The sequence below is a fragment of the Candidatus Gracilibacteria bacterium genome, from assembly GCA_041658685.1.
Classification (GTDB): domain Bacteria; phylum Patescibacteriota; class Gracilibacteria; order UBA1369; family UBA12473; genus JBAZZS01.
The window spans coordinates 173,015-288,357 of sequence record JBAZZS010000001.1; the positions used below are offsets into that span (position 1 = coordinate 173,015).

Below are 115,343 nucleotides of genomic sequence, written 5' to 3' on the forward strand. Positions count from 1 at the left end.
TCGGGAAGAACCGGCGCTTTGCCCTGATACCCGCCTTTTTCTTTTTGGTTTTTCCACCCAAGCCCGCGTTTTTGAACTTCCTCTTCCGTGAGCGGGAGGTAATCGTGCGCAATGGTTTCGTTGTACGCGTAAGGCGAAAGCGTGCTTGGAAAAAATTCGCCCCATTCTTTGGTTTTTTCCATGTGCGCAATAATTCGCGGCAACAATCCTTCGTATTCGGCTTGCGTGTACTGTTTATTAAAAATGCAATATTCCGCATGCTTAAGGGAAATACAGCCAAAGCAATTTCTGGAAGCTGTCATCAAATCGCAATACAAAAGATCGCTGTTGTTTTCCCACGAATTCGTGCAAAACGAACACGAATGAATGTCTCCGGCGCAGCTCGACATTTCGTAACACATCTCGGCCCGGTCTCCGTAAAAATCCCAATCCATGCAATCTTTAGCATTGATCAGATGAGAAATGAATCGACAATCTTCGCAGTTTTTTACATCGTACGCATTGAAGCAGCGGCGTGAAAATTGAACGTGATCACCCACGACCTCTTCAGATCCCTTGATGTCCAGCGCTTTTCGAGGGTATTTGAGTGAAAATTGAATGAAATCTTGCTTGAGTTTTTGTGCCGCGCTATATGAATCAAAACGCAAGGCTTTGATTTTGGCGTCATAGGCCTCTTTAGTGAGTTGTTTATTGCAAAAATAGTAGGATTTATTTCGCAAATTCACGCATCCAAAACAATCGTGGCATCCGATGCAGTCCCGGCAAAAATAACAGTCGCTACAATGTTCGAGATTAAACCCGTAAAAACAGTGAAAACAGCGAGTGCAATCCGTGACTTCGTAACAGAGTTCGCAATTGAAAAGAAAGAGAAAATCCGCACAGTTTTTGTTGTCAAAAGAATACGCGCCAAAATAGCAGTCTTCATTGCGGTCTGCCGTGAAGGTAAGGTAGCAGTTACGGCTTTGGGCACAGTAACTCGTGTAGTCGCAATTCTCGTTGCTGATCCCATTGATGGCAAGGCGTGGTACGACTTTTTGCAGCTCCGCGAATTGTTCAAAAAACGGGCGGTTGAAATTAAAATCGCGACCATAGGTTTTGGCATCCCACTCATCGCTCCAATACAGTTCTTGGTTGTAAATCGTGAACGGACTGTCCGAATCGTAGAGCGAAATGAGAGGTTTTCCGGTTTTGTCGCACTTACGATGGTAGAGAAAATTGTGATTGCGGAAGCTCAGACGGCGGCGTTGGCGCTCCTCGGGGCAGAGGGTCGGATTTGGCATGCGAAGTTTTTGAAGCATGGCCTGATCTTCGTCCGTGAGAATGAACGGTTTTCCGGTGAGGCGACATTTGAGGGCGATGGGGGGCATAGGAAGAGGGATTAGGAGCTTGGAGTTAGGATTTAGGAGAGAGGGGTAGGTGTTCCCGGAAGTCGCATTTTTAAGGAAGAAATGCCAGCGACTCATGATCCGAGGCATTTCGCTCCCATGCGACGGAGGGAATGCCTGCCCCTCGATCCTAGTCGAGAGAAAAAGTCTGAGGGGATGGCATGATGACAAGGCTTAGTAAACTTGTTTCAAATAGCACTTTTCGCACACCACTTTCTCTGGCCGATCCGGCGCATAGCTCGTTTGGATCGTTTTTTTGCATTGACTGCACGTGCGAGGCCACAAGCGTCGCGGATTGCGCAGAGCCATACGGCGTTTATGCCGACAATCCGGACATTCAACAGGTAACGGTAATTTCATCATACGATAAAACGCCAATTCTTGCGCAATAAGTCGGTAGTTTTTCCCACATTCCGCGCACGTCAAAATTTGTTTGGTGATGTCATCCGAAATCGCCTCAATCGGACGATCCAAAGGGATGCGCGCGCCTTGATAACGATTGCTCACATTTTCGGATTTCCATGTCATCCCCAGTTTCGCGGCATCGGGTTTTGATAGAGGATAATATTCATTCGCAATCGTTTCATTGTAACCAAAAGGCGACAACGAAAACGGGAAAAATTCTCCGTATTCTCCCGTTGTTTTCATATATTCAAGAATGCGAGGAACGAGTTTTTCATACGCTTCTTTGGTGTATTGCTTATTGAGAATGCAGTATTTTTTTCGCTTCAACCCAAAGCACCCAAAACAATTCGAAGAATTCCAACAATATTGGCAATAAAAAAGGTGGTCGCTTTCATAACATTTGGAGCACACCAAGAGCTGGTATCCTAAATTGCAGGCATGCGTTTCATAATGAGATTCCCCTTTAAAAGGTTCAGTTACATCACGGGCCGTGGTCACCTCGCCGCAATCGTAAGCATAGGCGACATCTTGGCAAGCGAAGGTGTAGTAAGAATCAAAAACCGCTTTATTATTGAAAAGATGATCGCCGGTACATCCTTCGGCTTGTAGATTGGTGACGTCTCGATGAAGCGCATTTTTACGCACCTCGGTCCAAAAGCGTTCGGTGAAAGACAGCGTTTGTTGCGGGGTTTTCGGCGTAAATTCTTGGAGCTTTTTCTCGTACTCTTCTTTGGAATAAGGCTTATTTAAAAAGTGGTAATTCTTGTGTCGTAAATTCCAACACCCAAAACAATTTTCACAGCTTTGGCAGTCAAAGCAAAACGCGCATTCCGAGCACGTTGAGCATTCGAAAAGATACGAGGAAAAGGTGCAATTTTTCGCGTTGGTGCAAAAATAACAGCGTTCACAACGTTGGATGGCCAAGCAATCCGTGCAATTTTTGCTGTAAAGATTGTAATTGCTGCAATAAAAAAGGTCTTCGCAATACCCGGAATTGATGCACATGTAACAATTTTTATTGTACGCGGAGTGATTGGTAAAAAGGGAATTTTCACTGCTCATATTCACGATGCAGGGGCGTGGCGCCACAAGGCTGAGCGCTTGCATTTGTTCGAAAAAAGGACGATTGAAATCAAAGTCGCGGCCTGTGGCCAACTCGTCCCAGACATCGCTCCACCACACTTGCTGGTCATAGACGGTGCAGGGCTTTTCCGCAGAGTAAACAGAGATGATTTCTTTGCCGGTTTGATCGCATTTGCGATGGTATAATTTGCGCTCATTGCGGAAGGCGAGGCGGCGTTGTTGGCGACAATTCGGGCAAAGAGTGGGGGGCGGGAGGAGAATTTTTTTACCCTCAAAAGCAGGTGAGATTTTTTCTAAAACCACAAGATCTTCATCTGTGACAACAAAGGCGTTTTGGCAGAGGCGACATTTTTTTTGAAGGGGAGTCATAGGAAATTAGAAATTTTGAATTTTAGATTTGGGAGGGGGAAAAAATACGAAATGCGACACTCGCTTCGCTCGTGTCTGATTATCTCATATTGTAAGTCTTTGTAAACGAACGACATTAAAATTTAATGAATAAATGATGAAATTTTTATGAATTTAAGGTTGAAATACAAGGGAGGAATGGTGTATATTATCTGTAGAAACATTTTTACAACATCCTATGATTTATCCGGATTTTGATCGTTTGGGATTGAGCGAGAGCGAAGGGAAAGTCTATATGGCGCTCTTGGAATTGGGGGGTGGATACGTGAGTACGGTGGCGCGCCAATCTAAGCTTCCGCGGGTCAATTGTTATCACACGCTCGAGAATCTTTTCAAGAAAGGTTTGGTGAATTTTATGACCAAAAACAAGGTGCGTTTTTATTCGGCCGAGCCCCCGCAAAAAATGGTGAACATGCTCGAAGAAAAAACAACCTACGCCCGCAAGTTGTTGCCCGAGCTTTTATCGGTCACCAATGCCCTCGCGTTCAAACCTAAAATCAAATATTTCGAGGGAATGGACGGCGTCAAAACCATCCTCGAAGACACCCTCACGGCCAAGAGCGAAATGCTCGGTTATTCCAATTTGAAAGGCGCGGCGGAATTATTTGGCGATTACATCAAGATTTATGCTCAAAAAAAGATGAAAAAAAGATTAAAAACGCGACTCATTTGTCCGTCCAGTAAAGAAGCGTTTGAGTACACCAAGCGTTATTATCCCACGCAATTTCCAGAGGAACTTATCGAGATTTTATTCATCAACCCACGTGAATTTTGGTTTGAGCACGAGATCATGATTTACGACAATAAAGTAGCCGTGATTTCCCTAAATAAGGAAGAGCTGGTGGGTATGATTTTCGAAAGTCCGGTCTACGCGCGTTCGCAAACCGCTATTTTTAACCTGGCATGGCTCGGAGCCAGCGGGTTTATCGCATTGTAATCAGAGTCGCCACTTCTTGAATGGTTTGATCGAAGTGATGTTGGAGTTGATTTTCGGTAAGGGTTCCCATGTCGGATTTGGCATAAATGCAAAGCGGGAGGAGTAAATCTTTTCGAATATAAAAATAAAGGTACGCACGAAATCCGCCGGATTTACCTTTGTGCATGTCCTTACTTGGAATGCGGATTTTATAAATGGATCGGCCAATGGAAATTTCATTTTTAGGATTGAATCCTTCGATGATTTTTAAAAGATCTCGTTTGACTTGAGGATATTTTTTCTTCAAACGCTTGAGTTGTTTCTTGAAATGTTCGCTGAAAAAGAGGGGCATAAGGATTCCAATTATACGTCTTCAAGTTGTTTTTTGGCAGAGGGGAACCGACTGACATCCAAACGATCGAGAAGTGTATCCAAAACTTGGATGGATTGATCGAGGGAATTTTTTTTGGTGAGTAAATAATATTTAATCAAAAAAGTGATCGTGGAAGTGCGATTCCCAAGGCCTTCTTCTTCTTGAATAAAATCAAGTTCTTGAGGAATTTTTTCGCTGACCTTAAGAATAATGGATGGCATAAAAAGTTAAAATAAATAATATTAATTATATAACTATTATATAAAAAATAGTTATTAAAGTCAATTCAATCGAACAGGCCCTCAAAGATTATTTACAAAAAAATCCCGGCCGATATACTCGTCCCATGGCAACCACTCAATCAACCATAGACTATATTGTGGATCAACTGCAGGAGGCGGGAAATATTTCCGCTCGTAAAATGTTTGGTGAATTTGCGCTGTACTGCGAAGGCCGCGTGGTGGGACTCGTTTGCGACAACACTTTATTTATCAAAATCACGGAACCAGGCAAAATTTTTATTGGAAAAGGCTACAAAGAAGGGTATGCATACAAGGGCGCCAAAGTCTCCATGGTCATTGATGGAGATCAGATTGAAGATCGTGACTGGCTCTGCGAGCTCGTGCGTATCACGGCCGCAAATGTTCCCCTTTTCCAAAGAAAAAATCATGAAAATATCTAAAAACCTGAACCACGACCCTTGGTTTAAGTTGAAAATTTTAGGGGTCCTGATCGCTTTATTGTATTTATTCCTGAGTTGGTACCCGTATATAGGGCGATTCAGTGCCTCGCTCACAACCCCTCATGATTTAAAAACGGTTGTGGATGATTGGATCCCTCTGGTTCCTCAGATCATAAAGATTTATTTGGCGTTGATGTTTTTTCCCATTGCCGGTTTGATTTTTGCTTTTTATAAAAAACTCACCGCACTTGAAGTCGCTGCTTTGTACATCGCACACATCTTGTTGCTGTTTTCTTGTTATGCGATTTATTTAATTTTCCCAACTTCAGCGGAAAGCGTCATGGTTAAGATTAGCGAATGGGATGTGGCGAATAACCCGGCGCTGGAAGCCATTGATTGGCTTTATCGGAGCAGTGTGCCTTACAATTCCTTTCCAAGTTACCATGTGGCGCCGATGGTGTTTCTTTTGATCTTTTTATTTAAAAAATGGAGAACTCTGTTTTGGATAAGTTTGCCTTTGTGTGTCCTGATCTCTGCAGGTGCGGTCCTTACCAAGTTCCATTTTTTTGTGGATGTTCTCGGAGGGATCGCTATGGGAATTTTTGCGTATTATATTTTGTATGAAAAAATAGCGTTAAAATACTTGAATGATTTTGTTCGGGTTGAGAAGGAATGAAATTTTAATAAATCGAGGGTTGTACTGAAAAAGAGCTTGAGAACGCCAAAAAAGGCGGGGCAGGCCCCACAAAATGTTTAAGTGGTGCCGGGAGGCAGGATCGGACTGCCGACACCACGATTTTCAGTCGTGTGCTCTACCACTGAGCTACCCCGGCACAGGCGTTATTTTAGCGAAGGTTGGGGAACGGGGCAACAGGAATTAAAAAAACTGCTCAAAATACAGATGCGAAGGCTCGAATCCTTTTTGTAAAAAAATCGCACGCACATCATCGATCATGCCTTTGCCGCCACACATATAAACGTCCGTGGTTGCAGGATTGAAGGAGACTACAGACAAAAGTGCGGTCACGCGACCACTTGGACCTTTCCAATCCGATGACGGCTGCGACAACGTGAGCGTAAAGTGAAGATTCGGGTGTTGTTTTGCCAATTTTTCAAATTCGCGTTGGTAAAAAATATTTTCCTCGTGCCGTACCCCAAAATAAACGTGCATGGGTCTGGTATCGCCTTGGCTTAAACGATCTTGAATCATGGAGTGAAAGGGTGCAATTCCGGTGCCGGTGGCCACAAAAACAAGGTCGCGATCCGCAGGGGATTTGAGTAAAAAATGTCCAAAAGGTCCCTGGATTTGCAACTCATGCCCAATTTCCCAGGTGTCGAGAATCGGAGTTAAGGTCCCGGTTTTGATGATCGCAATCACAATGTGAAGTTCATGATTTTGTGAAGGCGCACTGGCAATCGAATAGGCCCGACTGATGCGCGCGCCGGTGGCAGGATTTGTCGCATAAATCAGCACAAATTGGCCGGCTTGAAAATCGAGGGTCGTAAGTTCGATGAGCTCAAAAACAAACTCGCGCACCTCGGGAGTGAGCGTGATTTTTTGCTTGAGCCGAGCTTGAAACATTGAGGGAAGTACCATGAGTAAATTTTACACGGAGCAGAGCAGCCCCGCAACGTCAGCCCGGGCACGCTCCGCATTGGTTGCATTTTTCAAGGCCTCCTTTAATATACCCGCATGAGCATCCTCAACGATTTGGTTTCACGCCTGGTTCTCTTTTTCTCCAATTTGGGAGAAACGTTTTGGAATCACCTCAGCCTGTCCCAATATTCTTTTTGGCAAACCGCCATTGATGTTTTTTTGGTGGCCATTATTTTTTATTGGCTCATCACCTTGCTCAAAGGCACCCGCGCGGTCCCGATTTTGACCGGACTTTTTGTGCTCGCGTTGCTGTACGCCATTAGCGACCGTCTTGATCTTCTCGCTGTGAATTGGATTTTAAGCCGCGCTTTTCCCGTGATGTTGCTGTCCATCCCGATTATTTTTCAACAAGAACTCCGTCGCGGCCTCGAGCGCCTCGGGAAAACGCATTTTTTTGAACTCGAAATCGAATCCACGGACCGCATGATCAGCGATTTGGTGGAAACCTGTCAGCTGTTGGCCAAAGAACGCCACGGTGCGCTCATTGTGCTCGAACGCGACACCAAACTTGAAGAATACATCGAAACAGGAAAATTATTGGATTCCATGATTTCCAAGGAATTATTGCTCAGCATTTTTAATCCGCGTTCCCCGCTTCACGACGGAGCCGTGATCATTCGCGAACGTCGAATTGTGGCTGCGGGCTGCGTTTTGCCACACACATTCAAACAATATGAGGGTCGGTTTGGCACGCGGCATAAAGCCGCGATCGGGTTGTCGGAAAATTCCGATGCGGAAATCATCATTGTTTCCGAAGAGCGAAAAACCATTTCATTTGCCAAAGACGGGCAGTTGGAGGAGGTCACGGCCGAGCAACTTCAATCGCATTTGGAAAAAATTTATAAAGCCAGACAACACTCCCCACGCACGAAGCAAAGCGAAGTGCGCTCCCCAGTTCCTTGCATCTCCAGCGGAGCGAAGGGAGCTTTCCCTCCCCCCGTATCCTCAAAAAAACCTAAAAATCGCCGTTCCGCCTAATGGATCATTTTTTATGAAAAATTTCCTACTCAAAAATTGGCACGTTAAAATTTTGTCGCTCATCGCAGCCTCGGTGTTTTGGTTTTTTGTATTGAGCAGTGTGAGTACGTTTTTTGTGTACCCAACGGCATTGCCCATTGAGACGTTCAATGTGCCGGAAAATCTGGCGGTGGTGAATGCGCTCGGCGATGCCACGTTCACCGTGCGGGCGGATCAGGAAATTTATAAAAATCTTACTTCCGATAATTTTACCGTGTATGTGGATTTGAAGGGATTGGTTGCCGGAGAGCAAACCGTAAATGTATCCGTGAATTCCAAGAAAACCGATGTGGGAGTCGTAGCCATTGATCCGATTCAAGTGGTCGTGGTGTTGGAAGAACTTCAAACCAAAGAAATTCCGATCGAGTTTGAATTGCAAGGAAAGCCTGATTCCAATTATACGGCCGAGTGGGCAATGTTGCCCGATTTGGAGATCGAAGTGAGTGGAGCGGAAAGTGTTGTGGAAGACGCGGAAAAAGCCGTGGCTATCTTGATATTGACCGGCACTGAAACCGAGGACGTGTCGCGCATGGTTGAAATCAAGGTGTACAACGCGAAAGGGCAAGAATTGGGTCAGGTCACAACCAACCCTAAAACAGTGGAGTTAGACGTTACGATTGAGCCCGCGGAAGCGGTAAAAACCGTGGGAATCAAAGTGAACACCGAAGGGGAAGTGGACGGCTATATCAGTCAGATTCAAACAATCCCCGATGTGGTGCAAATTCAAGGAGATGCGGATCTGTTGGAAGATATTGATTATCTTGAAACAGAACCGATTTTTATTGAGCCCGGGCAAACAAAAATCACCGCTCGGGCCGAGTTGATACTTCCCGATGGCGTGAGTTTGGGAGAAGGGGAGTCGTCATTTGTTGAAGTGGAAATCGAAGTCGCACTTATCCAGACGCCAACAAATCTTGAAAATAATGTACTGGAGATTTCTTTACCCAGTCACGGAGCGTTAGCGGAGTGAATTCCCCCCCCCCCCCCCCATAAATCCTAACTTCAAACCCCTAATTCCTGCATCATGCCCCTTCACTGCCTTCCCATCCATGCGCCAACCATGGCTTTGCTCGAGCAACGTTTACGGACCGAAGCCGACGATGCGGATGTGATTGAAATTCGACTCGATTGTATTCGCGATGTGCGTTTGGCTGAGATTTTTTTCGAAAAAGATCCCATAAAAAAACCGTTTTTGTTTGTGAATAAAGCACCGAGCGAAGGCGGATTGTTTTTGGGAAGTGAAGAAGAACGTGTGGAAATGTTGGAGGAAATGATCGAGCGGGGAGCGCAGTATGTAGACGTATCGATCATTACCGACTTGAAGCTCATCAAGCGCTTGGTGAAGCGGAAAGGCGCGAAAACGAAATTGATCCTTTCGTATCATAATTTTAAAGGGACACCGACTTTGACGACTTTAAAACGACTCGTTCGAAAAGCGAAAAAACAAGGCGCAGATTTGGTGAAAATTGCAACGTTTGTAAAAAACCCCAGAGAAAATGTGATTTTATTTGAGCTCACCGCGTGGGCCAAAGAGGAAAAAATCCAGATCATCACCCTGGGCATGGGAGAGGAAGGGCGCTTGAGTCGCATTGTGTGCCCGTTGCTCGGTTCAAAGATGTATTTTGCGCCGCTCAAAAAAGGCGACGAAACCGCCCCCGGCCAACTCACCAAAGAGGAATTGGAAACCGCTTGGAGCGCAATGGGGGTGTAGGGTATACTCCGCGCGCAAATCGTGAAAATCTTTTGCTTAAAAGGAGGATTTTTGCTATAATAATAAGAATATTTTAAAAATAATTTAATAAATATGGGAATAGGAGAGCCGGAGGGAAATTTAGGCGATGGAGAGAGTAAAGCTGACGTGGAGCAAGCGCCAGTTCCATTGAGCGCGCCGGACAGGAGTGAAACCTCCGAATCAACATTGCCCGCCGTCAGAAGTCGGAGGATAGGCAAGTTAAGTGCTAAAGGGGAACAAAGAATTCACTGCTGGCTTGATAAATTGGGACGAGCTCTGGAAAGGAAAAGAGGGGGGAAAAGATTTTCGGAGGTATTTTTAAAAGCGAGCGCCTCAGCATTATTATCTTATCTCAAGGGACATATGAGTGGGGAAGCGAAAGAAATTTTTGTTTTTGTCCCTATAAAAGGAAGCGTATTTTACTCAGAGTATGATTTAGATGCAGAATTTTATTTAGAAGAAAAGTGGGGGATGGAAGAAGAATTAAAAAGATTAGAAAAAATAATGCAAAAGGCGCCAACGGCCATCGAAAAATTTCCGGAAGAAAGGCGCGTGACATTTCAACGAAGAAAAGAGGCATGGGAACGATATAAGGGGTCAATTCCTCAATGCATTAAAAAATTAAGAGAAAAATTAGTAAAAATGGACGCAATTTTTGATATTGAAACAACGGTTTCTCCTAAAGCGACGGTCTGTGGAGACTTAAATAGCCCAGAAGAAAAAGAAGTAATGGAAATACAAATTGGAAAAATAATGCAACCGGCAATTGAAAAGGGACAATTGATTATTGTCGAAGTTAAGCCAGGCGAAAATCAAAAGACGGAAAATATTATTTTAATCGAAATATGGAAATTGAATTCTTCTTGGGTTGATAAAGCCTTATTCCCTCCAATAGAAAAAAAGCCCAAGGATCCTACTCGAGCCGTGAAGAGAACCAGAAGAAGATTGGCTAAAAATGCATCAATAAAAAATGGTTGAAAAGACTCCCCCTATTCCAGAGTAACCACTTTCCCCATTTTCCCGTTGAGTCTTTTGTGCAATGGACTTTTTTGCGTTGGCCCGCTATTTTAACGTCATGTCTCTTCAAATCGCCATTGTCGGCCTCCCCAATGTTGGAAAATCCACCCTCTTCAACGCGCTCACCAAATCGAGCGGCGCCATGGTGGGGAATTATCCGTTTTGCACCATTGACCCCAATGTGGGAGTGGTCGAGGTGCCGGACGAGCGCCTGCAAAAGCTCGCAACTCTCGTGACTCCGGAAAAAATTGTGCCCGCGATTGTGGAATTTGTGGATGTCGCAGGCTTGGTCAAAGGCGCGAGCGAGGGCGAAGGCTTGGGCAATAAATTCCTAGCCCACATTCGCGAGTGCAACGCCATTGCCGAGGTGGTGCGCGTGTTCAAGGACCCAAATGTGATCCATGTGAACGGAAGCGTGGAGCCCAAACGCGATCGTGAAATTCTCGAAGCTGAATTGATTTTGGCAGACCTTCAAACCCTCGATGGGCGCATGGGAAAACTTGAAAAAGAAGTTCGCGGAGGCGATAAAGACGCTAAAGTTTTACTGCCATTGGCTCAGCGGCTGAGAGATGAGCTGAATCAAGGAAAACTCGCCAACAACGTAGAAATGAACCCCGAAGAAAAAGCATTGGTAAAATCTCTTCAACTCATCACCAGCAAACCGGTTTTGTATGTCGTCAACCTTCACGAAGACGAAATCAAAACATTTGATGAAAAATCCGCGCGCGAACAACTCGGACTCCCTGCCACAGCCACGATCATCCCCATTTCTGCAAAAATCGAACAGGAATTGGGGCAATTGGCAGAAGCGGAATCTCAAGAATTTCTCAAGGAATTGGGGCTCACCCAGCCCGGATTACATACCTTAATTCGTGCCGCGTACGACACGCTCGGATTGCACCATTATTTCACCGCAGGCCCGATGGAGGTTCGTGCCTGGACCGTCCGAAAAGGCGCGTTGGCCCCCGAAGCCGCAGGCGTGATTCACACGGATTTTGAAAAAGGATTCATCCGCGCCGAAGTGATCTCTTACGACGATTACGTCCGCGATGGCAGCGAGCTCTCAGCCAAAGAAAAAGGCCACATGCGCCTCGAAGGCAAAGAATACGCGGTCAAAGATGGAGATGTGATGCATTTCAGACACGCAGCGTAGCGCACGCACGCAGCGAAGCGGAGTGCGCTTCCCGCATTTTATTTCTCTCCATCTCCCAATGTTAATTATTCCCTCCCTCTACATCGAAAAAGGCCGCACGGTCTCGCTTTACAAAGGCGAGGAGAATGAGCAAAAAACCGTGTACAACAAATCGCCGCTGAATGTGGCAAAAAGTTTTGAAAAACAAGGAGCATCCCTCATTCATATCATCGACATTGACGCCTCGCGCGGGCAGGGGAGCAACAACCTGGATTTGATTAAAAAAATCGTAAATGAATTGAAAATTCCCATCGAAATCGGAGGCGGAATTCGAACCCTCGCCAACATTGAAGCGTTATTTTCCGTGGGCGTGAAACGGGTGGTTTTGGGGGTTTCCGCGGAACCGATTTTGGAAGAGGCGCTCAAAAAATACGGGCCGGACCGCATTGTGTTGGGCATCAAGGCGCGGAAAAGTTTTGTGGAATCCGACAACCTTCCTCCGGATTCGGACGAGGTCCTTGAGGTTGCGGAAAAAGCGCTGGCCAAAGGGGTCCGTTACATGGTGTACAAAGACCTGGAACGGGAAGGCACTTTATTTCATCCCAATTATGACGAGATTGAACGCCTGTTGTTTTTTCTCGGAGGAAAAGCAAAGATTTTTTCATCCGGGGGAGTGACAACACTCGAGGATTTGTCTATTTTGCGCAACTTGGGCGCTACCGGCGTTTTGGTGAGCCGCGCTTTGCTCGAATACAAAATTGACCTCAAAGAAGCGATTCGTTACTGCGAAACCCCGGAGGATAAGCTGTTTGCGTTGGCGCTGGGCAATCCCTAAAAACCTCCAAAGAAAAAGGGGTGGTGTTTCCGAGGGCGCATTGCCAAGGCTATTTTTAGGCAAGCGGAAGGGGAAATTTTTGTGAACCAGACACGCAGCGAAGCGAAGTGTCGCATTTTGAATTTTTGAATTCGAATTCAATGGACCCTTCGTCCCTTCAGGACTGCGGGTCTGCGAAACATTTCGCTCCCATGTGAACGAAAATTCTTCCCGACCGCTTGCCAAGAAGATTCTCCTCCTGCGATCGAGGGAATACCCATCCCTTTTTCTCAATGCATCAGATAAAAATTATGAACATCCTCCATTGAGTGCAACGCATTAAAAACATTGCGCAATTGTTTCATTTCCAGCACCTCCACCACCATAACAATGCAGGTGGTTTTTTCCGTGGGATTATCCGTGACATTCACTTGGTGAATATTTACATTCAAATTTGCAAGAAAGATCCCGATATCACGCAACAGTCCAACCCGATCCTTCACTTTTAAAAATAATTTTACTCGATAATACGCCGTGGGCTTGGTGTTGGATAAAATCGTTAAATGCGGTTCTTTTTTGCGGTCTCCACTTTTGGCAAAAGAATAAGGATGCACCATGCGCGACGGTGAGCCCAAAATTTCTTCCTTGGTGTAAAGATTTTCAATGATTTTATCTTCCGGGATCGATCCGTTGCCCACCCTTTCCAAAAATTCATGCCAGTTTTTGGATTGGAAAAATTCAACCAGTTGTTTCTTTTTTTCTTCGGGTAAAGTTTCAATTTCATGCCTGCCATACAAATGCAATTCTTTTTTCATAAAACTCGCGCCGGCTCGATGACATTGTTCCGAACTTTGTTGTTTGAGCGATTCTTTGATGCGATGCCGCGCCAAGCTGGTTTTGATTTTATCGAGCCATTCGCGTTTGGGTAATTTTTGATTCGGAGACGTAAGCACCTCCACCACGTCGCCGGTTTTGAGCACCGTGGTCACACTGCATTCCTCTCCGTTAAGACGCAATCGCACCGCATGGTCGCCAAGATTGTTTTGGAGATGATACGCAAAATCGATGCCAATCGCGCCTTGAGGTAAATCCACAACGTCTCCATAAGGGGTAAACACAAAGATTCGATCCTGAAAAATATCCACTTTGAGGTTTTCCAAAAAGTCGAAATTGCTTTTGAGCTCGCGTTGAAGGTCCAGCACTTTTTTAACCCAAGTGGATCGTTTTTTGATTTCTTTTCGAAACGTGGATGGGGGCATGGAGGCCAGTTCTTTGTAGAAAAAGTGGGAGGCAATGCCGTATTCCGCTTCAAAATGCATTTCATGTGTGCGAATTTGAAACTCGGTGGGGGCCCCGTTGATCCCGAAAACCGTGGTGTGCAAACTTTGATACCCATTCGCTTTCGGCACTGCAATGTAGTCTTTGACCCGTCCGGATTTGGGGGGAAATAAGGAATGGATCACCCCCAGCACGCGATAACACGTTTCCCGATCTTTCACGACCACGCGTACCGCCAGTAAATCATTGATGTCTTGGAATCGTTGGCCTTTATCGATCATTTTCCTAAAAATGCTGTACAGACTTTTGGGACGAGCATGAACTTCGGCTTTGATGCCGTTTTTTTTGAGTCGCCACATCACTTTATGCGTGGTGTCTGCGAGTATTTTTTCTTGATGCGGTGTGTTTTGCTCCACCAAATAGGCGAGTTTTTTATATTCGTTGGGATGAATGTAGAAAAAACACAGATTTTCAAGGTCGGATTTGAGCTCCCAAACGCCGAGCAAGTTGGCGATCGGGACATAAATTTCCATGGTTTCTTTGGCGATGCGGAGTTGTTTTTCTTTTCGCACATGCGAAAGGGTTCGCATGTTGTGTAAACGGTCCGCAAGTTTGATCAAAATAATGCGAAGATCGCGCGCACTGTGCAGAAAAAATTTACGCAAAGAATCCACCTGGCGAGCCAGCATATCGTGGCGGTATTTCACTTTGGATAATTTAGTGACGCCTCTCACTAAAAACGCCACATTTTTTCCGAAACGTTCTTCCACATATTTTATGGTATAAGGCGTGTCTTCCACCACATCATGCAAAAAACAAGCGATCAGCGTGTCTTCGTCCACGCGGAGTTTTAATAGGATCAAGGCCACTTCGGTAGGGTGGGTGATGTAAGGCGTTCCATCCATTCGTTTTTGCCCTTCATGCGCACGCATGGCAAAATTATAAGCCGCCTTGAGTCGCTTTTCATTCAAATGCGGAAGATACTTTTTAGCCTGTTTGGTGATGGTGGCGATTGGCATAGAAAGGGAAAATCGCTACAATTACAATAATAAAGGATTATCTCATGAGATTTGGAAAGATGCAAATTTTGTTAAAATGTCCTGACACATATGTCCAAAATTAAGAGGAAGAAAATTGCGGTGCTTGTGTCAGGCGGCGTTGACAGTGCTGTAGCACTGGCTTTGTTGAAAAAAGAAGGGCATGACGTGACCGCGTTTTATCTTAAAATTTGGCTTGAGGATGAGCTTGCGCACTTGGGTTCGTGTCCGTGGGAGGAGGATTTGGCCATGGTCCATGCGGTGTGTGAAAAAGTCGGAGCCCCATTACAAATCGTTTCACTCCAGCAGGAGTATTGGGACGAAGTGGTGCGTTATACGGTGGAAGAAATTCGTCGCGGACACACTCCGAATCCGGACATGTTGTGTAATCAGCGTGTGAAATTCGGAAAATTTTACGACAAAATCGACTCAAGTTTTGAAAAAGTGGCGACCGGGCATTATGCCGGAGTGGAGGAAAAAGCGAATAAATTTTGGCTCAAACGATCACCGGATCCGATTAAGGATCAAACGTATTTTTTGTCTTACTTGAGCCAAAAACAATTGGGTCGGGCAGCGTTTCCTCTTTGCCCTTACACCAAAAAAGAGGTGCGTGAGTTGGCGCACGACATGGATTTACCAAATCAAGCGCGCAAAGACAGTCAGGGCATTTGTTTTTTGGGAAAAATTCCGTTCAGTGAATTCATCAAACACCATTTGGGCGAAAAAACCGGGGATTTGATTGAGATGGAGACCGGGAAAAAAATCGGGGAGCATCAAGGGTTTTGGTATTACACCATCGGACAGCGGCACGGCTTGGATTTGAGTGGCGGCCCGTGGTTTGTGGCACAAAAAGACATTGAGAAAAACATCGTTTATATTTCGAAAAACTATCATTCGGAAGATAAAAAACGCGATCATTGCGCGGTACGCGATTTCAATTGGATCGGGTATGAGCCGCAGCTCAACACGCCACTTTCCCTCAAAGCAAAAATGCGCCACGGCGAACGTTTTTACGACGCCACAGCCACCTTTTCGGATTTAAAAACCGGCACGATCAAACTCAACGCCTCGGACCAGGGCCTTGCCCCGGGCCAGTTTGCAGCGTTGTATGATGGGGAGTATTGCGTGGGGAGCGGGGTGCAGCACGAACGAAGTGTAGTGAAGTGCGGTTAAGAAATGGTTGAACATCAGCGAATTGATGAAAATTCATCATGCGACTGAAAATGATGCATTTTTCTCAAAGTTTCTTCGCTTGCGCTCCGGAACTGTGCGCGTGCAGGCTTTTGGATTTAATTTTAGACTAAACCGAGAAAGTAATCTTTTGGTACGGTTTCTTTGAGTACCAGCTTCGTTCTTCTTGTCAAGCCCTTCCACTCCGTAAATCCCCCAAAATCTGGTATAATAATCAGATAAAAATAAACAAAAAAATATGGGAAAGTCTTATTCGGATCAGGATAGCGCGCATGAATTACGTCTTCAAGAACTTGAAAAGATGGTCGCGCGTTTTATGCAAGAAGTTCAAGAATTGGAGTCTTACGTCCAAAATAAGGTTCAAAAGATCCGCCATGCCGAAATTGAAATTCAAAAAATCAAAGAAAGCCTCAAACAAGCTGCGGTAGAAGTGGACTCTTTGGTGGTGAACCCGCCCAGTGCCGCCACGTTGCGTTCCTGGAGAAAACAAGAAACATCCAGCCTGACCGAACGTTTGGCGGACAAGTTCGCAATTTTAAAAAAACCGGTTTCTTTTCCAAAAATTTCACTCCCAAAACTCCGCGCGCCGAAATTCCATCTCCCGCGATTGCATTTTCCTCAAGTCCGACTCCCGAAATTTCACGCACCAAAGATTCGCTTTCCGCAATTTCACCTCCCCAAATTGAGCCTCAAGCCCTTTTGGACCGGCTTGCGCCACCTCACACGCGCCGCAATATTCTCTTTCCTACTCTTCACGATCGGCTTTTTCATCATGAACGCCAATGCCTATTCTCAGATCACTATGGCGTGGTTGACCCAATTTTCGGGAGCATCCACGGAAAGCCCTCTCACCGATCTCGCCGCGCAACAAGCCGCGCCGATACAAGAGTTGTTTCCGGTTTCAAATAATAAAGAAGATCAAAAACTCCAAATCCCGGATCTTAACCTTGCCGTGACCCCTCCTGACAACCGTTTGATTATCCCAAAACTCAACAAAAATATTCCAATCCTCGACACCGACCTCGCCAAGCTGGCGAACGCGGATATCAGTGTCTTGGAGGACTCGTTTCAAGAGGATTTGAAAAACGGCGTGATCCATTTCCCGGGAACCGCCAATCCGGGAGAAATCGGAAATGTGTTTATTACCGGGCACAGCTCGTATTATTTATGGGATGAGGGCGATTATAAGGATGTTTTTGCGCGGTTGAACAAGCTCGTGGTCGGGGATGACATTGTGGTGTATTACAATCAACAAAAATACACGTATAAGGTTCGCGAAAAGAGAGAAGTGAAAAAAGACGATGTCAGCATTTTGGAGCAAGGCGATGAAAAAATCCTCACGCTCATGACCTGCACGCCGGTGGGGACGAATTTGAGACGGTTGGTGATTGTGGCGGAGCAGCAGATATGAGCGTAAGCGAATGTCTCTTTCCTGTTTTACATACAGGCTTGAATCAAGGCTCATTTTTTGTATTTCGCCTGGGATAAAAAAATGCGAGGGGAGGACACTTCGCTGGCGCTCCGTGCCTAAAAGGTGAATATATACTCACCCACTGATTTTGTCACGTCAAAATGATGGTTTTGATCTGGGGAAGTGATGATTTTTGTGGTAGATTTTGGCTGATAAAAAGCATCATTTAATCTTCTTTTTTATGACTCAATCCGTACTCCAAAAAAGTTTAGATTCCGCCACGTTCTCTCCGGACGATTCTCTCCATAAAAATTTCATCGATTACGGCCGCAACGCCAAAGAATGGCTTCGCAAATGCGCCCTGCTTCTCCCGGAAATTGATCGTCGACAAATCTGGAAGAAGAAAGGATTTTCGAGCATTTTTGAATATGCGGGGAAATTGGCAGGGATGAGTCGATCGAGTGTTGAGTTGGCATTACGCGTATTGGATCGAGTTGAAAAGATGCCCGCTCTTCGCAGGGTGATCGAGGAAAAAGGAATTCAAAGCGTGCGCCCAATTGCCGCCATTGCCACTCCCGAGACCGCTGGTTTTTGGGCGGAGAAAGCAAAAATCATGAGTAAACACACGCTTGAAACGTATGTGCGCGAGTACAAAAAACAATACATGGATGACGGGAAAAATAACAGATTGGGCAGCCGCCCCGGGGCGGAGATTGAACCTGAAAAACAAATCACCATGGATCTCGCGCCCGATGTTGCCGCGGACCTCGAAAAACTCAAAGGCAAAGGCGATTGGAACAGTCTCATGCGCGAACTTTTACAACTCCGAAAAGAAAAACTTGAGGCTGAAAAACCGAAACCCGTTGAAACTTCTTCGCGCCATATCCCAGCAAAAGTAAAACAATTTACGATTGAGAAAACAAGAGGGCAATGCGCCTATCCCGGCTGTACCAAACCTTATAAAATCCTCCATCACACTCAGCGATTTGCGCTCGACCCTGTGCATGACCCCGACCGACTCGTGCCATTGTGCGAGGCGCACGAACATCTCGCGCATCACGGCCTCATTGCCAACGAACATCTCGCGCCGGAGAAATGGGAAATTTTATTGGAACCGACTTGGTATGATTTTAAACAAATTATAGATAAAAGGGTAGTGGAATGCCGAAAAAATGCGACCCTCGCTATACTTGGGTCTGCCTGAGCAAAAGGCACAAATCGTTGGCGTTATACTTATGGCAGATTAAGCAGTGCACAGGTTTTTTACGCCGCAAGCTTATTCGTCGTAGCCGGTGTAGCCGGGCTATCAACGCTTTCCAACTGTTGCAAGAGCGCCTCTTCGTTGGCTTTTTCTTTGGCCTGTTCCTCACTTTCCGCTTGTTTGATTTGTTCACGTTTTTCACGTTGTTCTTTTTCTTTCCATTCGAGGACATGTTTGTCATTCAATTTGGCGAGCTCGGCTTCGTATTCCGTGTCGAGTTTGGCGAGTTGTTCTTTTTCGTGAATGAGAATGTTGCGCAACTTTTGGACCTGATCGTCGGTCATGATGGGCATGATCTGGAACCAATAATCGCGTTCCTCTTGAGTCATGGATTCGGTTCCTGCCATAAGCGTGGCAAGATCCGGATATTTTTTGCGAATTTCTTCCGGAATACGCTTTTCAATATCTGTAACGCTCATTTTGGCAGCAGCACCGGTGGTTGCAGCGGGATCTTGTTGGGTTGAGGCAGGAGGGTTCATGATGGATTAGGTTAGTTAGATTATTATAACAGAAATCTTAAGAATTGGCCAGAGTGAGTGAAGTTTAAGAGCCCGCGGTTTCCGTTCCTTCGTCATCGCCGGTTGCTGTTTGAACCAGTTCTGCGGGGAGAGAGGCGACCCAAGTTGTGAGCTTATCCTGCATAAAAGACATTACGGATTTTCCTTTTTTATCCGGGTCTTCGGCACAAGCTTTTCCTCCTTGATTTTCAAAGAGATCTTTGAGAAGTTTTTCAAATTCTTCTTTATGATCGGCCTGGAATGCTTTTAATTTATCAAAAGTGTCTTGCCCCATGCCTTCAGGTTTGACTTTGGGATCTTTATAAAAAGCGTAAAGGTCCCCCATCTTCAGGCTTCGGAATATATTCGTCATCTCCTCCGCCATTTCTTTCGGAAGAAGACGAGAAAGAAGTTCGGAAGGTTTTGAGATGCTCTCGGCCCCTCCCTCTTTATTTTTTAAGGCTCTTCCCATGGCTTCCCCAAATTCTAAAATATCGCCATTTTTCCCCAAAGCACTCATCAACAAGGCCAATGCTTGAAAGGCTACCATAACCATGGCCCCCATATCCGGTGGTTTTTTGGAATAAGCATCGAGTGCTGCGGCTTGAATATCAGTGATTGATTTTGCCATGGCAGCAATTTTTTCTTCTTTTTTTTCTTCCGGGGTTTGTGCGACCGGGGTGGTTGTTTCAGCCGGGGCTACGGGAGGTGTAATTGTGGCGGCTTTTCGTGCCGATTCGGTCTGAACCTCTGTGTAAGCTTGACCCAGTTTTTGTTGTAATTGAGGAACATTGGCACTTACAGCATCTCGTTCTTTTTGGATCGCGGTCGCGACACCTAAAAATTGGGGGTCAGGGGTAGCACCTAGCCCGGTGGTCATTTTTTCGGAAAAATCATTAAAAGCTTTGGGAACAGCATCAAGTTTAAGAGCGGCTGTACGGAAATCTTGAGTTTTGAGGGCGGTTTGGACCTCGGTCCATGATTGTCCAACCGCTGCTTGCAACTCCGTAAATCCTTGGAGAAGACCTTGCTTGACTGCTTTCTTTTGAGCGTGAGGGGAAGACATCCAAAACCAGTTGGTACCCACATCAAGTCCGTCGATCGCTTGTCGAATGGATGTCAAAGCCGTCGAAAAAGGATTTTGGGTCGGGAATTGAGCCATGATTTCTTGAGCTTTTTGAGGGAGGGCGGTTGGGGCCACGGAAACCGTGGCTGTGGTGCCTTCTTGGACAGTGGGAAGAGGCGCCGTAACAGTTGGAGCCACCGTCCCGGAAACCGTGACAGCGGGAGCCTCAGAAGGGGGTGTTATTTTCGCAACCGCAGGCGCTGTTCCTGCTACTTCAATCGCTTTAAGACTTGTTTCACGTTGATTGAAAGCCGTTTGGATGCCTGGCATAAGGCGTGAGGCCTCATCCGCCAGCGCAGTGTAGGCGACTTTGCTTTCTTGTGAAAGAGGACCAATTTCGGATTTTTTGGCAATAATCATATCCATTTTACCCATAATGGCTTTTTGAGCTGCAGCGAGCAATTGACGAGTTTTTCGAAAATCTCCGGCATCCCGAGCCTGAATGGCTTCTTTTAATGTTTTTCCAATAGACCCTTTGCCTCGTTCGGTTCCAACCAAAGCGGCTAATTCTTGGCGTGCTCTCTTGATTTCATTTTGAACCGTTCCCTTCACTAAGAAATTATTGGAATCAACGGTGGCTTCAAATGCATCCAATTTTGCCCCAAATGCAACGCGAGCTCCATCAAGGGCAGTCACAATAGCTTCCGCCGCTTGATTGTCCGCTTCAGTAGGGGATCCAGCGGCTCTTTCGGTTGCTCCTACTTCAGACTCTTTGCCCACTGTTTCACGCTTTTGAACGGCGAGTCTTTGTTCTTCAGCTTTCTTTCTGACCGTTTCTGCTGCTGCATCCGTCGTTTCCGGCGCAGCCAGTTGTGCCGGCACAGCCTCCACTCTTGTATCCGGCGCATTGCTTGGTGTATCTCCTGCCATGATTTTTGTTTTTAGATTTTTTTAGATAACATATACATCCCCCAATTCTCCTTCCACGCGCTCCTTGGTCATGCGGATGTGGTGGATTTCGTTTTTGAGCTGAAAGGTGGGGACGGGATTGGCCTTCCAGAGGTTATAAATGGTTCGAAGACTGGTGAGAATGATCAGCGCGTTTTGGTCGGCTTTGCCCTTTTTGGCGTCATCGAGTTTTTCGTACATTTCTTGTTTAAGCAGAGAATCCGGGGAAAGGAGTTTGATCATGCCTTGATCAATTTTAGCGAGCACGTCGTAGAGAAATTGTTCATCCGTGGGATCGAATCCCGCGGGATCGGCCAGAGGCGCATTGAGCCGAGACTGCACTTCAGCCGGAATCGGCATGTTATCTGTGGCCGGGTCGAAAAGCGGATTGTAGGTTTGAGAACTTTTGAACATGTTGGTTTACTTTCTCATGAATAAATCCTAATATTATAGCAGAAAATTTCTCCTTAAACAACCCCGAATTGATCACCGAAGCGCAAGCCAAAACTCGTATTGAAAAGTTGCGTGAAGAAATTCGTCAGCGCAATTACGAGTATTTTGTGTTGGATGAGTCGAAGGTGAGTGAAGCGGTTCGGGATGCGTTGAAGCGAGAATTGAAGACATTGGAAGAGCAATTTCCGCAACTGATCACTCCGGATTCACCCACGCAACGGGTGGGGAGTGTGCTGTCCGGCCGTTTTGAAAAAGTGCAGCACAAGACGCGAAAATGGAGTTTGCAGGACGTGTTTTCGTCCGAGGAAATTCGGGAGTGGGGCGAGCGATTGGAGCGGTTCCTCCCCGGGGAGACGTTTGAATTTGTGTGCGAACTCAAGATCGACGGTTTGAACGTGAGTTTGTGGTACGAAGAAGGCAAGTTGGTGAAGGCCTTGACCCGCGGAAACGGTGAGCAAGGCGAGGACATCACGCACACGGCGCGAACCATTGCCGGCGTGCCGCTGGTGTTGCAAGAACCCGTGACTTTGGAAGTGTCGGGCGAGGTGTTTATGCCCAAAAAAAGTTTTGAAAAACTGAAAGGCGAATTCGCGAATCCACGCAATGCCGCCGCCGGAACCGTGCGCCAATTGAACCCTCAAGTGGCCGCGGATCGAGATCTTGATTTTTTTGCGTATTCTTTGGGTAAAAATGATCTGAAAAAGGCTCCGAAAACGCAAGTTGAAATTTTGGAACAATTTCAGCATTTGGGCCTTCGCGTGAACAAAAAATTTGAACAAAAAAAGACGCTCGAGGACGTGATCCGATTTTGTGAGAAAACAAAACGAGACGATTTGCAATACGAAATCGATGGCATTGTGATCAAAGTGAATTCACTCGACCAGCAAGAACGCCTCGGCTACACCGGCAAGGCGCCGCGTCATTCCGTGGCGTATAAATTCGCAGCAGAGCAAACCACGAGTCGCGTGCTAAACATCATTATTCAGGTGGGCCGGACCGGAGCATTGACCCCGGTTGCGATCTTGGAGCCCACGTTGGTGGCCGGGAGTACGGTTTCTCGCGCCACGCTTCACAACGAAGGTGAGCTCACCCGAAAAGATGTGCGCATTGGCGACACCGTGATCCTGCAAAAAGCCGGGGACGTGATTCCGGAGGTGGTGGAAGTGCTGAAAAATTTACGCACCGGAAAGGAACAAGTGTTCGTTTTTCCGAAAAAATGCCCGATGTGTGGAGGAGAAGTGGAGCGACCCGAAGACGAGGCCGTGGCACGTTGCAAAAATAAGGAATGCTTTGCAGTCCAACGCGAAAATATCATTCATTTTGTGTCCCGCGGAGCGCTGAATATTGATGGCTTGGGGGAGAAAATTGTGGACCAATTATTGGAAGAAGGTTTGGTGGGAAATGTCGCGGATTTATTCACTCTCACACACGATGATTTTTTAACCTTGCCGTTCTTTAAAGATAAACGAGCCGGGAACCTTATAAAGTCACTTGAAAAAGCAAAAAAAACAGAGCTTGGACGGTTATTGTTTGGGCTTGGAATTCGATTTGTGGGAGAGCAGGCGAGCGACCTTGTTTCTGTCTTTATTGAACAAAAAAATAGTTCAGAAAAAGAGGGTGGAAATTTAACGCTAAAAAAAGTGGGAGAAATCGGAGAATCCATCCTTGCGGAAGAGTGGCAAGCCATCGAAGGAATCGGGGAGCGCATCGGAAATTCTCTTTTTGAATGGTTTCACGACGAGAAAAACCAGAAATTATTGCAAGAATTGGAAGAAAACGGCGTCACTCTTAAACGTGGCGACGCAGAAATCGTGAGTGATAAATGGAAAGGCAAAACCTTTGTGATCACCGGGACTTTGTCTCATCCGCGAGAGGAAATCAAAGCCTGGATCAAGGCGAATGGCGGGCATGTGAGCGATTCGGTGAGTGCGCAAACCGACTTTCTTGTGGCTGGAGAAAATCCGGGCTCCAAATACGAAAAAGCCAAGGCCTTGGGCGTGGTGATTTTAGGAGAAAAGGATTTTCAAGATATGCCGGAGTCGGAGCAGCCGAAAAAAGAGGAGAAAGAAGAAATTCAAATAAGCTTATTCTAAAACTCCTCCAGCAATTTAAACGACCCTGTGACCACGATCGGATTGCTCTTCCCCATTTTGAGGGCTTTTTGCCACGCGATGCGGATGTTGTTGGTGAGCGCGCAAATGCCTTGGTTTTGCGGGAAAACCGCACGAATTCGCTCTTCAGCCAAGCGCGCGGGCATGTGCCGCGGGTGGTCGACTTGCGTGATAATCACCGTGTCCCCGGGCCGAAGCAATATCCGCCCGAATCCTTCAATGTCTTTATCTTCTAAAAACGCCAAAAGAAAAGTCATCGAGCGATTAGGATAAAGTTGGTCCAAAGTTCGACGCAGGGCTCGCGCCGACTCGACCGTATGCGCGCCATCCAAAATCACATCGCGATTTTCGAGCCTTTTGAGTTCAAATCGTCCCGGAAGTCGTACGCGCTGCCACAAATCAAAGATCGGTTTTTCATCAAATTCCGGGAAAAGTTGCTCCAGCGCGGCCATGGCCGTGATGGCATTGTTCACCTGATGATCGCCCAACAATCCCACCGGAATTTTCGGGAACGTGCGTTTGGGGGTTTTGAGTCGGAACGTTGAGCCTTCAAGCGATCGAGAAAGAATCGCAGCCTCATAATTCCCGGTCACGGACAAAAACGGGGAATGCTTTTGCATGCACACCGACCGTGCGAATTCGAGAATAAAGTGATCCTGATGTGCTAAAACCACCGGCGTCTCTTCGCGTACAATACCCAGTTTTTCATACGCAATCGAGGTCAGGCTGTTGCCCAAAAGCTTGGAGTGCTCTTTCTCAATCGGGCAAATCACGGAGAGAATCGGACTTTCAATCACATTCGTGGCATCCAACCGCCCGCCCATCCCGGTTTCCACCACCGCAAAATCGACATCTTGTTCGTGAAAATATTGAAGCGCGATCACGGTCAGCATCTCGAACGACGTGATGAAATCGCGGGCTTCGCCTTTGGCCATGACGTCGAGGTTAGACTGAAGTAAGGTGGCAAAAGTCTCTTTTGAAATCGCTTCGCCATTCATAAAAATGGATTCCGTGGGCTCCTTAAGATAAGGAGAAATAAAAATACCGGTGCGCTTGCCCAGGGCCTGGAGCGCGGCGCCCAAGAGCACGGCCGTGGAGCCTTTGCCTTTGGACCCGGCGATGTGAATCACGGGAAGACCTTTTTCAGGATTCCCAACCCGATCGAGAAAACGTTGGAATCGCGCCAAATCAAAAAACGTATCGGCCCGAACATCAGCGACCGGCGTCCGATCCAGGGCTTTTAATTGGTGAAATTGTTGGAGTAAGGTTTCGTACATGGTTATTGAAGAATGGAAATGGAGAGGAGTGGGTGTTTCTGAGGTCGCATTTTTAAGGAAGAGGACACGAGGATCATGCATCCGAGTGGCCGACTCCTATGCGACCGAGGGAATACCCGCTCCTTTCCAGGATTGAAATGCGAGGGATGCGGGCACTTCGTTTCGCTTCGTGCGTGGTGCCTATTCAATGAGCTCTCCCCCAAAAACCTCCAACGTGGCGTCCACGAGTTTGGCGGTTTCCGAGAGGCGGAAATCCATTTTAATCTTGGATTTAAACACATGAGCGAACGCTTTTTCAATCTCGGATTTGGCAGGCGTGGTGTTGGCTTTTTCAAGATGGAATTTGGACTGAAATTCAAATAAAACCGTTTGTCCCTCTATGGAAGAAAACACGCCGGTTTTAAACGATTGTCGGATCGAAGGTGTGGCGATTTGTTCCAAAATGCGCGGGAAATATTGCTTGAGGATCTCGGCGGAAAGTTCAGGGGCAGGTCCGCTCGCGGTTTCTATTGGGGCCGGGGCTTCTTGAGGAATGGTTTTCAGCCCATCCTTCACAGGGAGTGCTTCTTTTTTCGCGACAACCGTTTCTTCTTTTTTAGCTTTTTCGGTCGGCTCTTTTTTCCCTCCCAAAATTCCTCCGAACCATCCTGTTTTTGCCTCTTCTTCCTCGGTCAAACAAGCCTTGATCACCGCCACTTCCAAGGGCAATTCCGGAATCATCGAATAGCGCAACTCTTTGCCCGCTTCTTGAAACAATCGAACCCAGCGCAAAATGCGCACCATAACCTCTTTTTTCCCGAGTGAATCCAAAAGATGGGTTCGCAATAAATTCAAAAATTCACGCGTGAATTGAGAAAGATCCGCGCCTTCTTTGTACACATTTTGAATCTCGGCGAGCGCGACTTTGGCATCCTTTTCCTGCAACGCTTCAAACAGCGGATGAATGGAATGATGCCCTGTGAGCCCGAGCACCTGCACCACCTGAGCTTGAAGGAGTTTTCCGTCGCTCACAATCTGTTCGAACAAGCTGATGGCATCGCGCATTCCGCCTTCCGCAGACCGGGCAATGATCTTGAGCGCTTCGTCCTCGGTCTCGATTTGTTCCTGTTTGGCAATGTGGCGGAGTCGTTCCACGATCACGTCCTCTTCAATGCGGTGAAAATCGAATCGTTGGCAGCGGGAAATAATGGTTTCCGGGATTTTGTGAATTTCAGTCGTGGCAAGGATAAAATAAGCGTGCGCCGGCGGTTCCTCGAGCGTTTTGAGGAGTGCGTTAAAGGCCGGAGGCGTGAGCATGTGCACCTCATCAATGATGTAAACCTTATGAGGCGCTTGATTGGGGGCGAATTTAATTTTTTCTCGAAGATCGCGAATTTCATCGATCCCGCGGTTGGAAGCCGCATCGATTTCAATGATATCCATGAGTCGGCCTTCGTTCATGAGCGTGCAATATTCGCACTTGTTGCAGGGTTCGCCCTCCGGAGTGGGGGAGATGCAGTTGATGGCTTTGGCCACCAAACGCGCGGTCGTGGTTTTTCCCGTGCCCCGCGGCCCGCAAAACAGATATCCGTGAGATAAATGCCCGGAACGCGTAGCATTGAGCAATGTGGTCCGAATCGCTTCCTGTCCCACAAGGTTGTCAAAACTCTGCGGTCGATATTTGCGATACAGGGCAAGGTCAGCCATAAAACAAACGAGTTAATAAAAGTTTTCTAAAGCGTTCGAATCATAGCAAAAGAATGCGGCAAAGCCAATTGTCTTATTTTGGCTGTTTATTGCGATTGCATCACCTTTCGAACACACTCTTTTATCCCATCCTCAAACAACGATCGTTGAAAGCGCTCGGCCTGGCGTCGGATGTGTTTGGAATCGTAGCGGGACTCGCTGGCCAAGAGTCGGGCCAAGGCGTCTTCCATGGAGTCGATGGTCGGTTCGTTGAAAAATTCCCCGGTAAGACCCGGCACCACACTCTCGGTCACGCCGCCTTTTCCATACGCCAAAACCGGTTTGCCCGCAGCCATGGCCTCCACCGGCGCAATGCCAAAATCCTCCTCCCCGGGAAAAATAAACGCGCGGCAATTTTGAATGTATTCGCGCACCACTTCATCGGGTTTGTATCCGAGAAAATCGATGTGCGGACCGGCAAAACGCTGGAGCCGTTCGCGATCACTGCCTTCGCCAATGATGACCAGGCGTTTGCGAATTTTGTTGAACAATTGAACCGCGAGTTCAACCCGTTTGTACGGCGTTAGGGTCGAGACGATGAGGAAAAAATTCTCATGCGATCCCGTGACCTTAAATCGGTCGACATCCACGGGCGGGTAAAGCACCTCGGACGGCTGATGATAATATTTTTGAATGCGTTGTTGCACATTTTTGGAATTCGCCAGATACGAATCGACACGATCCGACGAGTAATAATCCCACAATCGGACTTTTTTCATCAACGATCGAAGCATAAACGTCTTGAGCGCGCCAATGCGCTGTTCCTCAATGTACTCGTGCGTCCAATCCCACGCGTACCGCATAGGAGAATGGCAATAACAGAGGTGTTTAGTGCCGGTGTTGGTGAGAATTCCGTGCGCGTACGCCGAACTCGAGCTGATCACCAAATCGTACCCACTGAGGTTAAAGGATTCGATCATGCGCGGCATAAAAGGGAACAGATACCGACGGCGATTTTTGATAAAGTCGGGAAGATTTTGAAGGCCGGAAGGGCGAACCCGGTCTTTGGGAAAAACATGGCCCACACGAGATTCATCGTAAAGGAGCGTGTAAATCGGGGCGTGCGGATACAGATCTGCCAGAACCGCAAGAACGCGTTCACCGCCTCCAAGTTTGACGAGAAAATCATGGACCAGGGCAACTTTCATGAGGAAACTATAACCCATGATTTGTTAGGGAGAAAAGGAAGGCCTTGACTTATTATTATTATTATTATGGGACAATACAGATGTAAATTTTAAACAATAAATATTATGGCAGAAACAGCTAAAGAAGGTGTTCGACGAATACAAACAATAGAAGATGCTAAAGAACAGGTTGATCGTTGGATTGAAGCATGGACAAAAGTCACAGACCCTGATTCTGGAAACGAAATAGCTATAAGGCCAACATTGGACATGAAAGTGGTCCCAGACACGACGGACCCAAGGGTATCTACAGTTTTTTTTAGAATTATAGTGGGGAAGGAAGGAGGATATAAGGGGCAAATAGTGGTAGAAAGAATAAGTGGTTCCATGGGGATAGATGGGAATCCGAGAAGTGGTGGGAAAGTTGCAAGGGTTTTATATGATACAAAAGAAGACAGCGAAGACAGCGAAGACAGCGAAGACAGCCGAGAAGCCGCAGTTTTTGTTGAGGCAGTTCGACGCTTTGCTGATGAAATAGAAGGGGTGCAAGGAGCAACAGAAGGGGCAGCGAATTCAGACGAAAGTTTTCCAGGAGTTGATCATTTTAAAGATAAACTCGCCCACGTAATACCTGGCGATGACGATTCCAATGGCTAAGTTAAGGTCGTTGAGTAAATCATTTTTAGGATTTAACTCAGTACCTCCCACGTCTTCTCCGCCGCCTTTTTCCATGAATACGCCTTGAGGTCTTTTGGCGTGTGTGGGGGCGGGTGGTCCGCGAGTTCGCACAAACCTTTTTCAATGGATTTCACGTCCAGCGGATCCGAAAACGCATCAATCAAGTCGCTGAGCGGCAAAAACGCCGGGATTTCAGAGGCGAGAATCGGCGCTCCGTAGCCGGCAGCTTCGAGAATCGGGAATCCAAACCCCTCAGCCAACGATGGGAACGCAAAAATGTTGGCATGCGAAAAGAGTGCGAGTTTTTCTTCTTCATCCAAATACCCGGGCATGAGGATGCCATTGGAGTTGTTTTTTTGCGCGGTTTTTAAAATTTCGGAAAATCCGGCCCCGCGTCCTCCGCCCAAGATCAATCGCCATTCGGAATGTGTTTTTTTGAATCCGTAAAACGCCTCAATTAATCGAGCGAGATTTTTTTTCGTCTCTAGTCGGCCAATAAAGAAAATATACGAATCTGAACGCTTGAGTTGAAATCGTTTGAGAATCGCGGTGATTTTTTGAGGGGAAACTTTAAGGCGCGGTCGAGAATAGCCGTGCGGGATGATCGTGATTTTCTCGGGATCGCATTTGTAAAAACGGATCAAATCTTGGGCCGTGGCTTCACTCGGAACCAGCAACCGGGAGGCGCGCTTCACCGCAAATCGCGTGGTGAAGTGGAGATATAAGCGTTGAAATAGGGGATAGGCCTGCGGAAAAGTCCGGAACGCCACATCATGAATCATGATCACGGTTTTGGTTTTACTCGGAAACGGAAGCCGGAAGGGCAAAACATGCGACGGCACAAACAAAACATCGGGAGGATTTTTTTTAATTTCGCGGGCCAGGTGGAGATGCGTCCAAAATCGTTGTCCCGGAAGTAAGCATTGAATGGATTTGGGGAGATCCTCGATGGGTTGGGGGGTGTACAAAACGATCTGGGCAACGTCCGGTGAACTTGAGCGAGGAGATTGATCAGAAGATTTCTCATTTGAATTGGGAGACTTTTGTTCTGGAGATTTTTTTTGCTTGGCGCACAGCGAAATCAGTCCCCGAATGATTTCATGGGAATACACTTCCACTCCGGTGGGGGAAGTATGCGGATAGCGGGAGGCATCGATTCCGATGAGCATGGCCCTAGTATGGCATGAGGAGCGAATGGGATCAAATTTTATTGGTTGTGGTGAGCCTGCCGAACCCCACATATTTTACAGATAAGACTCCCGTACCGGTACGGCGCCTCAATCTGTAAATTCCGCCCCGGGGCGGAATAATGATCGGTTGAATATAATAACAGGTTAACCCGGCTTCCTAGGACGCCGCTCTAACCTGAAAATTCCTCCCTAGGGAGGACCTCAATAGGCTTGTCCTCGTCCCAGCACCACGCCCCAAATTTCTTTCACCCCTGCGGCTCGTAAAGGCGCAGCGCAAGCATTCAATGTCGCGCCGGTGGAACACACATCATCTATAAGAACAACTTTTTTGTTCAATAAGTTGGCTTTTTCTTTTAAAATAAACGCATTTTCGACATTTTTTAATCGATCTTTTCGCGATAATTCGGCTTGAGGGTGAGTGTTTCGAACGCGCTCCAATCCTTCCCAAATCGGACAATCCAGCGTCTTGGAAACCTCTTGCGCTAAAAAACGAGATTGATTGTACCCGCGCGTTTTTTCTCGAAGGCGATGCAAGGGGACCGGTACCACCAACGTCCAGGGCGCTTCTTCTTTGGAGACAGGATTTTTTGCACAAAAAACAGTAGCCATCCAATCGCCCATCAAGGTCGCGAGGGGGTAGGCATTGCGGTATTTCATGGTTTTGATCACGGTTTGCAAAAGGGACGATTGAACATAGGGTGACACCACAAAAAGCCGGTCGATTTCCCAAAAATCCGAGACTGCAGGAAATCGTCGGCAAAGATCGCAAAGGGTTCCGTGAGCATTTTCGCGTAGGCAATGAGGGCAATGTTGAACCGGATGAATGGGGAGAATTTTAAGGCAAGGCGGACATAAAAAAGAACCAAAATTTCCACAATTCAGGCATTTTTTGGGGAAAAAAAGATCGAAAAGAGCGAGGAAAAATCGCATGTCTGCATAATAAATGAAGCGGCATTACCAAAAGATTAAAAAAAGATGAAGAATTACTCTGAGATGGATGGCACGTACAAATCTGTTGTCTTAAAATAAGAAATGTGTACAATGCTAAAGCGATTGGAAGGGCGATTAGCTCAGTTGGCTAGAGCGCATCGTTGACGTCGATGAGGTCACTGGTTCGAATCCAGTATCGCCCACCAGAGAAAAAATGTTTCACATTTTTCCCTCTCCCCCTCTTCTTCCCCTGCATTTCAATCACAGTCCGCTAAACGCGGCGCAAAGGAAGTTGAGTAACGGTTGAAATTAAGCCAGTTGTTGAATTTCCATCATTCTCTCACCCCCTGTTTATGGCCGATCAAAATCCACCACCCCCACCGCCTCCAGCCGGAAATCAAAATCAAGGACAACAAGGAGGCGCAGGAATGAACCCGCCGCCACCCCCTCGTCCCCAAGGTCCGCAAGGGCAACAACCTTACGGTCAGCCCGGGATGCCGCCACAACCTTATGGCGCTTACCCGCAAGGAGCAGGAATGCCTCCTCAGTACGGCCCCCAGCCGATGGGACAACAAGGTCCGGGAATGCCACCGCCCGCCTACGGTCAACCCGGGATGCCTCAACAACCTTATGGCGCTTATCCGCAAGGTGCTTACCCTCAAGCAGGAATGCCCCCCGCGTACGGAGCCGCTCCTATGGGAATGGGCGCAGGAATGCCCGGTGCCGGGTACGGAGGTTATGCCCCACCGCCGCCCCCCCCGCCGCCGCCGAGTGATCCCAATTATAAATTTGGAGATCATCTCAAAAATTTTAAGACGAACATCAAAATCCCGAAACACGCGTTGAAATTCGACGAATTTTATTTCTTAAAATTACTCGCCGGATCCATTTCCTTGATGCGAGATGAAAAGAAAAAAATTGTTGAATCCATCCCCAAACTTCGCCAAGAGCAAATCGACGAACTTATCGACATTCTTGAAGAAGAAAAGGAGAAATTCATTGAACTTTCCCCCAAACATTCCGAACAACTCAAGAAATTGGAGCAAAAGCATACCGCGGAATGGAATGACCTTGAGAATCTTTATATTCAAGAAAATCAGAAGAAAGAAGACACGAGTAAAGCCGATGAAATTCGCAAGCAACTGGGTCTATAACAGACACGTAGCCACGCAAGAAGCGAAGTGTCCGCATTCCTATTTAAAATTTCCAATTCCCAATTTCTTTACCCCCTCCTTCATGAAAAATCTTTTAAGTCGTTTCGCATTTTTAGCCATTCTTATCGTTGGAACGTTTTTTTTAATCGGTTGTGAACAAGAAGCAGTCGATGTTACCTCGTCCACCGACGACACCGTAACCACGGGAAATACGGAAGAAAACGGCGGAGACGAGATGTCCATTGAAAGCGATATTGTTGAATTCGACACAGGAGACTTGGTCGAAGGAGTGGACTATGATCCTAAAGATGATCAGGCGATTTTCAATGCGGCCTTCGAGACTTTGGATGTTTCGAAATGTGACGCGATTCAAAATACAATTTCAAAAGAAAATTGTGTCACCACAATAGTTATGAAAGTCGCAAAAATATCGGAAGACCCGACCGTATGTGACCCACTTTTGGACGAAACATTAAAAACCAAATGTCTCAACGATTTGGGCAGTGAAATCCCGTCTCCCGCAGATTCGGCTGACGTAGAAGAATAAAAAGTTTACTCTGATAGAGCTGAGGGATTAAAGCAATAGGCATAGGCGGTTAAAATTCCGTCTTCGCCGGAACGATGGGATCTACAAGAAGAGGTCCCAACAGCTTCAGTCCCACGGAAATTATTTGTTGTACTGAATCCTCCACAAGCGATTCGTGTATATCCGGAAAGGCAATGAGCCGTAACCGTAGTGCCTGAGCCACTATTTTGAACGAACTGACCATCAAAATCACCGATTTGATGGGCCATAACGGTCCCATGTACTTCAAGAGAACTTTGTATGTTGGTGTCTCCATAAATATTAAGAGTGCCCCCATCTCCCGTAATGCTATTGGTGGTGATCCCACTCGTAACATAAAGACTTCCCACTTTTGCCGCACCGGAAGTGTAAACTCCGTAGAGACCTGTGCTGTCTCGATATCCCAACGATCCGGAAGCCGTGGTTGTCCCTGCAATGCCAGTTATTGAAACTCCTCCAAGAACACCGCTTTGTCCCGTGGAGACGTTATTATTTGATCCGAGAATACCACTGGATTGTGTGGTTGCATGCGCGACAAGACGCCCTGCATTCGTGGCATAAACATAGGCTCCTGTTGAGGGGATACTTGCGGCTCCCGTTGTTTTGGAAGCACTTCCCACCCAAATTCCACTCGAGGCATTGTAATCTACGGCTGTAGTATAGGTGCTCACGGCAATGGCTGAAAAATTGGGGATAACGGTTCCGCTCGGGGGAGTGGCGGTGGGGGCCGCAACGACAAAAGGCGTGCCCAAAACCAAAGCCATTCCAGCAATGAGAAAAAGAATGGAGCGAATCGAATCACTCAAGGATTTTGTAGAAAGAGAAGGATTGCGCATAGAAGAGAATTTAGGAAAAATAAAGAATAAATCTTATTATTATACAAGATTTTACATTAAAAAACAATGGTTCCTCTCCCTGTTTTTTTTCACAAGGCTCCTTGCATGGCCAACGCAATAATTTTAGACGCTTCGCCGCGAGTCATGTTCCAATCCGGTCGGAAAAATCCATCGGCCTGCCCATTCACCAATCCGTAAAAAAAGGCGGTGCCCACATAATTCGCGAACCATTGCGAAGTGGAAACATCCGGAAACGTTCCACTCACATAACTTTCAAGGTCCGCTCCAAAGGTTTCAATAATGATTTTGGTGGCTTCGGCGCGATTGATCGAATTATTGGGTTTAAATGTTCCATCTGCGTATCCCTCAACAAGTCCAAGATCTGACGCTTTTTCCACATACGAATAAAACCAATCCGTTTTTGCAATATCACTAAAATAAACCGTGTAAGACAGTCCGGAAGTCGAAATATCCGCCCCCTTCATCGCCATTTTTAGGAGTTCGGCGCGCGTCACGTATTGATCCGGAGCCAGATCGCCATTTTCATACCCGCGAATCACCCCATTGTCTTTTAAATAATCCATGTACTCGGACGCCCAATGTAAAGACACCGTGGAGGAGGACGTTGAAATTTGTCCTTCCGCATCTTTTACTTCCAATCGAACCGTGACATTGCCGGTTTGGTCAAAATAAACGGTTTGAGTTGAATCGTGAGACCATGACGTGGTGTAAATGATGTCATTTTCTCCGGTGTAATCCGTATCCCAACGGAAATAGAGATCCTCGGAATCGGTTTCTCCATCATAGGACCCGCTCCCGTCAAAATGAAACGCGGTTGAAAACGTCCCGTTCTGAACATCCACATTTAAAATTGCGTGTGGCGCGGTGCTGTCATACACCGTAATCGTGGCTTCCGCTTCATTGGTAAAGCTATCAGTATCCTTAACCTGCATAGTGACAATATATGTGCCGGGATCGTCATACTGGTGGCTCGTGGTTTTATCGGTGTCAAAAGAAGTGTCGTAATCGCCATCTCCGTCAAAATCCCAGCGCACTTGCAAATACGTGGTTTTATCTTGGCTGTCGCTCACATCCGAGGCGTCAAAATCAAACGTGGTCCCTGGCGTTCCACTCAAAGGGGAGACGGAAAATGTGGCCACCGGCGCATCATTGGAAACCACGGTCACGGTGCCTTCCGCCGTATCCGTTTCTCCAAAAGTGTCTCTCACTTCAACCCTCACGGTATAAGTCCCGGGGTCCGAATATTGATGTTGCGCGGTTTTGGTGGTGGAAAAACTGGTGTCATAGTCGCCGTCGCCTTCAAAATCCCAACGCACTTGGAGGTCGCTGGAGGGATCTTCTTCATCTTTACACCCGGCAGCATTGAAGGTGAACGTGGTCCCGGTAGTGCCCATGGTTTTATCCGTCAATCCGCTGTCGGAGGTGATGGAAAAATCCGCCTCCGGAGCAAGGTTGCTCCCGCTGATCGTGATCGTGGTCGAGACTTGATCCGTGTATCCATCGCTGTCGCGCACCTCAAGCGAGACGGTATAAGTACCTGCGATTGCGTATTTGTAAGTGGGGTTTGTTTCATCGCCCCATGCGATTTCAAATGTGCCATCGCCATCAAGGTCCCAGCGATATTCGATGTCAAAATGATCTTGATTGTCGAACGAATGGGAGCCGTCAAAATAAAACGTGGTGCTTGGTACGCCACTCGAAGGATAAACATCGATGGTGGCTTGAGGCTCGCCACTGGAGGTCACATAAACATAGGAAACATCATTGGGATCGTCATCGTCATAACCCGTCACGGTCAAGGTATCGCCGTCCGGACTCAAGACTTCCAAAATCGAATTGAAATAACCGGTTTCGGAATACGTGTGATACGCGGTAAACGAGGAAGAATAATCGGTATCAAACGTTCCATCCCCGTCAAAATCCCAACGCACTTGATATTCGCTTTGGGGGACTGAGGCTTTTGTGGAAATATCAGCTGAAAATTGAAATTCAGTGGACGTGTCTCCGGACGTGGGACTGACATCAAACCATCCGTCAAAAATGGCTTCTTCATAAACTGTTAAATAACCGTAGGTGCGATCCGTTCGACCGTCTTCATCGCGCACTTCGAGGGCCACGGTTTTGTCACCGGCCGCGGTGTATTGATGGGTCGCCATTTCATCATTGGACCATTCCCCGAATTCGCCGCCGGAATAATCAAAATTCCAACGGTATTCGAGGGTATTGGAAAATCCGCGCTGATCATAAGAATTCGAAGCGTCAAACGTAAACGTGGAACTGAGAGATCCACTGCTGGGAGAAAGATAAAAAGAAGCGGTGGGGTCGAGATCTGCGGCGTGAAGGAGGCCGATGGAGGTGCTCAATAAAAGAAGAGGGAGGAGAAAAATTAAACTTAATTTATAGGCGAGTGGGAAGGAAGTGTTTGAGGGCAATTCCGCAGCGCCAATCGGCTTGGTTTCGTCGGAACGAAGTGAAGACGAACGATTGGCGCGAGGCATAGCGGCCATTTTTCGCAGGAAAAAATGGACCGTGGTGCCCGAAAATACTTTCTTCACGCTCGCTCGTATGAATTTATTTTTACTTCCCATAAAACTCTTGAATTGAAGAAATAAGTTGATCCAACGGGACCACGCGATTTTCCTTAGACGAACGCTCTTTCCATTCCGCGCCACCTTGTTCCAAAGAGCGGGGACTGACCAAAACACGAATCGGAAGACCGATCAAATCCGCATCATTCAACTTTTCTCCGGTGCGAAGATCGCGGTCATCGTACAAAACCTCAATCCCGGCCTTGAGCAACGATTCATACAATTCATTGGTTTGTTGAATCACTTTTTCATCCAATCCCAAACTGAGCAAATGAACCTGGTATGGAGTCACGGATTTTGGCCAAAGGATGCCTTTTTCATCGTGATGGACCTCCACGATCGTGGCCAGGGTGCGGCCCACGCCAATGCCGTAACAGCCCATATAATAAGGTTTCACTTGCCCATCTTGATCCGTGAAAACGGCCCGTGCCATTTTGGTGGAATAATGCGTGCCAAGTTGAAAAATATTTCCCACTTCAATGCCGCGCCCTTCGAGCAAAGGTTCATCGCTTTCGGTCTTGGCCTCAGCCGGAGGCAAGGCAATGTCCGCCATCACATCCACTTCAAAATCGCGACCGTAATTCACATTGAGCGTGTCCATTTGAGGTTCGTCCGCGCCGGTGTAAAAATTGTGTACCGTCTTGAGTGAAAAATCGCCGACTTTTTTCAGCTTGAGTTTGAGAGGGGAGACAAACCCCACCACACTTCCGAGGGCTTTGATTTCTTCCGGGGTCGCGGAACGCAAATCATACGCATTCAATACTTTTTTTAATTTTGCTTCATTGACATCCAGATCTCCGCGCACAGAGACCAGAATGGTCTCTCCCCCATCTACTACAAATACAATCGTCTTTATTTGCCTCCACGCGGGTTCGCCGTAAAGCTTAACACCATCTTGAATGGTCGGGCCGCGAGGGGCTTTTTGAATTTTGAGCGGAAGCTTTTCTTCTTTGGGATTCATGATCTCGCGTTTGAAAAGCGCGACTTCCTCATGCGCCGCATACGAGCGATCTTTGGTCATGAGAAAGCGACTTTCTCCCACCGGGGATTCCACCACAAATTCATGACAATATTCACCGCCAATGTAGCCGTTGTCCGCCTCGATCGGAATCGCATTCAACCCCACGCGACTGAAAATCTTTTCATACGTGTGCCACATGGATTGATATTCTTTTTTAAAATCCTCGGCATCGCGATGAAACGAATACGCATCTTTCATCAAAAATTCTCGCACGCGGAGCAATCCGCCACGCGCCCGTTTTTCATCACGGAATTTTTGAGAAAATTGATAGATATTAAAAGGAAGGTCTTTGTAGCTCAAGTTGAATTTGCGAACCACGTCGACCATCATTTCTTCGGCCGTGCCACCCAACGCAAACTTGGCGCCGCGCTGATCCGCAATGGTCATGAGCTCAAACCCCACGCTGTTGGTGCGATTGGTTTCTTCCCACAATTCGAGGGGATGAAGCACCGGAGTGATCATTTTTTGAGCGCCGGCCCGATCCATTTCTTCTTCAATAATACTCACGATTTTGTCTTGGACGCGGATACCCAACGGCAAAAAATAATAGCGCCCTGCCGTGGATTCTCGAATAAATCCGCCTTGATAAAGGAGTTTGTGGCTCGCGAGTTTGATGTCTTGAGATGTTTCTTTAACCGTTTTTCCGAACATTTTTGAGAGACGCATAGAATGAAGAAAATTAGGAATTATCTATCTTGATTTCGATGTTTTCCAAAACCGAAGGAATGGTGGGCGCCCATAGAGGCCAGCACGAGATATCCACTTTATTGACTTCGGAAAGATTTTGGATGTAGTTCTCGGCTTCTTTGATGGGTTTCCCCGCGATGTGTTCTTTGATTTTTTTGACCAAAGCCGCCCCGGTTTCGGTCTCGGGGTCGAGGTTGTAAGCTTCAATGCCTTTCATGGTCGCTGTGAATCGAATCAATCCATTGGTTTGGTTTACTTCAAATACTTCATAAGTCACTGAATTTTCATCCAATTTGATGAGATTTTTATCCGGGCTCTTTTTTGCTTCCAACGCAGTTTTCATTTCAGTTAAAAATTCATCATAGGAGAAAGCATAGCCGGAAACCGTGATACTCCCCTTGACCTCAAATTGATCCTGAAGCGCATCCACAAGATTGGCCGGTACGGAAATTGATGGGTCGGAAAGCGTGAGTGCCCCGTAGCCTTTTAAGGAAGTCAGGTTGGTGGCATTGAGCGTGTTGCGTCGCGTGATTTCTTCATCCAGTTTGGCTTCGGCTGAATTTTCCAATTGAGCCGTGAGTAAAAGTTGCGCGGCATCGATATCCGCTTGACTCACTTTAAGTGTTACAAGCGAAGAACCTCCGGTCATGGGAGCGTTGCTTCGAGCGTAGAGCTGTTTTTGGCTTTCTTCACGAAGCCCGGGGAGAACAAAAGAACTCGCTTCAATATTTCCACGTTCGCCGATGACGCGATTGTATGCATCGGTTTCATCGGCCACAACTTGCACATCAACGGTCCCAAATCCGGCAGAGGTTGCCGCAGGCACGCGCACCGCGGATTGAGTGCGGAACACGAGTCCGTCTTCGGTTTGAAGACGAGTGAAGGCGACCAAATCCCACGGCGTTTCACGTTCATTGATGACCGTGACCGTGCCCGAGGCATTGGTGCCTTGAAACACCGTACCCGTGGCTGTGTAAGAAAGGGTTTGTTCAAACGTGATGGAAATCGGGTACGCCACAATCACATGCCCTTCGGCAATCGACGGGCTGGTGCCGTACACATTGGCATTGGCCAGAGTAATATTGACGCTTTGTTCGAGTACATTGGACTTGGGCGTGATCGTAACCGTAGCGCCCGGAAGCGCGATGTAGCTGATGACAAGCAAAATACACAAGCTGGCCGCCACCAAGGTGCCCAAGGTTTTTTTACTGGGCGCGCCGAGGATGAACGGCGAGGGCATATTGAGCGATTTATTTTCTTCCTTGCGTTCCAAAAAGCGCCGGACAAAAGTCAGAGGAGAGGAACTTTTGGCTTTATTCCCTTTGACCACTTCAAAAATGGACACTTTTTTTTGCGAAAGGCGGTGCGGTTGTTCGTCATGGACTTCATTCCCCATGGCTTTCATCGGTTCGCCGGGGATGGGGGATGTTCCTTCTTGAGATTTGGTCGGCGTTGATCCTTGAATTTGATCAAAAATCGGGATCCCGGCTTGATGCGCCAATTTGGCCCCCACTTTATCTTGAGTGATAAGGGAAAGCGATTTCCCAAGATCTTCCACTTTTTTTCTTAAAATTTGCAAATTCACAACACTCTGGAGCAACATCGCACGTTCCGGAACCACCAAATACACATCGCGATAAGGAAGATTCGCAATTTTCTCAAAAATCGATGTGATTTCCGCATCCAAATCAATATAGAGCACTTTTCGTTTGGAGATTTGCCGAACCTTATCCTCTGGCGGAGGATTTTGTTGAGGATCGGAAGATGGGGGGACATCGTTCATGTTGATATTTTCATTATATTACGCCTGAATCAAACGCACCACTTTTCGTAAAATTTTGGTGAGGATTTTTTCTTCATTCATAAGATCGATGCCGCGTTTCACCAACGCCATGGGGGTGATGTCTTGCGGATCGTGCAACAGGTTGGTTTGATCTTTGATGTTGGGGAGATCTTGCGGGTGAAGGAATCGAACCGAAGGCTTGTGACTGAACGGAAGATCTTTCCACCAATCGCCTTCGGTCAAAACCAGCTTGATCTCAGGGAGTAAGGATCCGCCTCCGGAAAGTAACAGCTTGGGAGGTAAGGTCTTGAGGGACGAAAATTCCTGCAAAGTCAGTCGAATGCCGGTGAGCCAAATTTCAGTGTCTCCTTTGAGCGCATTTTGAACGATTTTATGCGATTGTTTTTCCAGTCGATTGCCCGAGTACGCAAGTTTGATTTCTTCCGCTTCCGGAAAGGAAACATTAAGATTATTGGAAAGACGTTTAGTAAAGGTTCGTCCGCCGAGAGTAAACATTTTGGTTCCCACCAGCGATTGATCTTGAATCACGGCCATATCCGTTGTCCCGCCCCCCACATCTATAAAAATCGCATCTCGTTCAACAGTATTGGGGTCGCCTCCTTCCAAAGCGCGCGCCAACGCATACGGTTCGGACGTAATGGCCAGAAGAGGAACCCCTAATTCCGCGGCAATGGTTTGCAATACGCCGTAATGCGTGAGAGGGGAAAACGCATTGAACACGGTCATCACCACTTCTCTTCCTTGAAAACCGATGGGATTCGTCACTTTATAATCATCGATTTTAACATCCACAATCGCGGCATTCACCAATTTGATGTCGATTTCATTGTGTCCGGTCTCATACGCCAGTTCGCTTCGCATTTGTTCAAACGCTTTCCATTGAATTTTATGAACAATATTTTTTAATTCTTCATAGTGAATTTTCACTTCGGGGTCATGTCGACGATAACGAATGGTGCGTGTCGCACCCTTGACCAATTCACCGGCAATGCCAATAACGAGTTGATTGGGAGTTCGTCCGGCCATGCGTTCGGCATCGGCCATGGCTTCTTTGCAATGATCGATCACCGCGGCAATGTCCGTGACCGCTCCGCTTTGCATTTCTCCCATTTTTTGGCGCGTTTTACCCACGCCGATGATGAGAGGTGTTTTGTCTCCGGGCTCGGCAATAAGCGCTTTCACAAACTCGGTCCCGATATCGAGGATGAGCAATGTGGGGCGCGAAGAGGGAAGAGGAGAACGGAGAAATTTAAACATAGTAAAAACACTTTAGCTTAACCTCGAGGCGAGCGCAAAGAAAGTGGTGTTAAATTTGACTTAATATAAAAATTATTCTAAAATAATAGTGTTAGGCATTTTTTAACCAAAATAAAAATGAAAAAGCTACGTTTGTATTTTTCTAAACCCATGGGCCGCCTAGTTGCGCTGATGGTGATTTTAGGAATGTCGATATATGGTGTTCCGAAAATAGTTCACTTGACGACCAATATGCTCGCGTTTACATCGACATTGGGATCCTCGGATCAATTGACAGGGGAAGGAGATTCAACCGGCGAAGGGCAGGCCAGTACCTCGAATGCTGCATGGGAGGATTCAAGCGCAAATGGACAAGTCCAAGAAGAGGGGTTAGGAGAAGAGGATCAAGGCTTATTGGACGATCCCACTCAAGACGATGGAAATGGTTATGATTACGACCAAGACGATGACAGCTATGATTGGGTTGATGAAGGGCAAACCGACGGGGATGAAGCGTGTGCCGGTTGGAATGATGAATATGATAATTGTTACAACTATGGCGAATACATTGATATGGGCGATGGGACAAGATGCACCATGATGGGTTATAACGAACCTTTGGTTTGTGAAAATTCGAACAGTGATGACAGCTACGAATGGGTGGATGACACTCAAACAGAGGATTTAACTCTATGCACGGACGGTTGGTTTGCGGACGATGGTCGTTGTGAAGATTATGGCATGTGGAACTGGCTGGATGGCGAATGGTGTGTGATGTATGACAACGGCAGCTCGGAATGCAACAGTGATCAGCCCGAAGACGATGGGGATCAGTGGGTGGAAGATTCATGGGATACCACAGGAAATATGTGTGAAGGCCCGGATTGCACCTTTTTTTATCAAACTGAAGTTTGCGGCAACGATGGCATCACTTATGCCACGGAAGATGAAATGCCGGAAAATGTGAACACTCAATATTCCGGCCCATGTTCGACTCCCGATGCCCGCGAACTTAGCGACATGCAAAACAACTTAAAAGACGAGGATCAATTTGGTAATGTTTTGAAACGAGCAGAACACGCTCAACAATACCTCACAAAAGTGCAGGAACGTTTTGCGAAATATCTGGCAAAAGCCGACGAAAAAGGATTAAGCCAAGTGTTCTCCGATTTTGTTCAAGAAAAAGTAAATTTATTTGAAGGATATCAAGCTGAAATCGATGCTACTATTGCCGAAATTCAATCCTATCAAACGCTTTATGCCGATTTTATGGTCGAAGCCCAGAACCGTTACGATACCGTGGCCGCCGGAGGATACGGCAGTCAATATTTTTGGAATTATACGGGCAAAAAAGATTTCTTTCAGATTATTCGAGAAACGTTGGAAAATCGAGTCAGTGAATACGACAACACCGGAATGTATGATTTTTTAGGATTGGAACCCGTTAAAATCGCCTATGACGCTGAAAAACAAGGGGTACTCGATGTATTGGATTGGACGTCGGTAGACACTATGCAAGCCGAACTTCAAACCCTTCAAGATACATACTCCGCAATTGTGGATGAAATGAATGTTTTGAAAGAAGAAGCTGTGGTCGCGTTGTCAAACGACGTTTTTTCGCAAGACGAAATGAATGATTTAAGAACGAATTTATGGGATGAAATGGATTGGCTCCGTTGGGATATGGAGGATTATCGGGATCTTGAAAGTGAATTTTGGGACAGTGAGCCTTGGAGGAATTTTGATATCATGTGGCAATCCATCAATTGGGCGCGTGAATATAGTTTTGCACTCAAGGATTTTGAAAATATGCAAACCATGCTCAGTGAAGCTCAAAACGCTTTAACCGTGGCGGATGGGGTTTTTACGGAAGCTCAGGCTCAAACCGTCATTGATGATTTACTCTCCGCCATTGAAAATAAAGTTCTTTCCGCTGCGGACGAAGCTATGGCTAAGGCCGAAGAGACCAAGAATCCGGAAGCCTTGTGGTATTTCTTCGATAAAGTCATGCAGCCGTTTGGCAACTATGCAGATTCCCAATTGGGTTATCTTAAAGATTTATTTTACAGCAAATATCAAAATCAGGTGAGTGATGAAGATCGAGAATTATTGGTTTCTTTGTTTGAAAATGGAGGCCGGAACGATTCTCGCGACACGTTTGTTCAACAATTCAGCGGGGATGGAACGGATGAACAAGAAATCATCGATTACATCGTCGGGCAGATGGACGAGGGCATGGCCAATCAAATCATTGAAAAACTCATGGGTATGGTGAGTGAAGAAACCCTCCAAAATTTGGGAAGCTATGATCAACAAATGGGAATTGATTTGAATCAATTGCTCACCATGAGCACCTACGCGGACCCGACAAATTATCAAGCCATGTTAACCGACACGGAATCCATGGCTGCCACGATCGCGGATATGCAACAGCAAATTGAAGGATTGAGATCTCAGAATTCTCAATTGCAATCCCTACTCGACCAAATGGCGCAAGCCAATCTTTACGGGGATCAAGCCGAAGCCTTTCAGTCCACATTGAGTGGATTGGATTTAAATAATTTTTCCACAACGGAAGTGGCGCAATTGCAAATGCAATTTGAAGAAGTGAAAGCCGATTCGGAAACGCAAAAATTCTCAGACGGTCTTATCCCATTCAAAGACACCGCAGAAGGGGAATGGTATACGTATTATGCAGCGACATTGAAGGGGGAAGGGGTCGTCAGCGGGGGAAAGGATTTGAACGGACAACTTACGGGTGAATACAACCCCGAAGATTTAGTGACCAATGCCGAGTTTTTGAAAATGGCGTTGAATGCCACCGGAAATGGAGAAGCCGAAGGCACTCCATCGAACAGTGAGGCTGTGGGACATTGGGCTCAAGGATTTTATGTCCAAGCCGAAAAATTGGGGCTTGATCTCGCTTTAAGCAATCCCAATGATACGGCAAGTCGTGGAATGGTCGCCAGAACTTTAAATGAATTGATGGGCAATTCGACCCTGAGTTTGACATCCGGACAATTCAGCGATGTGACTCCGGGTGACGAATTCGCCAATGACGTAGCCACGATCTCTTCGGCAGGAGTCATGACAGGAAATCCGTTTCGCCCTTATGACAATTTGAATCGTGCGGAAGTTGCGGCCGTTATCACACGGGTGATGGAAGGGCAACAAGTCATGGAATTTGAAACGTTTGACACGAGTGATTTCTTGCAAGGATTGGATCAATTGGGCCCGATGACGTTAACACAGGAGGACATCGTCCAATCCATCGAGCCCGATGTCAGCCAAGATTCCAATGATATTGAGGATTTTTGGAAGCTAAACAATCTTTTGAATTTCCTCCAAGTCATGACCAATATATAAAAATCCGGATTCTCGCATCCGCGGGAATGACAAACTAAAGTCGTTTTATATTTACCAAAAAGTCTGCACGTGCGGACTTTTTGTTTTGTTTGATTTTTCTTGCCATTTTTACGAAAAATCGATATCCTTCATTCAATGAATATTTCAATATCCATGACCGCCCAACGCCGTAACCCGCTACTCTAGCGGAGGTTTTTGAAAACATTGAAGGGCAAAAAATAATACTCCGCTGAAAAAGCGGATTTTTTTATGAAATTTTACAAATCCACAACTCGTCGTACGCCCAAAGAACGTCGCCAGAAGTGCCGTAAAAACGCTTCGGCAAAACCGGAGCATTCTATTTTTTATCTCTAATCATTTTAAAATCATATCCTATGAATAAATCGTATCAAAAAGTCGCCAGTCATGAAGCTTCCAAAGAAGAAGCCAAACATGTTCTCCTTTTATACTCCGGAGGGCTGGACACCTCGGTCATGCTTAAATGGATTCAAGATGAATACCAAGCGGATATTACAACGCTTACGGTAGACATAGGCCAGCAAGCCGATTTTGAAGCCATCAAGCAAAAAGCCTTAAACCTGGGCGTCAAGGAAGCGGTGGTGATCGACGCCAAACAGGAGTTTGCGAATCATTTTGTTACAAAAGCCATCAAAGCCAATGCCTCATACCAAGGGGACTATCATCTTTTTTGTCCGCTCGGCAGGGCGATCATCAGCCAAATCGCGGTTCAAGTGGCAAAAGAAAAGAATATCCCGGTCATTGCTCACGGTTGCACCGGAAAGGGGAATGATCAAGTCCGATTTGAAGGGTACATCACCACGCTTGATTCTCACCTGAAAACCATTGCTCCGGTAAGGGAGTGGGCCATGGGAAGGGACGAAGAAATTGCATACGCGCTCAAACACAAGATTCCCATTCCTCAAACCAAAAGCAAACCATATTCTTATGATGACAATTTATGGGGATGTTCCGCCGAAGGAGGCGAAATAGAAGATTTTGACCAAACGCCACCCTTGGAAAACATCCTTAAAATTTGCAAACAACCCGAGGAGGCCCCGGATCGGGCCGTTTCTTTTAAAATTGGATTTCATCAAGGGATCCCGACGCAAATCAATGGAGAAAAAATGGCGTTGCATGAGTTGATCGCAGTTTTAAATCATTGGGGCGCCGAACATGGGATTGGCGTGGTTCATTTGATTGAAGATCGGCTCATTGGGCTGAAAGTGAGGGGTATTTATGAACAACCCGGTGCGGCAATTCTTATTGAAGCGCATAAAAATTTAGAGAAACTCGTCTCCACCCGAGATGAAAATGAGTTTAAGTACAAGCTGGATCAACAATGGGCTTATTTTTGTTACGGAGCCAAATGGCACGAACCTTTGATGGAGGCTTTCAACGCATTCATTGATAAAGTGAATGAAAAAGTCACAGGGGAGGTGTCTGTGAAATTATACAAAGGCACGGTCACGGTGACCGCAGTTTCCTCTCCTTACTCCCTCATCAATAAAAACTTCGCCACTTTTATGAAGGACAGCCTTTTCAATCAGAATGCATCGGCCGGTTTCATCGAGCTCTATACGCTCCCGCAAAGGATGGCAAAAAGAGTGGACGAGCAAGTAAAAGAAAAACGGGCGGGCCCGGATTTAAGATTTTAAATTTTTTATTTTTCGACTTGCTTTTTATCTGAAAATCCGTATCCTTTAACCGTTTTCTTCCCACTTGATTTAATTTTTTTCCAAATGAAACATCCAGTACCTAAGCGTAAACAGTCCAAATCCCGTTCCGCTCGACGTTACAAAACATTTGCCAATGGCGCACGCGTCAAGTTGGTGGAAAGCACGCCTGTGGTGACATGTTCCAACTGCGGAGCCAAGAAACGAAATCATCATGTGTGCACGGCTTGTGGCAATTACAACGCCAAAAAAGTGATCCCCATGGAAAAGAAAATGACCAAGAAAATCACTAAGGTAAAAGCTTAAGTTCAGTTCAAGACGGTTTTTCATTTGTTTTTTTACATTTCCAATGCCCAGTCATCGGCATCTCTCCAGAATCGCGGTGGTCCAGACCCTGTTCGCATGGGAATTTCGCGGGGGAGATCCGGAGGTGATTTTGCAGTATGTATTGACTCAATTTTATCCCGAACTCACGGAAGTGGAATTTGTAAAAGAAACCTTGAAAGGTGTGTTGGCACGACGTGAAGAAATCAAAACGCTGATCACGGAAACCGCTCCGGAGTGGAGTTTTGAGAAAATCGCACCTTTGGATCGCGTGATTTTGGAGATCGGGGTTTATGAACTCATTGCCGAAACCGATGTGCCTCCCATTGTGGCCATCAATGAAGCCATTGAAATGGCCAAACAATTCGGCAACACGAATGCGCCCAAGTTCATCAATGGCGTACTCAGCACCGTGATGAAAAAATGTCATAAAACACCAGAAAAAGATAAAAAAAAATCCGTTAACCCACCCTCGGATGGAAAATAAATTTAAATCTCTTGAAGAAAAAATCGGTATTAAATTTAAGGATCGCAAAACCCTTCAAACCGTTTTTATTCATAAATCTTACATGAATGAAACCAAGGAAGAAGGCGTTGAAAACAATGAACGCCTCGAGTTTTTGGGGGACGCGGTGTTGGAATTGGTGGTCACGGAATTTTTATACAAAACTTATCCCAATCCCGAGGGCGAGCTCACCAATTGGAGATCCGCATTGGTGAACGGAAGTCATCTCGCCACCATTGCCAAGAAATTGAATCTCGGCGAATATTTGACTCTGGGGCACGGAGAGGAACGGTCCGGCGGTCGCACGAAAAATTACATTCTCGCCAACACGTTTGAAGCGCTGGTCGGAGCCATTTATTTAGAGCATGGGTATGAGGTTTCACATGGATTCATCGACCGATTTGTAATCATTTATTTGGAGGAAATTTTGGAAAAAGGCATGCACATTGACCCCAAGTCTCAATTCCAGGAAATGGCACAGGAAAAATGGGGGATCACGCCGCATTATCAATTGATCGAGGATCATGGCCCGGATCATGCCAAGGAATTTGTGATGGCCCTGTATGTGGGGGATAAAAAAGTTGCGGAAGGCAAGGGATCCAGCAAACAGAATGCGGAAGAGGCTGCGGCAGTGGCGGCGCTCAACAGAAAAATTTAGGAACAAAATGGAGGCTGAATGCAATCAGGCAAACCAATCCTTGCCTTTTTAATGGAAAAATGTTAGAATAACAAGATTAACCATTTAAATCCCGGGAGAATTCATGGCTCAAAAAACAAAAACAGATCTTAAAACCCACTCGATTGATCTCAAGGGGAGAGCAGGCCCAAATAACCTGTTTTTTAATATTAATTGTTCTTTTTATTCAAAATAAAAAATTTTAACCCAAACAAACATGTATTCCAAATCTTTTACCTCTTTTGGCCGCCGAGCTGTCGCTTGGACGAGTCTCCTGGCCCTCGTTTTCAGTTTTGTGGGAACCAATTTATCGATCCCAAAAGCGGAGGCCGTCAGCAATGTCACTTTAGCGGACAATGACGCCAATGCGGGATTTACCGGTCAAGATTTTTCAAGCACTTGGGCCCTTCAAGATCCTTCCGTGGTAAACTTTATAAGTTATCAACTCTTTATTTTGCGAGCCTCGATGGGAGCCGTGGATGTGAACACCGTGTTGACAAACGCCTGTGGCGGAAGTGCCTGTATCGCCAGAGGAAATAGAAATAATATTGGGGATACTTCGTGGACAGGCCCCAGTCAGGTAACGATGGACAGTGCCAACCAACCCTTAGATGCGCAAAATCAATATAAAGTGTGTGTGCTTACGGTCACCACGGGCAATGCCGGGAATTCTTTCGCCTGTTCGGGAAATGTAACACTCACCGGAGAAGCGGTCCCGGAGAATCCGGATGTGAGCAATGTAACATTGCAAGATAACGATAATAATGTCGGAATTGATGGTCGCGATTCTTCGGTTACATGGACGCCACCCAATCCAATGCCCGCAGGATTTCAACAAAGTTTGATTTATATTTTTAGAGCAGATAAGGCGGGGCTTACTAAGGATAATGTGTCCGTCAATGCTTGTAATGGGAATCCCTGTACTCCCGCCGGGAATAGGACTCAGGCCGGAGACAATTCATTCACCGGGCCCAGTAATGTTACCAATGACAGCGATGGGCAAGCGCTTAATGCTCAAAATCAATACAAAGCCTGTGTCTTTGTTAAGACCGAGAACGGAGCCGGAAATTCATTCGCCTGTTCAGGAGCGGTGACCCTGACGGCAGAACAAGCGCCGGCGGGTTTAAGCAATGTCACTTTGGCGGATAATGACATCAATACGGGAATCGATGGGCGAGATTTTAGCGTGGGATGGACAAACCCCAATCCAATGACCAGTGGATATCAAAATTTTAAGGTTTATATTTTTCAATCTGCCATGGGAGGGCTTAGCAAAGATACGGTAGCCACGAATGCTTGCGGTGGAGCCCCTTGTACCGCCATTGCGACCCTCAACAATGCTGCGAACAATTCATTCACGGGACAAAATAATGTGACCAATGATAGTAATAATCAGGCGCTCAATGCCCAGAATCAATATAAAGCCTGCGTTCTCCTCACTGCCACCGGAGGGAATTCTTTCCTTTGTTCGGGAGGAGTGACCATCACTGCGGAGCAACAACAAGCGCCGGCATCCGGAGGAGTCACGGGACTCACTTTGGTGGACAGCGATACCACCGGGTTTGGTTTGGATGGACGTGATTTTCAAGTGTCATGGACTCCGTTACAAACGCAACCGCAAGGTTTTACGAGTTATCGAATTTATATTTTTCAAGCGGATTTTCCCGTGGATGGGACGACCGTGATGAGCAATGCTTGCGCCGGCCAATTGTGTAATCCGACCGGGATGTTGATGTTGTTCACGAATAATACTTATTTTTTACCTCAATATTTGACCGGAGACAGTGCGAATCAATTATGGAGCCCGGACAATCAATATAAAGCCTGTGTATTGAGTGACAATTCAAACTCAAGCAATCGTAAGTTTGATTGTTCCTCGAACGTATCAGTGACTTCCGACAATGTGTCCGACAACATGGCCCCAAGTGTGGAACATATGTCTCCCACAAAGGGGATCGCTGCGGCCAACAATTATTTTTACGCCAAAGTGTTTGATGAACAAACACAAGCGGGCGAGTTTGGGAATGCCGTGGACGGACAACCCGAATATATTAAATTATATTATGGGCAAGATCTTACCGTGGCACAGAGCGAAGTGATCGCCACCCCGGTGGAAGGAGATCTTTTCCAATTTGTGGTTCCCGGAGCGGCGGTCCCTGCCGCAGGGGGGAATTATAAGTATTATATTGAAGCAAAAGATCGTGCGGGGAATTCAAAATTCATTTGTGCCAATTCATTTGCCAATGATGCAACCTCCTGTAAAGCCAACCCTTTTGTTGTTATAACAGCGGCCGCCGGGCCGCGCAGTATTTCCGGAAGAACATTGATCGGCGTGGATCAAGGTTTGGCCGAAACGCGCGTTTTTATCACCTCATGGGCGATTCAATCCGTGACCAGCGATGGGTCCGGGAATTTTTCAATCACCAATTTACCCGGAGGCAATGGGTATGAATTGTCGGCTTATAAAGTCGGAAAATGCAGTATTGAAAGTTATGTTTTCGTAGACAATCAAAACAATGCCAGCAATGCAAATCTCACGTTGATGAGCGGATGCCAAAATGAAAATGGAGCCAGAACCAAAATCACCTATTCCATGCCTTCGAATGCGATGACAGGCGTGGATCCGAGTACCAATAAGATTGTTGCCATTGCAAGCAATCCTTTGGATCCCAGTAAGGTGAACAATGCGAATGCAGCCGCAGGGAGTCCTTTGATTTTTTTAACCACCGACGGAAATAATAAGATCGCAGGGTCTGTGGTGTATTGTCAAAGTTCTTCAACCCCGGGTTGCGAAACTTATATCGGAGCTGCGGATTTTAATGCCATTGTGTTTATCCCGAGTGCGTCTTTAACTCCGCAAACTTCTTACTCTTTGATTATAGGAGAAGGGGTCACGGATGCCATGGGCCAACCCATTGAAGGAAATCGTCTCCCCGCAGGGCATCAAATTAACTTTTTTGTCGGAGGAGCCATGATGAATCAAGAGACCATGCAGCAGAATTTTGGAAGTGGAGGAGCTTATATGCCTCCTTATGTGAGTTCAACCATGCCGCTTTCAGGAATGTCCATTTCTTCAAACGGGAAAGTAACGGTTGAATTCAATACCACCATGAACACCGGTACATTGACTTCATCGAATATTAAATTAAAGAATTCAAGTAACAATAATGTATCCATCACTGTGACTCCGGATTTGGTGGGACAAAAAATGGCCACCATTACTCCGGCCGCTCTTCCCGCCGGAGAATATCGATTGCAAGTCATGGCCGGGGTTAAAAATACATCCGGTGTTTGTATGATGTCGTCTTGTTCTTCGGACACCTCCGCTTTTGAAATGAGTTTCAATGTGAAGAGCACCAGTGATTCCACGGCTCCAACTCTCACTCCGATGCTTCAGGCCAATACATCCATCCCGGTGAATTTGGGCGCAGGCCCCTTGGAATTTGGTGCCAATGAAGCGTTGGATCCCGGTACGGTTTCGAGCACCACCATCACCATGAGCCGAGGAAGCTCGGACGTGCCCGTGAGTGTCCGTTATTTTCCGGATGATTTTTCAATTCAAGTTATGCCGATTCAAACGCTCATGCCCAACAGTCAATATTCCGTTAATTTTTCTTCGCAAATTAAGGATATGGCGGGGAATTCATTGAGTGACTTGAATGTGGTGTATCTCACCGGAGGCGCGGATAAAACAGCTCCGGGAATTAAGAGTGCCGAATGCGACGATTATCGTTGTGAGATTCAATTCATTGAACCCGTATCCAGTGATGCGGCGGGAGGATCACGTTCCGCAAATAGTGTTTTGAATCATAGCAATGTGACCCTAACCATGAACGGAGGCTCGGATCTCGTGGCGCCCAATGGACAAGGGGTTACGCCGATGATGTCTTATGAAGCCATGAACAATGCTTTAATCATCGAAGGCCTTGCCATGTCTGCGGGGGCTGCGTTTAGCGTCCAATTCAGCAATATTACGGATTTGGCGGGGAACATGATTTCGGCTCAAGGAAATAGTTCGGCGGGCGTCGTTCAAGACAGTAAAACCACTTTTGGGAATTTTGGAATGGGAGGAGATATGGGCGGGATGATGTACGCTCCGCCTACCATCGGAGAGGGTGGAATGATGGGGACCACACAGTCCCAAGGGTTTGGAGCCAGCGGTTTCACGGCCGAACAATTCGCTTTTGGAGGCGCGGATATGGCTTATCCGTTCAATGCCACCGCAGGAAAAGATTCCAATGTTTTCCAAGTGAGATTTACGCCCAATGTGGCGTTGCAAAACGGAGATATGATTCAAATCACTTTCCCCAGAGGAACGGATGTTTCGGGAGTACGCCCGGACACGTATTCTTCTTTTTATAGGGATATGAATGAATCGTTTGGAGCCGGAGTGGTCGGATTGGACTCCTCTTTTGACAGCGATGGAATATCTGTGGATGCTACGCTTCGAATTGTAACCTTAAAATTCTCAATCACGAATGGAACCCCGGGAGCTACAGACAGATATGTTATTGATTTGCGCGGGATCATCAATCCCATCCTCGCAAAAGGCCCCGACACCTCCGGATATACAGTGGGTATAAAGGGGAATCGAGGAGAGACTCAATTGTTCGATAAAACCAGTATGCCGTATTACATTCAAGAAGGAGGCCAAAACACGATCACCGTCAATATTTTTGCCGGAAGCCAGCAAAGCCCGGTGAACGGAGCAACCGGAGATATTTATTTTATGGCCGGAGGTCCGGCCGGTTCCATGGAGAAGAATGTAACATTAACGAATGGGATCATCACTCAAGTCGATGATGTAGCCGCAAGTAATGTTAATTTCACCGGCTTGGGGGACGGATGTTATTTTGTCGCCACCGACTCAATGGTGACCTTGGGCAGTGTGGATTATTACGGACAAGATCGTCCGGAATCCATTTGTGTGGACGCGAACAACCGCACCAAAACCAAAAACATTGTGCTTCGTTCTTCAGACGATGACGTAAATACCGTGCCACTGACCGTTAAAATCACGGGAATGGATTTCAATGGAAAAAGTGTGGAAATATTTGCCGGAGGACCGGGCATGTTTGTGAAAAAACAAATTGATGATTTGACCACGCCCGATGCCGACGGATACACCCTTCGTCTTAATTCCAACGGGCAATGGTTTGTTGGAATCCAACCCACGATGGCTAAAGGGAAAAACACGGGGATCCCGGATCAACTCCCGGGCGTTCCTCCTTCTCCCATGCAGCTCAATGTGAACGGGCTTGGAACCGGAACAACCACCATTTCAAGTGTCATGGGGATGAATCCTCCGGGCACCAGTTTTAATGCCACCACAAACACCGTAACCTTCACTTTTGCCACCGCGGATAAGGCCGTCACCGGACAAGTGACGGACGGAACCACTCCGCTTTCCAATGTGCAGGTGTTTATCCACAATCAAGGGTTTGGAATGCCCAGCTTCGGTCGTACGGACGGGACCGGAAATTTTTCCATCAATCTTACGGATTACGGTTCGTATGAAATCGGTGCATTTATGGATGGTCTTCCGCCCAGCAATTCCACGATTGAAGTACGCCCCGATGGTTCGGATCAAGGAAGCACGCCCGATATTTTCTATAAAGGGAAACAAATCACGAATCAAAATCCTTTGGTGATCAAACTCAATAAACCCAATTTCAGTATTTCCGGAAAAGTATTGGATGCCAATGGAAACGGGATCAGTTACGCTCCGGTTTCCGCCAAGGATGCCAATGGGACTTTTGTCTCGGGAGGAACGGATGCTAGCGGGAATTACACCCTGTTTGTTGCTGCCGGGACATGGAACATTCGCAGTGAACTTCCCCCGGATAAAACCGATGCGTGCGGAACCTTTACAAAAGAAGTAGTCATCAGTGATGCCAGCAAAACCAATCAAAATATTGAACCCACTGCCGGCACGTGTGTGACTTTAAGTGGAACCGTCACGGCGAGCGGAACGGCTTTAGCCAATGTTCCTCTCTCTGTGGAAGCATGGGATACTGTGAATAATCGTCCGGAGATGGGAGGAGGTTCTCGCTTTTCTTCAACGGACAGCAGTGGAAATTTTAATGTAAAAGTCGCGGCAAACACAACGTATCGCATTGGAACATGGAGTCCGAATTCCGGAGAAATCAGTGCCACGCAAGTGGTGGTAGAAAGCGATATTTCCAATATTGCAATCACCAACGGGACCACGGGGGAAATCACGTTCTCCTTCACCGGAGGGACTGCATCCATGGAAGCGTTTGTGGAGCTCAAAAAATCGAATGACGTGTTCACCCGTATGAGTAAAAATCAAAAAGGGTTGGAGTCTTCATTTTCCCTCACCATGAAAGAAGGTTCTTACAATTACTTTGTGAATGTGATCGGGGTTGGAGAATACAGCGGTCCCGTCTCCACCGGAGGTACGGTCACGATCGATCTTTCCGCCAAGCAACTCATGACTTTGAGTGGCAATGTGAAAGATACGGAAGAGAATATTCTTCCCGGTGTGTTGGTCTCATTAAAAGACTCCACCGGATTTATGCAAAACGCGGTGACCAATGCCAGCGGGAATTATTCCATCAATGTGAAAGCCGGGAACTATGCGGTTTCCGTTTCAATGGCGGGTTATGTGGCCGGTGAATCTCCAAAAACGGTGGCGTTGACTCAAAGCATCGTCAATTACGACTTTGGAGGAGCCAGCCCGGATCAAGCGGCCATGATAAAAGCCCTCTACACGATTGAAGGAACGATTTATCAATCCAATGGAAGCACCCCGGCAAATGGCGGGTTTGTTACCGCGGTTGAAACCACCACCGGACTCACGGTGACCGGACCTATTGACGCTCAAGACGGGGGATACTCACTCCCGGTGAACAATGGAACATGGACCTTAAAAGCCGTGGCTCCTCTCCATGCCAAAACCACGCTGGGAACCAATGTGGTGGTCAATGCAGGAAATCAAACCGGGAAAAACATCACCTTGACCGCAGATGCGACAAAAGAAAGCACTTCCACCAGTAAGAGTTTGGCGGCCAATACCGGAGGAAGTTTCAATGACACGGGAAATACGGACATGAAAGTGACGGTTGGAGCCGGAGTTCTTGAAACAGGATCCGGAAATGTCACGCTCAATATGGAAAAGAGTTTCACCGCTCCGGATACCGCGAGCTTTGAACCGTTGGCAGATGCGACCTTCACCATTGAAGCCACCGGATCTTCCGCCATTAAAACCTTGAACGGAAATGCCGAAATCACCATTGATTTCTCGGATTTGGTGGACAATCTTCCCGAGGGATACAATGAATCGGATCTTAAACTCGCGTATTTCTCCAATGAACGCAATGAATACATCCCGGTGGAAGGAGGGTACACCCTCGATCCAGTGAACAACACCATGACCGGGCTCACAAGCCATTTTACGGATTTTGCACTCGTGTTTCCCACGGAAAGTGCGCCTGCAATGCCTACGAATTTAGCCGCCACAGCCGCCAATTCCACACGAGTGGATTTGACTTGGACTGCCGTGGATGGAGCAACAGGTTATGATATCTATCGCGATACAGACCCGAGTGGAAATTTTGCCAGAGTGGGGACTGAACCCACAGTGGGAGCTGTGACCAGTTATTCCGATACCGGTTTGACGGCTTCAACGCTTTATTATTATAAGGTTTCCGCTCTCAATGAGATCGGAGAATCCGCGGCTTCATCCGCCGTGTCCGTGACCACGGAAGCAACGGCGCCCGATGAACCGGATGTCCCTGCAACCCCCACGGGTTTATCCGCGACCGCCGTAAGTTCCACGGGAATCAATTTAAGTTGGACCGCAGTGGCGGGAGTCACAGGATATGACATTTATCGTGCAACCGATCCGGCCGGCAGTTTCTCCAGAGTGGGGAGTAACCCAACCGTAGCCGCGGTGACAAGTTATTCCGATACCGGTTTGGCCCAAAACACCACGTATTATTACAAAGTGTCAGCCCTCAATGCGGATGGAGAATCCGCTGTTTCTTCCGCCGTGTCCTCTGCGACATGGAGTGAGAATACCGGCACTTCGGTGGGGACCGGAGGTTCCAATAGCAATACACCGTATACGGAAGAAGAAGTGACTTCTGATGAAGAAGACGCAGTCACAGGCGAAGAGGAAGTGCCCTCCGATGAAGAGGAAGTTTCCACAACTCTTCCCGGCGAAGAGGAAGTGATCTCCGAAGAAGAGGCAACAACCTCCGACTATGTTGATCACTGGGCGGTTTCTTACATTGAAATCGTCAAGGATCGCGGCATTGCCCAAGGGATTGATGCCCTGCATTTTGCTCCGAATCAAACCATCACCCGCGCCGAATTGGTGAAGATGGTGGTGAATGCGGCCGAGTACACGGTCGAACCCGTGACTGAGACTGAATTCTCGGATGTGGATCCCTCGGCTTGGTACGCGCCTTATGTGGTCATGGCTCAAGAAAAAGGCATGATTCAAGGGTATGAAGACAACACATTCAAACCGGAACAAGCGGTGACTCGCGCCGAAGCGCTCAAGATTTTATTCGAAGGAGTGATCAAGAAAAATATTTTGCTTGATCCCAGCCAAGGCATGCTCGCCAACTTCGGATTGAGTGCCAATCCATTCACTGACATTAAAGTCGACCAATGGTATTCCATGTATGTCTTTTATGCTTACATAAAAGGCATTGTGTCCGGTTATGCGGACGGGACTTTTGGCCCGGAAAATTCCATGACTCGCGCTGAATTCACCAAGGTATTGGTGCTTTCAATGGGTTGGTAAATCAATAGCCCATCGTAAATAAAACAAGTCCCTTGAAAAAGGGGCTTGTTTTAAATTCGCTCACCCCTTCTTGCCCTATGCACCTCCACGGTCAAATCGTACAAGTTGGTTAGCATTTTTGAAAATTCCACCCTGGAAATGGCCCGGTCTCCCAAGAATGTTCCGTCCCCATACCCGTGAATAATTCCTTTGCTGTAAGCGTACAAAGCATAGGGGGCATACCATTCGTTCAAAGACATGTCCAAGAATGGGTTTTCTTCAAGATTGAATTGAGATAACAAACCTTGAGAAGGGTCCAAGATAATTCGTGCTCCGGATGAAAGAAGTAACATTTTAAGCGCCTCGGCTCGCGTTGCCTCTTGTGTGGGTCGAAATGTTTGGTCCGGATACCCGGAAATTACGCCATGATTGAACCCAATCGTGAGATAAAAAGCATTATCTTGTGCATCCATTTCATCCAAAAACACCGAAATATCGGCCAGATTTAAAACTTGTGGGGCCTCTCCCAACAATGTGTCTTGCATAAAAGAAAGCATTGAAAGTTGCAAAATTTCCATACGGCTCAAATTCTCAAAAGGTTGGAAGAAGAAATTCGAGATTAAAAGTTGTAAGGGATCGGAAGAACGATAAATCGTTTGGACCAAATCCATCTCTCCGAAATTCATCAAGGCCTCTTCTCCCCATGTAAAATTCTCGGGAAGAAGGCTGTCTAAATTCTCCAAAATGTCGTCCAATGATTGGGTTGCAGGATTCCCATCGGAAATTTCAATATTGTCAGGGTTTTCAGCGGGCTCGGGAGTTTCGTCGGATTCAATTCCGGATTCGGGATCAATTCCAGACTCGGGATCTTCTTCCTCTTCTTCGGGAAAGGATATTCCATGACTTATTTCGCTCCCTCCTCCAACAACAGACGAAGATTCCTCTTCCTCCTCCTCTTCCTCTGAAGAACTCGCAATAAAAACGGGAGAAGAAGTCGTGCTTGTTTCATTCCCATAACTATCGATGGCCCAGATTGTGGCGTAATATGTTGTGTCTTCGCTCAATCCCGTGAGGGTGGTGGTGGTCGTGGTTGCCGTAGCTAGAGTCGCGTCATTGTCATCGTCCCACTCGAGCGCGGTGCCGCTTCGATTGCTCACATCGCTTTCCGTGGTCCCATACCAAATTTCATAATGATCAAAACGAGTATCCGTTGCAGCGGTCCATCCCCATGTGATCGTACTCGAGGTCGTGCTTGTGGCCGATAATCCGGCAAGTGCGGCGGGGCTCACATTATCAATCGTAAAATTCGAAGAACTCACACCGATACCGATTTCAGTCCCATCGTACGGGGTTATTTTTATTTGAGCCGTGCTTAAACTTGCGGTGGGTACATCCGTTCCGGATTCCCAAATCGCAGTGATCGTGTTCGCCCCGGAAGAGGAGGTGATGTAGCCTCCGATATTCCCGATTTGATAGGCATTGTCATTTTCTACATTCGGGGTGCCGTAAGTTGCAGTGAGGTCCGACAAAGTTTCGGAAAGGGTCGCTTTCACCCAGCCCGCCCCCACATTGTATTCAACCAGCGCTTGTAACGTATTGTCATCCGCGGAATCGTCCATAATGAAGGTAATCGTAACCTTTCCCGTGGAATCCGTCGCAGGCGTCCCGGAAACGGAAGCAACCGTAGGGGCGTCGTCATTGTCGGTTAGGGTAACGGTATGAATCGTGGTGGCTCCTTGGGTGGCATTGGTGGGGGAGCCCATATTGACGATGATGGTTTCAGCTTCATTGGCTTCATCCAAAGAATCTTCAACAACAGTGATCGTGGCACTGGCCGTAGTGGAGCCGGCCGTAATGGTGAGAGGACTCGCGGTGATTGAATAATCGGTCCCGGATCCGGTCGCCGTACTTGCCGCATCAATCGTAAAGGGGATGGTGACATCCGCGTCAAAGGGGGCGGAAAGCTGGGCGGTTATTGTAATGGAACCTGCCCCCTCATTAGTAGCCTGCCCGGCACCGGTCCACGCAACCGTGGGTAACGCCAAAGCGGACACTAAAACAGTGTCAAATTCATTTAAGGCCGTATACGAGCTCAGTCCGATTTTCCCCGAAGTAAAAGTCGAATCCGTGGTGGATATTTCCAAAACATCATCCAGATAAATCTTAAGAACCGGGCCCACCGCAGATACAACAACTTCATAAGTGATGTCCGGAGTAATCGTCGCGGCGTGACTGACTAACTCTGTCACCACGCCATTCACTCGTTTTCGTAAAGTGAGGGTGTCCGCAGCCGAATCCAAAACAACCGAATAATAGTTATCAACATCCGTATAACGGAAAATCAATCCCGCAAGATTTTGTCCCACGATCTCATCATTTCGCACCGTAATATCCGCTGAAAATTCATAGTTTTGCCAAGCCTCATTCCCGGCAATTGTTATTGCCTCAGCCGGTTTCACCACTTCGCTACCGGAAAAATTGATCTCCATTTCTCTTTCATGGGGCAATCCAAAACTGTAATCCGCAGCGGTATGAGTGGAGTCGGTCGAGCCTTCCCAAAATTGACCATCTTGAGTATAACTGTAAGAATCCGCCCGAATCATTTTGGAAACAATATGATCGCTGTAAATTTCCACATAACGATATTGATCATTACTATAAAAACTTGACGTGGTAATATAAGAGATTCCATTGAGCTGAACAAGGCTGTTGATATGGTCATGGCCTGTCATTTCCGCCACAACTTCCCCATGGCCTTCAAGAATGACTCTAACATCATCGGAATCATCTTGAGCCCAAAAAGCCTGAGCGTCTCCCGCATCGCGTGGTTCGGTAAGACTATAGTGACTGAAAAGAACCACTTTTTTGGTTGGATTGGAATCAAGAATATTTTGCAGCCAAGTCGTGTGGGCGGCACTGCCCAAGTCACTGCCATAGCCTCCATAAGGTGCTTCAACATCCATGGCTAAAAATAAAAAATCTCCCGCTGTCCAGCTGTAAGAAAATTTGTCAGCCCCAAAAGTGGTTTGCCAATTGGTCCCCATGGCAGCACCGATTTCGTTAGCCGTATCATGATTCCCGACAACCGGATAATAAGAAACGTCCAAATTGTCTAATGCCGTCTTTACGGTTGATAATTCGCCAAGGGTTCCATGATCTGTGATATCACCCGTAGCAACCACAAAATCCGGCGTTGGAAAATATTTTTGATTATTGATATCGGTAATAAAAGAATTCAATCGAATCAATTCTTCCGTTGCATTCGAACTGGTTGAGTCGTAATGGGTATCTGTAACCTGTACAAAAGAAAACAAGGGTGCTTCGCGCACTTCGAGCAAAGAATAAGAAATATTATCCCCCCGTTGGACCGTAATGGTATAAGTCCCGATTTCGGAAATATCGGCACCGGAAAAATCCGTGGGGAAAACCACTTGGCAATCAACTAAGTCATTACAAGCCGCGGGATTGGTTAAAGTCCACGGAGTTCCGCTCGGGTTGGTCACGGTGAAAGTTAAATCCCCGGTCGTATCTGTTGAATTCATAACAAGGTTGGAAGTGTTGTCTTCTCCGGCATACAAAAAGGACGGTTGTGCTTGAACCGCTACAATCGGATCCACCACCACATTATTAAACACGCCCTGTGCCCCCATAGCGCTCAAGCCAACGGTCCCGGCCGTATAAGTGGTTAAATGGTTATATTGGAAATTGGGGACTTGCGTACTCGCGGTACGATCATACCAAATTTTTAATGAGGGCCCTGCGATTTCAATGATCACGTCATGATAATCGGTATCCGGATCTGTATCTGTGGTAAAGGTTCCCAATAAAATCTGAGAAGCCCAGTTATCCACAACCTCATAAACATCGGCTGTGCCGTCTTGTCTCAGCAAGAGGGCGTAAGAATTATCGTTATTTCCACTTAAAGTGGTTCGAAAATTAATCATAGAATAATTGGTGGAAACCAGTGCGCCAAGATTTTTGACTTGAGCGGTGATACGATAATTTTTCCAAAGTAAAGAGGCGGAATCGGAGATAACAGCCAGAGGTTTTACGCCTTCACAACCGGTAGGGATTACGTAATACGCTCCGTCGTTTGCCCAAAAAACGCATCGTTTTTCTGTGAATTGGTACCCTGACGTCAAATTAGTAACACTGACATCATCAAAATAACTGACCCAACCTGTTGTGCCGATACCGATTGTACCGGCAGTATAATCGGTTAGTCCGCTAACGGAAAAATCAGGAGCATTGAGCGTTGGATAAGTGAGATCAGCCGGATCATAAATCCAAGCTTTAAAAGTTGAACCAACAATTTCTGCGGTTAACGTGTGCCAGTCATTGTCTGCGGCAACGGTAAAAGTCCCAAGCAAAGTAAATACCGTATCAGCTTTTTTATAAAAATTAGCCACACCGGTCTGCCTTATAGCTAGAACATAAGAATTATCGACGGTTCCAACCACGGTAGAACGAAAATAAAAAATAGAATATCCCGAAGCACCAATTCCACCAGCTCTTTGAAAATTGGCCGTAACACGATAATCAGTCCAACTGTTGTAAGCAGCATTTGTCGGAATACTCAGGGTGTACCCCCCACCGTTTGGAGCACGATAAGTATTACTGGAAATTGCGAAGCTACCCCTTTTTACGGTCCAATTGGCGGCCGCACCATCGGCTTGAGTAAAGGGTTCGGTAAAAGGAGTCGCCAAAGTTGCCGGCGCTTCATTGGCAAAATCATCACTAAAAACCGCTGTATCGGTTGCGGAAATATAATTGACGCCGGTTTCCTTTTGTTTATAAGTTTCATTTTCTAATGACCATGCACCGGAGACCGAAGTCCATTGAGAAGAATCCCCGGAAAAATCATCGGACAAAAGGTCCCCGCTCGCTTGGGCAAAATTATTAGGACCTAAAAGCAGACAATAGATAATAAAAAAACATAAAACAGCGCTGAGAAACGATTTTTTTGGCTTTATCATTTGGTTCATTGGCTATGCAATATAATATGTAATTATCATAATGTTTAAATCAAAGTTCATCAAGCGACTCATATAAAATTTGCCACAAAAAAGAACCGTGATTAAAGTGGAAGCATGATCACATCCATTTCTTGCGCCATTTGCCAACAATCGTTCCCGGTCCGTGAGGAAGATCGACTGTTTTATGAAAAAATTTCTCCGGAATTTGGCGGCAAAAAATTTCTCATTCCTCCGCCTCGTTTGTGTCCAATGCATCGAGAACAACGGCGTCTGACCTTTCGCAACGAGCGCAAACTTTATCGACGAAAAAGCACGCTGAGCCATCGTGAAATCATTTCGGTTTTTCACCCTGACGAATCCTTTCCCGTGTTCGCGCATGACGAGTGGTGGACACGCATGGAGCCACGCACCAGACACGAGTGTAACGAGTGTCCGACCCCAGCATTTCTCTCTCAGCATCAGCGGTGCGCGCTTTCCTTTAACCCGAACCAAACCTTTTTCGAGCAATTCAAGGCCCTGAGTCGCGTCGTACCACGCCCTCCGCTGATCAACAACAAGGCCGTCAATTCCGAATTTTGCAACTTTGCGGATGGGAATAAAAATTGTTATCTTCTCACCTCCGCTAATGGGAACGAAGATTGTTATTACGGCATGCTGCTGGTGAAAAACAAGAATGTCGTGGATGCATTGTGGTGCACAAATTCAGAGCTTTTGTACGAGGCCATCGATTGCCATGGATGTTACCATTTGCGTTACGCTCAAAACTGCGATCATTGTTCGGACAGCGCTTTTTTGTTGAATTGCAAGGGTGTTAAAAATTCATTGTTTTGCGTGAATCTCCGAAACCGCGACTATTATTTATGGAATCGCCCCAGCACCAAAGAAGAGATCGAGAAAATCAAAAAAGAAATGGCCGGCAGTTATGCCAAACATCAAGAAATGCTGGCGCGCTTTGAAGTTCTCAAAAAGACATTCCCCTTTCGAGAAGCGCACCATTGGGTTTCATGTGAAGACGTGTCCGGGGATTCTATTTTTAATTCCAAAAATATTCATCTCGGGTTTGACATCTACGATTCGCGCGATTTGGCGTATGTGCACGACGGTTTGACGGCTAAGGATTGCCAAGATGTTTGCTTTTTCGACAAAACGGAATTGTGTTACGAATCCACGAGTTTGATCGGTTATGGGTATCGTTTTACCAATTTTTGTCGGGATTCTTACAATCTTTTTTATTGCGACAACTGCCATTCGTGTAAAAATTGTTTCGGGTGCGTGGGCCTGCGCAATCGGGAATATTGTGTATTGAATGTGGAATTAGGCAAAGATGAGTATGAAAAAAAAGTGGCGGAAGTTATTGGTGCCATGGAAAAAACAGGGGAGTGGGGTGAATTTTTCCCCATGAGCCTTTCGCCGTTTGCGTACAATGAAACCCTGGCGCAGGATCATTTCCCCCTCACAAAAGAACAAGCCCTGGGTTTGGGGTTGAAATGGAGGGAAGACACTGAAACGCACAGCAAAACCGTGACCGTAATTCCGGATTCGATTCGAGATATTTCGGATGAAATTTTAACGCAAACCTTAACATGTGAAAAAACCGGGCGGCCTTATCGACTCACTCCGCAAGAATTGCGATTTTATCGACAAATGGATTTGCCACTCCCGCGCCTCGCCCCGGAAACGCGCCATGAACAACGCCAGTCTCAACGCAATCCCACGCACCACTCACGAAGCGATAGCGGAGTGAGCTCCCCCTCTCGTATTTCTCCAGCGCCAGCGGAGTGCGCTCTTCCGAATTTCTTCCGGTTATGGTCTCGCGCATGTGCAGTGTGTGGCAAAGCCTTGATCACCAGTTACGCCCCGGACCGTTGGGAAAAGGTATGCTGCGAGGAGTGTTACAAAAAAGAAGTTTATTAGCGAGAAGACTGATCGAGGGAATCATTCAACGTTTGGGCTCCGAGAAAGAGATCTTTTGCAATAGGGCCGCAATCCCCTTGGCATTAACTGCTATAGCAATGATCAATCCAATACCAATCATCCATCTTATTAATCGATCTTGATTCACAGGCAAAGAATCAGGAGCTTGTTTTTGAACTGGGGGTAAAGAAAGAGGCTGATAATGGTAATGTTTTTCATGATTTTTTTGGGGTGATCCCATGCTATTAGATTAAATAGTTTTTCTCTTTAAAGAGAAACATTAAAACCTTCAAATTATTACATCAATGGGGTCGCTTATTAAGGTCGGGTTTGAGGTTGAGTTTTGTCAAATCAAAATCCTTCTGAGCTGCGATGGGACCTGAACCAAAATTTCATACGGAACCGTGTTGCACATCTTTGCAATGTTCTCGATGGAATTGGGATCTTTTGAGTTCGCACTGCGAATAATAACTTTTTCTCCCACGTTAATATCCAGGAAAGCACTCACATCCACACTGGTGATGTTCATGCTCACACGCCCGATAATCGGACAAAATCGATCTCGGATTTTGACAAAACCTTGATTGGACAAGCGTCGGTCAATGCCTTCAAAAAATCCGGCCGGGATCGTGGCGATTCGCATGATTTTTTCAGCTCGAAACGTGCACCCGTAGCCCACGCAATCCCCGGGTTCGATCGTTTTCACTCCACTCACCACACTGTGTATTTCAAGCACTCCCGAAAATAGTCCGATGCCCACGCGCATCGTGTTTGCCGCAATCCGATCCGCAAATTTGGCCCCCGGAGTATTGGACAGATGCGTAAATTCAATCGTTGAAAAATGAGGTTTGAAAAGTTCTAAAGCTTTTTCCCACGCATGAATTTGTTTTTGCGTGAATTTTTCATCTTCGCCATCCGCATCGGCAAAATGAGAACACACGCCTTCAAGACGAATTTTTGGATTCGATTTAAGGATTTGAATCGCAGGCTCAATCTCTTGCAAGAGTAGGCCTTGGCGGTGCATGCCGGTGTCGATTTTAAGATGAAAAGAAGTCGGTTTTTTGAGGGCCAGGGTTTTAAGTTCTGCAAGGCTAATGATTGTGAACGCCACATGTTTGAGGCGGTTGGAAAGAATATTGGGAAGGGGAGTGTAGCCAATAACCACGATTTTAGCCCGAATGCCTTCGAGGCGAAGCTGTTGGGCCTCGTACAAAGAGTCCACAACAAAAAAAGAAGCTTTGCTTCTTTTTTTATCTTCGCAGATGAAAGGATCCAACGTTTGCGCCACAGGAATCAGTCCGTGTCCGTACGCATTGCTTTTTAACACCGGCGCCACATTCACTCCGGGCGCTTTTTTTTGATATTCCCTCAGGTTTTGGATCAATTTTGCGCGATCAATTCGTACCTCAATCAGGGGTTGATACGAGGAAAGGGATTTTTTGAAGGATTGAAGGGTGCGGAAAAGGGACATTTTATAAGAAATATTCTTTGTAGTCCCCGTATTTTAGATCTTTTAAAATTAAACTCAAATTTTTATCCAAAGCTTTTTTAAATTTCGGATTTTGGACCGTCATGTTGGAGCCGATTTGTTTGTCGTTTTTCATCCGAATCATCACCAAAACCGATTTTTGAATTCCGATTTGCAATAAAAAAATCACTCGCCCGGCCCCACCGGTGCTCGTTAAGTGTATTTTTTTTAAACACGTGGAAGGGATTTTAGATGAACTTTTTATATCGTTCCCCAGCCCTTGTAACGATTTTTTTGCCCCTGCTTTAATCACTTCCAAAGAGAAAGTCTTTTGTAAAACCTCAAATTCAATTCTTTGGATGGAATGAGTAATAATAAGATTCAACGAGAACTTTTTTTAGAAAGTAAGCGACCAATGGTGTCCATTTTTTTCTGAAGGGGGGAAGTGACAATAATTGTTTCGGGTTCGCCAATCATCACTTTGGGGGCAATGACGAAATTTTGTAAAGCGTTTTTGATGATTAACGTGAGGGGAATGCCCAGCTTTTCAGCCTGAGCAAAAGCTTTATTTTTCAAGCCTTCATCGATGCGAATGGTTAAGGTGGTCATGGTTTTGGGGGGAGTTAGTTTTTCTAATATTATTATAAAGCACTAACATTGTTAGTGCAATAGGATTTGGGCCCGAGAGAGAGGAATCGAACCTCTACCCTTCCGGTTAACCGCCGGTCGCTCATCCCAACGAGCTACTCTCGGAAAGCGAAAGGGGGCACCTAAGGTTCCCCCTTTCGGGAACCCCCTTCAAGCTGATGTTCGTGAATTTTTCTTTCGCTAAACTTCGTCATAAGCCGATTCAGGGCCCACGAGACCCGAATCGTTTATTCCTCCGTGCGCTCAAGAAAACCCCACTCACCTTTTTTGTTTTTTGGCTCCCGGAGCAGGATTCGAACCTGCGATATCCGCGTTAACAGCGCGGTGTTGTACCCCTCAACTATCCGGGAATAATTTTAAAGGGCGAGTGGCTATTGTATATTTTCCTGTTATTAAATCAATAACATTAGAAAATAAATTTTATAAAAATCACTTGATTTTAAGATAAAGATTTGAAATAATAAATATGTTGTCAATTTAATAACAACTTATGTTTATTCATTCCTTTTTATCCAAATTTGGACTCACGACCAATGAGTCGAAAATTTATCTTTTTTTACTCGAATATGGCGCTTCCATTGCGAGCTTGATCGGCAAGCGGCTCAATATCAAACGCGTCACCGTGTACCCGGCCCTGGAGGCCTTGCTCAAACAAGACCTGATTGCCACATTCCAAAAAGACAAAGTGACTTATTTTGAAGCGCTTCCGCCCGAGGAATTCGTTCAGCGATGCAAAGAAAAAATCGCGCGCGAGACAGAGTTAAAACAAGAAGCCGAGTCCGTGGTTCCGACTTTAAAGGCGTTGGCGAACAAACGACGCAAACCCATCTGGGAGGTGAAAGGAAAAATCAAATATTATCAAGGCCTCGACGCGGTCAAACAATTGATTTACGAAACGCTCGAAGAGGGGCCGAAAGAGCAATTGTGTTTTGGACTCAACGATTATCACACGCATCATTTATGGGATGAGTGGAAAGCGTATACCAAAAAGCGCGCCTCGGTGAGAATGTCGGTTCGCAGCCTTCAGCCCGACAGCACGGCGGCCAAGGCGTATAAAAATCGAGACAAAAATGAATTGCGTGAAACGCGGTTGGTTCCTCATCAAAAATTTCCGGCACGATGTGAGCTCAACATCATCGGCGATATGATCGCACTTTTCACCTCGCACGGGGAACAACCCACAGGCGCCAAAATTTACAACAAAGACATGGCTCAAGTTTTGCGCAGCCTTTTTGAACTCGCGTGGGAACGGGCCGGGGAGTATGAGAGGAAAAAATCATCTCAGTGTTAGCGTCTTTGTGATCCCCAGCTTTTGCACAAAGTGGACATCGTGAGAAATAACGCACATCGCGATTTCTTGTTCGAGCAAAAAGCGTTCAAGGTCTTCACGTAAGAAAAGGTCGAGGTGGTTGGTGGGCTCGTCGAGAAGAAGAAGATCCGGTTTATTGGTGAGCAAAATCGAAAATTCGAGACGACGTCGTTGGCCGTAGCTTAAGTTTTTGATAAGGCTGTCCATGAACTCGGCCGGGAAAAGATAGCCGGCAAGAACGCCTCGTCCCGCGGTGTATTCAATATCGGTATTGGCTCCAAATTCTTCGATCACGGTTTTGTCCGGATTGAGGCGTGAAAATTGGCCGAGATAGCCGATTTTAAGATTGGAACGGGGGGTAAGTTGTCCGACGAAATCCGTATCCACGCCGGCAAGAATATTGAGAAGCGTGCTTTTTCCCGAGCCATTGGGCCCTTCAATCAACACACGATCGCCTTGTTCAATTTTGAGTTGAATATTTTTTAAAATCACGCGATCCTCGTACGCTTTATGTTCAATGGAAAACCCGAGCACCGCACCTTTTTGTCCTTGGGCCAGAGGCTTCATTCTCACTCGCGGATCCGGCACCGGCGCAGGAGGCGCTTTTTTCTCCATGCGCTCGAGCGCTTTCTTTTTTTGCGCCACCGTAGCCGTGAATTTATATTTGGGATGATTGGCGTTTTCCGCGAGCCAGGCTTCAAGTTCATTCACTTCACGTTGGCTGAATTCATGCAGTTGAAGGCGTTTTTGATAACGCTCGTACCGTTCCACAAGAAAATCATCATAGCTGCAGCCATACGTTTCAATGTTGTGCTCCGCGGAAATTTCCCAAATTTGATTGGCCACGCTATTGATAAAACTGCGGTCATGCGAAACAAACGCCACCGTTCCGCGAAAATCACGCACAAACCCTTTGAGCCAATCGATGCTGGCAACGTCGAGATGGTTGGTGGGTTCATCGAGAAGCAAAATCGTCGGTTCAGCCAATAGCAATTCCGCCAACGCCACGCGTACCCGTTGCCCTCCACTGAGATTTTTGAGTGGCAATAAAAGGGTGTCTTGCGGAAGCCCCACTTCTTCCAACGCAATATCGATTTGATAGAGCATCCATTCTTCTTCCAATTTGCTTTCCAAATGCGTGCCCACCAGTTGTTCTTCATCCGGAAAAACGATGTCCTGGACAAGATAGCCGATGACTTCCTGAGAGCATTTTACGGATCCGCGACTGGGTTCGAGTTCTCCTTTGAGCAGTTTGAGAAGCGTGGATTTCCCGCATCCGTTGCGCCCCACAATGGCCACACGTTTTTTGCTGGCGCTATCGAGAGACACATCCACCCCTTCAAAAAGTTGGCCGGACGTGGTTTCAAAAGCGAGGTCTTTGGCGATGAGCATATTTTAGGTTAAAGTCCGCGACAATATAAAGTAAGATGAGGTTATGCTCAAGGTCTCAATCAGCCCATCGAGGTTGATTAGCTTCACGGTCACGGAATGGGGTGGGGCCGCACGATAGGAGGCAGCCCATCATTCATGGCTTTCAACAACCCGGTATCTGTAAGAAAATAGGTGCTAATTTGCTCCTCAAACAACAATGAAAAAGGTTGGACCGGACGAATCTTGGCCGCATCTTCCGGAAGGCCCATGGCACAGAGTGCACGTTGATGGCGCGCGGCGGAATCATCGAAAAGAAGATCCACTTCATAGATTTGAGCGATTTTAGTAAGAAAATGCTGAAGATCTTGACGTATTTCTTTCTCTTGAGGCGTATTGTTGGGTAAAGTCTGCCATCTTTTATCAACGAAAAAACTTACAATAGAAGTAGAAGGATGATGAGAAAGTTGAGTGATGTAATCAGCGCGATTTATGATTTCAACTCCGGTTGGGATTTGAAGCCCGGAGGAAGCAATTATCCCCTTAACAATCTCTGGATCTGGAATCCCGGTCCAAACCGAGAATTTCCCTGCATACAGATCTAAAAGATTAATGAGTTCCTGTGAAAGAGGGCGAGCAAGCCGTTCTGTCACGGAAGGGATATCTAGGCTTGAGGGGAAATTATTGTTGACCAAAACACCCTCAAGGTCGAGAGCGATGTGAAGTCGTCGCAAAGTAGTGGCTCGTGTTTCGATCAAAAATCTTAAAAGCCTAGAGGTACGAGTATGCATCTCCGTTTCATAATGGCGCTGTGCCTGTTCTCGGAATGGGGCAAGGTCGAGGGCCATACGTTTAAACATGGATAAGAGCTTATCTTAGCCAAAAAAGAGGGGAATGCAAGAGAGAAAATGCGGGATGCGGAAGGGGAAAAGAGAAAAAAATGCTTTGCATTTTTTTGTGGTGGGCCCGCCTGGACTTGAACCAGGGACCAAGCGGTTATGAGCCGCCTGCTCTAACCACTGAGCTACGGGCCCAAAGTGAGAAGTCAACTTTTCAACGTTCAAATTGTACTCGATCCGCCCTAAAAATAAAATTTAAAAAACAAAAAACCACCAAGCATCTCTCAGTGGTTTTAATTTCGACCTAAACACTTTAAATTACGTTGCCTTAGCTTCGGTTTCGACTTTCGCGGCCGGTTTTTTATTCGCACCCAACGCCGCCAATTTGGCTAAGCGAGATTTTTTGCGGGCCGCGGTGTTTTTGTGAAAAATGCGCTTTTTGGCCGCCATATCAATGATTTTGTACGCCTTTTGTAAGGCTTTGTTCGCTTCCTCAGGCGTCATTTTTTCAAGGGTTTCCAAAGAGTCTTTCATGGATTCTTTGACCGTGCGTCGAGTGTCAAAATTGCGGGCGCGGCGTACGATGTTTTGTTTGAGGGCTTTCTTTGCAGATTTGAGAATTGGCATAAAATAAAATTCGTCAAGAAATTTAGCCCCCAAATATTAGGGAAAGCTCTCCTGAAAGTCAAACGAAAATAAAAATACTCCTTATTTCTCGGAGCTGGTGTTATAATCGAGACGTCCTTATTTTTAATCCCTCCCTCCCATGTCCAGTAGCGGTAAAATTTCACTCCTTCTCGGAGTTGTCACCGGTGCAGTCACCGGTCTTTTGTTTGCTCCCACTCGCGGAAAAGCTCTTCGCGAACGCATCGCCAAGGAACGCGAAGAAGGCGGGCTCGGCCATAAAGCCATTGCCGAAGATTTGGCAAAAATGGCGGACGATGTGGCAAAAATTGCAAAACAAGCTTCTCAGAGTGAAGAAGCCAAACGCTTTTTCCAAAAAACAAACAAGGCCGTAGGCGAATGGACTCAAGGCGGCGTTGATTTGGAAGAATGGACCAAGACGGCTCATAAGAAAATCGATCTTTTAAAAGCCACGATTAATAAATACGCGGAAGCGAAAAAAGGATCTCTCGATACTGCAAAAGGGCACGCCAAAAAAGCCTTAACCGTGGCCAAAAAAGCGGTAAAAAAAGCAGGGAAAACCGCCCGAAAAGTAAAAACTCAAGTGAATAAGGCGGTGAAAAACCCCCGAAGAAAAATCGCTCAACAAAAATCGTCTAAAAAGAAATAGGCCATGATCATCGGCGTTCTCGGTGGAAATGGGAAAATGGGTCACGCATTCGCGGAATTTTTTCGTAAAAACGGAGAAACCGTTCTGATTGCGGATCGAGGAACAACCTTATCGAACCGCGAAGTGGCCAAGAAAGCGGATGTCGTTCTCGTCGCCGTCCCGATTGATCTTTCCGAGCGCATCATCTTGGACATCGCGCCGTTGGTTCGCAAAAATGCACTTTTTCTGGATGTGACGTCCATCAAAGAAAAACCCGTGACAGCGATGCTCAAATCTCATGCCTCAGTCATTGGCATGCACCCCATGTGCAACGAAACCACGTTCGGTCCCGGCCAAATTTTGATTTATTGCCCTGCGCGCCTCGGGAAGTGGATGCCTTGGTTTAAGCAGACCTTTGAGAAAAAAGGAGGATTTAAACTCGTGAAATTTACGCCTCAACATCACGACGAGCTCATGTCGTTTGCGCAGGCGCTCATCCACGGAACCGGTTTTGCGCTGGGGAAAACGTTGGCCCAACTCAAGCCCCATCGCGACGAAGTGGTCGGCTTGTCCGGCGCCGCATCTCGGATTTTATTGAAAATCGTGGCACGTCATTTTGCTCAAGACGCAAGCCTTTACGGCAATATTCAAATCCAAAATCCTCGCAACATCGCAGTGTTAAAAGCTTTGGAAAACTCAGTTCATGAATTGCGAACCGTTGTTGAAAAACGCGACCTCAAGGGATTTATGAATTATTTCAATGAAGGGAAAAATTATTTTGGAAATTTTGGTGATCTCGCGCTGGAGGAAACCGATGGCATGATTCAGCGCATGATGGAGGTGAGTTTGCCAAAAATCACTGACACACCACCCAAGAACGGGATCGGTTGTCTAGGCCCGGAGTTGACCTTCAGTTCACTCGCCGCAGATCAGTGGCGCGCGAAAAACTCGACCGCAAACGAGAAAAAAGCCAAGGATCGTCCACTCGTGTATTTCCGTACCATTCCCGAGGTGGTTCAGGCCGTGGCCCAAGGAAAAATCCAAGCCGGCGTGGTTCCGATTGAAAACCGTTTGCACGGCACCGTGCGCGAAACCATGGACGCCTTGTTTAAGGAAAACGTCACGATTGTCGATGAATTTAAGTGCCCGATTCACCAAACCTTTGCCACGCTCGCGAATGTGCCTTTTAAGTCCATTACCGGCGTGATGTCGCATCCGCAAGCCCTTCATCAATGCAGTGAGTATTTGAAGAAAAATTGCCCGAATGCCAAGTGGATCACCGCAGACAGCACGGCCGCGGCCTTTGATTATGTGAGAAAATATCGCACTCCAAAAATCGCAGTCATCGGCCCACTTCCTGCTGCCAAAGCGTATGGATTTAAGATTGTGGCAGAGTCGGTGGAAAATGACTCGAGCAATGAAACCCGTTTTGTGGTGATCACAAAAAATTCTCCTCGAAATCCACTCCTAAAAACCGTTAAAAACGCGAAAAAAGCCACCAAGACCTCGATTGTCTTTTACTTTTCCGAAAATAAACCCGGCAGTCTGTTCCGCGTCTTCGAAATTTTCGCCGAATTGGGAATCAACCTGAGTCGCATCGAGTCCCGCCCTGCGCCCAAAAAAGTAGGCGAGTACCTTCTCTATCTCGATTTCGACGAAAACGGCCATTCCCCCCGCGGCAAACAAGCCCTCACTCGCGTCAAAAAAGAGGTGAGTGGGATCAAGGTGCTGGGGGTGTATTAGCCATATTTTATTGACAGAATTATAAAATTAGTATAAATTACACCTCCTTGATAAAACAGGTTAATTTTAATGGTTGTATTTATGGGAAATCCAGACACGCACAATCCAGGATCCCAAGATAAAAGATGGGTCGGCCCCGTGGTCGGGTTAGCCGCGTTGGCATTGGCTGTCGGAGTGGTAGCGAAGAGTTGTGACTCCTCTGATTTCAGCGGGGCCGGGATTACGAGTGCAGAAGAAGGATTAAGCGAGCCTCAAGCAGAAACCCGCGCGCGTGCGCGAGGATTTTTTCGTCAACTTTTAGGCCCCGAAGAAGACACGGGGGCAGAAGAAGAACCTCCTACAGAAAATGCGGTACATCTTGTGGATGAAGAAGGGCATCCTAAAAATGTTCATATGGCATTGCAAGATTGTATCCAAAGAGAAGAAGATGTCGCTTTGGTTTATAATACGGATCCGAGGGGGGAAGAATTTTTTTCTTTAAGAAATAAAACTCCGTCAATTTTGATCACGCCTCCTAACTCAGTTAAAGCCTGGTGGATGCCTTTAGAGGAAGATGGAGATGACGTATGGACCGTTTCAATGGGAGACGACCTTACCATGGAATACGAAGTCCCTTCTTCATGGAAAATTGCCAACTATAAGTCCCTTGGCAAAACAGAAAGAGGGAATGCGGAGTCCGCTTTAAGTACGATATGCGAAGATGTAAGGAGCCTTTCTAACCACGAACCTCCACGGGAAGAATTATGTAAAAATAAAACAGATACAGAATGTACTGCCTATATCAACGCGCTTGAGCATAGAGGATCGATAGGGATTGCGATGCAAGAAGCCGCAATAAGTTTTCAGGAATCCTTAGATCAACAGGGGATTGAATCCGATTTTAAAAACCCTTTAACTTTAGTAGTTCCTATAGGGGGAAATTCAGATGTTGAAGTTCGTCCGATATGGGCTTTTTCCAGCTCATCTGATACCCCTTATTTAATAGAAGAGATGCACTTGGCGGGTTTTACTATAGACGGTAACAGTTCTCTGCGAGGGGACAATTTAGATGCAATCGCTATACGTTTAAAAAAAATAATAGCTGATAAGGAATAATTACCCTCTCAATTTTTTCATCCTCTCCACCCTCTTCGCAATCAACTCAGGAGTGCCGATGTCGGTGCGATGAAAGAGCGGCCCTTGGATTTGAGGAAGGGCTTTTTCAACGTGTTGTTCGGCCTCGGAGAGGGAGTCGCCGATTCCGGTGAGCGCGATCGCGCGCGAGCCGCCGAGATATAATCCATCCTCGCGTTGGTCCACAGACGCATAATGCAGATGCACGGTTTTTGGGATGTCGCCAATCGTGATTTTAACGCCTTTCACCGGTTTGTCCGGGTAGCCTTCGGGCACGAGATATTTGCACACCGACGCTTTTTTCTCGAATGAAAGGGACATGCCGCGCAATTCATTGCTCGCAATCGCCATCGAAATATCGAGAAAATTGGTTTGAAGTAAAGACAGAGCATTCATGGCTTCCGGATCCCCAAAACGCACATTGTACTCGATGAGCCCAACGCCTTTTTTGGTGGCAATAAATCCGCCATACAAAACGCCTTGGAATCGCGTGCCGGTTTCTGTCACCAATGCTTTGGCCACGGCCTCGGTGATCGCATGCGCCTCGTCGAGATCGCGTTGAGTGAGAAAGGGGAGCAGGTGATTGGAATCGCTGTACGAACCCATCCCGCCCGTGTTCGGGCCCGTGTCCCCGTTGTACGCACGCTTGTGATCTTGCACCGGAATCATGTCGAGCACGGTTTCTCCATCCGTAAAACTCATCAAACTGAATTCTTCTCCCACGAATTTTTCTTCCACCACCACGCGGCCATCCGCCTTGATACACGCCTCCGCGTACGCCACGCCTTCTCCTACGCTCATCAAATGTTCGCCCGAAACTTTCACGCCTTTTCCGCCTTGGAGCCCATCGGCTTTGACCACAAATTCGCCGGAAAGCATGTCTCCCAGGTAGGACGCAAGCCCATCCGGGGTGTGAAAAACTTTGAATTTAGGATTTCCGGGGATTTTATATTTTTGTAAAAGATCGCGCGCAAAGGCTTTTGAAGATTCGAGAAGCGCTACGTTTTGTTTGGGCCCGATGGTTGGAATCCCAACTTCAGCCAAGGCATCCGCCACTCCAACCGCCAACGGCGCTTCAGGCCCGGGGAAAACCGCATCTGGTCGTATTTTTTTTGCGAATTCAACCACAGAGGGAACATCTGTGACTTTCCCCAATTCATATTTGGAAGAGAGGGCCACGAGCCCCGGATTTTTCGCCCCTCCAAATGTAAAAATTTCCACGTTTTTATTACTCGTTCTTACCAACGTTTCCGCAATCACATGTTCCCGCGCACCATTGCCGAGGATGAGGATTTTTTTCATAGAGGATTAAAATAATATTTAAGAGAAGCGTGGGGAGGAGATTTTTTTGGCCAATTCCGCAGCGACAATCGGCTTGGCTTCCCGCAACGCGGGAACGATTGGCGCGAGGCATAGCGGACGGTCGCCGCAGGAGCGACCGGACCGCGGTGGCCAAGAAAATTTCTGACCCGCGCTTCGAAAAGATTTACAACAAATTCATCTGCTTCTCATTCACTTTATGCAATTCGCCTTCACTTCCCATGGGTTCGCACCCGCCTGAAATCTTTTCCGACGTTCGATCATCCGAAGCACGTTTGAGATCCGCAGGCGTGACATCTCCGGTTTTATAATTCCCATCAAAACACGCGGTGCAAAATTCCTTAAGATCATGATTCCCCTCAAGACAGGCTGATTCCATATCTTTGAAATCTTGGAAAATCAACTCATCCGCGCCAATGAATTGTTTCATTTCTTCAATGGAATTGGAGGAAGCGATCAATTCTTCTTTGGTGGGCGTATCAATGCCGTAAAGACACGGGTTTGTCACCGGCGGCGAATAGGAAACAAAATACACTTTTGTTGCACCGGCATCGCGAACCATTTGAACGATTTCGCGAGACGTGTTGCCGCGCACAATACTGTCGTCCACGAGCAACACTTTTTTGCCTTGGATCTCAAGTTTCATGGGATTCAATTTGTGTCGAATCGATTGTTTGCGCATGGCTTGCCCGGGCATGATAAACGTTCGTCCAATGTAGCGATTTTTCACCAAGCCTTCGCGGTATTTAATTCCCAATTCCGAGGCGAGCGCGAGGGCCGCGGTACGGGAAGAATCCGGCACCGGCATAACTACATCGATGTCCAAATTCGCTTTTTTAATCTTATTTGCCAAATTTTCTCCCATACGACGTCGGCTTTTATACACCGAAACCTTATCAATGACCGAGTCCGGACGGGCAAAATAAACGTATTCAAAAATGCAGGGGAAATGTTTTTTATGAGAAATTATCTTGGAATGAACGGTGCGGGTTTTTTCATCAATGAAAATCACTTCACCCGGGCCCACATCTCGCACCACTTCAAATCCGAGAATATCGAGGGCCACGGATTCGGAAGAGAAAATATAATCCACGGTTCGACCATTGTCTCGCTTTCCAAAAATCAGAGGGCGAATCCCATGCGGATCGCGGAAGGCCACCATGCCTTGGCGCGCGATGTACCCCACCGTGCTGTACGACCCTTTGGCACGTTCGGCTACACTTTGGGCCGCATTAAAAATATGCTCGGGTTTGATTTCATCCGGATCTTGGCGCGTGAGCGCTTTTGTGAATAAGTGAAGAATCACTTCGGCGTCGCAATTGGAGTTTACGAGGCGGTGATCTTTTTCAAAGAGTTCTTTTTTGAGTTCATGCGAATTAAAAATATTTCCATTGTGCCCCAAGGCCACTCCAAACGGCGCTTGTCCCAAAAACGGTTGAGCGTCTTCAACCACCCCGCCTCCGATGGTGGAATAACGGACGTGCGCAATTCCGGCATAACCCAAAAGATGTTTCATGTGTCGCGTATGGAAAATATCTTTGACCAATCCCAATTCTTTTCGCGTATGAAAATGTTCGCCATCGTAAATAATCATCCCTGCGGCGTCTTGTCCTCTGTGCTGCAACATCAATAAACCATCATAGAGTTCTTGAGTCACAAGGTCGTGAGCGTAGATGCCAAGGATTCCGCACATGGGAGTTGGGTTTAAAGAATAAAAAATGCTGACTAAAAATCGCGCATTGCTGCGTTAGCCAATAACTGAGGCCTGCAAGCGTCGGCACGCAATCAAAACATTATCAATCAAACACGCGATGGTCATGGGCCCGCACCCTCCCGGAACCGGAGTGATGAAGGACGCCTTTTTCGCCACCGCTTCAAAATCCACATCGCCAACGAGTTTTCCATTCACACGATTGATCCCCACATCCACCACCACCACGCCTTCTTTTACCATGTCTGCGGTGATGAGGCCGGCTTTTCCCACCGCCACCACCAGGATATCGGCGCGCCGCGTATGACTCGCAAGATCTTTTGTGAATTTATGACAGGTCGTGACCGTGGCATTTCGATTGAGAAGCATGAGTGAAACCGGTTTCCCCACAAGATTGCTGTGTCCCACCACCACCACTTCTTTTCCTTCCACCGAGATTTTGTAGTACTCGAGCATTTTGATCACACCTTTGGGCGTGGCAGGAACCAAGGATTCGAACGATGCGGAAAGCGCCAATTTGCCCATGTTGTAGGCATGAAACCCATCTACATCTTTTTTCGGTTGAATCGCGCGAATCACAAGCGGCGTCTCGACCGAAGCGGGGAGCGGCAGCTGCACCAAAATCCCGTGAATGTCTTCGCGAGTGTTCAATTCTTCAATGGTCTCGATGAGTTTTTCGGTCGTGACAGAAGTCGGGAAATTGAGTCGTTCAAAAAGAATCCCAACTTTTTTGCAATCCTTTTCTTTTTGCGTGACATACGTTAGGCTCGCGGGTTCTTCTCCCACTAAAAGAACCGCCAATTTGGGTTGGATTCCTTGATCATGCAGTTGTTGGACTTCTCCCTTGGCTTTTTCGAGCATCTCATTCGCGACTTTTCGACCGTCCAAGAGTTGCATAGAGAGAAGAGGGAAGTCAGGGATGAAAGAGACTGTATTGTAAGTTATTTTTTCTCTGACTGCAATTTTTTTTCAACGTAAGCCCAGATTCTTGCGAACGTGTCATCCGGATTGGGCTGAACCTCGACTTTTTGCCACCCGTAACGTTGAGCCAATTCGAGGTGGACCGTGCGGCAGCGGGCGATGAGTTCGTTATTGGTTTCGTGAAGGTGCCCTTTTTCCGTGGCTTCGGTGAATCGTTCGCCGTCGAGCAGGATCGCGAGGTCTTCTTTGAGTAAGCCTTCATTGAGAATTTCGAGTCTGGAAGTTTCAACGCCTTTGGTTGTACCCCACGCAATGCCGGTGCCGATATAATCTTCGGCTACGACGATTTTGCCTTGCTTGAGCCATTGTTCGATGGTGGGTTGAAATTGCCAGCGGTTCAACACAAACCAGAGTTGAAGTTCTTGCTCAGAAATCGTTTGCGGTTTGCCGGATCGGAGCGCTTGATTGAGAAAATCCCCGGACGGGGGCACGTCGTACACCGGATATTTCACGCGCACCACGTCAAATCCCTCCTGTTTTAGCTTTTCCACCAGTCGCAAGGTATGCGTGGTTTTGCCGATGTTGTTGATGCCGTAGAGGGTGAGGAGACACGGAGCGCAGCGGAGTGTCCGATTTTGAATTTTCTTGTATTTCATATTTTTTGAACAATGACGAATGAATAATGACCAATGATGCGTGTCACCCTGAGCTTGTCGAATGGGTGACTTAAGGGAAGAAATTCGGGGAAGTTCACTTCGCTCACGCATGGAGCGTAGCGGAATGCGCTTGAGAAGACGATTGAATGTCAGCGAATTATTGAAAATTCAACATGTGGCTGAAAATGAGGCATTTTCCTCAAGGACACTCACTTCGTTCGTGTCTGGTCCGTACTCCCAAACCCGCCCCGGCTTTCTTTTTTGATCTCCGTGACTTCTTCCCACTCGAATTTATCGATGCGCACAAAAACACCTTGCGCGATTTTTTCACCGCGCTCGACTGTGACCGCGTCCTGCGAAAAGTTGTAAACCTGAATTTTTACCTCATCTTTGGGCCCGCAATAATCGTGATCAATGATGCCGAACCCGTGCGGCTGCGTGAGGCCTTTTTTGCGCGGCGTGCTGCTGCGGGAAGCGACCGCCAACATGTATCCGCGCGGCACTTCCACAATCACATTCGAAGGAATGAGCGCAATGGTTTGAGGCGCGAGGGTCGTGGTTTCGCGCGCGATCAAATCAAACCCAACCGACCCGTCGGTTTCATACACGGGCAGGGGAAGGGCGGGATCGATGCGTTGGATGCGGACTTTAAGAGGAGTCATGGTTGAATTGTAATGGAGAGAAGAGGGGAAGACAAACCGTTAGGCATTAAAGAATCCTAGGTATATCAATTGTCTGACTATAAATTGATATGCTCTGTAAACGTTTTCCCAGTCAAGTATTGCCCAATCTTTAACTTTTAATTTTCCGCTTATAATATCATCAAAATTTGTTGTATAGGAGGATTGCCCTTTGTAATGATATTTATCAGTTTTTATCTCTTTTAATGTTTCTTGAAAAATATTCAATTGCTTTGAACGGTGTGTGTATTCTATCCGCGCTGTACTATTTAAAGTTTTATTAATTATCGTAATTAGATCTATGTCTTTTTGATTTGTTATCCCTTTTTCTCTCAATATTCGTTCTAAAAAAACTTCTCGTTTTTCTTTGTATTTATTTTGTTTGCACCAGTAGCATTTTTTACCTTTTGGTTGTCCAATTATTGTTTCAAATACAGTTTGTAGTTGTGCGATTTTTTGGAAAAAATTGGGATAAAGTGGATGATTACTTCCAATGGTATATAAAAATAGATCAATAATATCTTTGAATTTATCATTTTTTTTATATTGTTCATCGAATGTCTTTTGAAATTCATTGAAATTTATAGTGTTCCAAAGTTTGGTCTGCTCGAATTTTATTTCCCCAAAATCAATTGTAAAACAACCTTTATTTTCTCCATATTTTTCCTTAATTTTTGCTTCTACATCTTGGGTCTTATCACATTTAATCGTGAATGATTGTTGTTTTTGAAGCAATGATAAGTAGTATAAATTATAAATTCTGCAATCTAGGAATAAAAACTGATAAAAGAAAACGAAAAGGTAAATATCGTTTTGAATCTTTTCGAATTTTTTATCTGATAAAAATATTATTTTTTGATCGTCACCTTCTAGGAAATTACAATCTTTAGTCGCCCCCATAATCCAATTATCACCTAGCGGAAAAATATTTTTTGGTTGATATAGAATCCCCTTAAGTTCAAAACAGGTAATATCCATTATTGTTTTTTAGGTTAGGGTTTTCAACGAATTCCTACATCCCCCGCACCCCTTCTCCAGCTTCTCCACCGGCCACCTTTCCAGCAACCCTTCCAGCTCCTTTTTCACCTCCCCGCGAATCACCCGCCCGTGCCCGGGCACGATCACGTCCCCGGATTGAAAAACCACCTTCATGTTTTCAAAAAACGTTTTTTTATTCTCCGCCGAAAGCGGCGCCTCTTGCCGAATAAAATCCTCGCGCACCGCATCACCCGCCAGCACCCACGTTTCCCCGTCGCAACGATAAATCAAACTCATGTCCGACCCGGTGTGCCCCGGCGTTTTGAGAGTTTTGAGAAAAGAGGGGAGCAACCGCAGGTCCGGATTGGGATAAATATCGACCGATCCGTTGGGAAAAATCGTGGCATTGTAGGTGTGAATGAGCGCGGTTTTTGCAAAAAGATAATCATTGAAGCAGTGATCGAGGTGATAATGGCTGTTAAAAACGTGATGAATGTCTTTGGGGGCGAGTCCGCGTTTTTTCAACTCAGCCACCAGGAGGTCGGCGTATGCCATGGAACTAGTATCAAACAAAATATTGAGCCCGCCCTTCCGAATGAGCGTGACACTGCTCCGAAGCGGCTCGATGTGATAATGCCCGTCCGGGAAGAATTGATTCTCGTGCAGGCCTTCGAATAAGACGTCGATCATACCCTTACCATAGCAAAATCGGCGAAGGCTTCAAAATTAAAAAGTCTTACAGGCACACAACGCAGCGGGGGAGGGCACGGAGCAAAATGGCGGAGCGAGAGACACTCGACTTTCAGTCAACACGGCAGGCAGTATCGATGGCGGATTTCTTGAAAATAATGTTACCGCCCAGACTACCTTCGATGCCCCTCACGCCCACTCGCAAAATTGTGTATAAAAAATTTGTTCAAAGTGAGGGAAAATGAAGCAAAAATGGAAGGAAATTAGCGACGGAAAACCTGACGAAAGGTGAATATATACTCACCTGCCAGTTTTGTCACGTTAAAATGATAATTTTGATCTGGAATTCTAATATTTTAGTGGTAAATTTTAGATGCTAAAAAGCAACATTTAATCTTCCTTTTTATGACTTTATTGACCCCCAAAAAACATTCAGAAAAATTTAATCAGGCACGTAACGAAGCGAAGTATAATTTCCCGCATTTTTTGCCCCCCGCTCCTCTTTCTACAACCGCCCCAAAATCCTCTCCCTCCACGTCCTCTTCAGACGATTTCGTCCATCAAAATTTTGTCGATTACGGCCGCAACGCCAAAGAATGGCTTCGCAAATGTGCCCTTCTTCTCCCCGAAATAAATCGAAGACAGATTTGGAAAAAGAAAGGATTTTCGAATATTTTTGAGTATGCGGGAAAACTGGCCGGGATGAGCAAATCGTCGGTCAAAGATGCTCTTCGAATCATGAGAAAAGTCGAAGACAAACCCGCTCTCCGTAAAGTGATCGAAGAAAAGGGAATTCAGAGTGTGAAACCAGTGATCGCGATCGCGACGCCTGAAACCGCTGAATTTTGGGCAGAAAAGGCACGAATTATGAGCAAAAATACGCTCGAAACCTATGTTCACGAATACAGATTAGAGTGGCTTCCTAGGACGCCGGGCCAATCTGAAAAAGACATTAACTCTCAGGCCACCCATTCGGCCCAACCTATAGAAATGAAAATTATCTCTATGAGTCTTTCCCCCGACGTTGTCGCGGAGCTCGAAAAACTAAAGGGCAAAGGCGACTGGAATACCCTCATGCGTGAACTTTTACAGCTCCGAAAAGAAAAACTCGAATTCGAAAAACCGAAACCCGTCGAAACTCCCTCGCGTCACATTCCTGCAAAAGTAAAGAAATTTGCGATCGAGAAGACGCGTGGCCAGTGCGCTTATCCCGGCTGTACAAAACCTTATAAAATTCTCCACCACACCCAACGATTCGCGCTTGATCCTGTGCATGACCCTGATCATCTCATCCCGTTGTGTGAAGCGCATGAGCACCTTGCGCACCACGGGCTCATCGCCAATGAAGACCGCGCGCCGGATGAATGGGGGATTTTGCTGGAACCTAACTGGTATGACTTTAAACAAGTTATCGATAAAAAAGTGACTGAATACAGGAATGAAAATATGAAATGCGGGGGATAGGACACTTCGCTTCGTGCGTGGTGTCTGGTGGTGGATGAGAGGGCCATGGAACAGAATGTTCGGCTAAAGATTCCTTGTGCACGACTCAAAAAAAGCCCCGGATATAATCCGAGGCTTTTTATTGTATAAAAAATTTATTCAACGAAACGAAAAAGGGGGTGAAGAAACTCAATTAAAAATCCCCTTAATTGTTTTAAAGGGGATTTAAATTTACGCAGTAATTTACTCAACAATCGTGTCTGTTATTTAAAGTACGGCAAAATATCAAATCTGATCCCGGGCCCCATGGTGGTGGCCAAGGACGCGGTTTTGATAAAATTGCCTTTGGCTCCGGCAGGGCGGGCCGCCACAATCGCTTTCACGTACGTTTCAAGGTTTTCCTTGATTTGAGCCTCGGTGAACGACACTTTTCCAATCGCATTGTGCAAGTTGGCACCCTTATCATTACGGAATTCGACTTTTCCTTTTTTCACTTCCGCGATGGTCTTGGTAATGTCGGTGGTCACAGTGCCGGCCTTGGGATTCGGCATTAAACCTTTTTGTCCCAAAGTGCGGGCCACTTTTCCGAGTTTTTTCATCATTTCGGGTTGAGCAATGGCCACATCGAAATCGAGCCAACCTTTATTGATTTCCTCAATGAGGTCTTCGGATCCGGCCTTTAAAGCTCCGGCAGCCATGGCTTCTTTGACATGACTTTCATCCACAAAAGCGATCACGCGAGACTCTTTCCCTGTTCCATGGGGGAGTGACACGGTGCTTCGCAAAGTTTGATCCGCTTGGGCAGGATCGATGGTGAGATGCATGTGGACTTCCACGGTTGCATCAAATTTAGAAGGGGACGTTTGTTTGATCAACGTCGCGGCTTCTTCGAGGGTGTAAACCTTATTGGTTTTGATTTTTTCGAGCACAGCTCGATACTTTTTGCCGTGTGGCATAAAAATGGGGGTTAAGTGGTACAGGTGGCCATAACAGGAGCGAAGCGAGTGTTACCGAGAAGGGACCTCATTTTCAGTTATAGGATGAATTTTCATCCGTTGGCTGATATTCAGCGGTCTTCCCAGACTCACTTCGCTACGCTTCGTGAGTAGCCTCCCACAAAACAATAAAACGTTTTGATTATTTCAATTTCCTTGCCCATACAAAATGGGGCAACCAGATCAAGAATCCAAGAATCAACCCGGCCAATCCTTCCGCATAACTGCGCTTGGTTTGAGCTGAAAAATCCAGTTTGGCTTGATCTGCGGCTCGATCCAAACATTGCGCCAATTCTTCTTCCGAGAGAACCACGGTGGTGCTGGTTACGGGGTCCCATTTATTGTAGCATTCATAAGAATTCATATATTCATATTCCATCCCAAAAACTTGGGTTTGAAGCACGGTTCGAAGAAGAGTCACTCCATTGATCAAAAGCACCACAATTCCCACAAACGCCACCGCATACAGGTAGAACGCCTTGAGATTGGATGAAAAGTTTCGGAACAGACCGCCTGAAGAGAGAGGGTTCTTCATGAGATAAAGGATTAAAAGGATAAAAGCGATGACCAAACAAACAATAAGAAAAGGGAAGGCAAAAGACAGCAATCGTGGCCATAAAGAATCCGCATAATCGAAAGAAGAAATTGCATATCCTCCTTTGGAATCCATCATTTGAATGGGCATAAAAACAAGGTTAGCCTTCCACATTGACTCCCATACTGCGTGCGGTTCCCGCCAAAATTTTCACCGCGGCATCCATGTCATTCGCATTCAAGTCTTGCATCTTTTTCTCGGCAATTTCCTCGAGTTGAGCGCGAGTGATGGTGCCGACTTTATCCTTATTTGGGACACCGGATCCTTTGGGGATTCCGATGGCTTTGCGAATCAAAATCGCGGCAGGCGCCACCTTGGTGATAAAAGTGAAACTGCGGTCTTCGTACACGGTGACAATCACCGGGACGACCGTATCTCCCATTTCCTTGGTCAAAGCATTGAATTGAGTGCAGAATTCTTGAATTTGCACACCATGTTGTCCAAGGGCGGGACCGACCGGAGGTGCGGGGTTTGCTTTACCGGCTGCAATCTGAAGTTTAATCTGAACGAGAACTTTTTTTGCCATATAAAAATCGCTAAAAGATCAAAAATAAGGGAATAGAAGCGTGTGTAAATTACAGAAAAAGGCCCCGAGAGTCAAATGGAAATGATGAATGACAAAGATGGCTCTTTGAGGAGCATTTTAGGGAAATTTTTGAACGCGTAAGGTGTGAAAAAATTTCCCATGCGACGAAAAGAGTCGCTTTGGCATTTCTCTATAAGGCCATCAAGAGCGAAATCAGCTTTTTCATCTGGACATGGGCGCTCGGCGCGTATTCAAAGGCATAAACCGCATTCTGCGTGCGTACGGTCAAGAAAACCGTATTGGTTTTTACCATATGATTGAAATAAAACGAAGCCTCTCCATACGCATTATTTTCATTGATCGTGCCCGTTTCCGAGGTGTTCGCCAAGGTGCGGAGCGCTTCGTAAAGGGAAAAAAGATCCACTTCAGTCGCTCCCTGAATTTCATAAATGGATCCCAAAAAGGTCGTGCCATCGAATAATTTATGACGGAGAAGAGGAGCCCCATTCAACGAAGCGGAAAGATCCCAAAAACCAAAAATCAAACCCGTATACGATTCGGTTTCGAGAATAGACTCGGTGAGTCCCAAATCCGTCGTCAACGCTTGGGTCAACGTGGGCTTGAGGGCCGGTTCATCGGGTACCGTCGTTTCGATCTCATTCGGATTGGTTTCTTCATCTCCATAAAGTTCCGGATCCGTGACCGGTGTTTCATCCGTAATCGGTGTGGGGGTGGGGTCGGCCACAATTTCACCGGGGGGGATTTCATCCGGGATGGTTTCGTCCGGCACGGTTTGTTCCGTGATCGCATCCTGGCTCGCAAAATCTTTGCCCCAATAATCGTTGAGCACCAAATCCGCCACAATCAATACCACGCAAACAGAGAAAAGGAGAGTGAAAATCGTGAATTTATGCATCAGCTATTTTTTCTTGATTTGAGTGAAATCCAATTCCACAGGCGTTTCGCGACCGAAAATCGTGATGAGCACTTTCACTTTTCCTTTTTCATTGTCCACGGATTTGACCACGCCATCGTAGTTGGCAAACGGCCCATCCAAAACCATGACCGGATCATTGTCTTGAAGATCAATCTTGAATTTGGGATCCGATTCACCCATATGGCGACGAACAATGCCCCATTCTTCTTCGGAAACCGGAACCGGAATCGTGCCCGATCCCACAAACCCCGTCACATTGGGCGTGTTGCGCACCACATACCAAGAATCATCATCCACGGTCATGTCCACGAGCACATACCCGGGGAAAAGGCGTTTTTTCTCAGTCTTGGGTTGCCCTTTTTTCATCACAATTTGGGTCTCTTTCGGAACCACGACATCAAAGATTTTATCCTGCATGTTCATGGATTCGATGCGTTGAAGCAAGGCTTCTCGAACCGCATCTTCATAACCCGAATACGTGTGAATGACATACCAGTTTCGACCGGTATTTTTTGCCTGTTTAGCCATAGAAAAACAAGATTAAAAAAGAGAGATAAGACGAGTGAAAGCTTCCGTAAAACCAAGGTCGACCGCTCCGAGAAAAACCGCCACCAAAAGACTGAAAATCACCACAATGATGGTGAGGCGAGCGGTTTGTTCTTTGGTGGGCCATGTCACACGGCGCAATTCCTCAAAACTGGAAACAAAATAAGCGAGAACGGGATTGGATTTTTTCATAAATTTGAACTAAAAGTGAGAAAGTGGAGATAGCCCGAAAAGGCCTCGGCCACGAGTAATAATACGGGAGCTTGGAAAAATGTAAAGAAAAAATACAAGAAATGCGGGAGAGGGAGTTCGCTCCGCTATCGCTTCGTGAGTGGTTGGCTTTACTTCCGAGGTTGAATTTGGTAAAATATAAAGATAAATAAAAAACCATGGAACCCCATGAAAAACAAAAAAAGACTTTTATGGCTTAAACAAGGCCTCATCGCACTGTCGCTGATGGTCGGTGTCCTTGTGTTGAAGATGAATGGGGTTTTTGCCGCAGGTTTTCTCCCGATCCCGGATGCCGCCAGTTTTGGTGATGTCCCGGACCCGGAAGGTGTAGGCCTGCAAAAGGCCTACAACCTCGTTTTCAACCTCGCTCACAATTTTCGTTACATCATCGGAGGGGTGGCGATCCTCATGATGGTCGTTTCCGGAATCAGGCTTGTCCTTTCGGGAAACAACGAGGAAACCGCGAATAAACAAAAAACAAATCTTTTGTGGGGGGTGGTCGGGTTGGTGATGATCGCCATTGCCGGCCCCATTGCGGAAATTTTGGACATGCAAAACGGCGGATTTCTTTCCAGTGAACAGGAGATCGCCTATCGCGCTAGTTTGTTTGATCGACAAGCACTCATCGTCATTACGTTCATTAAGTACATCGTGGGAAGCGTGGCCGTGCTTTTCTTGATTCGTTCCGGCGCCAAATTGGTGCTTGCCGGTGATTCCGACGAAGTGTTAAACATGGAAAAAAAGAACATCATGAGCGGTATACTTGCGCTGTTTTTGATCATGTTGTCGGATGTCATTGTAAAACAAGTTTTATTTAAAGTGGACCCGGATCAAAGCTCCTATTCAGCTTCCGGACAACAAGCGGTTGTGACCTTTGACACCGGACGCGGAGTTCAAGAAATTGTGGGGATCACCAACTTCATCGTGACCTGGGCATCGCCGTTCGCCGTGCTTGCCTTGGTGGTCGGAGGCATTATGTATTTGACCGCTTTTGGAGACGACGATCAGATGGGAAAAGCCAAAAAAATCATATTCAACGCCACCATCGCTTTAATCATTATTTATGGTGCGTTCGCCTTGGTCTCCACCTTTATTAGCGGTGTTTTTTAACCTGATTTCGGATGAAATCTTTTCTTAAAATTTTGAAATTTTCAGCTCCGATCGGGGGCTTTGTTCTCGTGCTCGCAGGCCTTTTGTGGGCCAAAATTCCCCTCACTTTTGCCGTCACCGATTTTCGTGACATCTTGGAGTCCATCGGGAGCAAAACCGAACTTGAAAATTATCAAACCAATGTCCACGCCGACGCAGGAAGTGAATCCGGGCTTAAAAACATTATGAGTGCCATCTTTTTTGCCATCGATCTGTTGAAATACGTTTTGGGCTCCATTGCGGTGCTCATGATGATCATCAATGCATTGGGGATGATCACCGCAGGGAAAGAATCGGAAGATCAGCTCACAAAACAAAAAGCTTTTATTAAATACGCGTTGATGGGATTGGTCATGATTTTGATCGCCGAAGAAGCGATTCGATTGGGGTTTTACGGGACGGAAGGAGAATTTTTGCGAGATGAAGAAACTGCGGCCGAATTCGCTCAAGGCGGAGGTAAAGTTATTGAAGGACTTTACAACATTGTGGAGGTGTTTATGGGGTCGTTGGCTGTGCTTATGATCGTGTATTCCGGATTCCAAATTTTGGTGGCGGGCGCTTCGGATGAAGCGGTAACCTCGGCCAAAAAACATATTTATCTTTCCGGTTTTGGATTGGTGCTCATCGGAATTTCAGAATTGGTTATAAAAGATATCATCTTTAAAAATCAAGGCACCGAGATCGATGTGGCGCGAGGACGAGAATTGATTGTGGGCCTCACCAATTTCTTGGCATCCATGATTGGAACCATCGGAGTTTTGGCCTTTGTTTACGCCGGATTTTTATACATTGTCAATTTTGGAAACGACGAGCTTACCGGGAAAGCGAAAAAAATCATGTGGAGTGCGATTGCGGGCATCGGATTGGCCGCCGCTTCATTTGCCATTGTTTCAACGGTCATCCCGTTGGAAGGCGCCCAATAGGTTGTTTAAAGTTAGTTTTCATGCTATAATTTCTTAATTAAAATAAACAAAAAAACCATGAATCACTCTTTCTCAAAATGTTTAAAGAAAATCCTTAGCCTGACATTGAGTTCGCTCATGGTCGGGATTTTTATCGGGACTCTTCAACTCCCGCTCTTGGCTCAAGCGGAGGCCACATTCGAGGTCGATTTTGGGCTTGAAGAAGCCATTTGTGATGCTGTAGGAGAAGATGGAGTGGTTTCCTGTACCGATGAGGGGGCATCCACCAGTTTTTCCGATTTTAACGGAGAATATGTTCCGCCCAGTGAAGAAGGTTATGCCGAAGGCATCACCACCACGAGCTCGGCTCGAGAATTTGTCGTGAATGTTACGAATTTTATTTTATCGTTCTTGGGTTTGGCCGCCATTGTTGTGGTGATTTACGGAGGCGTGCTTTATGTCACAGCCGGCGGAGAATCCGAAAAAGCGGACAAAGGGAAAAAGAGCATCATGTACGCGATGATGGGGATTGTCATCGTGTTGATCTCGTATGCGTTGGTGAACACCCTTATTAAGGGCGCCACCGGAGGAGAAGACACCGGAGGAGGATTGTATTCCGCCAACGGAATCAGCGGTCAAAGTTTAAGCGAATTTCAATCCGCGGAAATGGCTCAAGATCTCAAAGATCTCACCCAACTTTATTTGGATCAATATTCCGCGTTTGTGAATACGGCCTCGATTTTGGATGCCATGGCGAAAGTGGGTTACTTCAACGACGAAGGGCTCAGAGATATGGAGGAAGGCTTGAATATGATATTGGATCAAGTGGATCCGTTCAGTGCTACCGCGGACGAAGTGAACAAAGGGCTCGATATTATTGAGCGCTATATAAGTATGAATGCCACAGAGTCTTTAAAAACATTGGTGTCTCAACATGAATGGATGGAGGCCAATGTACTGTTGGCGCAAAGTGTGGATGGGTACACGGAGGGAGAAACGGATGCGGCGGAAGAATTGAACGCTTGTTTAGTGGAATGTGGAGTGGATTTCGATTGTATCTCTGACTGTGCCGGAGAAGTGGCTGCTCTAGGCGTGGCTGACCCTTATGGAGTGGGAGTGGATTTTGTGGCTCAGATGAATGAGATTTCCGCAGAAGCTTTAAGAGATTTAAATAGCAATATGGAAGCGATTAAAGCTCGCTTGGAAATAATGCAAGAAAGTTTTACGGAATTAACAACTATCAATGGATTATTCGCGGAGGTTATAGATGATAATCATTTGGGTGGATATCTTTCCGGTGGAGGAAGTTATTCAACTCAAACGTATACATTCAATTATGTTAATGATGGACCTGCCGAGCTTTTACTTTACATCCTTCCTCCGGGTGGAAGCGCAAGAGTCGGCGACATCGTCAATGTTTTAAATCAACTTTATACGGATATCAAAGCCCTTCAATTCACCACGGCGGTGATCACGGCCAATACGGATGAAGGCAATGCTCCGCTCACCGTGACCTTGAACGGGTTGAAATCCTCGGATCCAAGCAATCTCACCATCCCGAATGCCAATTACGAATGGGATCTGGACGGAGATGGAACGTTTGGAAATGGAGGAGGAAGTATCATTGGCGGAGGCGGATTAAGCGGCCTATTCAGTCAAGGCTCTGAAACCGGTGCCACGACCACAAAAACCTACGACGAACCCGGGACTTATCGTGTCGGACTTCGCGTAACGAGTTCAACCCCGGAAACGATTGCTTCGGGAGTCAGTTATCTCAGTATTACGGTGAACCCGCCTTCTTCCCTCATTCGATTGGACGCCACAACCACAGCGGCGGATACCACCACGGCATCTGCAACCACCACTTTAAAAGATCCGGACACGGACACGGATGTGGCTCAATGGACCGTCACGCAAGAAACGGCCCAAGCCGGGATTACATTTGATGCCAGCGGAACCACGGATGGCAGTGGCAATTCCAATACGATTATCAGTTATGATTTTAATTTCGGAGACGGGGATTACCAAAACGGTGCAAATCCGGTCGCCACACATTCTTACACCCAAGAAGGAAATTATAGTTTTGTTCTTGAAGTGACGGATCAAAACGGAGTCAAAGACCGCAGTAGGGTTACCATTAAGGTGGCTTCGCCTGCAGCGAATCTGGATCTTTCGGATTTGATCGTAAATGTGGGGGACGAAGTGACGGCGGATGGCGGAGGCTCGTTGAGCGACAATGGAAACATCATTATGTATTCTTGGCTCGTCAATTCAAATGGCCAAACCGTTGCCGAAAATGAATCCGGGGAAGATGTCTGGAGTCAAACATTTTCGTCACCCGGCGTTTACCTGTGGCAGTTGACGGTTAAGGATGCTACCGGAGATACGGATACCGTTTCTCGAGAAATATTGGTTGAATCCACTCCGCCGGAAGCGGTGTTCAAGTGGGCTATCCCGGATTCGCAATTGCCCAATCGAGTGTATTTGGATGCCAGTTCAACAAAAGACCCCGATCCGGACGATACGGGAAATTTAACCTACGAATGGGTCATCAATGCCACCGAAGGAACCGACTATAGTTTTGTTGAAGGAACCACCGCGGCTTCAATCAACCCGGTTATTGATTTTTCCAAAACCGGTGATTTTAATGTAACGCTTACGGCGCGCGATCCTTACACCGGAGATATGCAAAAAAGCGATACCTATGAAAGTACGGTAAAAATCACGTCGCTTTTGGGGATTCAAGTGGAAACCGAAGGGAATGCGGTCACGATGTTGCAAAGAGAAACAACAGACAATGGGATCACATCGATTCCTACTTCCGCGGTGGTGAGCCTCAATTTGACCAGCAACTTGGGCGTTTCTTATGAAGTGGATTGGGCGGACGGAACCGGCCCGGAAGTGGTATCAGTCGCGGGAGAAACCACTCAAGTTTCCCACACTTATACCCAAGCCGGCACCTTTGGCGTGAACGTAAAAGTCTACGATGCAGCAGGGAAAAGCAACAGTGCCGAACACAATGTTTATATCGGGAACGGTGATGCTCCAATTGCCATCATTAAGGTATCGGCAGACAGTTATACCGGTGTTGGGGACAGTGAAATCACGGGCAATCGAACCACCAGTTTTACATTCGATTGTTCTAATTCGGTGGATAAAACCGGCATCTCTTTGAAAGCGGGGAGTACTTGCAATTGGAATTTTGGTGATAACACCACCTCGGGAGATAAAGAAACCACTCATACCTACAGTGAAATCGGGACGTATGAAGTCACGCTGACCGTAATTCCGGAAATGACAAATGATCACGCCACTGCAACCTTGTTGCTCACGATTGAAGGAGTATCTCCTGTGATTTACGGACTGACCGCAACTCCGGAAAATGACACGCTTGTCACCCCTCTCACCGTAAAAGTAACCGCCAATGCCGAGGATTTGGATACCCCGAATAAATCTCCCGCTCAATATAAATTTTGGTATTACGACATCAATAATTCGAGTGTGTTATTAGGAACGCAAATGTCGTCTTCGGATACCGCCTACCTCACCGTGAATACCAATGGGGAAACCGGAGAGAGCGTCATGTATGGATTTGGGGTGGAAGTCGCGGACAGTGAAAACAATAAAGTAACGTCCACAAACACCCTTCCCGGAACCCAAATTCCGACTTTGGAGGTTGAAAACGGCCCCAATAAAGCTCCCGCGGTTCAGGTCAATGCGGATCGCACCAATGTTTTATTGGGAGAAAGCGTGACCTTCAGCGCCTCAGCCACGGATGAAGATGGCGACATTGTTGAGTACATGTGGGATTTTGAAGGAGACGGATTTTATAACAATGAACCCGGTTCCGTGACCATGACCAAAGTGTTTGACACGTCCACCCCCGGTGGGCTTGAAGTGCGTGTAAAAGTCATGGACGATGGAGGCGCCACTGCCATTTCCGACCCGATCAAAGTGTATGTGGACACCTTAACTCAAGACCCAGAAGCCGCTTTTACTTACACGATTAAAAATTTCGAAGTCACGTTTGTGAACAATTCAACGGCCGACACGGAAGTCGGAGCCGAGTTGGTTTCGTATGTATGGGATTTTGACACACAAAAGGTCGACACCGACGGGAACGGGATCAAAGATGATGATGAGGATTCCACGGAGATGAGCCCGATTTATACCTACTCTGATTATGGAACGTATAAGGTGAAATTGAAGGTGACTGACAATGAAGGCAATACCGATGAGATTGCACAGGATGTTAAATTGATTGAAATGGACCCGCCCGAAGCCGCTTTTACGTATGAACTGAATGGTTTGGAGGTTGTTTTCACCAACAACTCAACCGTGGGTGCGGAGGGAGTGGAAATCGCGAGTTATGCATGGGATTTTGACACCTCGGTAAACAGCGACGGGAACAGCGGAACCTCCGCCAAATCCGATGATGTGGATTCCACGGAAGAATCTCCGACCTATACGTATTCGGACTATAAATCGTACAACATTAAACTCACAATCGTCGATTCTTTGGGCCGAACGAATGAGGTCACCCAACCCGTTAAATTGGAAAATCCGGTGGAAGAATTGGTCGCGTATTTAACCTCCAGTCCGGAGGCGAGCCAGACCGATAATAAAATTCATATCACCGGAACTTCCGGCAATGTGAAATTCACCTTCAGCGCTCAAGGGGGAGTGGGAGATTTGACCTATTGGATTGATAAAAATGTTTATTTTGACAGCGATGGTGACGGAAAAAAAGACAATGATCATAATTATGATGCAACCGCGGCCGGAAATTACACCACGGACTTTGATTCTTCATGGGGGCCGACCGTAGTTAAACTCACCATCGAAGATGAGCAGGGAAATACGGATACCGTCACGCGTGAAATTAAGTTTGACGCAGCGCAGACCGTAAGCACGACCACGGAAGGGCAAACCAGCGTTATTCCGGTCACCACTTCCGAGGCGCTTTACATCCTTCTCACGGCATTGGGCTTTACCTTATTGGGGGCAAAGCTTTATACTCAGACACGAACGAAGTGAGTGTCCGCATTTAGCCCCGCAGTGAAACGAAGGGGCTCCCCCTCTTTCCTCCCATCCCTTTACCTTCCCTTTATGCCCGATGCACCAATCCCAAATCAACAACCGGCAACACCTCAGCCAGCGCCACAGCCGGCTCAGCCCGTGCCCGTCGCACCCGCACCGGTAGCCGCAACGCCAGTAGCCACTCCGGCTCCGGCCCCTCAAAAAACACCCGAACAACTTAAAGAAGAAAAACGCGTATTGAAAGAAAAAAAGAAACGCAAAACCCTGCTCATTTTCTTGCTCACCGCTTTGGGATTTGTGTTTATCACCGTGTTTGTGGTGGCCTTCTTTATTTTAAGTCGATCCGGAGGCGCCAACCCGTTATTGCAATTGTTTGGAGTGAGTGAAGCCGAGCTTTATCCGTTTTTGATCAATCTCACGAGTTTGTTCTTTGGCTTTTTTGACTTTTTGGCTTTTGTGTTGGCCATCATTGGCGCGTTCATCATTGCCATGGCCAAAAAAGAGGACAAACCGCGAAAAAAGAAAGGCGCAGTTATGCTCATTCTCGGCGTGTTGTTTTTTATGTTGATTTCCATCATTTGGGCCGCTTCCTATTATTATCTTCAACAAAAGAAAGCCCAGTACATGACCGGAGAAGGAGCGCCCACTTATATTGTGACGGTTCCGGAAAGCACCAACGGGCTCACAGCTCCGGCTTTAGTCGAGTTCGATGCTTCCAATTTGCCGGTGGACACCAATAAATACACCATCATTTCTTATGCGTGGGATTTTGGAGATGGAGCCTCGGCCACAGGCCCCACGGTTTCTCATCGTTTCACAAGTAAAGGGGAAAATAACGGACGTTACACCGTGGTTTTGAGTGTGACGTACAGCGACAATAAGACGAGTGAAGAAAGCATTGAGCCGTTCACCGTGGACGTGGTTTTCACCAATGAAAAAGTGAACGCATTTTTTACCGCCACGCAGGAAGTGGGGGAAATCCCGCTCACCGTTCAATTCGATGCGTCGGAAAGCGTGGATCCGGATGGTGAAATCGTGGATTACGAATGGGATCTCGACGGAGACGGGAGTTATGACGATGGCAATGAGGTTACGGCTGAATACACCTACACTCAATATGGCACCTACACCGTGAAACTTCGTGTGACAGACAATAATGGAGAAACCAGTGTTGCGGAAAAGAACATCGAGGCCCGCGACGCCGCCACCCCAACGGGAACGATTGATGTCACGCTTGAAAAAGACGGGGTTCTTTATGTGGGAAAAGATTATCTTTTTGATGTCACCGATCCTTCAAGCCCCAATGGAGAAATCAAGAAATATGAATGGGATTTTGGAGATGGGACCAGCGTGACGAAAAATAAGACCGCCAAACACACGTTTGATGCGCCCGGAGTGTATGAAGTGATCCTTACATTGACGGATTCGGAAAAGGAAACCGGGACCGTTACCATGGAAGTGACGGTGGAAACTTCGGAAGAATCACCGATCGCGACTTTGACCACAGACCAGCCGTGGAGCGATGAAGATCAGACCACGATCAAAGGAGAAGTGCCGTTTAAGGTGGTTTTTTCCGCCAAAGAAAGCACGGATCCCAATGACGACATTGTGAATTATGAATGGGATTTGGATGGAGATGGCACGACGGATGAGGTTGGAGAATCCATTGAATATGTATACGAAGAAAAGGGAACTTTTCAGCCGGTTTTGTATGTTCAAGACTCGGAAGGGAATGAAACCACGACCACGATTGTGGTGGAAGTGGCGGCCCAGAGCATTTCCGCTTCCGTGACCGCTACGCCTGTCAGTGGCGAAATCCCGCTTGCCGTGACCTTTGACGCCTCGGGATCCAGCTACCCGGACGGCGATATCGTGAATTATTTATGGGATTTTGGGAATGGAATTACACGTTATGACAACGCGAAAATCAGTTACACTTTTTCCGAAGTCGGGACATTTACCGTGAATGTGACCGCCATCGCCTCGGACGGCAATCAAGATACGGTTTCCGTGCTTATCAATGCCCAGCCCGTGGCCCTTGGCGCCTGTTTTGAATCCAATGTGAATTCCGGAGTGGCACCCTTGGTCGCGACGTTCAATCCGAGCTGTTCCACCGGAACCGTGACCGATTATCGTTGGGATTTTGGCGACGGCGACATCAGCTATGCCCGAAAACCCACCCACACGTTTACCGTGGCGGGCACGTACACCGTGACCTTAACCGTGACGGATAATGAAGGCGTCTCCGACACCTACACGCAGACCTTGGCGGTGTATAGTGAATAGCTTAGCGAAAGTTAGGAGCGCATAAATTTTGTGAGGTTAAGAAAATCTGGTAATATCCATATATTATTTTAATAAACATAAATAAGTATGAAAAAATTTCTTCTTCTTTTTATTATCACATTTTCCTTTGCCGCCTGTTCGTCACAAAAAGAAAATATCGCAATAAATACCGATCTTACTGTTGAAACGGATAATGTCGCAGTCGAAACTCCAAAAACCATGAAAACATTCACATTTGGGAGTGTGAATTACGAATTAGATTATCCGTCATCTTGGATTTATGCCGAGAGAACGTATGATTCCGGAGGAGTGTATACACAATTTTTAAATGAAAGTCAGGAAAAAATGATGATGGTCGACTGCGACTGGCAAGGCGGCATGGAGTCTGAAATTCTAAAATCAGATACTCGAACTTTCGAGAAACAAGGCGAGTTAGTAGAAGTAAAGTATTCGATATTTGGCACCGCGGATAAAGTAGGAAATGGCAACATCAGTTTCGGCCTTGCTGAATGGTCAGAAGAAAAATCGAAAGATTATTACTGCCAAATATTCTTTCAGCCTTCAGTAGCAGAAGAGGGTACGGTTGAGGAAATTTTTTCATCCGTTCGTTAGAACCTCTAACCAACGCCTAACAGTGTATAACCGGCTCACTTCGTTTGCTCAAAGTTGTTAATTTCGGCCTATTTTGCCTAGATCATTTTTTCCGGATCCAAAATCCGATCCAATTCTTTCTTGGAAAGCAACTTTTTTGCCAACACCAATTCACGGATGGAGTGGCCGGTTTTGAGCGCTTCATTCACCAATAAAGCGACTTCATGGTAACCCAAATGGGGGGCGAGTGCCGTAGCCAAAACCGCACTGTTTTCGAAAAGTTCCTGAATTCGTTTTGGGTGGGCTTTGATCCCATCCACGCATTGCGTTCTAAACAGTCGTAATCCGCGCGTCATCAAATTGAACGAAGGGAGTAGGTTTGCCAAAATCAGCGGGGTGAACCAATTGAGCTCCAATTGCCCGCCTTGCGCACCGAGGCAAACGGCTTGGTCATTTGCAATGACCTGAAAACAAATCATGTTCGTGCATTCGGCAATCGAGGGGTTCACTTTTCCGGGCATAATGGACGAGCCCGGTTCTGCAGCGGGAAGCGAAATCTCCGCAAGTCCGGCCTGCGGCCCCATGGAAAGCAGGCGCAAGTCATTGGCCATTCGATTTACCTCCACAGCCAAGGCGCGGAGCGCGGATGAGGCCTTAAGAAATGCAGCCATACTGTGCGTGGTTTCCATCAAATTCGAAGCCGATTTTAACGAAAATCCGGTCAGCTTAGATAATGCATTCGTCATTTTTTGCGCAAATTGAGGGGGAGTGTTAAGCCCGGTTCCGACCGCAGTGCCTCCAATGCCAAGAACACAAAGCGTTTTTTCGGATTCCTGAAGCGTCTCAAGCGCGGTTCCAATCGCCGAAGCATACGCATCAAATTCCTGGCCCAGCGTGATCGGCACCGCATCGCTCAAGTGCGTACGCCCAACTTTAAAAATCGTTTTAAATTCGCGTCCTTTTTTCGACAATGATTTTTGCAAAAGAGCCATTTCAATTTTGAGAAGTTTCAGTTCCATCAACGCCGCCAATCGGGTGGCTGTGGGAATCACATCATTGGAGGATTGCGCTTTATTGACATGATTATTGGGATGCACATGCCGATAAGAGCCCTTTGACGCTTTGAGAATTTCATTCGCGCGGTTGGCAATGATTTCATTCGCGTTCATGTTGTAAGGAGTGCCGGCCCCGGCTTGATAGAGATCGAGTTTGAATTCGTCATTGAATTTTCCATCGATGAATTCTTGGGTGGCTTGGGCCATGGCTTTTGCTTTTTGAGGCAAAAGATTTTTCCCTGTTTCGTGCGTTCGACACGCCGCCAATTTAACAAATCCGAGCGCACGTCGAAACGAATCGGGTGCGGTTTGTCCGCTGATTTGAAAATGAGCCAAGGCGCGAGCCGTGAAAGATCCATAATAGGCTTCTTTGGGAACTTGGACCGAGCCTAAAGCATCGTGTTCGATTCGGAATGAAGAAGAAGGTGTGGATTTTTTCATGACAATCGTAAAAACTAAAAATAATAAAAACAACAAAAGCGCGCGGAGCGGGAAGAGTTCAAAGTATATCCATACGTTTTCCTTTTTTCAAATGAATATGTATGATTTTAATAAGACATCTTAATAAATAATTTTATGCAAAAAAAGTTTGGTTTCGTATTGTTCGTTTTAGCGAGTTTTTTGATCTCGGGTTGTGGCAATTCGACGGAAAACCCTCCTTCGTTGGAATATGGGCTTTTGTCGGAAACCGGAGAAACGTATTTAAAGATTTCCAATAAAGAATGGGCTATGGCTCTCGATTTAACGGGATATGAAGATTCGCAAGTAGGCCCTTCCAATTCGGAACAATTTTTCGTCCGGCAAAAAATATCCGAAGATCAAGCAACCTTCACTATGGTGACCCCTTCGGCTTACAGTGTTTCCGGGGTGAACAGCGCAGAAGCATGTCGCGAATTGGAAGTGCCATTGATTGAAGCTTTCATGACGGACCCAGATGTTTTAAGCAATGGTTTTGTGTTTGGGCCACTCAATAAAGACGAGTACAACGGACATTTGCTCTTGGTTTACAATGGCCTGGGAGAGGAAGGAGAGTTCATCAATACTGTTATTTACGCATTTGAATACTATGACGGCTATTGTTTTAATCTGCATCTCACTACAGGAATAGATGAGGCCAATATTACTCAAACTAGCGCCTTGATTGATTCCATGCACATCGTGAAATAGAGAAAAGATTATAGACTCATCTCCCACACCGCTTGAATTGAACCATGAAAAGACTCGTAGTTCGTGAGTTTTTTAAACCCTAAATTGGTATAAAAAACTTCCACGTCTTCCGAGGCCGTAAAACAAAAACGTTTTTTATTTAAACCGCGCGCATTTGTGAGCTGTTTTTCAATGAGTGCTTTGCCAAGGCCTTTGCGTTGATAATCGAGCATAATTCCCACACTTCTGAGATAATACGTGTCACCTTGCGGATTATGAAGTTGATTGTCCGGAGGCGTGAGCACTTCAAGGGAACGAAGATCGTCGGTTAAGAGTGCGGTGGAAAATCCAACGATTTTATCTCCACAAAGGATGACAAAAAAACCTTCGGGGAATAATTTCATTCGGTTTGCTAATGTTTCCGCACTGGCTTGTCGATGAGGAGGAAAAGCGCTTTTCTCAACAATACAAATAGCATCGATATCTTGAAGGGAAGCTTGTCTTATACGATAGTCAATCATGATCGGATTGATTTTATGTGGAAGAAAATTTTCAACGAAAATTCGTCCCAATAATATACGTCTCTCGGCTGCGATCGCGCGAGGCATCGGGTTTAAAACATTTCACCAACTTGAATAAATTTTTTGTTCGACGAATCACTTCGGCGAATTCTTCGCCCTGGAAAATCTTGGTGATCACATATCCGCCTTTTTTAAGATAAGCTTCACAAAAATCCAGGACCGCATGATTGAGCTCCGCCGAATGGTACGAGTCCGCATCATGAATGCCGGTGGTTTTGGGCGCCAGATCCGCCACCACGCCATCCAATGGTGGCATCCCCAACGCAGACAAGGCTTTGGCATCTGTGATATCGAGTTGGTGGATTTCCACCGTGGGCCCAAGGGGATCGATGGGTTGTAAATCAAACGCATAAACATGACCCTTGGGCCCAATCCATTGGACAAGCCGTTCGGACCAACTGCCGGGACACGCGCCCAAATCCGCCAAAATCTGTCCGGGCTTTACGAGGTGAAACCGTTGTTGAATCCCGTCCAATTTAAAAACGCTTCGCGCACGGAGGTTTTCTTGTTTTGCTTTTAAGAAATATTTGTCATGGACGGTAAAGGGTTTGGGCATAAGGGAAATTAAAATTGAATATCCTTTTTTCTTCCAGCCTTGATCATACCTCTGTGTTTTTTTGTCTCCAAGACTTTTTCTTGAGCGCGTTTTTTGCGGCGTTGTTTTTGTTTGCGCAGTTTAAAAAGCTTTTTCATGCGCTCGGATTTTTTCCCTTTCACCAGCGTTTCGATCTTATCAATGAGTTGTTGATACGCAATGCGACGATTGACGCTTTGCTCGCGGTATTGTTGCACTTTCACCTCCAATCCTGTGGGCTTATGTTTGAGCCAAACTGTGCTTGAGGTTTTGTTGATTTTTTGCCCGCCGTGGCCACTGCCTCGAATAAAAAGTTCTTCAATATCCGCAACATTAACCTTGAGTTCAATGGCTTTGAGTAGGGATTTGGGTGAAAGGGGAATGGGGAAGTCGTTCATAAAAATTTAATAAATTTGATTATGAGTTCCGAGACGCAGCAGTACGACAAAATCGGGAGTAATAAATCGATAAACAACACGAACATCGCCGGTGATGGAAAATGCACGACGTCCTTTTAGTAAACCGGTGAGTGCATGATCTCGAAGAATTGGATTTTTAGGGTTTTCTAAAAATAATTTTAGACGTTTTTTAAATTGAGGGCGAATGGATTGGGGGAGTCGTCGATAATCTTTTAAGAAATGTTTATGATAATCGGCTTTAAGCATTTAATTCTCGAATAAGAGTGGAGAAGGATTTGGGAGAAAGTTTCCCTTTTCGATGCGCTTTTTTGGTCTCCTCATCACGTTGTAGAATTTTTAATTCTTGATCAACCGTAAGCCCATTTTGGGTGTAAATTTGTTTTTTAGCCTCGCGCACAGTCTCTGTTAAGATAAGCTTCACAAAAGAAGTAACGGGGATCCCTTTATATTCGGCGATGTCATCAAGATCTTGCTTGAGGACAGGGTCGATTTTAACCTGGAGCAATTGAGTGGAAGCCATTGAAGGTATGTAAAAGTATTGATTTAACATATATTAGTATATCACAAGTAAAATAAAAAAACATTTCAATTTTAACAAATCAAAATGAACAATTTCTAAATAAAAAATGAACGAGAGCTCTTTATAGCCTCTGCCATAGCTGGTCAAAAATGACTCGATGCGCGCCCACAATGGCCGGACTGGTGATTTCCGTGCCATTGACTTGATTCTCTCCGTAAGAGATCAAGTAGAGCTTGAGAGGAGTGAGGAGAATGTCGGCATCAAAAACCGAACCTTGAGGCAATATTTTAATCTCATGATGAGCGGCGGAGAATTTTTTTTGATAGTCTCGGGCTTCCTCGGAATCGACGAGTATTTCTTTGGCATGGCCTTTGGCTTTTTTGATCAATTCGGCCAATTGATACACATATTCGGGCATGTATTTTTTAACCGGAACCGGAGAGAAAAATGCCCAAAATTCTTTGGCTTTTGCCACTTGTTCATAAAATTTCATGCACGCTTTTTTCCCATCATACGATTGAACCCGGGGGGTGATGCTGATGCGATTTTCAAGAGACTCAAGGTCCGGGAGAGAGGCGAGAAACATTTGACGCGTTTGTCCCAATTGGCGTTCTTGAGAGCGGATCAGCAACTCAATATCACGAACAGGGATGGTTTTGACATACTTCACGCCACGTTGCTCAAATTCTTCAATGAGCTGAAACGTCTTGAGTCGGCCCAAAACCACATACATGGAAGGGCGGGGGATTCCCACAGCCTTGGCCACGATGCTGATGGGCTGAGCCCCCAGCTCGAGGAGTTTTAAAAAAGTTTGGATTTCTTTATCGTTGAGACCGAGAGCCTTAAAAAGAGCGTACATAATATTATTGTTGATTGATGACAACTTAAAAATAACTCCTTGAGAGAAAGAAATCAATAGACACGCAAGGAGCCGCTAGGCCTTTTTAATACACCTCCTTCAAATAGCATTTTTCGCACACCACCTTTTCAGGGCGATCGGGAGAGTAACTCGTCGAAATTGTCTCGTTACATTGAACGCAGGTCCGTTGCCATATTTTTCGAGGATTACGTTGCTCCAAACGGAGGCGATTGCGTGTTTCAGGTGCATAATGGGGAATCGGGACTTCAAGTTTTTTATAAAGTCGGAGCTCTTGAGGGACAAGTCGATACGGTCGCCCGGTTTTTTCGCACACCAGCGTTTCTTTAAGGATGGAATCGTCAACATCATGAATCGAATCCGGAGGCACAAATCCGCTCCCGATTTTTTGCGTTTTTTCGTCGAGCCATTGCAGGCCTTGCGCCAACACTTGTTCTCGTGTGAGAGGGAACAAATCCATGGCCACGGTTTCGTTGTACGCAAACGGCGAGTTTTGAATGGGTAAAAATTCCCCCCATTCTTTGGTTTTTTGCATGTGCGCCACCAACCGCGCACGGAGGTCGAGATACTCTTCTTTTTTATACGGTTTATTAAAAATGCAATATTCTCGACGTTTGAGTTGAGAGCACCCGAAAAGATCATGACACCCGGACACCATGTCGCAATAAAAATTATTGTACCCATGCCATGTGAACATGGAAAATGCGCAATTTTGTCCGGAAATCGAGCCCAAACATTCATAAAAATAAGCGGCGTCATGCCCCACATGATCCGAGCTCAACACATCTTTGGCATTGATGAGACAGATCACATCCTTGCCGTCTTCCACCGGCCCGATCACGTCAAAACAATTGTCACAATTTTTGGCATTTAAAATATTTTCTCCAACGCAGTTTTCCGAGTTGACGAGATACGCGGCACGATGAGGAAATTGGAGTTTAAATTTTTGGAATTCTTTTTTCATCGCCTGCACTCCGCTCCACGTGTCTAACCGAAATGATTTAATTTTTTTCTCATACTCTTCCTTGGAATACGGTTTATTAAAAATGTAATATTCTTTGCCTCTCAACCCTACACATCCAAAACAGTGTGAAAGATTTCGACATTCAAACAAAAACGCACTGTCCCGACACCCGTTGCAATTGTGCGCGTATTTGAGATGGTAACATTTTTCGCAATTGATGCAGTCGTAGAGAAGTTCGCACGATTCGACCCAATACACATCCGACACATCGCGGGAGTGAAAGTTGAAAATCGAATACAAAGAATCCTCGTTGAAGTCTCCGCCAAACACCAAGTAGCAATTTTTGTTGTCTGTGGTGATGTTACAATAATCGCTGTTAAAAGCCTTTGTATTCATGAGAGCCAAGCGAGGAACGCGAGATTGCAGTTGATGAAATTGATCGAAGAAAGGCCGGGAGAAATCCACCTCTTGCGCAAAATCGGTCGGGTCCCATCCATCCCCCCACCAACAGTCTTGGCAATACACGGTGTGCGGTTTTTCGGGAGAATAAAGCGAAACAATCTCTTTTTTGCACAACGCGCACGTGCCTTTATAAATCGATCGTTCGTTGCGGTAAGCCAGTCGGCGTCGGTGCCGTTCGTCGAGGCAAAGGGTTGGCAAGGGGAGTCCCATTTTTTTGAGAAATTCCTGTTCCCAGTCATTGATGAGAAAAGGGGTTCCGGTCACGCGGCATGTTTGGGTGAGGGTGGACATGAGGGAATTGAGACAGAGAAAATTAATCTATCAAATCATAAACAAAATTTTCAAAAATCCAAAATTTTCTCAAAATCCACAATTAAAAATCTAAAAAATAAGATTCAACTATGCGTCTAAAATTTCTCATAAAAATGAGAAAACCTTATTTTTTTAAAAGCGCGACCCATTCATCACTCGTTGAGCTCACCGAGAATTTGAGCTCTCGGCCATCCGTAAGCCCGACAAGAATGACTTTTTTATTCAAGCCGAATGTTGATTTTTCTACCTTGATGATTTGAGTCAATTCCAGATCAAAAAGAACCTTTTGTTTGTTGAATAAGAGCCCGATCAATCCAAATGTGTTGATGGGGTTTTTGATGAAAATCAATCGTTGGTTTGTGAGGTAAATGTCTCCCATTTGAGCCATAATCCCTCTAAGATAGATTCCTTTTTCATTTTTTTTAAGCATTTCATTGGAACGAAGTTCGAGCAAAGATTTGGCCATGATTTTAAATTAAAAAATAACGATTGGATTATAGCTTAAGCGCTTCGCGAGGGGTAGCCACTCCTTTTTCCCACAGAGTTCGGAACAGGCATTCATGCAATTTAAAAATCGAGGGCTCGCGAATGAGAATGGCACGATTCCCGAATTCCGCATCTCTATGCCAAACAAGAGCCTCCTTATCGTGCAAATAAACCATGCTGTCATTGTAGGTGGAATCGAGGTGGAGTCGCGCGTTTCGTAAATCCCGTTCATTGTTGGGAAAAATTTCACGAGAATAATTTCCATATTCCGTCATGATTGCATTGCAAGGGACTCCTTTTTTTCGGCGGATTTGGACAAAAGCATGCTCTTCTTTATCTCCGAGAACATCAATGAGTCGTTCCGCGGATCCGTACGCCAAAAAATGATCCCATCGCGATAAAATCGCAAACGCTTGATTTGAAATATCGGCTTTTTCAGTGAAAATTTCCACCGGATTTTCAAGCGCAGAGTGCGAGGTCAGGTTCATAAGATTGCCAAGGCGCTTCAACTCAAGCTCCACTTTTCGCAAACGACGTTGTTCTCGCCCTAATCGATCCGCCAATCCATGAATGGAAACCGCGCGCACGGTTTGCCTCCACGATTGAGAGGAAGAGGAAACGAGACCCAGGGTTTTGAGGTGTTCAAACGCTCGATACGTGGACGCCAAAGAAAAGCCGGTTTTTTTTTGGAGCTCTTTGATTGAAAACCCGGGATTTTGATGAATCGTAAGATAAAAATGAGCCTCTCCCGAGGTGAGTCCGATGCGTTGGAGAAGGGAGAGAAGATGGTGTTTGAATTGCATAAGGGGTTTCTTTTAAACTTAATCCACGCAAATCATCCCTTCGTCCGCGCCGTGATAAATCTCATAAGAATCCATGAGCGTTACATCACCACTCGAAGTCACAAGGTATTTTTTGGCGGTGAGCAATGTAAGATAATGACAGCCGCACCCTTGATCGGAAAAGAGAAGCACTTCATATCCTTTGTCCGTTTCTTCGGCATAGGTTAATTGGAAATCGCTTGGATCGATCGAAAATTTTACATCCGAAGGAAGCGTAAAATCAAAAAGAGGATCATCTCCGGTCAATGCAATGGCAAAACCGATGGCTTCTTCCGGGGTTTCCACTGGCGCAAACAAGGTTTTAAAATCATTGGTGTTTTTAATGAAAGACAGATAACCGCCCAAAGAAATCGCGTATTGATAAAAAGGGTCGGAAGGACAAGCGCTCAACCGCACCGAATCATTTTCTTCCGATGAATAATCCCATCCCCAACATTCAATCATGGGATAAGCGGGATTGAGACCTCCGAGAGAAGAAGAAGGAATATGAAAATTACCACACCCCGAACTTGTTATGGCCGAAGGATTGGGGCAAATGATAGAGCCTCCGTTTTCAAGAGCACAACCGATGTCCATAAAAAGAGAGAGATCATTTTTGAAGTCGGGAAGGGGATTGGTTTCATGAAAAGTGGAAGACGCGGGCGCAACAACTCGATAGGTTCCATAAAGCCCTCCGAGAATGAGAACAAGGGCGGTCACGAGAAGAAAAATTTTTTTAAAAGAAAAAGTCATGATGAAGGTTTTAAGGGTTATTTTTTTATAAAGGGCGTTTTTTGGGGAGGCCATTTTTGCGCGGATACGCATCGGAAATAGCTTCGGTTTTGCGGAAAACCAAGAGCGAACGAGACCCTTGGCCTTCGGGCAATTCATAACAAATCGGGCCGTCAAACATCAAATGGAGCTCGGCTTGGGCTTTGAGTGAAGCTTTGAGTTCTTCTGCGAAATCACCGCTTTTATACGCCACAAACAAGCCGTGGATACACACAAATCCTGCCGCGTATTCCAGCAAGGTCGAGAGGGGAGCTACGGCGCGCGCCACCACCAATCCAAACGATTCACGCAGATCCAAGTCGTGAGCTAAGGTTTCAAATCGGCCACACAGGGTTTTGACATTCTTAAGCCCAATTTTTTTCACCATCGCTTGAATTGCATCGATTTTTTTTGCCGTGGCATCGACGAGCGTAAATTCGGCTTGGGGACACATGATGGCCAACGGAATCCCGGGAAACCCGCCGCCACATCCAATGTCCAGCACTTTTTGTTCTTCACCCAACTCAAAAACCTCAAGCAACGCCAACGAATCCTGGACATGTTTAATTTGGAGTTCTTCACGCGTTTTGTACGAGATTAAATTGAGTTTTTTATTCCATTTTTCCAACTCGTTTAAAAAGTCGGAAAACATTTGAGCTTGAGTCATGGCGTTACTATAAAGGAAAATCGGGCGGGTTCGCAAATGAAAGCCAAGCTTTTAGCTTTTGCCGTTGCGCTTAATTTTTTTGTCGTACTCCTCCGATTTTTCCCAAGCCAGATTGAATAGACTGCGAAGCGCTTGCGCCATGTCTTCATTGTGCATTTTCATGCCCATGGGTTCTTTCCCGTGAGTGGTGAACATGGCGATCATGTTGCCGATGATATTGATTTCACAATTGCCGGGGAAACGATCCTTTGGGACAAGATTTGTTTTCCGGAGTTCTTTCGTGTCGCGAGCTTTATATTCAATGGCGGCATTGGTACTGGGTTGAATGCTTTTAACATGCATCCCTTTCTTGACGCGTTTTTGCGTGTAATCCACCCAATCGTTCCCGCCGAGTTCCGTGTGATAAGTATTGAGTCCAAAACACAGTTGCTCTTTTCCTTTTTCGTTTAAAGTCTCCTCAATCAAATCCGTAACCGCATCCAATCCCTGAAAGTATTGGATCTTCCCGCGGATCTCCAATTTCGGCATTTTCCCTTTTTCGCGCAATTCGTGAAGTTCTTTTTGCAGTTCCGCCGCGCTTTTTTGCAGGCGCTCCATTTCTTTAACGCGTTGATTGCAGAGAGCGACGACTTCGTCCGGTTCCGTAGCGTCAAAATGAGTGACATTGTTTTTGCTGAAACTTGTGATCATTCCTTTTTTTTCAAGCACTTCCAAAATCGCATAGCAATTGGCGCGTTTAAGTTCCAGGCGCTTGGCTACGATGCTGGCAATGGATTCTCCGTGGGTGAGCAAATAAAGATAAACTTTCACTTCGCTCGAGTTGAGTCCCAAATTGTAAAGGAAGCGTTCAATCATCATGCGCGAATCATACTAAAAGCCGGGGTCGATTACAAATACCTTGCAAAGAACCTGTTATCAAAAAATTGACAACACCTTGTTGACGGAAAATCACTAACAGATAAAGCGTGACAAAATTTAATTTCGTGGTGAAATTGGGACTCATTTTTTAAATTATAATAATATGTCTGATGAAAATTTTGAGCCTGGGATGAATGCGCTGACAAGTACTGTTGTCTGCCTACCTGGAAAGGAGGGCGAACTATTAAAAGTAGCTGCTGATTTGGCGGAGGGAACAGGCGAATTGCCTGAAGCACATTGTGATGGTTTTAATGTATTATTAGATGCCGTTCTTGACCGTAATCTAGGAGGTGCAGCTCGAAGCAACAGAAGTGCTATGAGGGCTTTGCTGGACTTAAAAGGTCTAACAGGATTGGATGGAGTGAGCGGAAAACTTAAGGATTTGATGGGGGATGACTTGGATGCAGTTGTTGCCCGTTTGCGGGAGGCGTTGGCAGGTACTGGTATCCTCTCTGATGCCCTACGAGCATTAATGCGTAAAGAACTTATTAGGGGGCAACTTGCACCTTTTATGCTTACTCGTGCGGCGATACTGCATCGGCTTAAGAATGCCGTCCAGGCTCTCAAAGATCCATTAATGGAATTAACTCTTAATCCAAAAGCAGGAGCTGCACGAGAAGGAATGTCCTTACTTGCCTCTGCAAAAAACGGCCCTACAAGTGAACTCTATGATGCTTTGGTAAGAGAAGTCATCACAAATTCGATTGAACCGGTGGACATGGTCAAATTGGCAGAAACAGGTAAAAACATGGGGCTAGCATACAGGTGCATTAGCGAGGCTATTCATAGTCAACTCATTGCTAGACTTTTGGAAGAATTACACTCGGATGTTTCATTGGTGACTCCATCAGATAAATTGCATGGACACAATACTCACCCCCATGCGGATGATTGGCGTTCCCTGAGAGATCCGGACATGGGGAAATGGGAATTTTCTTTAGCACATAGAAATGATGAAGGGTTAAGACAAATAAAAGTTGAGGCTCGTTTGGTTCCTGTGGGAGAAATAAAGAACGCATATAAATGTTCAGGTTTGGGAGTTCCAGAAATCCATATGCCAGGGATAATTGAGAAGCTCAACACGCATTTAAAAAGAAATGGGATTCCTTACCAGATAGGAGAAGTGAATTGTAGCAAGGTGTCTCAACGAGGTCTTTTAAGTCAGTCAGTTCCCTTGGTGGATTCTTTCAACGCGAAGTTGATTTTTGAAGAAAAGAATTAGATAAAAAATCTTGTTCATCGCATTCAAAGCAAAATTTGGTCAGAGAGCTGGTTTGATCTCAGCAATAGAGCACGATTTCTTGATTCAGTTGCTTTCTTTAAATCTTAAAAAACTAAAAATATGTCTAATTTAGAAGAGGCAGAAGGTCTACATCCTGATGCTGTAGTCCATATGTGTAAGGAAGTATCGCGAGAAGCTCAAGCCCTCCTTGGCGTTTTGAGGAACCCCGCGAAAATTGATGAATTGAGAGACCACTATCAAAGTATCCTTAAGCTAAGGCCAGAAGCAGTGTCTAAGAATTTTGGTGTAGGCGAGACTAGAAATGTAACAGATTTAGAGGGCTTGCGTTTGGAAGCTGTGATGATTGTTATTGATTCTTTGAGAAAGTACATCATTGCAATGGGGAAGGCAGTACAACCAGAAAGTAATATAAAATATATAGAAGGGGCCTTAAACCAATTAAATGGTTTTTATATATACTCTTTTAATAACTCGGGTAAGTTTGACGATGGTTTAACGCGAACTCATACTACAATCCAGGTAGAGGTTATAAACGCTTTAACAGATATTTTTTTCGCTTTGGGAGGTCCAGCAGGAATGGCTGACTTGAAGGGAAAGGAAGATAGGGGTGTTAATGAATTCGTAATGGTAAGGTTTTTAATGGATTTTTTTTATAGAGTGAAATATGAGCAGGAGCATCCTTCGGACAATAGGCATGAGCGTAATGATTCTGTATTAAAAGCCATTAGAGAAGCTATTGATAGAATTGACCAAGAATTTTTCCCCATTGACCCGCTAGGTCCTGTCACAACTGAAAAAGTTGAAGGAACCGCTGAAGACCCCCGCCTTGCTCCTTTACGAGCAAAATATGAAGCACTTGATTCTGAAAACCGTAAGTACAAAGGAAAACTCATTTCTTGGGCGCAAATTTTTAACACTTTCCCAGACATAAGTCATATGTTAAAAGTTGGTCTTTTAGATAATGCAGTGCCGCTATATATAAGTGTTCGCTGGCGTTGTATTTGCCTCGTTTTTGCAGATAGGCCTATCCCCGAATCTGACGATGAATCCGGATCTGACGATGAATATATCCCTAGATTCACATTGGCGGATCCACATAGCGTCAATGCTGATCCGGAAGACAAGAGGTCCTACTTTTCCCGTATCTATCCGCAATTTACGGAGGATAGCATTAATTCTGCATTTTATCCTGGCGCCTGTCCTGCCTTCTTAAGGCGGCTTAGGCTGGCTGGTCGCGCCCGCCGATTAACATAAAAAGCACAGTGCGGTAAAAAGAGACTACAGAGAGCTGGTTTAATCTCAGCAATAGAGCACGATCCCTGCAATCACCGGCCCTGCGGTTTCGGTGCGCAAAATCCGCGGGCCAAGCCCGAACAAAGTGAATCCTCGTTCGCGCGCCAGTTCTACTTCTTGATCGGAAAAACCTCCTTCCGGCCCAATGATTAAGTTGATGGTTTTTGCTTTTTTAAGCGAGGGGAGAAGAGAGGAAATTAAAACCTCTTTTTCGCGGGCATAAGCCAAAAGTGTGACATCGGCCTGGAGCTCGGGCGGCAAGCCGTTTTTTAGAATTTCCGAAAAATTCGTTTCCGGCCCAAGAATCGGGATTTTCCCGCGTTCGCATTGTTCCGTTGCTTCCTTAAGAATGACGGCCATGCGTTCCCGTTTGCGAAGAAAAGGAACCTCGGTGTGTTCGGTAAGTAAAGGATAAAATTCCGTGATTCCAACTTCCGTGCCATGACGCAACACCTCTTCAAATTTGGCTGGATTTTTGGGAATGCCTTGCAAGAGTCGAATGCAAACCTCGGGTTCGCCTTTGCATTTTTGTTTGGTGCCATGCTGCAGCACGACTTGATGCGGGGCAATGGTGAGAATTTTCGCCTCATATTCCATCCCTGTATTATCGAGAAGAATCACCTTATCTCCTGCCTGTTGGCGAAGCACGCGAAACAATTGATGCACGGTTTCTTTTTCATTCAAAACAATCGGTTCTCCAACCAAAGCTTGAGGTTCCACAAAAAAGCGGTGCAACGTCTTGGTCATAACGTTTTATTGAATGGTCAAAAAGGGCATGGTGCCATCGGACAGCATGTAGGTGGGTAAAATCCCGTTCCATTTTTCAATGGCTTTGAGTTGAACATAGGATTCACCCCCGGCGCTTTGGATGGCTTGAGTCTGCGCTTTGATAGCCTCGGCCTCGGCTTGAGCAGTCACAATTTTTTGTTCCGCCTCATACTTGATTTGCTCGAGACGATTTTTGGACGCCAAAGCGTTTTGTTCAGCCACCACTTTATTTTCAATGGCTTCCGAGAACGATGCCGAGAATTGAAAATCCACAATGGAAACTCCGTCCACAATGATGCCGTACGGTTCGAGTCGGCTCTTGAGCTCCGTAGAAATCACTTCTTTGACTGAGGCGCGTTGGGTGATCAGTTGCTCGGCCGTGAATTGCGCAGTCCCGGCTTTCACCGATTCTTGGATGGAAGGTTCGATCAGAGACCAGCTTTCCGCTCCACGAAAGGTTTGATAAATCGTATTCACACGGGTCGGGTCGAGGTGATAGTTGAGGGTCATATCCGTGTATACCATCTGTAAATCTTGAGAAGCCGCATCGGATTGAGCATTGTACTTTTGCATAGTGATATCAATGGTTTTGATTTTTTGAACCATGGGAATCACAAAATGGATCCCTTCATCCAAAATTTCATCTTGGACAGCTCCGAGTTGAATCACAATGCCGCGTTCTCCGGGATTGATGATTTCAAAACAGCTGAAAAGCATCATCAGTGCAAGGAAAAGCACTAATCCAAGGGCAAGTTTCTTAACTTTTGACATAAAAAATGTTTAGAAAATAATACATCGCTAATATAGCGGTTTGAGGAGCGAAAGACAAGGCATCATCCCCGTGGGAACGGGGATCCAGCGAAAAAGAGACTCATGCGATTTTTAATTTCGGCTTGACGGGAAAATTTGCGGAAATTTTTGCTTATTATTTTGCGTGCCGTTTGTTTTTCGAGAATTCCGGAAAATCCAGCGGTTGGCTTGAAATTTTTCGTTGAAATAGCCTTTTTTGACGCATGAGATAGGCCCTCTAAAAGCAAAGGTTTCTTTTATTTATTTCTACCATAAAAAATGTGTTCTTTTGGCTTTTATAACCTAAAATTTGATTGTTTTCGAATGTGAATTTTATTATGATTTTTATACTAATAACTAACAAAAATTCCAATGAATATCCTCGATCCAAAAATCATTCATCAACAATTTATTTCTCTCGGCCGAGAGCGAAATAAAATCACTTACAAACTCCTCGTTCTTCTTCCGCAAATCTACGAACAAAAAATCTACAAAACGCATGGTTATGCCACCATCTACGAATATGCGGGAAAGCTGGCCGGACTTTCTCATTCCGTGGTTGAAAAAGCTCTAAAACTCGAGGAAAAACTCAAAAACAAACCCCATCTCCAAAAAGCCATCGAAACCCAAGGGATTCATAAAGTGGCGATCATCGCCAACATTGCCACTCCGGAAAACGAAAAGATGTTTGCGGATAAGGTTGAAAATATGAGTAAATCGGCCCTTCAGCAGTTCAGCAGAGAGCTTCGCGGAAAAATCCAAACCAATTGGAATATTGAAATGGATACGGAAATGATGACTGCGTTTTTAAAATTGAAAGAAAAAATCGGCAAAAAGCTGAGCAACAAGGAAGCGCTGAGGAGAATGTTGGAAATGCTTAGTGAGAGATCGGTAAAAAATGAAAAACCGCAGCCAAAAGCCCAAAATAGACAAGAAATCCCCGGGGAAAAAGAAGATGGGCGATACATTCCGATCGCTCAAAAAAGAGAAGTTCTCGCCAAAACCAACGGTATTTGCTCTCACGAAAATTGCTGCAACCCGGCCCAAATTTTTCATCACCAAATCCGATTTTCTCAAGCCAAAAATCATGTCTCTCTCATCCCCCTTTGCAAAATCCATCACGAATTCGCGCATAACGGCATTACGGAACCCCTAACACAAGCCGACGAGCTTTATCGAAAATACAGACAAGCGATGCTAATCTGATATTTTATTCAAACCAATTTTCATTGGATCAGGAAAAGAGACTGGATTCCCTCATGCGCGGGAATGACACCAAAAACTTTTTATTTTTTTCTAAAATACGCGAGCAATTTTTCTACCGGCAACGTATTGAGAATGTCTTTTTTCTCCAGCCAACCGCGTCGCGCCATGCCAACGCCAAATTGCATAAACTTGAGGCTGTCCGTGCGGTGAGAATCCGTGTTGATCACGAATTTCGCGCCTTCGGCATGAGTTAAACGGCAATTCCCTTCATTCAGATCGAGGCGAAAACTGGAGCTGATTTCCAAGGCCACGCGATATTTTTTCGCTGCACGAGCGATCTCGATCAAATCAATGGGGTACGGTTCGCGATCATTCACGATTCGGCCTGTTGGATGACATAAAACCGACACATACGGATTGGACATGGCCTTGAGAACGCGCGCGGTTTGTTGCTCGGACGGGAGGTTCATTTTTGTGTGCACCGAGATATTCACAAAATCGAGTTTTTTAAGAATTCCATTCGGATAATCGAGACTCCCATCTTCCAGAATATCCACCTCCGCGCTTTTTAAAATACGAAAATTCTTCAGTTTTTTATTGAGCGAATCAATGTGCCGCAAATGATCTATGAGCCGAGCTTCATCGAGCCCGGACGCCACGCGCAACGACGACGAATGCTCCGTGATCCCGATGTAGCGATACCCGAGTGCCTGGGCCGCAGCCACCATTTCTTCGAGCGTGTTGCCGCCATCGCTCTCGCGGGTGTGCATGTGAAGGTCGCCCTGAATGTCGCTCAACTCAATCGAATGGGGAAGTGTATTGTTGAGAGCCGCGTCAATTTCACCTTCATCGCGTCGCAATTCCGGAATGATGTAGGGGAGTCCGAGCGCTTTAAAAAGGCTTTCCTCGGTTTTTCCGGCCATCCTTTTTTCTCCTTTAAAAAGTCCGTATTCATTGAGCTTGAATCCTTTTGAAATCGCGAATTTTCGCATCGCAATATTGTGCGCCTTGGATCCGGTGAAGTAATGCAACGCTGCGCCAAAACTCGATTCATCCACCACGCGCAAATCCGACTGAATCGGGCCGTTCGCAGATTCCAAAATCACACTCGCCTTGGTCTCTCCGTGCGCCAAAATTTGCTGCACATCCGGCTGAGTCACAAAATGCGCCACAATTCGGCCATGATCTTTTTCGGTTTTCCCGGTCACGAGAATGTCGATGTCGCCCACGGTTTCCTGTTTGCGGCGGCAACTGCCCGCGTACTCGACCCGGTCCACCACCGGGCAGGTTTTGAGATAGACCACAAGGCGATTCGCCATCTCGGTCGCGGCATGCAGAATCAGGCGTTGAGAATGTTTTTCGTGATCTTTGATGGATTGAATCACGCTGGTTTGGCTTTTTTCTCCCATGCCCGGGAGCTTGGCCAACAATCCGGTTTCCGCCGCGTGTTTGAGTTTCGGTAACGAATCGATGCCGAGCTCGGTGTAAAACTTTTTCACTTTTTTGGGTCCCAACCCGCGGACCGTGAGAAGCTCCAAAAGCCCGGTTTTAAACCCGGCGAGCAGCATTTGATGTTCGCGACAATCGCCGGAATGCAGGATTTCAATAATTTTATCCGCGAGCCCTTGCCCCACGCCCGAGAGGTCTAGGAGTTTTTTGGGATTCTCATCCGCGATTTGCCTCATTTCCTGAGACGAATGTTCGATGGTTTGCGCGGCGCGTCGATACGCCAAATACCGAAAGCGATTTTCCCCCATGAGCTCGAGGATATCTGCCATTTCCCTGAAAATTTGCGCAATTTTAAGGTTTTCCATTATTTTTGTAAAAATTCCTTAAAATGAAAAGTGAGAAAAATATAACATAAGTTTTTGGAATTTGGTAGGATGATGAAGATGGTTTTTATTCCTAAATTTATTCTCATGAACTCAAAAATCAAGTTAGCCCTTCCCTTGGTTTTGCTCTCCTTAATGTCCCTCAGCGGTTGCGGAGCAGATGAAAATATCCCTAAGGAAGAATGTATCCCCAATCCCAATGCGTTGATTGACCCGTGTGCGGATTATTCGAATATTCTGGAATCTACCGGAAAACCGGTGATTTATTTGTATCCCGAACAAGAGACAAAAGTCAGCGTCCAAGTGGCGTATCAAGGCCTTCTCACCAGCACGTACCCGCAAGCCCAAAACGGCGCCTGGGAGGTGATTGCCTCACCGGACGGGACGTTGAGCGATGGAAACAGAACCTACGACTATCTTTTTTGGGAGGGGATTTCTCCGTTGACCGAAACGTTTCAATTCACGGACGGATTTGTGGTTCAACGCGAAGAAATCATTCCGTTTTTGGAGGAAAAGTTGACCGTGCTCGGATTGAACGATTCGGAGCAAGATGATTTCATCAGTTATTGGTTGCCGCAAATGAATGGAAAAGGGTGGGTGATGGTGCGCTTTTTAAAGGATGAATACGAGGCCATGGTCAAAACCACGATCGTGCCTCAACCCGACACCGTGATTCGCGTGTTTATGATTGTGAAAGAAATCGATTCGCCTGTGGATTTGCCAATGCAAGAGTTAACGCCTGCGCCGGAGCGATCCGGGTTTACGGTGGTGGAGTGGGGAGGGAGTGACTTGGGGGAGTAGGAACCGGCGCCAAAATTATCTATCTGTTTTGCCTTTTGTTAATTCAAGCGATTCCACCTCATCCAATGTGTCGATCGCCGTATCTGCATAACCGGCTTTTATAAATGCGGCGCGAAGTTCCTCTATTTTATCCGTTGGCATGGATTCGCATCCGGTCCGATTTTCTTTGAAAGGATGCAAACGCGGTCGCACTAAATGAGGAGGCAAAACATCAATAATCTCACGTGGGTCACAATCGCTATCCACGGTAAGTGTAAAAGTGAGGGTCGCTTTTCTAATCCCTTCATAAGCTTGTTGTATTCTTTCACAGACATCTTTTATGCCTTCCATGGGATACAAAGGCACTCGCCTTTTTTGTGGCTGTCTTTTTTCCTGTCGCCCCTGCTCGTTTGTAGAGGCCAGTGAAATTTGCCAACTCAATCCCGGCTCATAATCTTTCATAAAATCAAAAACTTCTTCCAGATTTCTTCTTACGATCGGGAGATCAGGCAAAACCGTGGAAATTTTAATTTTACGACGCAAGTGACGACTTACGGCCACCAAAATATCGCGACAATGCGGATTTAAAAGCAGTTCACCTCCATCAGTAAAATTTATTTTATAAGGATTTATTTGAAAATTTCTTTGCACCGCTTGTTCTTCCAAAATTTTTATTTGATCCACGACTTGTTCCGGAGTCAGACTCCTGTGAAGGGCATCTTTGTCAGGAGAATGAGAACAAAATTTGCAGCCCATCACACATCCCAACTGAGGTGAAATTTCAAAAACATGACCGCTGCCCCGTCTGTCTCTGGGGAGTACTCTGGCAACGATTGGTTTCGCTCTTTGATTGTCTGTAAATTCATGGGGGAGGACCGATATTCTTAAGGCGTGGTTTCCATTGGAATCATAGGGGCTGTCATCGGGTGATCCAAGGATTTGAAGAGAATAGTCAGGGGGTGTATCAATGGGGGTCATATAATGCTTGTTTTTAATAAAAATAAAAAAGCCGCTTCATGGGGCGAAGCGGCCGGGGAGATTCTTGGAATTCAAAAATCAGAGTCGCTTCATTCGAGAAACGCTCTTCTTATTGAGGAGATTATTGGCGAGGGTTGAAATTAGTTTTTGGGTTGGGTTCAATCGTGACATGGATAAATTTTTGAGAATAAAAAAATCGCTTCTCTGTGAGGAAGCGGTTTAAGGGGGCTAACAGGGGATGATTTTGCAAAACACACCGCTTCACTCAGAAAAGGTCTTCTTCTTGGCGCCGACGGTGTTGAGGCAAAGGGTCATCATGGGGATAGTATGGGGAGTTGGGGGAGGGAAGTCAAATGCGTAGATTCAAACGTTCAACTAAAAAGATCGCACTTTTATAAAAGCATTTCCCAAAGCCTCATCCTCAAATTCCCCCATGAGTTCTACTCCCACTAAATAGTCTATGGATAATCCCTCAGGGGGGACTGTGACCACACGCTCCTCCATGAAACTAACATAGGGATTTAACGCTAGAATTTGTGGGCCGAGCGCAAGCACAACCCCTTTTCGTGTTGCTGCAATTTCTTTACAAAATCGATCGAGGCCTTTAAGACTCCTTATATTCAAACATCTCATAATGGCTTGTCGAATTTCTTCTTTTTCTGGCGAAAGCCCTTCAAAATCAACTCCCATTTCAATTAAACCAAAATAGGGGCAAATCAAATGGGGCTCCAAATTAAAATCACGATTTATTAATTGTTCCCAAAGAGCGTATCGAAGCGCATTGATCTCCGCATATTCCGCCGCATCCTTAAGGGGAGTTTTATTATCACCCACCCTCGGGTAAAAGAAGAATTCACGGCCATGGTTGCCTGAGGGGGGCATTGTCCCATATTGTGCTAAATATCGAATCGCCTCCATAGAGGTCCCATGGAATCCCAAAAAATTAGGATTGTTTTGGTTCATTCGAACATTAGACAAGTCCTGAATACGAGAAAGATAGGGAAATTCTTGGTCTCTCAAA

General features: G+C 46.2%; 91 protein-coding genes and 5 tRNA genes (1 of these 96 cut by a window edge). 37 read left to right on the forward strand and 59 right to left on the reverse strand.

What is annotated here, in order from left to right; translation table 25 throughout:
- A protein-coding gene (locus tag WC882_00650) for a hypothetical protein (protein MFA5842177.1) crosses the window boundary here: on the reverse strand, nt 1-1,367 show its 5' portion. Its footprint begins 292 nt before the window's first position; the window shows 1,367 of its 1,659 coding nt (coding positions 1-1,367); it begins with the start codon at nt 1,365-1,367; its stop codon lies beyond the left edge, outside the window.
- A gap of 192 nt (nt 1,368-1,559) precedes the next feature.
- Nucleotides 1,560-3,242: a hypothetical protein gene (locus WC882_00655; protein MFA5842178.1), complete on the reverse strand. Its 1,683-nt coding sequence runs from the start codon at nt 3,240-3,242 to the stop codon at nt 1,560-1,562.
- 217 nt (nt 3,243-3,459) lie between these two features.
- Here WC882_00655 and WC882_00660 point away from each other — a divergent pair, with 217 nt between their 5' ends.
- On the forward strand, nt 3,460-4,218 hold the full coding sequence (locus WC882_00660; GenBank protein MFA5842179.1) for a helix-turn-helix domain-containing protein: 759 nt from the start codon (nt 3,460-3,462) through the stop codon (nt 4,216-4,218).
- Here the strand turns inward: WC882_00660 and WC882_00665 are convergent.
- Both WC882_00665 and WC882_00670 read right to left on the reverse strand, forming a co-directional pair.
- Nucleotides 4,205-4,549: a hypothetical protein gene (locus WC882_00665; protein ID MFA5842180.1), complete on the reverse strand. Its 345-nt coding sequence runs from the start codon at nt 4,547-4,549 to the stop codon at nt 4,205-4,207. The two genes, WC882_00660 and WC882_00665, sit on opposite strands and share 14 nt — an antisense overlap.
- An 11-nt stretch (nt 4,550-4,560) precedes the next feature.
- A complete protein-coding gene (locus WC882_00670; protein MFA5842181.1) occupies nt 4,561-4,791 on the reverse strand; it encodes a hypothetical protein in 231 nt (76 codons plus the stop codon).
- Between the two features lie 125 nt (nt 4,792-4,916).
- Between WC882_00670 and WC882_00675 the strand changes: the two genes are divergently transcribed.
- Nucleotides 4,917-5,252, forward strand: coding sequence for a TfoX/Sxy family protein (locus WC882_00675; protein MFA5842182.1), 336 nt, complete (start codon nt 4,917-4,919; stop codon nt 5,250-5,252).
- Complete coding sequence (locus tag WC882_00680) at nt 5,212-6,009, forward strand: phosphatase PAP2 family protein (protein MFA5842183.1); 798 nt, start codon at nt 5,212-5,214, stop codon at nt 6,007-6,009. Before WC882_00675 ends, WC882_00680 begins: the two co-directional genes overlap by 41 nt.
- 1 nt (nt 6,010) lies before the next feature.
- Here the strand turns inward: WC882_00680 and WC882_00685 are convergent.
- Both WC882_00685 and WC882_00690 read right to left on the reverse strand, forming a co-directional pair.
- Nucleotides 6,011-6,085 (reverse strand) — tRNA-Phe (locus tag WC882_00685).
- Between the two features lie 44 nt (nt 6,086-6,129).
- Entirely contained in the window at nt 6,130-6,849 is a 720-nt protein-coding gene (locus WC882_00690) for an FAD-binding oxidoreductase (protein MFA5842184.1), read from the reverse strand.
- Nucleotides 6,850-6,945: 96 nt separating this feature from the next.
- Here WC882_00690 and cdaA point away from each other — a divergent pair, with 96 nt between their 5' ends.
- From cdaA to WC882_00720, 6 genes are all read left to right on the forward strand, one after another.
- A complete protein-coding gene (cdaA, locus tag WC882_00695) occupies nt 6,946-7,887 on the forward strand; it encodes a diadenylate cyclase CdaA (GenBank protein MFA5842185.1) in 942 nt (313 codons plus the stop codon).
- 13 nt (nt 7,888-7,900) lie between these two features.
- Nucleotides 7,901-8,926 (forward strand): CdaR family protein, encoded by a 1,026-nt coding sequence (locus tag WC882_00700; GenBank protein MFA5842186.1) that lies wholly within the window; start codon nt 7,901-7,903, stop codon nt 8,924-8,926.
- Between the two features lie 24 nt (nt 8,927-8,950).
- Nucleotides 8,951-9,637 (forward strand): type I 3-dehydroquinate dehydratase, encoded by a 687-nt coding sequence (aroD, locus tag WC882_00705; protein ID MFA5842187.1) that lies wholly within the window; start codon nt 8,951-8,953, stop codon nt 9,635-9,637.
- Between the two features lie 93 nt (nt 9,638-9,730).
- Nucleotides 9,731-10,729 (forward strand): hypothetical protein, encoded by a 999-nt coding sequence (locus WC882_00710; GenBank protein MFA5842188.1) that lies wholly within the window; start codon nt 9,731-9,733, stop codon nt 10,727-10,729.
- A 4-nt stretch (nt 10,730-10,733) separates the two neighbouring features.
- The gene (gene ychF, locus WC882_00715) at nt 10,734-11,828 is read left to right on the forward strand and encodes a redox-regulated ATPase YchF (GenBank protein MFA5842189.1); all 1,095 of its coding nucleotides are present in this window, start codon (nt 10,734-10,736) and stop codon (nt 11,826-11,828) included.
- A 58-nt stretch (nt 11,829-11,886) separates the two neighbouring features.
- Nucleotides 11,887-12,642, forward strand: coding sequence for a 1-(5-phosphoribosyl)-5-[(5-phosphoribosylamino)methylideneamino] imidazole-4-carboxamide isomerase (locus tag WC882_00720; GenBank protein ID MFA5842190.1), 756 nt, complete (start codon nt 11,887-11,889; stop codon nt 12,640-12,642).
- On the opposite strand, the gene WC882_00725 is transcribed toward WC882_00720, so the two are convergent.
- Nucleotides 12,639-14,918 carry a RelA/SpoT family protein gene (locus tag WC882_00725; GenBank protein MFA5842191.1) on the reverse strand — a complete coding sequence of 760 codons (2,280 nt, stop codon included), beginning with the start codon at nt 14,916-14,918 and terminating at the stop codon, nt 12,639-12,641. The two genes, WC882_00720 and WC882_00725, sit on opposite strands and share 4 nt — an antisense overlap.
- Nucleotides 14,919-15,008: 90 nt before the next feature.
- Here WC882_00725 and mnmA point away from each other — a divergent pair, with 90 nt between their 5' ends.
- From mnmA to WC882_00745, 4 genes are all read left to right on the forward strand, one after another.
- The gene (gene mnmA / locus WC882_00730) at nt 15,009-16,109 is read left to right on the forward strand and encodes a tRNA 2-thiouridine(34) synthase MnmA (protein ID MFA5842192.1); all 1,101 of its coding nucleotides are present in this window, start codon (nt 15,009-15,011) and stop codon (nt 16,107-16,109) included.
- 256 nt (nt 16,110-16,365) lie between these two features.
- Nucleotides 16,366-17,544 carry a class D sortase gene (locus tag WC882_00735; GenBank protein ID MFA5842193.1) on the forward strand — a complete coding sequence of 393 codons (1,179 nt, stop codon included), beginning with the start codon at nt 16,366-16,368 and terminating at the stop codon, nt 17,542-17,544.
- Nucleotides 17,545-17,779: 235 nt separating this feature from the next.
- Nucleotides 17,780-19,108, forward strand: a complete 1,329-nt coding sequence (locus WC882_00740; protein MFA5842194.1) for a hypothetical protein — start codon at nt 17,780-17,782, stop codon at nt 19,106-19,108.
- Nucleotides 19,109-19,126: 18 nt separating this feature from the next.
- Nucleotides 19,127-19,288: a hypothetical protein gene (locus tag WC882_00745; GenBank protein MFA5842195.1), complete on the forward strand. Its 162-nt coding sequence runs from the start codon at nt 19,127-19,129 to the stop codon at nt 19,286-19,288.
- A 54-nt stretch (nt 19,289-19,342) separates the two neighbouring features.
- On the opposite strand, the gene WC882_00750 is transcribed toward WC882_00745, so the two are convergent.
- Both WC882_00750 and WC882_00755 read right to left on the reverse strand, forming a co-directional pair.
- Complete coding sequence (locus WC882_00750; GenBank protein MFA5842196.1) at nt 19,343-21,292, reverse strand: hypothetical protein; 1,950 nt, start codon at nt 21,290-21,292, stop codon at nt 19,343-19,345.
- 21 nt (nt 21,293-21,313) lie between these two features.
- On the reverse strand, nt 21,314-21,724 hold the full coding sequence (locus tag WC882_00755) for a hypothetical protein (protein MFA5842197.1): 411 nt from the start codon (nt 21,722-21,724) through the stop codon (nt 21,314-21,316).
- A gap of 68 nt (nt 21,725-21,792) precedes the next feature.
- Here WC882_00755 and ligA point away from each other — a divergent pair, with 68 nt between their 5' ends.
- The gene (ligA, locus tag WC882_00760; protein ID MFA5842198.1) at nt 21,793-23,856 is read left to right on the forward strand and encodes an NAD-dependent DNA ligase LigA; all 2,064 of its coding nucleotides are present in this window, start codon (nt 21,793-21,795) and stop codon (nt 23,854-23,856) included.
- On the opposite strand, the gene WC882_00765 is transcribed toward ligA, so the two are convergent.
- The 3 genes from WC882_00765 to WC882_00775 form a co-directional block, all read right to left on the reverse strand.
- Nucleotides 23,853-25,151: a Mur ligase family protein gene (locus WC882_00765; protein MFA5842199.1), complete on the reverse strand. Its 1,299-nt coding sequence runs from the start codon at nt 25,149-25,151 to the stop codon at nt 23,853-23,855. The genes ligA and WC882_00765 overlap by 4 nt on opposite strands.
- Nucleotides 25,152-25,331: 180 nt before the next feature.
- The gene (dnaX, locus tag WC882_00770) at nt 25,332-26,837 is read right to left on the reverse strand and encodes a DNA polymerase III subunit gamma/tau (protein MFA5842200.1); all 1,506 of its coding nucleotides are present in this window, start codon (nt 26,835-26,837) and stop codon (nt 25,332-25,334) included.
- An 86-nt stretch (nt 26,838-26,923) separates the two neighbouring features.
- A complete protein-coding gene (locus WC882_00775) occupies nt 26,924-28,024 on the reverse strand; it encodes a glycosyltransferase (GenBank protein ID MFA5842201.1) in 1,101 nt (366 codons plus the stop codon).
- Nucleotides 28,025-28,129: 105 nt separating this feature from the next.
- On the opposite strand from WC882_00775, the gene WC882_00780 reads away from it, so the two are divergent.
- Nucleotides 28,130-28,660: a hypothetical protein gene (locus tag WC882_00780; GenBank protein ID MFA5842202.1), complete on the forward strand. Its 531-nt coding sequence runs from the start codon at nt 28,130-28,132 to the stop codon at nt 28,658-28,660.
- Nucleotides 28,661-28,692: 32 nt separating this feature from the next.
- Here WC882_00780 and WC882_00785 read toward each other — a convergent pair whose 3' ends face one another.
- Nucleotides 28,693-29,850 (reverse strand): glycosyltransferase family 1 protein, encoded by a 1,158-nt coding sequence (locus WC882_00785; GenBank protein ID MFA5842203.1) that lies wholly within the window; start codon nt 29,848-29,850, stop codon nt 28,693-28,695.
- Between the two features lie 210 nt (nt 29,851-30,060).
- Nucleotides 30,061-30,801: a ComF family protein gene (locus WC882_00790; protein MFA5842204.1), complete on the reverse strand. Its 741-nt coding sequence runs from the start codon at nt 30,799-30,801 to the stop codon at nt 30,061-30,063.
- A 129-nt stretch (nt 30,802-30,930) separates the two neighbouring features.
- On the opposite strand from WC882_00790, the gene WC882_00795 reads away from it, so the two are divergent.
- The 3 genes from WC882_00795 (at nt 30,931) to WC882_00805 (ending at nt 32,502) form a co-directional block, all read left to right on the forward strand.
- A tRNA-Val gene (locus WC882_00795) sits at nt 30,931-31,007 on the forward strand.
- Between the two features lie 147 nt (nt 31,008-31,154).
- The gene (locus tag WC882_00800; protein ID MFA5842205.1) at nt 31,155-31,955 is read left to right on the forward strand and encodes a hypothetical protein; all 801 of its coding nucleotides are present in this window, start codon (nt 31,155-31,157) and stop codon (nt 31,953-31,955) included.
- Nucleotides 31,956-32,037: 82 nt separating this feature from the next.
- Nucleotides 32,038-32,502, forward strand: a complete 465-nt coding sequence (locus WC882_00805; protein ID MFA5842206.1) for a hypothetical protein — start codon at nt 32,038-32,040, stop codon at nt 32,500-32,502.
- A 5-nt stretch (nt 32,503-32,507) separates the two neighbouring features.
- Here the strand turns inward: WC882_00805 and WC882_00810 are convergent, their stop codons facing one another.
- From WC882_00810 to WC882_00830, 5 genes are read right to left on the reverse strand one after another with little or no spacing between them, the layout of a single operon-like run.
- Nucleotides 32,508-33,356, reverse strand: a complete 849-nt coding sequence (locus WC882_00810) for a hypothetical protein (protein ID MFA5842207.1) — start codon at nt 33,354-33,356, stop codon at nt 32,508-32,510.
- 56 nt (nt 33,357-33,412) lie between these two features.
- Nucleotides 33,413-35,965 (reverse strand): PKD domain-containing protein, encoded by a 2,553-nt coding sequence (locus tag WC882_00815; GenBank protein ID MFA5842208.1) that lies wholly within the window; start codon nt 35,963-35,965, stop codon nt 33,413-33,415.
- Complete coding sequence (locus WC882_00820; protein ID MFA5842209.1) at nt 35,955-37,652, reverse strand: proline--tRNA ligase; 1,698 nt, start codon at nt 37,650-37,652, stop codon at nt 35,955-35,957. The genes WC882_00815 and WC882_00820 overlap by 11 nt, the downstream gene beginning before the upstream one ends.
- 13 nt (nt 37,653-37,665) lie before the next feature.
- Nucleotides 37,666-39,456: a hypothetical protein gene (locus tag WC882_00825; protein ID MFA5842210.1), complete on the reverse strand. Its 1,791-nt coding sequence runs from the start codon at nt 39,454-39,456 to the stop codon at nt 37,666-37,668.
- Nucleotides 39,457-39,474: 18 nt separating this feature from the next.
- Entirely contained in the window at nt 39,475-40,734 is a 1,260-nt protein-coding gene (locus tag WC882_00830) for a cell division FtsA domain-containing protein (protein MFA5842211.1), read from the reverse strand.
- 117 nt (nt 40,735-40,851) lie between these two features.
- Here WC882_00830 and WC882_00835 point away from each other — a divergent pair, with 117 nt between their 5' ends.
- The 6 genes from WC882_00835 to WC882_00860 all read left to right on the forward strand — a co-directional run bounded on the left by WC882_00835 (nt 40,852) and on the right by WC882_00860 (nt 56,033).
- Nucleotides 40,852-44,079, forward strand: coding sequence for an S-layer homology domain-containing protein (locus WC882_00835; GenBank protein ID MFA5842212.1), 3,228 nt, complete (start codon nt 40,852-40,854; stop codon nt 44,077-44,079).
- Between the two features lie 374 nt (nt 44,080-44,453).
- The gene (locus tag WC882_00840) at nt 44,454-45,734 is read left to right on the forward strand and encodes an argininosuccinate synthase (protein ID MFA5842213.1); all 1,281 of its coding nucleotides are present in this window, start codon (nt 44,454-44,456) and stop codon (nt 45,732-45,734) included.
- 84 nt (nt 45,735-45,818) lie between these two features.
- Nucleotides 45,819-46,058, forward strand: coding sequence for a 50S ribosomal protein L32 (gene rpmF, locus WC882_00845; protein ID MFA5842214.1), 240 nt, complete (start codon nt 45,819-45,821; stop codon nt 46,056-46,058).
- A gap of 43 nt (nt 46,059-46,101) precedes the next feature.
- Nucleotides 46,102-46,563: a transcription antitermination factor NusB gene (nusB, locus tag WC882_00850; GenBank protein ID MFA5842215.1), complete on the forward strand. Its 462-nt coding sequence runs from the start codon at nt 46,102-46,104 to the stop codon at nt 46,561-46,563.
- On the forward strand, nt 46,553-47,239 hold the full coding sequence (gene rnc, locus WC882_00855) for a ribonuclease III (GenBank protein ID MFA5842216.1): 687 nt from the start codon (nt 46,553-46,555) through the stop codon (nt 47,237-47,239). The genes nusB and rnc overlap by 11 nt, the downstream gene beginning before the upstream one ends.
- A 235-nt stretch (nt 47,240-47,474) precedes the next feature.
- On the forward strand, nt 47,475-56,033 hold the full coding sequence (locus WC882_00860) for a carboxypeptidase regulatory-like domain-containing protein (protein MFA5842217.1): 8,559 nt from the start codon (nt 47,475-47,477) through the stop codon (nt 56,031-56,033).
- A gap of 50 nt (nt 56,034-56,083) precedes the next feature.
- Here WC882_00860 and WC882_00865 read toward each other — a convergent pair whose 3' ends face one another.
- The gene (locus tag WC882_00865; protein ID MFA5842218.1) at nt 56,084-60,997 is read right to left on the reverse strand and encodes an S-layer homology domain-containing protein; all 4,914 of its coding nucleotides are present in this window, start codon (nt 60,995-60,997) and stop codon (nt 56,084-56,086) included.
- Between the two features lie 105 nt (nt 60,998-61,102).
- Here WC882_00865 and WC882_00870 point away from each other — a divergent pair, with 105 nt between their 5' ends.
- Nucleotides 61,103-62,902, forward strand: a complete 1,800-nt coding sequence (locus WC882_00870; GenBank protein MFA5842219.1) for a hypothetical protein — start codon at nt 61,103-61,105, stop codon at nt 62,900-62,902.
- 280 nt (nt 62,903-63,182) lie between these two features.
- Here the strand turns inward: WC882_00870 and alr are convergent, their stop codons facing one another.
- The 8 genes from alr to rpsT all read right to left on the reverse strand — a co-directional run bounded on the left by alr (nt 63,183) and on the right by rpsT (nt 69,161).
- Entirely contained in the window at nt 63,183-64,373 is a 1,191-nt protein-coding gene (alr, locus tag WC882_00875; protein MFA5842220.1) for an alanine racemase, read from the reverse strand.
- A 1-nt stretch (nt 64,374) separates the two neighbouring features.
- Nucleotides 64,375-64,755 carry a hypothetical protein gene (locus WC882_00880; GenBank protein MFA5842221.1) on the reverse strand — a complete coding sequence of 127 codons (381 nt, stop codon included), beginning with the start codon at nt 64,753-64,755 and terminating at the stop codon, nt 64,375-64,377.
- Nucleotides 64,756-65,050: 295 nt separating this feature from the next.
- Nucleotides 65,051-65,123: transfer RNA gene (locus WC882_00885), tRNA-Asn, on the reverse strand.
- A 170-nt stretch (nt 65,124-65,293) separates the two neighbouring features.
- Nucleotides 65,294-65,368: transfer RNA gene (locus WC882_00890), tRNA-Asn, on the reverse strand.
- A gap of 608 nt (nt 65,369-65,976) precedes the next feature.
- A complete protein-coding gene (locus WC882_00895; protein ID MFA5842222.1) occupies nt 65,977-67,719 on the reverse strand; it encodes an ABC-F family ATP-binding cassette domain-containing protein in 1,743 nt (580 codons plus the stop codon).
- 77 nt (nt 67,720-67,796) lie between these two features.
- Nucleotides 67,797-68,543 (reverse strand): hypothetical protein, encoded by a 747-nt coding sequence (locus WC882_00900; protein MFA5842223.1) that lies wholly within the window; start codon nt 68,541-68,543, stop codon nt 67,797-67,799.
- A 110-nt stretch (nt 68,544-68,653) separates the two neighbouring features.
- Nucleotides 68,654-68,729, reverse strand: a tRNA-Ile gene (locus tag WC882_00905).
- 123 nt (nt 68,730-68,852) lie between these two features.
- On the reverse strand, nt 68,853-69,161 hold the full coding sequence (gene rpsT, locus WC882_00910) for a 30S ribosomal protein S20 (protein MFA5842224.1): 309 nt from the start codon (nt 69,159-69,161) through the stop codon (nt 68,853-68,855).
- A gap of 139 nt (nt 69,162-69,300) precedes the next feature.
- On the opposite strand from rpsT, the gene WC882_00915 reads away from it, so the two are divergent.
- The 3 genes from WC882_00915 (at nt 69,301) to WC882_00925 (ending at nt 72,645) form a co-directional block, all read left to right on the forward strand.
- The gene (locus tag WC882_00915; GenBank protein MFA5842225.1) at nt 69,301-69,828 is read left to right on the forward strand and encodes a YtxH domain-containing protein; all 528 of its coding nucleotides are present in this window, start codon (nt 69,301-69,303) and stop codon (nt 69,826-69,828) included.
- A 3-nt stretch (nt 69,829-69,831) separates the two neighbouring features.
- Entirely contained in the window at nt 69,832-71,550 is a 1,719-nt protein-coding gene (gene pheA / locus WC882_00920) for a prephenate dehydratase (protein MFA5842226.1), read from the forward strand.
- Between the two features lie 81 nt (nt 71,551-71,631).
- Nucleotides 71,632-72,645: a hypothetical protein gene (locus WC882_00925; GenBank protein MFA5842227.1), complete on the forward strand. Its 1,014-nt coding sequence runs from the start codon at nt 71,632-71,634 to the stop codon at nt 72,643-72,645.
- Here WC882_00925 and purD read toward each other — a convergent pair whose 3' ends face one another.
- The 7 genes from purD to WC882_00960 form a co-directional block, all read right to left on the reverse strand.
- Nucleotides 72,646-73,965, reverse strand: coding sequence for a phosphoribosylamine--glycine ligase (gene purD / locus WC882_00930; protein ID MFA5842228.1), 1,320 nt, complete (start codon nt 73,963-73,965; stop codon nt 72,646-72,648). It lies immediately after the preceding gene.
- Nucleotides 73,966-74,149: 184 nt separating this feature from the next.
- Entirely contained in the window at nt 74,150-75,676 is a 1,527-nt protein-coding gene (gene purF / locus WC882_00935; protein ID MFA5842229.1) for an amidophosphoribosyltransferase, read from the reverse strand.
- A gap of 54 nt (nt 75,677-75,730) precedes the next feature.
- Nucleotides 75,731-76,591 (reverse strand): bifunctional methylenetetrahydrofolate dehydrogenase/methenyltetrahydrofolate cyclohydrolase FolD, encoded by an 861-nt coding sequence (folD, locus tag WC882_00940; protein ID MFA5842230.1) that lies wholly within the window; start codon nt 76,589-76,591, stop codon nt 75,731-75,733.
- Between the two features lie 44 nt (nt 76,592-76,635).
- On the reverse strand, nt 76,636-77,166 hold the full coding sequence (locus WC882_00945; protein ID MFA5842231.1) for a hypothetical protein: 531 nt from the start codon (nt 77,164-77,166) through the stop codon (nt 76,636-76,638).
- Nucleotides 77,154-77,933: a dUTP diphosphatase gene (dut, locus tag WC882_00950; protein ID MFA5842232.1), complete on the reverse strand. Its 780-nt coding sequence runs from the start codon at nt 77,931-77,933 to the stop codon at nt 77,154-77,156. The genes WC882_00945 and dut overlap by 13 nt, the downstream gene beginning before the upstream one ends.
- Nucleotides 77,934-77,972: 39 nt before the next feature.
- The gene (locus tag WC882_00955) at nt 77,973-78,929 is read right to left on the reverse strand and encodes a hypothetical protein (GenBank protein MFA5842233.1); all 957 of its coding nucleotides are present in this window, start codon (nt 78,927-78,929) and stop codon (nt 77,973-77,975) included.
- Nucleotides 78,930-78,938: 9 nt separating this feature from the next.
- Entirely contained in the window at nt 78,939-79,619 is a 681-nt protein-coding gene (locus tag WC882_00960) for an MBL fold metallo-hydrolase (protein ID MFA5842234.1), read from the reverse strand.
- A gap of 405 nt (nt 79,620-80,024) precedes the next feature.
- On the opposite strand from WC882_00960, the gene WC882_00965 reads away from it, so the two are divergent.
- Nucleotides 80,025-81,083 carry an HNH endonuclease signature motif containing protein gene (locus WC882_00965; protein ID MFA5842235.1) on the forward strand — a complete coding sequence of 353 codons (1,059 nt, stop codon included), beginning with the start codon at nt 80,025-80,027 and terminating at the stop codon, nt 81,081-81,083.
- 242 nt (nt 81,084-81,325) lie between these two features.
- Here the strand turns inward: WC882_00965 and rplA are convergent, their stop codons facing one another.
- The 6 genes from rplA to secE all read right to left on the reverse strand — a co-directional run bounded on the left by rplA (nt 81,326) and on the right by secE (nt 84,853).
- On the reverse strand, nt 81,326-82,018 hold the full coding sequence (gene rplA, locus WC882_00970) for a 50S ribosomal protein L1 (GenBank protein ID MFA5842236.1): 693 nt from the start codon (nt 82,016-82,018) through the stop codon (nt 81,326-81,328).
- Nucleotides 82,019-82,199: 181 nt separating this feature from the next.
- Nucleotides 82,200-82,742, reverse strand: coding sequence for a hypothetical protein (locus WC882_00975; GenBank protein MFA5842237.1), 543 nt, complete (start codon nt 82,740-82,742; stop codon nt 82,200-82,202).
- Between the two features lie 10 nt (nt 82,743-82,752).
- Nucleotides 82,753-83,178, reverse strand: a complete 426-nt coding sequence (gene rplK, locus WC882_00980) for a 50S ribosomal protein L11 (protein MFA5842238.1) — start codon at nt 83,176-83,178, stop codon at nt 82,753-82,755.
- A 190-nt stretch (nt 83,179-83,368) separates the two neighbouring features.
- Nucleotides 83,369-84,094, reverse strand: coding sequence for a hypothetical protein (locus WC882_00985; protein MFA5842239.1), 726 nt, complete (start codon nt 84,092-84,094; stop codon nt 83,369-83,371).
- A gap of 3 nt (nt 84,095-84,097) precedes the next feature.
- Complete coding sequence (nusG, locus tag WC882_00990; protein MFA5842240.1) at nt 84,098-84,643, reverse strand: transcription termination/antitermination protein NusG; 546 nt, start codon at nt 84,641-84,643, stop codon at nt 84,098-84,100.
- Between the two features lie 12 nt (nt 84,644-84,655).
- Complete coding sequence (gene secE / locus WC882_00995) at nt 84,656-84,853, reverse strand: preprotein translocase subunit SecE (protein ID MFA5842241.1); 198 nt, start codon at nt 84,851-84,853, stop codon at nt 84,656-84,658.
- 207 nt (nt 84,854-85,060) lie between these two features.
- Between secE and WC882_01000 the strand changes: the two genes are divergently transcribed.
- The 4 genes from WC882_01000 to WC882_01015 all read left to right on the forward strand — a co-directional run bounded on the left by WC882_01000 (nt 85,061) and on the right by WC882_01015 (nt 94,881).
- Nucleotides 85,061-86,002, forward strand: coding sequence for a hypothetical protein (locus tag WC882_01000; protein ID MFA5842242.1), 942 nt, complete (start codon nt 85,061-85,063; stop codon nt 86,000-86,002).
- Between the two features lie 11 nt (nt 86,003-86,013).
- Nucleotides 86,014-86,964 (forward strand): hypothetical protein, encoded by a 951-nt coding sequence (locus WC882_01005; GenBank protein ID MFA5842243.1) that lies wholly within the window; start codon nt 86,014-86,016, stop codon nt 86,962-86,964.
- A gap of 57 nt (nt 86,965-87,021) precedes the next feature.
- Nucleotides 87,022-94,269 carry a PKD domain-containing protein gene (locus WC882_01010; protein ID MFA5842244.1) on the forward strand — a complete coding sequence of 2,416 codons (7,248 nt, stop codon included), beginning with the start codon at nt 87,022-87,024 and terminating at the stop codon, nt 94,267-94,269.
- Nucleotides 94,270-94,356: 87 nt separating this feature from the next.
- Nucleotides 94,357-94,881 (forward strand): hypothetical protein, encoded by a 525-nt coding sequence (locus tag WC882_01015; GenBank protein ID MFA5842245.1) that lies wholly within the window; start codon nt 94,357-94,359, stop codon nt 94,879-94,881.
- Nucleotides 94,882-94,958: 77 nt separating this feature from the next.
- On the opposite strand, the gene WC882_01020 is transcribed toward WC882_01015, so the two are convergent.
- Nucleotides 94,959-96,356 carry an aspartate ammonia-lyase gene (locus WC882_01020; protein MFA5842246.1) on the reverse strand — a complete coding sequence of 466 codons (1,398 nt, stop codon included), beginning with the start codon at nt 96,354-96,356 and terminating at the stop codon, nt 94,959-94,961.
- A 135-nt stretch (nt 96,357-96,491) separates the two neighbouring features.
- On the opposite strand from WC882_01020, the gene WC882_01025 reads away from it, so the two are divergent.
- Complete coding sequence (locus tag WC882_01025; protein MFA5842247.1) at nt 96,492-97,082, forward strand: hypothetical protein; 591 nt, start codon at nt 96,492-96,494, stop codon at nt 97,080-97,082.
- A gap of 8 nt (nt 97,083-97,090) precedes the next feature.
- On the opposite strand, the gene WC882_01030 is transcribed toward WC882_01025, so the two are convergent.
- The 12 genes from WC882_01030 to WC882_01085 all read right to left on the reverse strand — a co-directional run bounded on the left by WC882_01030 (nt 97,091) and on the right by WC882_01085 (nt 105,373).
- The gene (locus tag WC882_01030) at nt 97,091-97,582 is read right to left on the reverse strand and encodes a GNAT family N-acetyltransferase (GenBank protein ID MFA5842248.1); all 492 of its coding nucleotides are present in this window, start codon (nt 97,580-97,582) and stop codon (nt 97,091-97,093) included.
- A gap of 13 nt (nt 97,583-97,595) precedes the next feature.
- The gene (locus WC882_01035) at nt 97,596-98,198 is read right to left on the reverse strand and encodes an RlmE family RNA methyltransferase (protein ID MFA5842249.1); all 603 of its coding nucleotides are present in this window, start codon (nt 98,196-98,198) and stop codon (nt 97,596-97,598) included.
- 8 nt (nt 98,199-98,206) lie between these two features.
- Nucleotides 98,207-98,614, reverse strand: a complete 408-nt coding sequence (locus WC882_01040; GenBank protein MFA5842250.1) for a peptide chain release factor-like protein — start codon at nt 98,612-98,614, stop codon at nt 98,207-98,209.
- Nucleotides 98,615-98,620: 6 nt separating this feature from the next.
- Nucleotides 98,621-98,881 (reverse strand): type II toxin-antitoxin system mRNA interferase toxin, RelE/StbE family, encoded by a 261-nt coding sequence (locus WC882_01045; GenBank protein ID MFA5842251.1) that lies wholly within the window; start codon nt 98,879-98,881, stop codon nt 98,621-98,623.
- Complete coding sequence (locus WC882_01050; protein MFA5842252.1) at nt 98,874-99,155, reverse strand: hypothetical protein; 282 nt, start codon at nt 99,153-99,155, stop codon at nt 98,874-98,876. The genes WC882_01045 and WC882_01050 overlap by 8 nt, the downstream gene beginning before the upstream one ends.
- A gap of 121 nt (nt 99,156-99,276) precedes the next feature.
- Nucleotides 99,277-100,014 (reverse strand): helix-turn-helix domain-containing protein, encoded by a 738-nt coding sequence (locus tag WC882_01055; GenBank protein ID MFA5842253.1) that lies wholly within the window; start codon nt 100,012-100,014, stop codon nt 99,277-99,279.
- An 85-nt stretch (nt 100,015-100,099) separates the two neighbouring features.
- Entirely contained in the window at nt 100,100-101,749 is a 1,650-nt protein-coding gene (locus WC882_01060; protein MFA5842254.1) for a hypothetical protein, read from the reverse strand.
- 145 nt (nt 101,750-101,894) lie between these two features.
- Nucleotides 101,895-102,236, reverse strand: a complete 342-nt coding sequence (locus WC882_01065; protein ID MFA5842255.1) for a GRAM domain-containing protein — start codon at nt 102,234-102,236, stop codon at nt 101,895-101,897.
- 28 nt (nt 102,237-102,264) lie between these two features.
- On the reverse strand, nt 102,265-103,059 hold the full coding sequence (locus WC882_01070) for a helix-turn-helix domain-containing protein (GenBank protein ID MFA5842256.1): 795 nt from the start codon (nt 103,057-103,059) through the stop codon (nt 102,265-102,267).
- A gap of 18 nt (nt 103,060-103,077) precedes the next feature.
- The gene (locus WC882_01075; protein MFA5842257.1) at nt 103,078-103,830 is read right to left on the reverse strand and encodes a hypothetical protein; all 753 of its coding nucleotides are present in this window, start codon (nt 103,828-103,830) and stop codon (nt 103,078-103,080) included.
- 25 nt (nt 103,831-103,855) lie between these two features.
- A complete protein-coding gene (gene rsmG, locus WC882_01080) occupies nt 103,856-104,515 on the reverse strand; it encodes a 16S rRNA (guanine(527)-N(7))-methyltransferase RsmG (GenBank protein MFA5842258.1) in 660 nt (219 codons plus the stop codon).
- A 51-nt stretch (nt 104,516-104,566) separates the two neighbouring features.
- On the reverse strand, nt 104,567-105,373 hold the full coding sequence (locus tag WC882_01085; GenBank protein MFA5842259.1) for a helix-turn-helix domain-containing protein: 807 nt from the start codon (nt 105,371-105,373) through the stop codon (nt 104,567-104,569).
- 163 nt (nt 105,374-105,536) lie between these two features.
- Between WC882_01085 and WC882_01090 the strand changes: the two genes are divergently transcribed.
- Nucleotides 105,537-106,655, forward strand: a complete 1,119-nt coding sequence (locus tag WC882_01090; GenBank protein ID MFA5842260.1) for a hypothetical protein — start codon at nt 105,537-105,539, stop codon at nt 106,653-106,655.
- Nucleotides 106,656-106,775: 120 nt separating this feature from the next.
- Nucleotides 106,776-107,930, forward strand: a complete 1,155-nt coding sequence (locus WC882_01095; protein MFA5842261.1) for a hypothetical protein — start codon at nt 106,776-106,778, stop codon at nt 107,928-107,930.
- 39 nt (nt 107,931-107,969) lie between these two features.
- On the opposite strand, the gene WC882_01100 is transcribed toward WC882_01095, so the two are convergent.
- The 3 genes from WC882_01100 to polX form a co-directional block, all read right to left on the reverse strand.
- Nucleotides 107,970-108,716 (reverse strand): RsmE family RNA methyltransferase, encoded by a 747-nt coding sequence (locus WC882_01100; GenBank protein ID MFA5842262.1) that lies wholly within the window; start codon nt 108,714-108,716, stop codon nt 107,970-107,972.
- Between the two features lie 6 nt (nt 108,717-108,722).
- Nucleotides 108,723-109,508, reverse strand: a complete 786-nt coding sequence (locus tag WC882_01105) for a prohibitin family protein (GenBank protein MFA5842263.1) — start codon at nt 109,506-109,508, stop codon at nt 108,723-108,725.
- Between the two features lie 1,304 nt (nt 109,509-110,812).
- Entirely contained in the window at nt 110,813-112,546 is a 1,734-nt protein-coding gene (polX, locus tag WC882_01110) for a DNA polymerase/3'-5' exonuclease PolX (GenBank protein ID MFA5842264.1), read from the reverse strand.
- Nucleotides 112,547-112,651: 105 nt separating this feature from the next.
- Between polX and WC882_01115 the strand changes: the two genes are divergently transcribed.
- The gene (locus tag WC882_01115; GenBank protein ID MFA5842265.1) at nt 112,652-113,365 is read left to right on the forward strand and encodes a hypothetical protein; all 714 of its coding nucleotides are present in this window, start codon (nt 112,652-112,654) and stop codon (nt 113,363-113,365) included.
- A gap of 15 nt (nt 113,366-113,380) precedes the next feature.
- Here WC882_01115 and WC882_01120 read toward each other — a convergent pair whose 3' ends face one another.
- Both WC882_01120 and WC882_01125 read right to left on the reverse strand, forming a co-directional pair.
- The gene (locus tag WC882_01120) at nt 113,381-114,322 is read right to left on the reverse strand and encodes a radical SAM protein (protein MFA5842266.1); all 942 of its coding nucleotides are present in this window, start codon (nt 114,320-114,322) and stop codon (nt 113,381-113,383) included.
- A 375-nt stretch (nt 114,323-114,697) separates the two neighbouring features.
- On the reverse strand, nt 114,698-115,342 hold the full coding sequence (locus tag WC882_01125; protein ID MFA5842267.1) for a hypothetical protein: 645 nt from the start codon (nt 115,340-115,342) through the stop codon (nt 114,698-114,700).
- Between the last annotated feature and the right edge of the window lies 1 nt (nt 115,343).